A 115,343-nucleotide genomic window follows, 5' to 3' on the forward strand; every position below is an offset into this window, starting at 1 on the left:
GCACAGCGCAGTGAAGCAGGAACCCACCCGACACCGCAGCCTTCAACGGCGCGGTAGGCGGGAATCGCCGTCCTTCAGGGCGGCGAGGATGTCAAACCTTGAAAGTGGCCGCCACCTCCATGGAGCACCTGGAGACGGTGATGGACGAGCTGGCCGGCCTCGGCAGCACGACGACGAACGTCGTCTACAGCCACACGCTGCCCTATCGCGGACCTGACCGCCCTGACGGCACGTGACCCCCTCCGGCAGCCCTTGACCGGCCCGCCCGCGCACCGCACCGCGGACGGCACCGGCCATCGCGCACCGGCTCAGGAAGCCGGACCCAGGCCGAGCTCCACCAGGCGCACGGCGAGCGCGGTGCGGGAGGAGACACCGAGCTTGCGCATCGCGGAGTCGAGGTGCCGGGCGACCGTCCGGGGGGAGAGGAACAGCGCCTCGCCGATGTCCCGGTTCGTCCGGCCGCCGATCACCAGCCCGGCCACCTCCAGCTCGCGCGGCGAGAGCTGGTTGCCGTAGCCGCGCCGGGCCGCCTGCGGCCCGGCGGCCCGCACGCCGTGCGTGCGCAAGCCCGCCGTGACCCGCAACGCGTCGCCGCCGGCGCCGAGTTCCCGGTATCCGGTGCGTACCCGCTCCAGCAGCTCCAGCGCTTCCCCGTGCCGGTCGCACGCCAGCAGGTGGGTCGCCTGGCGTTCGCGGGCCGCCAGCGCCGCGTAGGGGCGCGGCAGGGCGTCCCACAGCAGGGCGGCCCGCGCGCTGAGTGCCGCCGCCCGCTCCAGCTCGCCGCGCGCCTGGGCGAGCAGCGCCCGGCACGAGGCCAGGGCGGCCCGCGGCGCGGGCACGTCCCGCCCGCGGATCCACTCCGCGAGTCCGCGCACCAGCTGCTCCGCCCTGGCGGTCCGCGCGCCGCCCGACGTGAGCAGCGCCTCCACCCGGACCGGCACGAACTGCACGGCGGACAGCCACATCCCGTTGCCGGTCGCGTTGCCCGGCCGGCCTTCGGTCAGCGCCAGTGCCCCGTCGACGTCGCCGTCCGCGAGCGCCATCCCCGCCAGGGCGGCCGTCGCGTCCAGCGCGCAGTCGGGCGCGTTCCCGCTCCCGGCCAGCACCTCGCGCAGGCCCTGCTCCGCCGCGGGCCGCTCTCCGCGCGCGGCGGCCAGCAGATGGCCGGTCAGCCGGGCCTCCAGCTGCGTCACCGCCGCCCCTTCGGTGGCCGCCACGATGCCGGTCAGCCGCTCGGCCAGGCCGTCCCAGCACCCGCTCGACCAGTCCAGGTTGGCCTCGGCGGCGAGGATCAGGGTGCGGTAGCGGCTGTAGCGGTGGCGCTCCGCGAGCCCGCGGGCGACCGCCAGGCAGCGCCGCGCCTCCCCGTAGCGGCCCCACTGGTGGGCCATCGCACCGAGGTTGAGGTACAGCCGGGTGATCTCGGTGGTGTTGGGCGAGTCCTGGGGGATCTGCGCGGCCTCGGCCCAGCCCTCCTGTTCGCCCAGGGTCAGCAGGCCGGTCACGTGGTTGACCCGCAACCGCATCCGGTCCGCCTCCGGCATGGGCAGCGCCAGCACCTCGGCGGCCCGGCGCAGCCACCGCAGATGGGTCGCCTTCGGGAGGGCCTCGCCGAACGCCCAGCCCAGCAGGATCATCGCCTGCGCGGCGGCCACCGGATCGTGGTCCAGATGCGGGATCGCCCGCTCCAGCTCCTTGCGGCCCACCGCGTGGTTCTCGGCCAGCAGCTCCAGCCGGCCGAGCTGCGCGCGGACCTCGGCCTCGTCCCGCTCGCCCAGCTGCTGCCCGGCGAGCGCGGCGCGTAGCGAACGGACCACGTCCTGGAGCCTGCTCATGCCCTCGGACGTGCCGAACCTCAGCTTGCTCGCCAGCCGCGCGACCGTCCCGCCGGGCAGCCGCGCCTCGGTGATCAGCTCGCCGAGCAGCCCCGCCGCGGTGGCGGTGTCGCCCGAGGCGAGCGCCAGATCGGCGGCCTGCTCGGCGTACCGGCACCACTCCTCGGTGTCCCGGGCGTCACGGAAGTGCCGTGCCAGCTCGGCCAGCGGCGGCGGCGAGGCGTCCTGGAGTGCGTGCCCGGCCCGCCGGTGCAGCAGCCGCCGCTGCGCCGCGGGCACCGACTCGTACACCGCCCGGCTGGCCAGCACATGGCGGAACGCCAGCAGCCCGTGCCGGTCCTCCACCAGCAGCCCGGACCCGACCGCCTCGTCCAGGGCGGCGTGGGCGTCGTCCCCGGACAGCCCCGACACGGCGAGCAGCAGCCCCGCCGCCGCGGGATCGGTGAGCACCGCCGCCGCCTCCAGCAGCGTGCGCGCCGGGGGAGACGTCCGGCGGAAACGTTCCATCACCGCGTCCCTGATGGTCGGCGGCACATCGATGTCCTCGATCTCCCGGCGCACCCAGGCCCCGTCACGCCGTGCCAGGTCCGCCCGGTCGCCCATCAGCCGGATCGACTCCTCGACCGCGAGCGGGATGCCGTCGGTGCCCCGGTGCACGAACGCGGCGAACTCCTCCGACACCTGCTCCCCGGCCAGCATCGACGACACCAGGCCGGCGGTCGCGGCCACGTCCAGCGGGCCGAGCGCGATCCGCAGCCGTGTGGTGCCGGGCGCCACCGGCGAGAACAGCCGGCGCACCACCGAGTCCTCGGGCAGGTCCTCCGGCCGGTACGTCACGATCACGCTGATCCGCCGCGTGCGGCGGGCGCACAGGAACAGCAGGAACTCCAGCGTCGCCTCGTCCGCGCAGTGCGCGTCCTCGACGGCCAGCACCGTCACGCCCATCGCGTCCAGGAGTTCGCACAGCGCGCCGAACAGCCGGTGCCGCACCGCCGTCGCGTCCTCGGCCGGCTCGGGCGCCGCGGGCAGATCGGCGGTCCACTCGGGGAACAGCGGCCGCAGCGCTCCGGCGAGCGGGCTCAGCCCCAGCCCGGCGATCCGGTCGCCGCTCTGCCGGATCGCGTCGACCAGCGCGCCGAGGGTGTGCGGCCGGCGGAACGGCGGGCAGACCGCGACGAGCGTGCGTCCCGGAGCCGCCCCGGCAGGCGCCCCGGCCGGCGGGTCGGCCAGCAGTTCGGCGAGCAGCCGGCTCTTGCCGATCCCCGCGTCGCCCTCGATCAGCGCGACGGCCGGGACCCCGGCCGCGAGCGCGCTTTGCAAGGCGGCCAACTCCTCGTCCCTGCCGGTGAATCGAGGGCGGCCGATGACCGCGCGCTGAGCGCGGCCACGCTGACCATGGCTCGCAGATCCGGTCATCGCGCTCCCTGTGGCCGATCGCACCCAGGCATCGTGGCAGACCGCAACGATCGTGGGAACCCGTCCGCGAGCCGCCCCCGGCCGTCCGAACAGGGCGGATGAGCCCGCCGGAGCGACGGAGGACCGTCAACTGCGGTTGGCTGGGGAGTGGTTCGGGTCGGCCGTCGGATCGGCGGGGGAGTGGTTCGGGTCGGCCGTCGGATCGGCGGGGGTGGAGGTGGGCGTCAGGAGCGAGGCGGGCGGTTCCGGCGCCTCGTTGAGGTGATGGGTGCCGCCCCAGTCCGTGCAGCCGCGCACCCCGGAGGTCCGCACGATGCAGGCCTGGGCCACCGTGGGGCTGGGGGCGGCGACCATCGGGCTGAACGTGTCGGTGTCGTAGCTGACCTTCTTCTGGTGGGTCCGGCCGTCCCGGGCGACGACCCGGGCGGCGTCACCGGGATGCCCCCAACTGATCCTGGACCAGGCGGCTTTGCAGGCGTCGCTGTAGCGCAGCTCCACATAGACTCCGTCGATCCTCTGAAGGGCCGCCGTCCACACGTCGCCGCAGCCGGCGTCCCTGGGGTCCTTGCCCTCGCAGCTCTCCGCGAAGCAGGAGACGTCGACCTGCCGGGTCGAGGTGTCCGTGCCCGCCGTGCCGTTCCCGTCGTCGTGCTCGCCCGAGCCTCCCCCGAACGCGCCGGACAGCGCGGCGACCGAGACGGCGAGGGCGGCGGCCAGGGCGACCGCCGCGGCCGACCACACCAGCCGCCGGTCGGCGAAGGGCCGGCCGGCGGGTGGCTCCGGCTCGCCAGGCGGTGCCGCCGAGACGGCGTCCTCCTCCTCGTCCGCGCTGCGGGCGTCGCCGGGTGCCTCGCTGGGTGCCTCGGCCTCGTGCCACGCGGTGTTCGCCAGGTCCCACAGCGCCATGAGCCGGGCGGGGTCGGCGTCCGCGAGCTTGCCGAGCGAGGTCACCGCGTGCTGCGGCGGCAGGGCCTTGCCGTTGAGATAGCGTTCCCAGGAGGACTTGCTGTACGGGGTGCGCTGCGCGAGCGCGGCCAGGCTGAGCCCGGCGCGGTCCTTCAACACCCGTAGTTCCAGGACCAGATGCCGAACATCCGAGGCGAGGCCGTCGGGCAACGGCTTCCGTTCAGTCACGCACTCCTCCGGAGCCCCCGTGCACACTGTTCACCATTTCGAGTCCCAAAGTATCCGTCGCCGCACAACCGGTAGCGGCGTTTTCTCACAACCGGCCACCAGATGAAGCAGAGTTGACGCCATGACCGTGCGAGGGGCGCTGGGGCTGCGGTGCGCCGCGCTGTCCGTACTGCTGCTGGGCGCGGTGTGCGCGGGGGCCGGCGGCCCGCGGGACCACCGGCCCGGCGCCGGCCTCGACGGCGTGCTCGTGGCCGCCGACCTGCCCGCCGCCCGGCAGCTCGCCCTCGGCAGCACCCCGCCCAGCGACCTGGTCGCCCTCTGGCAGAGCGTGCTCTGGGCCGACGGCTACACGGCCGCCTCCGCCGTGACCTGCGCCTACGACCGGGCGACCGCGGGCGCCACCCGCATCTGGCAGAACAACCACCACCTGAGCCCGGACGGGATCGTCGGGCCGGCCACCTGGGGCGTGGCGGCCGAACGCATCGTCCCCGCCCGCGGATGGATGGTCTACATGGGCGAACGCCACGGCCTCCCGCTGCGGTTGGATGCCGACGGAGCGTACGAGGTGTACGACGGCGGGCGCTTCCACACGCTGCGGACCGACGGGGTCACGCTCGCGCAGTGCCGCTGAGATTCACCCGCACGGGGTGCCGGTGACGTTCATCCGGCATCGAGTCCGAGCCGGCGGACCACGAGGGCGAGTTGGTCGGCGAAGCGTTCGACGAACTCCGGGGACTGCGGGTCGTCCCCGCACACACCCGCGATGACGTGCGGAAGGGTGACGGGGGCCATCGCCGCCGCCATCAGCATGACGGTCAGGCAGGCCGGGTCGATCTCCGGCGGCAGCGCCCCGGCCGCCTGCCGTTCACGGATGCCGGCCACGGACTCGGAGAGACGCTCGGTACGGGGCGCGTGGTCCGGGTCCGTCTCCGGGCCGCTGTACTCCAGGCCGCCCCAGGCGAGCAGCCGCATGCCGTCCCGGTTCTCCAACGCTTCCAGTGCGTAGCGCCGCAGTTGCTCGGACAGCGGGGCGCCGGGTTCGACCAGCGTGCTCGACCGCTCCCCCCAACTGTCCGACATGGCCTTGAACAGGCCCTCCTTGCCGTCGAAGTAGTAGGAGATCAACTGCTGGTTGACGCCCGCGCGCTGGGCGATCGCCGCGATGCGGGCACCCGCGTAGCCGTGCGCGGCGAACTCCGCCACCGCCGCTTCGAGGATCAGCCTGCGCGTGCGTTCCGGATCGCGCTGCCGCTCCGGCGGCTTCGGGGATCGGCGGGGCTTCGACGCGGTCATGTCCGAATCATACACACAAGTGGTCGAATCATTCGTGGGTCAAGCTGAATCAATCAAATGGTTGACACAGTCCATCGGGTCATTGATGGTGGATCGCGGGTTCCTCTGCTCGAGAGAAGGAGTACGTGATGGAGAAGCACCCGCTGCGGTGGTGGGCGCTGGCGGTATGCGTCCTGGCCGTCCTGGTCGACATGATCGACAACCAGATCGTGGCGGTGGCGCTGCCGACCATCCACCGCCACCTCGGCGCCGGAGAGGCCGCGATGCAGTGGATCTCGGCGGGCTACGCCCTCGGATTCGCCCTCACCCTGATCATCGGCGGCCGGCTGGGCGACCGGTACGGCGTCAAGAGGCTCTTCCTGGCCGGCATGGCCGTCTTCACCCTGGCCTCGCTGTCCGCTGGCCTGGCTCCGGAGCCAGGCCTGCTGGTCGCCTCGCGGGTGGTGCAGGGCATCGGCTCGGGGCTGATGGTGCCTCAGGTCCTGTCGTTCATCCACACCGAGTTCGACGAGGCCGAGCGCCCCAAGGCCATGGGCCTGTACGCCGGGGCCTTCCCGCTCGGCGGCCTCGCCGGGCCCCTGCTGGGCGGCGTGCTGACCGAGGCCGACCTGTTCGGGTCGGGCTGGCGCGCCATCTTCCTCGTCAACATCCCGATCGGGGTGGCGGGACTGCTCGGCGCCCTCGTGGCCATGCCGTCCCGCCCGGGCCTCCCGCGCCACCGGCTGGACCTCGGCGGTCTGGCGCTGCTGACCGCCACCGGGTTCGCGGTGTTCTACCCGCTGGTGCAGGGCCGTGCGTCCGGATGGCCGCTGTGGTCGGTCCTGCTGATGGCCGCGGCGGCACCGTTGGCCGGCCTCTTCGCGGTGCACCAGCGCCGTCAGGAGAGGCGCGGCGGCGAGCCGTTGGTCCCTCCGGCCCTGATGCGGACGCGCAGCCTGTGGTCCAGCCAGGCCGTGCTGGTGTGCACCCAGACGGCGATCGGCGTCTTCTTCATGCTCACCCTGTACCTGCAGCTCGGGCTCGGCTTCTCGCCGGTCCGGGCCGCGCTGTCCTTCGCCCCGGGGACGATCGGCATCGTCGCCGGCAACGCCGTGGCCATGTGGTCGGCCGCCAGGACCGGACGCTCCTTCGTCACGGTCATGGCCGCCGTGCTGGCGGCGAGCCTGGCCTCCCTCGCCCTGGTGATCCACGCCGCAGGGGACAACCTGAGCGTGTGGGAACTGCTCGGCCCGATCATCGTGTTCAGCTTCGGCATCGGCGGCGTGCTCAACGCGTCGTTCGGCACAGCGATGGGGCAGATCCGGCCGCAGCAGGCCGGCGCCGCCTCCGGCCTGGTCAACACCACGGCCCAGCTCGGCCAGGCCGCGGGGACTGCGTTGTTCGGCACGGTGTTCTTCTCCCTGCTGCCGGGCCACGGGTACCGGTCCGCCGTCGTCGGGACGATCATGCTGAGCATGGGCGTGACGCTGCTCGCCCTGCTGCTGACCGCGGCGCTGCCCAGGCGGCAGCGGGCCGGGGACGGCGCGCCCGCGGCTGATCCGGGGACGTCGTCCGCCCCGGCGTGAGCACAAGCCGTGGGACGCCGCGGAGTCGGCCGCGCCGGTCCGGGGCGGAGACCTTTCACCGCCCCGCCAGGCGGCGCCGGACCCTGCCGGGCGCGTCCCCTCCTGCCGGCGGTCCGGGAGCGCGAGGGGCGGGAGCGGTGACCACCGGCGGTGGCGCGGCGTTCCCGCGTTGTCGCCTCAGCCGGACCGGGGCTCATGAGCCGCCGGTCATGTCGTCGACCCAGCTGTCGTAGAGGGCCACGCCGAGCTGGTGGCCCTGCACGACGAGGGTGGCCCGCGCCGCGTCCGGCCCGCTGCCGACCATCGTCGTGTACGCGCCGCCCGCCGCGGCCGGTTGCTCGTCGCCGCCGACCGTCGCGATGCGCAACCCGGACGTCGCCGCCGGGGTGTCGACCTCTGCCCAACTCGCGTGGCAGGAAGGGCTGTACAGCAGCGTCAGCACATGTCCGTAGGCGCGCAGGCGGTGCGCGGCGACGCTGTCGCGGTCGCACTTCTCGCGGTACGGGTCCAGGCCCCGGCAGCCGCCGGCCCGGCAGGCGGCCGCCGCACGGTCCTGGGCGTCGTGCAGCGGCCAGGGCCAGACCGGCGCCCCGGAGGGGGCGCCGTCCGGCGGGCGGCCCGCGGCGGGACCGCTGTCCCACGGCTGGGCGAGCAGCACCGCGGCCAGCAGCGCGCAGGCCGCGCCGGCGGCGGTCAGGGCTCCTGTCCCGCCCGGTGTGCGACGGGTCCGCGACCGCGCGGTGGCAGGTGACGTGCCGGTGCCGGTGCCGGTGCTGCCGGTGGCCGCGGCGGGGCCCGTCGCGCGGGAAGAGGCGGACGCGTACGGAGGGCTGGAGGTGTCCGGATGGCCGGAGGCGTTGGGAAGGCCGGAGGTGTCGGGAGGTCCGGACGGGCGGGAAGGGCCGCTCTGCGGGCCGGTGTTGGCGGGCGGGCCCTGCTTCGTCCAGGCGTGGGCCGCCGACTCCCAGAGCACGCGCAAGTGTTCGGCGTCGGCCTGGGCCAGCCGGCCCAGCCCCGCGACCGCCTGCCAGGGCGGCAGCCGCCGGCCGTTGAGGTAGCGCAGCCAGGAGCTGCGGCTGTACCCGGTCCTGGCGGCGAGGGTCGCGGCGTTCAGCTCGCACCGGTCCACGTACTGGCGCAGTTCCCGCACCAGCCGGACCGCCTCGGCCGGCAGGTCGGACCGCAGCGGCTGCCAGCGTCCCACGACGGCGTCCCCCTTCTTCCGCGTCCCGACTGTCCCGCAGGCGTCCCGTCCCGGCACCCGGACGCCGGGCGTCCCCGCTGGTCAGCGGGTGTGCCGTCCCGGAGTTGACGCATCCGGCGGCGGGCACTGGCCCACCACCGCCGGCCGGTTCCAGACTCGGAACCAGCACCTGCGGAGACGCCCCCGGACCGGGACCGCCGCAGCGACCGCCCCACCGGGAGGGGCGTCGTGGCGGCGGTACGGACGGCCGAGCGCGAGCGAACGCGTCCGGCCCACGGCCCGGGCTTCGCGTCCGGCCACGGGCGCGTGTCACCGCGGGTGCGCACGGTACTTCATGCACGGTACGGGGAAAATGCGGGGAACTCAGCAGATGACGGCCCACGGCGACTCGTCCGGCCCGGACGAGCGCGAGATCGCGAACCCATCGGCGAACCCACCGGCGAACACGGCGACCAATTCGACGGCGACGACGACCGGCAGGCGGCGCAGGCCGCCCACTGCGAGCCGGCCGGGCATGCGGGTGAGGCGCCGCCCGCGCGCCGCCGTCGAGCGCCCGGCGGCACCGCAGTCCCTGAACGGCGAACTCCCGCTCCCAGGGCGGCCGGCAGCCCTTCCGGCGGTGCGCCGGCACATCGACCTCGGGCCGGTGCGGCTGTCGCTGCTCGACCTGCCCGCACCACCGGCCTCCGTGGAGGTGGCGGGTGCGTCCGCGGGCGGCCGCCCGCGGATCTGGCACCTGGTCTTCGCCGGCCGGCGACCGCTGGTCGTCGAACCCCAACGGGGGCCTGTCCGGCTGGAGTCGGGCAGCGTGATGCCGTGGGAGCCCGAGGAGCCGCTCCGGATCTCCGCCGGCACGGACACCGGCGCCCCGGCCCGGGCGCTGGTCCTGCACCTGCCGGAAGAGGCCGTACCGCTGGCCGCCGAGGCGCTGCGGGACCTGAACGGCCGTCCCGTACCGACCGGTTCGGGCCCCGCCGCCCTTCTGGCGTCCTTCGTCCACGGCCTCGCCGCGCATCCGCCCTCCGAAGGCGCCCCGTACAGCACGTGGTTGGGCGGCGCGGCCGCCAACCTCGCGGCGGCCTTCCTCGGCAGCCGGGCCGCGCCGCCGCGGGCTGCCGCCGGCCCGCGACCGGCGGCCCCCGCTGCCCGACCGGCCCCCTCCGCGCGGCCGTCCCGGCCCCCCGCCCCCTCCGCGCGGCCGTCCCGGCCCCCCGCCCCCTCCGGCACCGAGGCGCTGCTGGACGGCATCAAGGCGTACATCGAGCGGCATCTGAGCGACCCCGAGCTGACGCCGACCGCCATCGCCGCCGCCGGCCACGTCTCGCTGCGCTATCTGCACCACCTCTTCCAGCGCGACGGCCGCACGGTCGGCGCGTTCCTGCGCGAACGCCGCCTGGAGCACTGCCGGGCCGACCTGTCCGACCCGGCCCTCGCCGCGCGCGGCGTGTGCGAGATCGCGCGCCGCTGGGGCTTCCGCGACCCCGCGGTCTTCAACCGCACCTTCAAGTCCGCCTACGGCATGACCCCGGGCCGCTACCGCGAGCATCGGCAGCGGACGACGCGCTGACCCGGACCGGCCGGGTGCGCCCACGTCGTCTTTGTCACGACCGCAGTGCGGCCCAGGTGTTGACGCCGACTTGGCCGTCGGCCTGGAGATGGTGCTTGGTCTGGAACTTCTTGACCTCGGTCACCGTGTCGGGGCCGAAGATGCCGTCCACGCCGGCGGGGCCGATGTTGTAGCCCCGGGCCTTGAGGATGCACTGGACCTGCTTCACGCGGGAGTTCTTCTGGCCTGAGACGGTGAGGGCGGTGCCGGAGTAGTACGTGCAGTGCTTCCAGGCCGGGGTGGTGGGCGGTGGGGCGGGCTTCGTGGACGCCGGCGCGGAGGTGGCGGGCGGTGCGGCCGGCCCCGACGTGGCGGGTTGACGTGGCTGCGACGGCACGCCGCCGCCCCCTCCTCCGGTAGGGCCGCCACCGGGCGGTGCCGGCACCGTGACGGTGACGACGGTCGTCGCCCCCTTCGTGGGCCGCCGCGTGGGCGTCCTGGACGGGGCCGGGGTGTGCGGGGACGCCGAGGCCGTGGCTGAGGTGCGTGCTCCGGTGGGGCTGGACGCCGCCTCGTGACCGCTCGTCCCGCCGCTCGAGGCCGCCAGGGCCACGGCGGCTCCTGCGAGCGCGACCGCCACCGCCGCCGCGACGGCCAGCGGCCACCGGCGCCGGCGGCCCGCCTCCCGCTTCGGGTCCTCCGGCTTGGTGCGGCGCAGGATCGTCAACTGGTCCATGGGCTGCACCGCCTGGGCCGTCCCCGACCAGGCCGCACGGCCCCCGATGGTGTCGGCGACCGCCGCGGGCCAGCCGCCGTCGGCGGCGTGCGCGCGGGTGGCCTCGACGACGTCCTGCGGGCTCGGGCGCTGCCCGGGGTCCTTGTCCAGGCACCGGCCGATCAGCGCGGCGAGGTCCTGGTCGCGCCGGGAGACCTCGGCGAGCACGAGGGGGCTCGGCGGCGCGTAGATGATCCGGTGGATGACGTCCCCGGTCGTCCCCTCGCCGAAGGGCGCCGTGCCGGTCACGGCCACGGCGAGGACCGAGCCGAGCGAGAACACGTCGGAGGCCGTGCCCACTTCGCGGCCGTCGGCCTGCTCGGGGGACATGAAGGCGGGCGTGCCCAACTGCTGGCCGGTTATGGTGAGCGAGCTGGCGTCGGCGGTGTGCGCGACGCCGAAGTCGATGAGGCGCGCACCGTCCGGCCCCAGCAGGATGTTCGACGGCTTCAGGTCGCGGTGGACGATGCCCACGGCTTCGATCGCGGCGAGCGCCTGCCCGATCTGGTGCGCCAGCCGCCAGACGACCGGCGCGGGCAGCGACCCACATCGCACGACGGCGTCGGCCAGGCTGAGTCCGGGCACGTACGCGGTCGCCATCCACAGGACCTCGTCGTGGTCGTACCCGGAGTCGAGCAACTCGGCGGTGTACGTGGGGTGGACCCGGCGCACCGCCTCGACCTCGCGCTCGAAGCGGCGGCGGAACCGCTCGTCCTCGGCGTACTCCGAGCGGATCACCTTCACCGCGACGAGCGACCGCGCCCCGTACGTCCCCTCAGTCTCCGCCTGCCGGCCGAGGTACAGCCGGCCCATCCCCCCGCCGCCCAGCCGGGCGAGCACCCGGTACGGGCCGATGCCGGCCGGGTCGGTGCGGCGCAGCGGTTCGGCGCCCAGCAGCGCCAGGTCGTCCGCGGACAGCTCGCCCTCGGGCGGCCGGCCGGCACCGGGGGCGGCGGGGTTCGTCTCGGGCATGCGGCGTCCTCGGTCCTCTTCGCTCCCCTGCGCGGCTGTTACGCGCCGCCCGCGTGCGAGATGTTGGTGAGGATCTTCTGGACCTGCTGCTGCAGGTGCTCCAGCGACGCCTTCATCTTGTCCAGGTCGCCCTTGGCCTGCGGCCACACCTCGCCCCTGAACCGCTGGGCGAGCGGCCCGTCCCACTGGTTGGGGTCGCTCAGCGTCTGCCCGTGCCCGTTCAACTGGCTGATGAGGCCGGGGAGCTGGTTGGTGATGAGGCTCATCATCTTCGCGGCTTCCTGATGGGCCATGTCGGTTGACTTGACGGTCGCCATTTCTTCTCCTTCTGCCAGGGCGTCGACTCTTCGGAAATTGTCGGTGCCGGACCCGCGACCGTCATTGATCCACCGCGCACACCTCTTGGCGGCCGGCGCAAGGCGGGACCGGCGATCGGATGGGGCACCTTCGAGGTGATCATCCGTATGACGGCTTGTACTGGTCGTTGGCAAGGGCGTTCAGCGGTTCGTCCTTTTCCGAGGTGCCGAAAGCGTCCAGCAGTTCGTGAACGGTGACCTTGCCCTTGCCGACCGTGTAGTCGTCCGGGTTGTTGAGCATGCGGGTGATGTACTTCTGGTCGTGCGCCGGGTTGCCGGTGAAACGGACCATGTGGTGCCAATGGTCGTGGATCTGCCCCTGATTGCCCAGCAGCCCGAGGGACTGGGCGAACGCGCCCGCGGCGAGCTTGCGGTTGACCTCGTACGCATTCGGATGGTCGCCATCCGGAAAGACCTTGTCGAGCACCTCCATGCCCGGATCGACCGCGGAGTAGGCGCTCTGCAGTGCGCCCAGCGCGGCGGTGGCCACCACGCCCTCCGGCTCGACCACCATGAACGCCACGTTCACGTAGCCGCCCTGGACCATGCTTTTGATCAGCTCGTTGTCCGGTTTCGCCGCGTTGAGAGCCTTCAGGAACAATGCGACGTCCTGGCCGGTGTTCGCTCCCGTGATCCGCTGCCACTCCTCCAGCCCCCGCTTGGAGAAGTCGGTCGGTGGCGCGACGCCGTGCAGCACGCCGTACGCATAGAAGTTGTTCACCGCTCCCGCGATGCGCTTCCACTCACTGTTCGTCAGCGTCGGCGCGCCCTCACCGAACAGGCCCAGTGACACCTTGTGCATCAAGTCACGGGCGGCCTGCGGCGCGTGCTCACCCTTCATCCCGACGGCCAGGATCGTCATCACCTTGGCGCTGTACTGCCGGTCGCCGTAGAAGATCTCGCGGATCTCCTGCGACGTCAGGGACTTGGCCAGGAAGTACGAGGCCGAGGGGTTGGCGGCCAGGGCGTTCAGGAGCTGCCCCTTCTGCTCGCTGCTGATGTGGCTCCAGGGGAACCCCGAAGCCCCTGGCCCGCCGAGGCCCGCCGGAGCCGCCAGGCGCATCGCCACCAGCCGGGTCGTCCGCGCGCTGACGGCTCCGCTGGAGTAGGCGCTGACCAGAGCGGGGATGCCGCCGACGGCGAGTGCGGTGTCCAGGTGCGGGGCGTCGAGGGCGTTGTAGAACCCGGCGCAGAAGTACGGATCGCCGGTGTGCTTCGCGAGTTCCTGCAGGATCGGCTTGGCGTCCTCGGGGCTCGATCCCCGCCGGTTGTCGTCGCTGGGAGGCTTGAGCGCCATGAGCTGTGCAGCGAGCTTCGCACCTGCCTGCATACTGGCCTGGCCCTGCTGTTGCACACGGCCGTAGGCCGCCATGACGTTCGACTCCTCGGCGCTGATGACCCCGCGGTCGCCCAGTTTGGCGTGCTGGGTCTGCTGGAACGCCAGGGCGACGGTGTGGACGTCCCGGTCGGTGTAGTACGCCTTGGCGAGCATCGCCGCCACGTCGGCGTCCAGTTCGACGCAAGGATGGCCGGCGTTCTGGTAGGCGACCAGGGCGGGCCGCAGCACGCTGCTGACCCAGTTCTGCAAGTCCTGGGCCGCCCAGGTACAGGCCGCCGAATACTTGGTGAGGTTCTCGGGAATGGCTGACACCATGGAGAGAGGGAATCCTCGCGCTAGTTGTTGTCCTTGAGGGCCTTTTCCCGGGCGTCGTGCACGGTTCCCCGCAAGGTGAGTGCTGTGTGCTTCAGGGCCTTGAGTGCGTTTTGCTGAGCGCGGAAATCGGTCTCGAAGCCGTCCCGTTTGGAACCCGACCAGTTGTCGCTGCCGGGATCGCCGAGCAACCCGTGGCGTTTCCTGGTGCGCAAGTCGATCAGGTCGCCCAACTTCCCGACGAGCTGGGTCAGCTGATGTTCAAGCCAATCGGCCGCTTCGGCCTCGGTGGATGCCATCCGTTCTTTCCCCTTGACTCGTTCGGCCGTGACGTTCCACCCGGACCGGCCGCACCGCTCCCTTCGGCTCCCCGACCCCGGTCTGCCACGACGGCGCTCCCGTACTCCACTGCGCGACACGCGCCTCGAACAGCACTTTCCAGGTACCGCCCCCCGCTGTCATTGATCCCGGACGCACATCCGTAGACACCCCGCGCACGGCTGTCACCGCGCCACCTGGACGCCCCCCGCGATGCCGTCGGTGACGAGGTAGCCGCGGCCGGGGAGGGGGGCGAGGCGGTCGTGGCGGGGGAGGGTGGTGCCGAGGAGGTCGCCGTCGAGGTCGTGGTCGGGGGCGAGCAGGATGCCGCAGCGGCTGTCGCGGGCTGCTTGCGTCCAGTGGCCGTAGGTGCGGCGCAGGGCGTCGGCGCGGCCCGCGGCCACGAGATGGTGCCCGGGGCCCGGCGCGGACAGCCAGCGGTCCAGGACCCCCAGATCGTCCTCCACCGACTCCGCGTCGTCGACGAGCAGCAGCGTGGGCCCGGAATGCGGGGCCAGGGCCGCTTCCAGGCCGCCGTACTCGGTGACGAGCGCCGCGAGCCCGGGCACCTCGCGCAGCGGCGAGCGCCGCGGGGCGAACGCGACGACGGCCGGCGGGTCCGCCGCGGCGGCCGCCTGCCGGGCGATCGTGCACAGGGCGGTCGAACGGCCCGACCGCTGCGGCCCGGTGACCAGGGCGTGGTCGTGCTCGTACAGCCGCAGGGCGGTCGCGCCGAGGGTGTCGGCGTCCAGGCCGACTGGCAGGTGCCACGGCTCGCCGGACAGCGACGCGGGCGCCGCGAGCGCGCCGAGGGCGATCTCGGTGGGCAGCAGTCCGACACGGGGCGCGCTCGCGGCGGCGCCGGGCCGGCGGGCGGCGCAGGCGGCGACCGCCGCGGCGAGGCCGCCGTCGGGCAGCGCGATCTGGATCACCTGGCGGGTCGCGGCGACCAGCGCCCGCCCCGGCACGTAGCCGGGAACCGCGCCGCGCGGCACGTCGAAGTAGCCGTACTCGCCGGGATCGGCCAGGCGCATCAGCAGCTTCTGCTGGGTCAGCGCCGCCCACGCGGACGGCACCGCGCCGGACCGGTCCGCGGTGACGGCGAAGCGGATGCCGACGGCCGGCCCGTCCGCGTAGACCCGGGCGAGCTCGTCGATGACGTTCATCCCGGCGATGTCCTTGTCGAAGTCCGACAGCAGCGCGCCCAGGTTGTCCAGGAGCACCAGCCAGTCCGGGGGCGGCGCACTCTGGCCGGGTCCCGCGGCACCGCGGGCCTTGCGCGCGTCCAGTTCCCGGCGCAGCAGCCGGACGAGCCGGATCTGCCGCTCGCGTTCGGCCGGGCCGATGTGGGCCCCGGTGTGCGGTAGCCCGGTCAGCGGTGCCAGGTCGCCCGCGCCCATGTCGAGGGCGAACAGGTGGCAGCGGTCCGGGGGCCGGGCGCCGGCGACGGCCAGGGCGAGGGCGGCCAGGGCGGTGGAGGTGCCCGAGCCGCCGCTGCCGTAGACCAGGACGTTGCCCGCGGCGGGATCCCAGCCGACCGCGTACTGCCGCTGCCGGTCGGGGTCGTCGGCCAGGGCGTACGCGGGCAGGCCCGGGACGTCCGTCTGGAACCCGCGCTCGGCGACCTGAGGCAGGCCGGCCGCGGGCACGACGGCGGGCAGCGGGTCGGGCCACGGCCGTCGCGGCTCGGCGAAGCCGGCCAGCTCCGCCGCCTCCCCGGCGGCCGCGACCAGGCGCTGCAGGTCGGTCTCTCCGCCGGACCCGTCGGCTCCCGGTTCGGGCGCGGGCAGGCCCAGCACGAACGGGAGCGCGGTCGCCGGCGCCGTGACGGCCGCCTCGGGGGTGACGCCGGTGGACAGCGCGGTCTGCACCGGGACGACCTCGCGGGCGCTGAGCCGGTAGAAGGCCCGCCCCCACTGCCGGCTCCCGATCGCCGCGGCCGCCGGGTTGTCGATGACGTCCTGGGAGTCGCTGCTGGACTCCAGCCGCAGCGCGATGCGCAGCTTGACGTTGTTCTTGATCGCGTCGTTGACCGAACCCGCCGGCCGCTGCGTCGCCATGATCAGGTGCACGCCCAGGCTCCGGCCGCGCTGCGCGATGCCGACGAGCGCGTCCACGAAGTCCGGTAGCGCCTTGACCAGGGTGGCGAACTCGTCGATGACGACGGCCAGTCGGGGCATCGGCTCCAGGTCGGTGCGCCCGGTGTCCCGCATCCGCTGGTAGTCCCGGACGTGGCTCAGCCCCGTCTCCCGCAACAGCCTCTCGCGGTGGTGGAGTTCGGCCTCCAGGCAGCGCAGGGCCCGTTCGCTGAGCTGCTCGTCGAGGTCGGTGACCAGGCCGACGGTGTGCGGCAGGGCGGCGCACTCGTCCAGCGCGCCGCCGCCTTTGTAGTCGACCAGTGCGAAGGTGAGGTGCTCGGGGTCCGCGTCGACCGCCATGCTCGCGATGAGCGTGCGCAGCAGCTCGCTCTTGCCGGAGCCGGTGGTCCCGGCGATCAGCGCGTGCGGGCCGTCGTCGTCCAGGTCGACGGTGAACAGGTCGCGTTCGGTGACGCCCAGCACCGCCCGCACCCGCAGCTCCGGCGCCCGCCGCTTCCAGTGGCCGGCCACCGCGGCGCCGTCCACCCGTTCCAGGTCCAGCAGTGGAAGCAGTGAGATGCGGTCCGGCAGGCCGGCGCCCTCGACGCGCAGTTCGGGGTCCTCGAAGCGGGCCAGCGCGCGGGCGGCCTCCCGCGCCTCGGCCGCAGGCAGCCCGTCGAGCAGCACCCGCTCGACGGTGACGCCGGTCGCCACGTCCCGCACCCGGCCGATGCCTTCGGGCGAGGCGGTGACGACGGAGGTGCACAGCGCGGGCAGCCGGGTGGTCAGCACGAGCGCCCCGCAGCGCAGCGAGGAACTCGCGATCAGGTCCCGAAGCCGGTTGGGCCGGCCCTCCAGCAGGGTGGCGCCGTCCACGACGACCAGCAGCACCGGCCCGGCGGCACCCGCCTCCCGGGGCGGCGCCGCACCCAGCAGATGCTGGGCCAGCGCGTCGGCCTGCTCGGGGCCGACCGCGACCAGCCGCGTCGCCCCGGACCGTACGTCGGCCCCGTGCGGCAGCCACTTCGTCCAGTCCCAGTCCGCGAGCCGGTCGGCGTCGGTGAACAGCGCGACCGTGACGTCCGCGGGCCCGCTGCCCACCGCGGCCTGGCACAGCAGCGACCGGGCGACGGCCAGGCACGCCTTCCTGCCGCCCTCGAACCCGACGGCCTCACCGGCCGACACGCCCACCACGACCGGCACTTGGGGCAGCACCGGCCGGCGCGCCAGGACCGCGGCCGCGTCCGGGGCGGGCTCACCGGAGTCCCGCGCCAGCGGCGGATCCCAGGGCAGGTCCGCGGTGCCGGCCATCAGTTGGAGGAAGTCCTCGGCGTACGGCCGCCGTTCCCACAGCGCCGTCCCCGGGGCCGTCGCCCGGTGGAGGACCTCGGCCGGATCGGGGTGCGCGGCGCGGCGCCCGCGGACCTCCTCGGCGTGCCGGCGCTCCACGGCCGCCTCGAACTCGGCCATCGCGGCGGCGTGTTCGCGGCTGCCGCGGCGCGACGCGGACCTGCCGCGCACCCGGTCCTCGACGAAGTTGGCCAGGAACATCAGCGGGGTGAGCGCCGCGATGGCCGCGTAGCGCGGGTCACCGGTCAGCGCGACCGTCGCGGCGGCCATGGCCAGCGGGCCGAGCAGGGCCGCGACGCTGAAGGGGGCCTTGTGCGGGCGGGCCGCGGCCGCGGGAACGGCGATCGGCGCGCCGCCGGCCGAACGCCCGCCCCGCGGCGGCCGGTTGAACGGCAGCATCCCACCGGGCCCGGCCTCGCGCACGGCGTTGACCCGCTGCGCGGGGCCGAGCCGGTCCGCGGGCACCACGCGCAGCAGCACCTCCCCGCCGAGCGACACCAGATCGTCGGCCTGCACCGGCACGGTCCCGCGGGTCCTCACACCGCCCACGTCCGTGCCGTTCGCCGAGTCGAGGTCGGTGACGGTGACCCGGCCGTCGGGCAGGACGTCGAAGGCGGCGTGCAGCCGTGACACGCCCGACGCGATGACGCGGACGTCGGCTTCCACTCCGCGCCCGACGACCGTACGGCCGGTCGTCAGCGGGACGGCGCGTCCCGCCTCCAGCCCGCCCGCCATGCGCAGGACGACCGCCGGTTTGCGCAGGCCCGCGGCGACGGGCCGGCCCCCGGCATGCCCGCGCGCCGCAGGCCCGCCGCCCACCCGGCCGTCGGAGCCGGACACCCGCGAACCGTGCACGAGGCCGGACTCGTTGACCACCGTCTCCGGAGGCATCACCCGCCCGTCGACGGCGAGCACGCGGCCCGGCATCCCCACAGCCGCGGCCAGGTCCGCGAGAGTGGCGTCCGGCCGGCCGAACCGCACCTCCACGTCCCACTCGCGCCCACCGTCGACACACACGATCCGCACCGCGCGCCGCCTCCCAACCGGTCCAGATGACGGGGCGGCCAGTCTTGCGCCGCTTCCCCGGACCGGTCATCGGCACCGCGTGCACACCGATTGACCCAGAACGCAACTCCCGCTCCCCGCAGTCGGCTTGACGGCGGCCATGGGAGCGACGCGATCCCTCGCCGTGGACTGGCTCGGCCTACCGCGGCACGCCGGCTACCGCCGGTGCACGGCGTAGGTCAGGTGCGTCACCCGCTGCGTCGGGTCCGCGCGGACCGGCTCCAGCACGATCCTGGACGCGTCCACGCCCTCGAACAGGCGGGTGCCGGCGCCGAAGAGCACTGGTGCCACCGCGACCGAGAACTCGTCGACCAGGCCCGCGTTCAGGTACTGCAGGATCGTCTCGCCGCCGCCGGCGATGCGGACGTCGCGGTCGCCGGCGGCCTCGCGGGCCTGGTCCAGGGCGTGCTCGATGCCGTCGGTGACGAAGTGGAACGTGGTGCCGCCCGGCCGCTCCCACGGGTCGCGCTTGGAGTGCGTCACGACGAGGACCGGGGTGTGGAAGGGCGCCTCCGGCGGCCATGACTGCTCGCCGAGGTCGAACATGCGCCGGCCCATGACGCTCGCGCCGGTGCGCTCGAACGTCTCCCGCGCGATGTCGTTGTCGCGGCCCTCCTCACCGCCCTCGCCCAGCTTCAGGTTCTCCCGGAAGAACCGCAGCGGGAAGATCCACTGCTGCAGTTCCATCCACTGCGCCAGCCAGCGCCGGACCTGCGGGTCGTCCTGCTTCCCCGGGGCGAAGACGTCGCCACCGGGCACCGGTTCGGGCGCGACGAACCCGTCCAGTGACATCGACACGCTGAAGAACACCTTTCCGGCCATCAGCCCTCCGCTCCCTTCCGAACGGTCTCGGCGACATAGGCAGCCAGGTTGTCCAGGGTCTGCCGGCCGGCCTCGATCGCGTGGTACTTCTCGACTGCCTCGTCCCGCAGTTCCCTGGTGGGGAACACCGTGCGCATCACGAGCCGGGTCGCCGCGCCGTCCGGCGCGAAGGTCAGGACCGACTCGAAGGCGTTCGGGTCGTCGCGGGACTCGCCGTGCAGCAGCTCGATCCGCTCCGGCGGGGTGATCCGCAGCCAGCGGATCCACTCCGGGTAGTCCGTCCCGTCCGGTCCGTGGAGCACGAAGTCCCACTCCCCGCCCTCGCGGAACGCGAAGGACCGCGTGGTGGTGGTGAATCCCTCCGGACCCCACCACCGCGAAAGGTGCCGGACCTCGGTGAACGCCTCGAACACCAGCTCCCGCGGGGCGTCGACGACCCGGGAGATCACGATCTCCCGGTCGGCCGTCCCCGGCTCCGCCCGCGTTTCCTGCCTTGCCCCTGCCATCGGTCAGTCCTCCTGACGTGTCTGCTTGAGGTCCTGCACGTAGGTGTCCAGCCGGTCGAAACTCTCGTTCCAGAACCGCTCGAAGCCGCCGACCCACTCGTGTATCGGCCGCAGCCCGCGGGCGTCCAGGCCGTAGAGGCGCTGCTTGCCCGCCTCGCGGACCCGCACCAGCCCCACCTCGCGGAGCACCCGCAGATGCTTGGACGCCCGCGGCTGGCTCATCCCCAGCTCCTGGGCCAGGTCGTTCACCGGCCACTCACCCGCCCGCAGCAGCGCCAGGATGTCCCGGCGCTGCGGCTCGGCGATCGCGTTGAACGCGTCCGACGTCGTCGCTGCTCGTGCCATGACTCCATCGTATGCCCATATCGGCATACGTCAATCGGCGCCGGCGTGGCCGCAGCCACAGCCGTGCGGCGGCGATCGCCGTCCGCCGTCATCGCGGCCGGGCGATCCGAGGGGTGCCGGCGAGGCGGGCCGGGGCTCGCTCCGACTGAAATGTGGTCCTTCGTGTGGCGGAGTGCGGCGCGCGTCGGCTTGTGTGAGCAGGCCGCGCCCGGTTGTCTGCGTCGCGTCAGCCAGCACGTCCGCCGTCGGCCAGCACGTTCGCTGGCGGACGCGGCTACCTCGGGAGATACCGTGCGCGCACGAAGCCTGTCTGTCGCGGCCGCAGCCGCCGCACTCGTCCTGGTCCAGCCGGGCCTCGCCGTCGCGGCGGACGACCCCTCCACCACGGTCACGTACACCGTCACGTCCGGTGCGCTGACGCTGTCGGTACCGGCCAGCGACGACCTCGGCTCGGGAGCGCCCGGCACCGCGATCAGCGGGGCGATCGGTCCCGTGACCGTCACCGACGATCGCGCTCTGGCCTCGGCCAGTTGGTCGGTGACCGCGGCGGAGACGGACTTCACGAACGGTGCGTCGACGATCCCCGCCACCAGCGCCGGCTACGATCCCGGGACGATCACGACGACCGGTACCATCACCGCCACCACGACATCCGTGACGCTGAGCAGCTCCGCGCAGGTCGTCGTCACCGGAAGCGACGGAGTCGCAGCCAACACCGCGACCTGGAACCCGACCGTCACCGTTCACGTGCCGGCCAGCGCCGTCGGCGGGACCTACACCGGAACGCTCACCCAGTCCGTTGCCTGACGGAATGAAGGGCGCGCGCCGGTACTGGGTTCTCCTGGTGGTGCTGGCCTTCGTGCAGGCGGCCGGGGCGATGCCGGCGGCGGGGGCGCCCAGGGTGTCCTCCGCCCAGCGCCCGGCCGGGGGCCGGACCATCGGTATCAAGCTGCTCGACGCTCCGGAGAGCCGCCGCGCGGATCCCAGGGCACACGCCTACATCATCGACCACCTCGCGCCCGGCGCGACCATCGAGCGGCGGGTGGAGGTCACCAACGAGTCGTCCACACCGCTCCACGTCGACGTCTACGCCGCGGCGGCCACCATCGCCCAGGGGAAGTTCACCTTCGCGGCGCAGCGCACCCCCGACGAGCTGACCGGCTGGACGTCACTCGACACCGCCGACCTCGAACTGGCGGCCTCCGCAACAGCGCGGGTACACGCCACGATCCGGGTACCCAGGGACGCGGCCGCCGGGGAGCGGTACGGCGTCATCTGGGCGCAGACGGCCACCGGCACGGACCGTTCGCACACTCTGACGATGCTGGGCCGGGTGGGCGTCCGCATGTACATCGATGTCGGTCCCGGTGGTGAGCCGCCCTCGGACTTCACGATCGAGCGGCTCTATTCCACCCGAGCCCGCGACGGGAGGGAGGAGGTCCGCGCCCGGATCCACAACACGGGGGGCCGCGCCCTGGACATCAGTGGGGCACTCTCCCTCTCCGACGGGCCGGCCGGACTGCGCGCCGGACCGTTCTCGACCGCCGAGTCGGGCACCACGCTGGCTCCGGGTGACCGTGCGGAGGCGGTCGTCCCGCTGGATGCACGGCTGCCGGACGGCCCCTGGACCGCGGCGCTCACCCTCAGGAGCGGCCTGGTCGAGCGCACCACGCGCGCCACCGTCACCTTCCCGACGACGTCCGGTAGCGCCGGAACGGTCGCGGCGTCGGCCGCCCAGCAGGGGCGCTTCTCCACCCCTGTGATCACCGGGCTCTCAGCCCTCGTCCTCGTCGCCCTGTGCCTTCCGCTCTCCAGGTTCCTCCGGCGCCGCCGGTGACCACTCCCGCCGAGCCTCGCCCCCGCAGCACCTCACGATGAGTGTCCACGGCTTGCTATCGACGATTGGGAAGTGGAGATGTCGCTGTTCAGGCATGGGAAAGGGCGGGCTGGAGCAGGCCCCGGCACGGGAGGCACGCGCGGCATGGTTCGATCGCGGCTGAGGGCGTGCGCCCGCACGTCGGGAACGGTCGTGACGGCCAGGCTGGCCGTCCTGGCGATCGTCGTGGCCGCGGCCTCGGCCGCCACGGTCCAGCGCGCCTACGTCAACGACGGGACGGCGCCCGTGACGGACGCCTTCACCACCACCCGCCTCGCCGAACCCCGTGGCACCGCCGCCACCGACCCCGGCGGCACCGCGGGCACCGGCAGTACCGACAGCACCGACCTCACGTTCACCGTCATTCCGGTCCGCCACCCCTCCCTGACCATCCGCAAGCATCACGCGGGCACCTTCGTCCAGGGCGAGGACGGCGTTTACACCATCGCCGTGGGCGACGTCACCGCGGGCGGCCCCACCAACGGCACCACGGTCACCGTCCACGACATCCTCCCCACGGGTCTTCGGGCCGAACGGATCACCGGCGGAGGATGGCACTGCACTCCGGCCGCCCTCACCTGTACCCGCAGCGACGTCCTGCCTGCCGGGCACCGCTACCCGCCCGTCACCCTGAAAGTCGACATCTCCTGCAACGCCCGTGCGCGGGTCACCAACACCGCCACCGTCACCGGAGGCGGTGACACCACCACCCGCACCACCACCGACACCACCACGATCAAGCACCACGGCCACGACCGCGGCGGGCCTCATGACCGCTGCGATCGCCACGACCACTGACAGCACTCAGCCCGCGTCGTCGTGCGGGCGGCCGAACCCCCGTAGGGCAGGCGCAGTCCGGCGCGCCGATGCGCGGCGAACCGGGCGGAGTCTCCGCCCGGATGGTCGCCGGCACGTTCTCAGCGGGGTGGGAGGCCGACGAGTTTGACGAGGAAGCGGTCGATCTGGGCATCCAAGGGAGGCCAGGGCAGGTCGGGTTGGTTGACGCGGAGGGACACGGCGCCGTGGACGGCGGTGCTCAGGTCGAGGGACACGGTCTTCGCGTCGCCGGCGGGCGCCAGGCCGGCGTCCATGCAGCGGCGGATCGCCGCGGTCGTGCGCCGGGACATCTCGTCCTTGAACGACATGTCCGTGCGCCGGTTGAGGGCACTCTCGTGCAGCACCTTGTAGAGCCCCGGATGTGCATGCGACCACGTGCCGAGCACCGCCGTCCGCGCGCGCAGCGCGGCCACCGGGTCGGCGGCGCCGGACTCCGCGTCGTCCACCGCGCCCAGCAGATCGGCGAAGCACTGCTCCAGCGCCGCCAGCACCAGCGCGTCGCGGTCGGCGAAGTGGATGTAGACGGAGGTCGCGGCTATGCCCACCTCGCGGGCGACCGCCCGCATCGACAGCGCCTGGTCGTCGGCGAGTTCGTCCAGCAGCCGCAGTGCCGCCGAGACGATCTCGACGCGCAGCCGCTCGCCCTGACCGCGCGGATTGCGGCCGCGCGGCGCCGTGTTGCGTGCGGTTCGGGCCGGAGTGGTCGCGTCCATGGTCGGCCATTGTAGGGGGAGCCGGCGTAGGGCTACAGTCGTAGCCTTACAGCTGCTCACTCAAGGAGAGCCGTCATGACACTGCCCACCCAGGCCACGGTCAGGGAACTCGACCCGGTGTTAGCGGAGATGGCCGCCGCGACCTTCCGACTCACCAGGTCCTCGGGGAAGTTGACGCCGCGCGAGCTGAGCGTGGTGAACCTCGTGGCCGACGTCTGCGAACAGGTCCTCGGTATGACGTTCGCCCTGCACGTGCGGGCCGCCCTGGACAGCGGCCTCGACGCCGACGACCTGCGCGAGTTGCTCCGCTTCATCTCCTACGACAGCGGCTACCCGGCCGCGCTGGCCGCCCTGGAGCGGCTGGCCGAGGTCGAGCGCGACCACGGCCTGCCCGGGCCGACCGGACAGGGCCACGAGGTGAACGCGGACGGCACGGGCAGCCCCCTGCCCGAGGCGATGCGCGCCGAAGTACGGGCCCTCGACCCGGACTTCGCCGAGTACATGGACCTGCAGTCACGGATGCGGGGCGGCATGTCCAGGATCAGCGTCCGCGAACGGGCCTTCGCCACCCTGACGGTGGACGTCCTCTACCAGACCCTCCAGGAGAGCTTCCGCGCCCACGTCGGCCGCGCGCTGGGCGCCGGGGCGGCGCCCAGCGAGGTCCGCGCCGCTGTCCGCGCCACGGCGCCGTTCGGCATGACCAGGACCTGGCGGGCCCTGATCGTCCTCGACGCCCTGCTGCCCGACCTGGAGGGACGGCCGGGCACGCCGTCGGCCGCGGGCAGCTGACCGCGCCGCCGTCACCGCGCGGACCGGCAGCGGCCCTGGACCGCTTCCGGTCCGCTGCCGGTCCGCGCACCGTGACCGCACGACCGCCACGACCCGCCACGACAGCGCCCCGTACCAACGGCACTGAGGCGCTTCGGCCGGGGCCGGACCGCGTTCCTCATCCCTCTCCCCGGGCGCCCACTTCCTCGACCACCGCCACCTCGCCCGCCGGAACGGTGAACGTGCCCGGCGAGCGGGTGCCGGTCAGCAGCTCGGTTCCTGCCGCGCGCACCTGCGCGGGCCGGTCGGTGTGGTTGACGGCGAAGAGCCAGGAGCGGCCACCCGGCCCGGCCCGGCGGGTGATCTCCACGCCGTCGCCGGCCCCTTGAGGCGGCGGCGTGCAGCCGGCCTGTGCGGCCCAGCGGGGAAGCAGCCGCAGCAGGGAGGCGCTGTCGGGACGGGTGGCGAGGTAGCGGGCAGTCCCGCGGCGGAGCACGGCCGGGCCGCCGGCCGCAGGACCGTCGCGGAAGCGGGCCTCCACCTCGGTGCCGTCGTCCGGGACGACGCGTTCCGCCCAGATGGTGCCGGTCGAGCCGTCGTCCAGGCCGACGGATGCTCCGGCCGCGAGCGGAAGGTACTCGTCGACCCGCAGGCCCAGCATGTCCCCAAGGGCGCCGGGGTAGGGCCCGGGGTGCAGCCGGTCGTCGGGGTCCACGACGCCGCTGAACGGGCCGACGACCACGTGCCCGCCGCCTGCGGCGTACTCCTCCAGGGCGCGGGCCGTCGAGGTGGACAGCGCGTACAACGAGGGGACCAGCAGGAGCCGTTGGCCGCCCGGGGCCGGGACCATGTCGCAGGCAAGGCCGGCGGTCCACAGCGCGCGGTGCCAGGCGCGGAGCGCGTCGCCGCAGGTCAGGTCGGAACTCGGCCGGTCGGGCAGTTCCAGTGCCCACATGGCCTCGTAGTCCAGGAGCAGGGCGATCTCCGCCGGAGGGCAGGTGCTGCCGGCGATGTCGGCGAGCCGGGACACGGAGGCGCCGAGGGCCCGGGCCTCGCGCCAGATCCGGGTGTCCTCGCCGCCGTGCGGAAGCATCGCCGAGTGCCACTTCTCCGGGCCGTACGCGGACTGCCGCCACTGGAAGAACAGCGCCCCGTCGGCGCCGCGGGCGAGATGGGTGAGGCTGTTGCGGGCCATCTCGCCGGGGAGTTTGGCGATGTTGCGGGGCTGCCACTGCACCCCGGACGTGGAGTGCTCCATGAGCAGCCAGGGCCGCCCGCCGGCCAGCCCGCGGGTGAGGTCGGCGGCGAAGGCCAGGTCCGCGGTGCGGTGGGGGTCCTCGGAACCGAGGTAGTGGTCGTTGGAGACGATGTCGACCTCGCGCGCCCAGCGCCAGTAGTCCGACCACCGCAGCGCGCTGGCCATGAAGTTGGTGGTGACCGGGCGGCCGGGGGAGTGGGCGCGCACGATGTCGCGCTCGGCGCGGAAGCAGGCCAGGTGCTCGGCGTCGCTGAAGCGGAAGAAGTCCAGCCACAGGCCGGGGGAGAGGCGGCTGGTACTGGTGCGCGGGGGAGTCACCTGGTCCCAGTCGCTGTAGCCCATGCCCCAGACGCCGGTGCCCCAGCGGTCGTTGAGGGCGTCCAGGTCGTCGCCGTACGCGGTGCGCAGCCAGGTGCGGAAGGCGAGCGCGGAAGTATCGCAGAAGCAGTGGGCGTTGGCGTTGGCGTACTCGTTGTTGACGTGCCACATCACCACCGCGGGATGCTCGCCGTAGCGCTCGGCGAGGCGGCGGGTGACGAGCGCGGCGCGTTCCCGGTAGACCGGCGAGGAGGGGCAGTACGCCTGGCGCGAGCCGGGTGCCAGGGTCCGCCCGTCGGCGGTCACCGGCAGCGACTCCGGGTGGGCGTGGGAGAACCACAGCGGCGGCGCGGCGGTCGGGGTGGCCAGGTCGACGGCGATCCCCGCCTCGTGCAGCAGGGCGACGGCCTCGTCGAGGCCGGAGAAGTCGAAGGCGTCCCGCCGGGGCTCGATCCGCGACCAGGCGAAGACGCCGAGCGAGACCAGGTTGACGCCCGCCTCGCGCATCAGGCGGACGTCGTCCTTCCATGTCGCCCTGTCCCACTGCTCGGGGTTGTAGTCGGCGCCGTAGGCGGGGCGCGGGATCCGGCCCCATACGGAATGCGGCTCGTCAGGTCGCGGCATGCGCAGGCTCCTGAATCCTGGAATGCGAAGGGTGCGGGGGAGCGGGAACACAGGGAAAGGGCTCACGGAAGGGGACGCGCCCTTGCACGGGGGGAGTTGAGCGGGGCCGGTGGAGGCACCGGGCCGGCCCCGCCCAGGTCGTGGGCCGGATGGGCTTTCCCCGGGTGCTGCTGCACGGTAGGCCGCAGCCGGCGGCCACCGCACCCGGGGGAAGTTCCAAGGCGGGAAAGGGAGTTGAGGGCGAAACCGTTGAACGAACCCGGGAACGGATCCGGGAGGGGGTCCGGACAAGTGGTCCGGGATCCGGCAGGAATGCCGTGGGAATTGCTGCGCACGCCCTTCGCGATACGGCGCCGAGCGAGGCTGATCGGGGCCTGGCCATGACGACAGGCGCTGAGGGATGCATCAGCCGGTGCGCCAACCTAGGGCGGATTCCGCCGGGGTGTCAACGTGGCTGAACCCTCCGCCCGTTCCGCGTTCCGCGGCCGTCCGGCACGGCCGGCGCGGGGCTCGCAGGTGGAGCACGGTGGCGGTCCCTCACGAACTTCCTCGCGTCTTCCGGGTGGCCGGAAAATCTCCCCGACACAGTCTTGACGCGTACTTGCAACGTGCGTACGTTCCCTGGTCATACGTAGAAGCAGAGGCCATGACAACGCACCGCACTCTGCTCATACGTATGCGCACCCCTTGCCCGCGCCGTGTCGCCACCCACGAGGAGCCAGGAGTCAGCCATGTCCACCAGAAGAGCCTTCATCGCGCGTGCCGCCGCCGTGGCCGTCGCCATACCGCTGGGAGCGAGTGCCTGCAAGGGGGGCACGGCCGCCTCGGGTAGCGGCGGCAAGGCCACCGGTACGCTGGTCTTCGGGAAGACCGACGGCGGGACGACGTTCATCCGCAACTACAACGTCTTCGGCCCCGCCATCCAGAAGTCGCCCAACGCCGAGATGATCTACGAGACGCTGGCGCGGATCGACTACAGCGACGGCGCCAAGGTCAAGCCCTGGCTGGCCAAGAGCCTGGAGTTCGACACCACGGGCACCACGCTCACCGTGAAGCTCCGCGACGACGTGACGTTCTCCGACGGCAGGCCGATGACCGCCGACGACGTGGTCTTCTCGCTCAACATCCCGCTGAAGGACGCCAGTTTCAACATCGGCGGCACCACGTACGACCGCGTCGCCAGGCAGGACGCGTCCACCGTCACCGTGCACTGGCCGCACCCCGCGTTCAGCGAGCTGAGCCAACTCGCCTCCGCCCAGGTCCCGGTGGTGCCGGCGCGCCTGTGGAGCGGCAAGGACCTCAAGAGCTGGACCAACCCCGACCCGGTCGGCACCGGTCCGTTCACCCTGGACCGGTTCGCCCCGCAGCAGATCACCCTGCGCGCCCGGAGCGACTACTGGGGCGGCCGGTTCGCCATGAAGCAGCTCAAGATCATCCCGACCAACGGCGACGCCCTGCGGGCGCAGCTGGTGCGCGGCGACGTGGACTGGGCGCTCGCGGCCTGGGGCAATGGCGAGCAGGAGTACGCCGCGAAGGACCCGCAGCACCACCTGTACCAGAAGTACGCCACCGGCGGCGCCTACTCCCTGTTCTACAACACAGCCCAGGCCCCGTTCGACGACGTCCATGTGCGGCGGGCGCTGGCGATGACGATTCCGCGCAAGGACATCGTCGCCACGCTCCAGCGGCCGGGCACGGAGGCCGGGCCGACGGGGCTGGTCGACCAGATCTACCGCGACGTGATCCTTCCCGAGTACCGGGGCAAGGTGCAGCAGGTCGACGCCGAGGGCGCCAAGAGGGAACTGGCGCTCAGCGGTTACGAGGTCAAGGGCGGCAAGCTGGTCAAGGACGGCAGGTCCTTCGCCCCGAAGCTGTCGTTCAACCAGGACTTCGGGTGGGACCCCTACGCGAACATGATGATCCGCAGCTGGCAGCAGCACCTGGGGATCAACGTCAAGCCGGTCGGCGCACCCGGCGCCAACCTCTACGAGCAGCAGCAGACCGGCGCGTTCGACCTCACCATCAGCACCTCCGGCGGGGCCGGGGTCGCCGGCGTCTACAGCGCGCTGAGCAGCCGGGCCTACCGCCCGCTCGGCCAGATGGCCGCGACCAACTTCGGCCGGTGGAAGGACGCGGCGACCGACGCCGCGATCGGCAAGCTGCTGTCCTCAGACGACCCGGCCGTCGAGAAGGGCGCCGGCGAGCAGATGCAGCGGATCGTGGCCGAGCAGGTGCCGTTCAGCCCGATCTACAACAGCTACTGGTTCGTGCTGATCAACGCGATGCACTGGACCGGCTGGCCGAACCCCGACCACTTCTCCTACGTGCCCTTCCCGGGCCTCGGCCCCGACACCACCCTCACCCTGCTGAACCTGAAGCAGGCGGGCAAGTGACCGCGATAGCCGCCTCCGCCGCACCCGCGGCACGCCGGGCCAGGGTCCCCCGCCGCTGGGGATTCCTGCTGCGCCGGCTGGGGTTCTACCTCGCCGCCACCTGGTCGGCGATCACCCTGAACTTCTTCCTGCCCCGGATGATGCCCGGCGATCCGTCCGCCGCGATCGTCGAGAAGCTCCAGACCGTCAGCGGCCAGCAGATGTCGCCGAGCGCCATGGAGTCCATCCAGAAGGTCTTCGGCAACCCCAACGCGGGCATCGGCCGCCAGTACCTCGACTACCTGGGCCAGTTGGCGCACTTCGACCTGGGCATCTCGATCAGCAACTACCCCACTCCGGTCACCAGCCTGCTCCGGCAGAGCCTGCCGTGGACCATGCTGCTGGTCGGCGTCACCACGGTCATCGCGTTCGTGCTGGGCACCGGCATCGGCGCGATGGCCGGCTGGAAGGCGGGCAGCCGGTTCGACGCGGTCGTCAGCCCGCTCACCACGTTCGTCTCGGCCGTCCCCTACTTCTGGATGGCGCTGCTGGGCCTGTGGTTCTTCGCCTTCCAACTGGACTGGTTCCCGCTGTCCGGCGGCTACAACGCCGACCTGTCGATCGGCTTCTCGCCGTCGTTCCTGCTCAGCGTGCTCCACTACGGCGCGCTGCCCGCCGCCACCATCGTCTTCTCGGCCTTCGGCGGCTGGCTGCTGGGCATGCGCAACATGACCGTCACCACCGTCCGCGAGGACTACGTGCTGCTCGCCCAGGCCAAGGGCCTGTCCGGCCGCCGGGTGATGCTCCGCTACGCGGCCCGCAACGCGGTCCTGCCGAACTTCACCGGCTTCGCCCTGGCGCTGGGCCACGTCGTCGGCGGCGCCCTGCTCACCGAGGTCGTCTTCAACTACCCGGGCATCGGCTACCTGCTCTACACCTCCCTCCAGCAGCGCGACTACCCCGTGATGCAGGGCGTCTTCTTCCTCATCACGCTGACCGTGCTGCTGGCCAACCTGCTGGCCGACTCGGTGTACGTCCTGCTCGACCCGCGCATCAGGGAAGGGGGGTGACGGGAGTTGCGCACCGCGTTCCTCCGCAGCTGGAAAGTCCGCATCGGCCTGGGCATCCTCGCCTTCTTCGTCCTGCTCGCCGTGTTCGGCCCGTGGCTGACGCACAGCGTGCTCGGCCTGGACCCGCGCGCCAACGACACCACCGCCATCTCCCGGTCGCCCGGCGGCGGACATCCGCTGGGCACCAACCAGTTCGGGCAGGACATGCTCGCCCAGGTCGTCGCCGGCGCCCGCGGCTCGATGTACGTCGGCCTGCTCGGCGCGGTGGTCGGCACGGCGATCGCGATCGTGGTCGGGGTACCGGCCGGGTTCTACGGCGGCAAGGCCGACGCCGCCCTGAACTTCCTCACGAACCTGTTCCTCGTCATGCCCACCCTGCCGCTCATCATGATCGTGGCCGGCTACCTGCAGGGCACCGGACTCACCACCATCGCCCTGATCATCGGCTTCTTCGGCTGGTCGGGCGGGGCGCGCACGCTGCGCGCCCAGGCGATGAGCATCGCGAACCGCGACTTCGTGCGGGCCATGCGGATGCTCGGCGAGCGCGGCCGCCGGCTGGTCTTCGCCGAGGTGCTGCCGCACCTGACCGGCCTCATCGCGTCGATGTTCCTGCACGCGATGATCGGCGCGGTGATGGCCGAGGCGGGCCTGGCGTTCCTCGGCATCTCCGACTCCTCGGCGATCAGCTGGGGGACGATGATCCAGGGGGCGCAGCAGCAGAGCGCCGTCCTGCGCGGCCTGTGGTGGTGGTTCGTGCCGCCCGGCCTGTGCATCGCCCTGATCGGCACCGCGGCCGCCCTGGTCAACTTCGGCATCGACGAACTGGCCAACCCCAAGCTGCGCACCGTCCGCCCGGTGCCGGTGCGGCGGGCCAAGCAGCCGGCGCGGGCAGGGGGTGCCGCGTGACGGCCGCGTATCCGGCGCCCCCGCGAGCCGCGGCGGCCTGGCCGAAGCCCCCGCGACGAACGACCCGTTCCACCACGACCGCCCGGCCCGGAAGGGGAGCCCGATGACCGTCCAGGCAGAGCTGCACCGCCCGTCACCGATCCCCGCGGGCCAGGCCGTCCTGGAAGTCCGCGGCCTGACGGTCGAGTACGCCACCGGCGGCGACCCGGTGCGCGCCTGCACCGACGTCTCCTTCACGCTGCGCCGGGGAGAGATCCTCGGCGTCGCGGGGGAGTCGGGCTCCGGGAAGTCGACGCTGATCACCGCCCTGACGCGGCTGCAGCGCCCGCCGGCCGTCACCACCGCGGGGGAGATCCTCTTCCACGGCAGGGACGGCGCACCGCCGGTCGACCTCGCCGGACTCGACGGCCGGCAGCTGCGCCGCTACCGGTGGACGGCGCTGTCCATCGTGCTGCAGTCCGCGATGGACGCGCTGAACCCGGTGATGCGCGTCGGCGCCCAGTTCGCCGACGTGCTGCGCGCCCACGACCGCACCCTGAACAAGCGGGGCGCGTGGGCGCGGGCGGCCGAACTGCTCGCCCTGGTCGGCATCTCCGCCGACCGGGTCCGCGACTACCCGCACCAGCTGTCCGGCGGGATGCGCCAGCGCGCCGCGATCGCCCTGGCCCTGGCCTGCCGGCCGGAGCTGGTGGTGATGGACGAGCCCACGACGGCCGTCGACGTGGTCATGCAGCGGCAGATCCTCGCCCAGGTGCTGCGGCTGCGCCGGGAACTGGGCTTCGCCGTCGTCTTCGTCACCCACGACCTGTCGCTGCTGCTGGAACTGGCCGACCGCATCGCCGTGATGTACGCCGGCCGCGTCGTCGAGGTGGGCGAGGCGGCGGCCATCTACGGCGCGCCCAGGCACCCCTACACCCAGGGCCTGCGCGACTCCTTCCCGCCGCTGCGCGCCCCGTTGCGCAAGCTGAACGGCATCCCCGGCACCCCGCCCGACCTGCGCCGCCTTCCGGCGGGCTGCCCGTTCCATCCGCGCTGCCCGCGGCGTACGGACGGCTGCGACGAGCGCCTGCCCGCGCTGCTGCCGGTGGGCCGCGGACCCGGGCACGAGGCGGCGTGCCTGCTCAACGAGAACGACGGCCAGAACGCCGGCGAGAACGGAGGCGACACCCGATGAGCAAGCCCATGGCCGAGGCCGCGTCCGCTCCGGACCGCGCGGCCCCGGAGGCCGAGGCGGCCGAGGCACCGGAGTACGTCCTGGAGGCGCGGGACGTCTCCAAGCACTTCACCGTCCGCGGCGCGCTCGGCCGCACCTCCGTGGTCCGCGCGGTCGAGGACGCCACCGTCCGCCTGAGGCCCGGCCAGATCCTGGCGCTGGTCGGGGAGAGCGGCAGCGGGAAGACCACCCTCGCCCGGATGCTGGCCCGCTTCCACGAACCGACGCGGGGCGAGATCGTGCTGCGCGGCGAGCCGTTGAGCGGCAGCAGGCGGGCGCGGCGGACCTACCACTCCGAGGTCCAGCTGATCTTCCAGGACCCGTTCGGTTCCCTGAACCCGCTGCACCGCGTCCGCTACAACCTCGACCGGGCCCTGCGGCTGCACCATCCGCAGCTGTCCGCGGCCGAACGGGAGGAGCGGATGACACAGCTGCTGGAGCGGGTCAGCCTCACCCCGGCCGCGGAGTTCGCGGCGAAGTTCCCGCACGAGCTGTCCGGCGGGCAGCGCCAGCGCGTCGTCATCGCCCGCGCGCTCGCGGTGGAGCCCAAGGTCCTGCTGGGGGACGAGCCGATCTCCATGCTGGACGTCTCGATCCGGCTGGAGATGCTCAACCTGCTGCAGCGGCTGCGCACCGAGGACGGCCTGGCCCTGCTGTACATCACGCACGACATCGCCAGCGCCCGCTACCTGTGCGACGAGATCGCCGTGATGTACGCAGGCCAGATGGTGGAATCCGGGCCAAAAGAGGACGTGATCGCGTCCCCGCAGCACCCGTACACCAAGCTGCTCATAGAGTCCTCCCCGGACCCCGAGCGTGGCGTCGGAGACCGCGAGGTCTTCTTCGCGGGAGCCGACGAGCTGGGCGAGCCGCCCAGCCTGATCGATCCGCCGGCAGGCTGCCGGTTCCACCCCCGCTGCCCCTTCGCGATGCAGGAGTGCCTCGACCAGGCCCCACCGCGTACCGAACTGGGCGGCGGGCACTGGGCGACGTGCTGGCTGCACGCCAAGGGCCGGGCCGGGGAACTGGCCGACACGACACATGCCGCGGCGACCGCTGCCCGGCGGGACGCGCTTCAGGGGGCGTGATGACAGTACGACGGCGCGGCAAGGCGCCCAGCCAGGCAGATGTGGCGCGGCTCGCCGGGGTCTCCCAGTCGGCGGTGTCCCGGGTGATCAGCGGCAACGCGGCGACCGCCCGGATCCCGGAGGAGACCCGGCGGCGGGTCTTCGACGCCGTCAAGGAGCTGGGCTACGTCGCCAACCCCGCCGCCCGGGCCATGCGCAAGCAGCGCAACAACCTGCTGGGCGTCCACACCTTCGAGCGCGTCTTCCCGCACGCCCGCGAGGACTTCTACTTCGAGTTCCTCCTCGGGATCGAGGAGCGGGCCGAGGAGAGCGGCTTCGACCTGGTGCTGTTCACCTCCACCGGAGCCGGCGGCGACGGCGAGCGCAAGATCTACCGGGGCGGCACCAACCGGCTGAACCTGGCCGACGGCAGCATCCTGCTCGGTGTGTCGACCGATCGCGGCGAACTGGCCCGGCTCTGGTACGAGGGGTACTCCTTCGTCCACATCGGCCGCCGCGAGGTGCCCGGGGCGGAGATCCCGCAGATCATCCCCGACTACCGGTCGGCGAGCGGGCAGATCGTCGAGCGCCTCGCGGACTACGGCCACCGGCGGTTCGGCTACGTGCGCGACTGGCTGGAACTGGAGCCGTACGCCGACCGCCGCACCGGCTACGCCGAGGCCGTCCGGCGGCTGGGGCTGACGGACACCTCGCCCGGCCACCGCGGCAGGCCCGACATCGACGAGGCATGGCTTGACGAGGTCGCGGGCGGCGCCGCGACCGCGATCGTGGTGGAGAGCGTCCGGCTCGCCGAGGCCCTGCGCGACCGGCTCGCCGCCCGCGGCCGCAAGATCCCCGACGATGTGTCCGTCGCCGTCCTGGAGGCGGCGCCGGCGGACCTCGCCGGGCAGTGGGCCTCGCTGGAGATCCCGCGCAAGGAGATCGGGCGCATCGCCGTGGACCGGCTGCACGCCATGCTCGACGACCCCGATCAGCGGGCCGAGAGCCTGCTGGTGCCGTGCCCGCTGATCGCGGGCACCAGCATCGCGGCGGTGAGCTGACAAGGGCGGCCGACCGGCACGCACGCAACGCAACGGGCGGCGTCCGTCGGTCACGGCTGCCCTGAACACCCCCCGGCACGGCCACCGAGCCGGAACCGACCGTTCCGACCGGCAGAACCTGTCACAAGGAGTCCCTGGGCAATGGCAGAGATACGTTCCGAGATCCTCGTCGTCGGCGGCGGCCTGGGCGGCGTGGCGGCCGCGCTCACCGCCGCACGGCTCGGCCGCACCGTGGTGCTCACCGAGCCCACCAACTGGCTCGGCGGCCAGCTCACGGCCCAGGCCGTGCCACCCGACGAGCACCCCTGGATCGAAGGCCCGGCCTGCCCGCCCGGCTACGCCGACCTGCGCCGCCGGGTGCGCGACTACTACCGGCGCAACTACCCGCTCACCACCGCGGCGGCGCAGGACCCCCGGCTCGACCCGGGGCTCGGCGTCGTCAGCCGGATGTGCCACGAGCCGCGGGTGGCCGCGGCCGTCATCGAGGAGATGCTGGCGCCGTGGCGGGCCTCCGGGGCGCTCACGGTGCTCACCGGGCACGAGCCCGTCGCCGCGCACACCGAGGGCGACCGCATCGAGGCGGTCACGCTCGCCGACCGGCGCGACGGGCGCAGGGTCACCGTCCACGCCTCCTACGTCGCCGACGCCACCGAACTCGGGGACCTGCTGGAACTGGCCGGCGTGGAACACGTCATCGGCGCCGAGGGCCGCGACGAGACCGGGGAGCCGCACGCGCCCGCCACCGCCGACCCCCTCGACCAGCAGGCCGTGTCCTGGTGCTTCGCCCTGGAGCACCGGCCCGGCGAGGACCACGTCGTCGACCGGCCGGACTCCTACGACCACTGGCGCACCACCACCGCCCCGTTCTGGCCCGGCCCGCAGCTCTCCCTCACCGACGTCGTCCCGATCACCCTGGAGGAGCGCACCTGGACGCTGATGGGCGCCGACCGCGAGGCGGGCCAGCACTTCGACCTGTGGCAGTTCCGGCGCATCCTGGCCCGCGAGCAGTTCGCACCCGGGGCGTTCGCCTCCGACCTCACCGTCGTCAACTGGCCGCAGATCGACTACTGGGAGGCGCCGCTGCTCGGTGTCGGGGCCGAGGCGCGGCAGCAGGCGCTCCAGGCCAGCCGCGACCTGTCGCTGTCGTTCCTGCACTGGCTGCAGACCGAGGCGCCGCGCCCCGACGGCGGCACCGGCTATCCGGGCCTGCGGCTGCGCCCCGACGCCACCGGCACCGCCGACGGCCTGGCCAAGACCCCCTACATCCGCGAATCCCGCCGGATCAAGGCCGAGTTCACCGTCCTCGAACAGCACGTCGGCGTCGAGGCGCGGCCCCAGGGCGCCGGCAGCGAGATCTTCCCCGACACCGTCGGCCTCGGCAGCTACCGCATCGACCTGCACCCCTCCACCGCCGGCCGCACCTACATCGACATCGACTCCTACCCGTTCCAGATCCCGCTGGGCGCCCTGATCCCGGTCCGGATGGACAACCTGCTGCCGGCCAACAAGAACATCGGCACCACCCACATCACCAACGGCTGCTACCGCCTGCACCCCGTGGAGTGGGCCATCGGCGAGGCCGTCGGCGCCCTCGTGGGATTCTGCCTCGACCGGGCGCTGCCGCCCCGCAAGGTCCGCTCCGACCAGGCCCAACTCGCCGATTACCAGCGGCTGCTCAGCCAGACCCTTGGTATCCGGCTGGCCTGGCCGGAGGCGGTCCGCACCCGCGCCGACGAACGATGAATCCGGGCCGCCGCCCCGCAACGCCCCCGCACACCCCACCCGTTCGCCAACGAGCCGGTACCCCACAGCGGTTCGCCACCCCCAGCAGCAGGAGAACCGCCCATGCCGCACGAACCCCGCAGCGACGACCACGAGTCCCGGATCAAGGACCTTCTCGGCCGGATGACCGTCGAGGAGAAGCTCGGGCAGCTCCAACAGCTCGCCTGGGCCTGGAACACCGGCCCCGGCGGGGGCGGCACCGCCGACGTCGAGGCCGCGGCACGCAAGGGCCTGCTCAGTTCGGTGCTCAACGTCGTCGGCGCCGCGAACAGCAACGCCCTGCAGCGGATCGCCGTCGAGGAGTCCCGTCTGGGCATCCCGCTGGTCTTCGGCCTCGACGTGATCCACGGGTTCCACACCACGTTCCCCGTCCCCCTCGCCCAGGCCGCCGCCTTCGACCCGGCCGTGACCCGGACCGACGGCGAGGTCTCCGCGGCCGAGGCGCGCTCCAACGGCATCCACTGGACGTTCTCGCCGATGATGGACGTCACCCACGAGCCGCGCTGGGGCAGGATCGCCGAGAGCACCGGCGAGGACCCCTACCTGGCCGCGCGCTACGCGGTCGCGAAGGTGCGCGGCTACCAGGGCGGCGACCCCTTCGACCTGTCCGCCCCGGACCGGGTGGCCGCCTGCGCCAAGCACTTCGCGGCGTACGGCGGCGCCGAGGGCGGCCGCGACTACAACACCGTGGACGTCTCCGAGCAGCGGCTGCGCAACCTCTACCTGCCCCCGTTCGAGGCCGCCGTCGAGGCGGGTGCGGCCACCGTCATGGCCGCCTTCAACACCATCAGCGGCGTGCCGGCGCACGCCAACGCGCACACCCTGACCGGCATCCTCAAGGAGGACTGGGGGTTCGACGGGGTCGTCGTCAGCGACTGGACCGGCGTCCAGGAGCTCATCGCGCACGGGAACGCCGCCGACGAGGCCGACGCCGGGCGGCTGGCCCTGTCGGCCGGGGTGGACATGGAGATGGTGTCCACCACCTTCGCCGACCACGGCCGCAGCCTGCTGGACTCCGGGGCGTTGGCCCAGGAGCGGCTGGACGACGCCGTGGCCCGCGTGCTGCGGCTGAAGCTGCGCCTCGGCCTGTTCGAGCGGCCGTACGTCGACGAGTCGGCCGCCATCACCGGCCCGAGCACCCGCGCACGGGCCGCGGCCCGCGAGGCGGCCGGACGCTGCATGGTGCTGCTGAAGAACGACGGCGGCGTGCTGCCGCTGGACCCGGCCGCCGTCCGTTCGCTGGCCGTCGTCGGCCCCTTCGCCGACAGCGGCGACCTGCTGGGCACGTGGTCGCTGCCCGGCGCCCCGGAGGCGGTGCCGGTCCTGCAGGGACTGCGCGACGCGCTGCCGGACGCCGCCGTCACCCACGCCCGCGGGGTGCCCGCGGAGGGCCCGGACACCTCCGGCATCGCGGAAGCCGTCGCCGTGGCCGCGGCGGCCGACGCGGTCGTCGTGGTGGTGGGGGAGCCGCCCGCGGTCAGCGGCGAGGCGGCGGTCCGCAGCGACCTGGGACTGCCCGGCCGGCAGGAGGAGCTGGTCGCGGCGGTCGCCGCGACGGGCACGCCCTGCGCGGTGGTGCTCGTGGGCGGGCGGCCGCTGACGATCGGCGCATGGGCGGACCGGGTGCCGGCGATCGTCATGGCCTGGCACCCGGGCATCGAGGCGGGCCCGGCCGTCGCGGACGTGCTGACCGGGACCGTCGTCCCCGGCGGCAAGCTGCCCGTGACCTTCCCGCGGACGGTCGGCCAGGTCCCGCTGTACTACAACCACGAGCGCACCGGCCGCCCGTACGACCCGGCCGCGCCGCAGGAGAAGTACGTCTCGAAGTACCTCGACGTCGCGGACGGCCCGCAGTTCCCCTTCGGCCACGGCCTGAGCTACACCACCTTCGCCCTCGGCGTCCCGGCGCTGAGCCGCGAGCGGATCCCGGCCGGCGAACTGCAGGCCGGCGCCACCGTCGAGGTCGCCGTCCCTGTGCGGAACACCGGCGCCCGCGACGGCGAGGAGGTCGTCCAGCTCTACGTCCAGGACCCCGCGGCGAGCATCGCCCAGCCGGTCCGCCGGCTGCGCGGCTTCCGCCGGATCCGGCTGGCCGCGGGGGAGGAGCGGACGGTCCGCTTCACGCTCGGGGCCGGCGACCTCGGCTTCTGGACGAACGACCCGGCCGGGGTCCACACCGTGGAACCGGGCGAGATCCACCTGCACACCGGCACCAGCTCGCACACCCACGCGCGCCAGACCCTCCTGATCACCTGATCAGAAGGAACACCCATGTAGTGAGGGAGAACCATGAGAGCAAAGGCGCTCGCCATAGCGGTCGTACCTGTGGTCCTCGGCTGCCTGCCCGCCGGCACCGTCGCGGCGCACGCCGCGACGGCGACCTACTACGTCTCGCCCACCGGCAGCGACAGCAACAGCGGTCTGTCCCCCAGCCAGGCATGGAAGACGATCGCGAAGGTCAACGGCTCCACCTTCCCGCAGGGAAGCACCCTCTCCTTCCAGGGCGGGCAGACCTTCACCGGCTGCCTGGTCCTCAACTCCGCCAACGTGCCCTCCTCGTCCGCCTCGACGCCGTTCCTGGTCACCTCCTACGGCACCGGGCAGGCCACCGTCAGCTCCGACTGCTCCGGCGACTACTCGGCCGCGGTCACGGCCGACAACGTCAGCGGCTTCCAGCTGGACGGCCTGAAGCTGGTCAACGGCTCCAGCACCGCGGCCGGCGTCCTGCTGGAGAACCAGGACGGCGCCGCCGCCACGCAGGGCCTGACGGTGAGCAACTCCGACATCTCCGGGTTCGCCACCCCGACGGGCAGCAGCAGCTCGTTCGGCGGCGAGATCATGATCCTCGGCTACGCGGTCAACGGGCACAGCGGACCGCTGGACAACGTGGTGGTCCGCGACAACCAGCTGCACGGCGCGAGCGTCACCGCGCCGGACGGTCCCGGCGTCTACGGCTGGGGTTCGGGGGAGAACATCACCGACGTCACGGTGGAGGGCAACACCGTGTACAACCTGGGCATGGGCGCCAAGGACGCCGGTGCCGGGATCACGGGCGACGGCTGGGACGGCGCGGTGATCCAGCACAACGTCATCCACGACGTGGGCGCCAACGTGACCTCGTGCGGCGGCGCGAGCGGCATCGAGACGTACACCTCGAACAACGTCACCGTCCGCTACAACGAGGTCTACAACGTCCAGCCCTCCCCGGCGTTCACGGCCGGCTGCGACTGGGACGGCATCGACCTGGACGGCGGCACGACCAACTCGGTGGTGGAGTACAACTACACCCACCACAACGCCGGCAGCGGCCTGCTCGCCTACACCTCGACCGTCGACTCGAAGGTGTGGGGCCCCAACACCTACCGGTACAACGTCTCCGAGAACGACGACTGGGGCAAGATCCAGGGCGGCCTGATGGACGTCGTGCCCGGCGCGCCGAAGAACGCGCTGTCGATCTACGGCAACACCTTCTTCACCAACGTCGCGCAGAGCACGAAGTCCACTGCCAGCGCCTGCTTCAACTTCGGCTACAGCGCCGGGACCTGGGGCAGCGGGTCGCTGGTCGCGGACAACATCTGCCACCTGGCCGACCGCGACCAGTACGGCCACCCCGGCCAGTTCTACTACAACGCCTACGGGCAGACCGGCATGACGCTGTCGCACAACCTGTACTACACGGCGGGCTCCCCGACCTGGCGCTGGGGCGGCACCACCTACAGCACCTTCGCCGCCTGGCAGGCCGCCGGCCTGGAGACCGGCCCGGTCTGGGGCGACCCGCTGCTCACCTCGCCCGGCTCCGGCGGCACCTGCGCCTGGACGCCGTCGTCCGGCACCGGGCCGCAGCCGTGCCCGTCGGCGTACACGCTGAAGTCCGGTTCCCCGGCGGCCGGTTCGGGAGTCGCCGTGTCCGGCAACGGAGGCGTGGACTACTACCAGGACGCCATTCCCGGCACCCCGAACATCGGCGCCGACGCCGGCTGATCCCCGCCCCCACGGCAGCCGGGCAGTGCCGCACGCGACGTGCCGCACGCCGGCCCGGCGCGGCGCCACGGCCGCATCCATCCGACCCCGCAAGGCCGTGGCGCCGCACACCGTGCGGCCCCCCTCATCCCGTCCGTTCCCGAGGAGCGACGAAGCGACATGACCACCCAGCACCCTCTTCTGGCCACCGAACCCGCCCGCGACAGCCGCGACTTCCGCACCGAGCAGATCGGCGCCGACCTGGTGATCGTCGGCGGCGGCATGGCCGGCACCTGCGCGGCCGTGACCGCCGCCCGGGCCGGCGCGCGCGTCGTCCTGGTCCAGGACCGGCCCGTGCTCGGCGGCAACGCCTCCAGCGAGATCCGGCTGTGGGTCCTGGGCGCGACCGCCCACATGTTCAACAACAACCGCTGGTCGCGCGAGGGCGGCGTGCTCGACGAGATCCTCGTGGAGAACATGTACCGCAACCCCGACGGCAACGCCGTGCTGTTCGACACCGTCCTGCTGGAGAAGGCCGCCGCGGAACCCGGCATCACGCTGCTGCTGGACACCGCGGCGATCGCGGTGTCCAAGGACGGCGACCGGATCGGCTCGGTGACCGCCTTCTGCAGCCAGAACTCCACCCGCTACGAGCTGACGGCGCCGCTGTTCTGCGACGCTTCGGGCGACGGCGTGCTCGGCTATCTCGCCGGCGCCGCCTACCGGATGGGCGCGGAGTCAACCGAGGAGTTCGGCGAGCTGTTCGCGCCCGAGGAGTCGTACGGCGGGCTCCTCGGCCAGTCGATCTACTTCTACAGCAAGGACGTGGGCAGGCCGGTGACGTTCGTGCCGCCGGCCTACGCGCTGGACGACATCACCCGCATCCCGCGGTGGCGCAGCTTCGACACCACGGTCCAGGGCTGCCGGCTGTGGTGGATCGAGTACGGCGGGCGCCTCGACACCGTGCACGACACCGAGGCGATCAAATGGGAACTGTGGAAGGTCGTCCACGGCGTCTGGAACCACCTGAAGAACTCCGGCGACTTCCCCGAGGCGGAGACCCTGACGCTGGAGTGGGTCGGCCTGATCCCCGGCAAGCGGGAGAGCCGCCGCTTCGAGGGCCTGTACATGCTCCGCCAGCAGGACATCGTCGAGCAGCGCCCCCACGAGGACGCCATCGCGTCCGGCGGCTGGTCCCTCGACCTGCACCCGGCCGACGGCGTGTTCAGCGAGCACCCCGGCAGCAACCACTTGCACGCGCGCGGGGTCTACCAGGTCCCCTACCGCTGCCTGGTCAGCCGCGACGTGGGCAACCTGCTGCTGGCGGGCCGGATCATCAGCGTGAGCCACGTCGCGTTCGCCTCGACCCGGGTGATGGCCACCTGCGCCCAGATCGGGCAGGCCGCCGGCATGGCCGCCGCGCTGTGCGCCCGCGACGGCCTGCTCCCCGCGGACCTGACGGAACCCGGGCGGATGCGCGCCCTCCAGCGCGAACTCCTGCGCGCCGGCCAGCACATCCCCGACCTGCGGCTCGACGACCCGGACGACCTCGTGCGGCAGGCCGAACTCAGCGCGTCGAGCGAGCTGGCCGTCGCCGAACTGCCCGGCGACGGGCCCGCGGTGCAACTCGACCACGCACGCGCCCAGTTGCTGCCGCTCCCCGCGGGCCGCCTGCCGCAGCTGACGCTCACCGTCGACGTCGCCGCGCCCACCACCCTGCGGGTCGAGATCCGCACAGGCAACCGGCCGCAGGACTACACGCCCGACGTGCTGCTCGCCGCCCAGGACTTCGACCTCGACGCCGGTGACGGGCAGCGGATCACGGTCGACGTCGACGCGGTGGTCGACGAGCCGCGGTACGTCTTCGTGGCGCTCCTGCGCAACGACGACGTCGCGGTGCGGACCACCACCCGCCGCGCCACCGGCCTGCTCGCCGTCCGGCACGCGTCCACCCAGGACGCGGACGACGCGGTCGGCCGGCCCCGGGTGGAGTTCTGGACGCCGGAACGCCGCCCCGGCGGGCACAACCTCGCGCTGACGATCGACCCTCCGGTCCGGGCGTGGACGGCCGCCAGCGTCCGCAACGGCCACGCCCGGCCCACCGCCCACCCCAACGCGTGGGCGGCCGCGTACGACGACCCCCGCCCCACCCTCCGTCTGCGCTGGCCCGAGCCGCGCCGCATCGGCCGCATCGACCTGGCCTTCGACACCGACTTCGACCACGCCATGGAGTCGGTGCTGTGGGACCACACGGAACGCGCCGTGCCGTTCTGCGTACGCCACTACGTCGTGCGCGCCGGGGACCGCGTCGTCGCCGAACGCACGGACAACCACCAGACCCGCGGCACCCTCACGTTCGACGAGCCCCTGGAGACGGACGAGCTGTCCGTCGAGGTCGTGTCGACGCAGGGCGACGCCCCGGCCGCGATCCTCGACGTCCGCTGCTATCCGCCGGCGCCCTGACCGCGGCCGCGGCCGGAGGAGGGGGCCGGATCCGGGTGGGCACGTGCCCTTCGCCGCGGGCGGGCGCCGTTCGGGCGCCTCCCGCGGCGTTCAGTCCTCGCTGCGGACGATCGACGCCTCGTCGCTCTCGGGATAACGCCACACTTCGGGGCCGGTGCGCGGGGGACGGGCGGGGAGACAGGTGCGCGGGCGACCTGTCACCGGCTGGGCGTTGGTGATACGGCTGGGACTGCGGTGACCGGCCGGCTGGCCGGCGATCTTCTTGCGGTGCACGATGCCTCTTCCGTTGCTGCGGAGCCTCCGGGGAACGCGCGCACGGACAACCGCCCGGGCGCTCCCCGTCTCCGTGGTCCCGGTGGACCGTCTCTTTGCGCCTCACCGATTCGGGCACACCGAAACACATCGGACACCCTGGCCGGGATCGCGCGCCCCGGGCCGACCCGTGTACCCGCCATCGACCCCGCGCCGACGGGACGGCCGACGACAGGCGGGGGTGGCGGGGCTGTGCCATGGTCGGTCCGGAAAGGGGTGAGCGCCCGGTGCACATGCCATCGACGACCGCGTCCTCCGGGACCGGGGAATCCACCACCACGTCGTCCGGGACCTCGGCGTCCGCCGTGGCGTCCGCGGTCGCCTCCACGGCCGGCACCGTGCTGCGCCGCGCCCTGCCGGACCCTGACGGGCCCGGCACGGTCCTCACCCTGTTGGGCCGGGTCGAGCAGGCCAGGCAGCTGGACGGCCTGGCGGCGGCGCTGCGCCGGGCGGTCCGCGCCCTCCCGCTGGGCAGGAGCAGGGACATCCTGCACGGCCGCTGGCTCGGTCACCCCGTCCACCCCCTGATGGTCCAGCTGCCGATCGGCGCCTGGACGTCCTCGGCGGTCCTGGACTGGACACCCGGCGGCCGCCGGCCCGCCACCTTCCTCCTCGCCGTCGGCCTGGCCGGAGCCGGCCCCGCCGTGCTGGCCGGGCTCGTCGACTGGGCCGAACTGGAGAAGGAGCAGGCGCGCGTCGGGCTGGTGCACGCGGCGCTGAACTCCGCGGGCGTCGCCGCCTACGCCGCGTCGCTCTACGCGCGGCTCACCGGGCACCGGATGCGCGGGCGGTCGTTCGCCCTGGCCGGCATGTGCGCGGTGGGGGCGGCCGGCGCGATCGGCGGCCATCTGGCCTACCGGCAGGCGGCCGGCGCCAACCACGCCGAGGCCGTACCGCATCTGGTGCCGCCCGGCTGGCAGCCGATCGGCCGGGTCGAGGAGTTCGCCGAGGGCGCCGTCGACCGCCGCAGGGTCGGGGACGTGGCCGTCGCCGTGGTCCGCGGAGCCGACGGCTCCTTCCAGGTCCTGGCCGACCGCTGCAGCCACGAGGGCGGCCCGCTCTCGCAGGGCACGGTCGAGGACGGCTGCCTGGTCTGCCCCTGGCACGGCAGCGCCTTCCGCCTCGACACCGGATGGAACCGCACGGGTCCGGCCACCGCCCCCCAGCCGGTCTTCGACACCCGGGTGGACGACGGCAGGCTGCACGTACGGCTGCGCATGCCCCCGCCCGCACCCCACTGAGCCCGGCGGCCCCACGTCCTCGGGCCCCGATCGGCTCGGCGCTGCCGTCCCACCGCCCCCGGGGCGGCCCGGGATCGTCAACGGCCGATCGCGTCGCGGGCCTTGTCCACCATCGCGGCGAACGGCCCGGTGAGGGCGACCGCCGCGGGCGACCCCGCGACCGAGGGGTGCGGATGCGGCGGGGCCAGGTGCTCCGCCCGGCGCAGCCGCGCCCCCATCGCCTGCCGCCGGTCCGGCATGAGATGCGTGACGATCGCGGGGAACTCCTCGCGCTCCTCGTGCTCGGCGTGCTCGCCCACCGCACGCTCGAACTCGGCCAGCACCTCCTCGAAGTCCGGGCCGCGGACGTCCATGCCCTCCAGCTTCCTCAGGACCTCGCTCGCCTCCCTCTCCTCGGCGTTGCGCGCGTCGGCCTCCTCCGGCCCCGCGGTCCGCTTCGCGACCGGCCGCACGATCAGCTCCTCCGCGGCCTCGTGCACCGCCAGCAGCGCCCGCAACTCGTCGAAGGCGCGCTGCCTGCTCGCGCCGCGGGCCCGCCGGGTGATCGCGAACAGCTCCCGGATCCGGGCGTGCTGATCCAGCAGCAGCGCCACGACGTCGTCGTCCGGCAGCCGTGCCGCGGCCGTTCGCTCGTCCTGGAACGGGTTCGTCATCAACAGCTCCTTTCGTCCCCTTCGCGCGTGCCCGCTGCGTCCGGATCGACACACCGCGCCCGGCGCGCCGCTGTTCCGCGACCGATGGACGCTGCGGACCCTGCGGCCCCGGTGGACCCCGCCGCCGTGTACGCCATGAAGGCCCTCCGCGGTCCCGCGCGGTACGGCGCCAGGCCCGGCGGGTACGGAGACTGCCTCCCCGGCGACGAAGGAGCTGCCTGCTGTGGAAGCCGACATCACCCTGCGGGTCAACCGCGAGACGCGGCAGCTGACCGTGGACACCAGGACCACCCTGCTGGACGCGCTGCGCGACCGGCTCGGCGTGACCGGCCCGAAGAAGGGCTGCGACCACGGGCAGTGCGGGGCGTGCACGATCCTGCTCGGCGGCCGGCGGGTGAACAGCTGCCTGGCCCTCGCCGTCCAACACGACGGCAGCGAGATCACCACAGTCGAGGGGCTGGCCGACGGGGAGGACCTGCACCCGCTGCAGCGGTCGTTCGTCCGCCACGATGGCTTCCAGTGCGGCTACTGCACGCCCGGCCAGCTCTGCTCGGCCGTCGGGATGCTCGCCGAGGCGGAGGCCGGCTGGCCCAGCGCGGTGACCACCGAACCGGCAGGGCCCGTCGGCCCGGGGCCGGTCGAGCTGTCGGACGCGGAGATCAAGGAGCGGATGAGCGGGAACCTGTGCCGCTGCGGTGCCTACGCCGCGATCGTCCCGGCCATCGCCGAGGTCGCCCGGTGAAGCCCTTCGACTACCGGCGCGCCCAGGACGTCCCCGGCGCCGTCGCCCTGCTGTCCGCGGACCCGCAGGCGGCGTTCCTCGGCGGCGGCACCAACCTGGTCGACCACCTGCGGCTGGGGGTCGCGGCACCCGGCCTGCTGGTGGACGTCACCCGGCTCCCGCTCGACGCGATCGAGCCCCTGCCGGACGGCGGCGTGCGCGTCGGCGCCACCGTCCGCAACAGCGACCTGGCCGCCGACCCGGTGATCCGCGCGAGGTATCCGGTGCTCTCCCAGGCCCTGCTGGCCGGGGCGTCCGGCCAGCTGCGCAACCTCGCCACCACCGGCGGCAACCTCCTGCAGCGCACCCGCTGCGTATACTTCCAGGACGTCAGCACGCCGTGCAACAAGCGCGCCCCCGGCTCCGGTTGCGCCGCGCTGCGCGGCTACCAGCGCTACCACGCGATCCTCGGCGGCTCGCCCGCGTGCGTCGCCACCCATCCCTCGGACATGGCGGTCGCGATGGCCGCGCTCGACGCCCGCGTCCTGGTCCAGGGGCCCGGCGGCGAACGCGGCCTCCCGCTCACCGACCTGCACCGGCTGCCCGGCGACGAGCCCCAGCGCGACACGGAGCTCGCCCACGCCGAGCTGATCACCGCGGTGGACCTGCCGCCGCTGCCGGCCGGCGCGCGCACGCGCTACCGCAAGGTGCGCGACCGGGCCTCCTACGCCTTCGCCCTGGTCTCCGTCGCCGCGGTGCTCGTCGTGCGCGACGGCCGGGTGGACGACGTGCGCATCGCGCTCGGCGGAGTGGCGCCCAAGCCCTGGCGGGCGGCCGTCGCGGAGCGGGAACTGCGCGGCGCGCCGGCCACCGAGGCGCACTTCCGGCGGGCCGCCGAAGCCGAACTCGCCGCCGCGCGGCCGCTCGACGGCAACGCGTTCAAGGTGCCGCTGGCCCGCAACACCCTGGTGGCGACCCTGCGCGAGCTGGCCGGGGGCACACCGCGATGACCCAGACCCGAGCGCGCCTCGCAGCCCGGGCCATGGGCGCGCCCCTCGACCGGCTCGACGGGCCCGCCAAGGTCACCGGGACCGCCCGCTACGCCTACGAGCAGCCGCTCGCCGAGCCCGCCCACCTCCACCCGGTCCAGGCCACCGTGGCCGCCGGCCGGGTCACCGGCATCGACACCGCCGCGGCCGAGGCCGTGCCCGGCGTCCTGGCCGTCCTCACCCACCGCAACGCCCCCCGGCTGGCCGGCACCGGCGACGCGGAGCTGGCGATCCTGCAGGACGACCGCGTCGCCTTCCGCGGGCAGCTGGTCGGCGGCGTGGTCGCCACGACCACGGAGACCGCCCGGTACGCGGCCGGCCTGGTGCGCCTGACCTACGACGAGCAGCCGCACGACGTCGAGCTGCGGGCCGACCGCGACGACCTGTACGCCCCCGAGAGCGTCAACGGCGGGTACCCGACCGACACCGCGCAGGGCGACGTCGAAGCGGCCCTGGCCGCGGCGCCCGTGACGGTGGACCGGACCTACACGACCGCCATGTGCCACAACAACCCGATGGAGCCGCACACCACCGTCGCGCTCTGGGCCGACGGCGCCCTCACCCTGTACGACTCGACGCAGGGCGTGTACGCGGTCCGCGCCGCGGTGGCGCCGCTGTTCGGGCTGGACCCGGAGCGGGTGCACGTGGTCTCGCCGCACGTCGGAGGGGGCTTCGGGTCGAAGGGCACCGCGCACGCGCACGTCGTGCTCGCCTCGATGGCCGCCCTTGCGCTGCCCGGCCGGGCGGTCAAACTCGCCCTGACCCGGCAGCAGTTGTTCTTCCTCGCCGGCTACCGCACGCCCACCGTCCAGCGCATCAGGCTCGGTGCCGACCAGGACGGGCGGCTCGGCGCGATCAGCGTGGACGCGGTCTCCCAGACCTCGCGGATCAAGGAGTTCGCCGAGCAGACCGCCGTCGCCGCCCGCATGATGTACGCCGCCCCGAACCGCCGCACCACCCACCGCCTGGCGCGGCTCGACGTCCCGGTCCCGTCCTGGATGCGGGCGCCGGGGGAGTGCCCGGGCATGTTCGCCGCCGAGGTCGCGATGGACGAACTGGCCGACGCCTGCGGGCTCGACCCCGTCGAGCTGCGCATCCGCAACGAACCGGCGGCCGACCCCGAGACCGGCCGCCCCTTCTCCAGCCGCAACCTCGTGGCATGCCTGCGCGAGGGAGCACGTCGCATCGGCTGGGAGCGGCGCCACCCCGCGCCCAGGTCGCGGCGCGAGGACGGCGCCCTGGTCGGGCTGGGCGTGGCCGCGTCGGTCTACCCGGTCTTCTGGATGCCCGGGTCGAGCGCCCGGATCCGGGCCGGCGCCGGCGGCCGCTACACGGTGTCGATCGGCGCCGCCGACCTGGGCACCGGCACATGGACGGCGCTCACCCAGATCGCCGCCGACGCGCTGGACGTACCGGTCGAGCGGGTGGACCTGCGGATCGGCGACACCGCGTTCCCGCGCGCCACCGTCGCCGGCGGCTCGTCGGGCATGACCTGCTGGGGCTCGGCCGTGGTGCACGCCGCGGAGGAACTGCGCGACCGGTACGGGCACGAGCCGCCGGAGGGCGCCGAGGCCACCGGCGAGACGGGCGAGAACCCGGACACCGAGCGGTACGCCATGTACGCCTTCGGCGCCCAGTTCGCGGAGGTCCGGGTGGACGCGGACACCGGAGAGGTCCGGGTGCCCCGGCTCGCCGGCGTGTTCGCTGCCGGCCGCATCATCAACCCCAAGACGGCCCGCTCGCAGCTGCGCGGCGGCATGACGATGGGCCTGTCCATGGCGCTGCACGAACACAGCTACATGGACCCGCAGTTGGGCCAGGTGGCCAACCACGACCTCGCCGAGTACCACATCGCGGCGCACGCCGACATCGGCCACCTCGACGTCTCCTGGATCGACGAGGACGACCCCCACGTCAACCCCATGGGATCCAAGGGCATCGGGGAGATCGGCATCGTCGGCACCGCGGCCGCGATCGCCAACGCCGCCCACAACGCCACCGGGGTCCGCGTCCGCGACCTGCCGATCACCCTCGACGCCTTCCTGGCCTGACCGGCGGGTCCCGCCGTAGCGTCGGCGGACCGGGCCGGATCGGGGGCCGGCCGGATCACCGGGCCGCGGCGGGGAGCGGGGCGGCCGGGCGGCCGGGGCGCGGGGCGGGTGCCCGCCCGACCTCCGGACGGTCCGCGGGGTCATGACCCAGGTACGGGATCGGGGGAGTCCAACTCGGCCACCGGCGCTTCGGGTTCGTCTCCGGCTCCATCGGCGGCGTCAACGGCTCGGAGCGGTACCGCGGACTACTGCGGTCGCTGGAGAGCGCGGAACTGCCGCCGGAGGCGGTCATCGTGTGCTCCGGCGCGTCGACGGACAACGTCGACGACCTCGACGCCGCCGAGCCGGGGCGCGCCGCGGCGCGCGAACTGCCGGAGGGCCCGGAACCGCCCACCGCCACCATGGCGATCAACGACGGGTGCGCCCTGGGCGTCTGCGCCGGGGTACGGGACGCCGGCCAGGAGGTCGGGTGGGACGTCTCCGTGGTCGTCCGCGGCTCCACCGGCCCGGCCCCCGCCCGGCGCGAGGTGCGACGCGTCAAATAACAGGTGCGGGCGCCACACGTCGCAAGCCGCCCCCGAGCGGCCGTCGCAGGCGCCGCGCCGGGCGGATCGTCAGCGGAATGCAACCTTACGGAGGTTTGAACGGTCGTAGGGGGCGGTCGAGTTGGCCGCCCCGTCTGCCGGGGCCGACGGTTCAGGAGAACATCGACGATGAGCGAGCCCACCCGCAGGCACCGGGGCCGGACCACCGGGCGGCGGCGCGCCGGCGCACACAGCACGCGTGCCGACGCGACCTCCGCCGCCGCGGACACGGCCGGCCCGGCGGGCGGTGCGCCCGGGAGCGCGGCGGGCGGCCCGTCCGGCGGGCGGGCCGCCGCGCGCAGGGCGGCCCGCGGCGGCGGGAAGCGGCGCGGCCGGCGGGCGCTGAAGATCGTGGGCCTGGCCATGGGCTTCGTGCTGCTGGCGACGGGCGGCGCGGCCGCCTACGCGTACTGGAAGCTCAACAGCAACATCCAGTCCGACGACCTGTCCGCGAACGGCAAGGACGGCGCCGGCCACGAGAAGCCCGACGCCTTCGGGCGCACGCCCATCAACATCCTGGTCATCGGGTCCGACGGCCGTACCAGTGCCGCGGACTGCAAACTGGGCGGCGCCTGCAAGGAGGCGGGCGGGGAGCGCGCGGACGTGGAGATGGTGGTGCACATATCCGCCGACCGCTCCAACGCGACGGTGATGAGCGTGCCGCGCGACCTGCGCGCGGATTGGAGCGGCTGCCACGACGACGGCCATCCGAGCATGGGGCCGCAGCACAACACGATGATCAACGCGGCGCTCGCCGGCGGCCCGGGGTGCAGCGTCGTCGCCGTCCACGAGCTGACCGGTATACCGATCGACCACTTCATGATGGTGTACTTCTCCGGCGTGGTGGACATGTCCAACGCGGTGGGCGGCGTCAAGGTGTGCGTCGACGCCGATGTGTACGACCCGTACAGCCATCTGAAGCTCAAAAAGGGCTCGCACGTCCTGAAGGGGACCGCGGCGCTGCAGTTCCTGCGCACCCGGCACGGCTTCGGCGACTCCAGTGACAGCCGCGGGCGCACCGAGGGCCAGCACGTGTTCCTCACCGAGCTGCTGAACAAGCTCAAGGACGACGGGACGCTCAGCAGTCCTACCAAGCTGTGGAAGGTCGCCAACGCGGCGACCAAGGCGCTGACCGTGGACAAGTCGCTGGGTTCGATCAACAAGCTGATCGGCCTGGGCACCGACCTGAACAAGGTCCCCACCAGCCGGGTCACTTTCGCCACGCTGCAGACCGCGGACACGAAGGTGAACGGCGTCTACGAGACGCACCTGGTGCAGCCGGCGGCGTCGCAACTGTTCCGGACCATCGCCGCGGACCAGTCGCTGACAACGGCGAGCGGCGGGAAGGCCGGCGCGTCCCCTTCAGCCCCCGCCGTGCCGCTCTCCTCGATCGCCGTCCAGGTGCGCAACGGCGCCGCGGTCGACGGCCGGCTGGTGGAGAAGCGGGCGACGGTGGTGGCGGGTGAACTGGTCGACCGGGGCTTCGGCAAGGGGACGACGGCGGTCACGGGCACGCCGGTGGCCGCGACGTCCGTGACGTATCCCGCGGGGCAGTCGGCGCAGGCGCAGGCCGTCGCGAAGGCGCTGGGGATACCCGCCAAGGACGTCCGGCAGAGCGCGTCGGCGACCGGCATCGTGCTGGTCGTCGGCTCCGACTGGACGACGGGTACGACGTTCCCCGGCGGGAGGACCGACGCGTCCGACGCCCAGCGGAAGTCCGCCCTGGACGGCGCGAACTCGCAACTGGGCAGCGACAAGGGCACGTGCGCGAAGGTCAGCAGGTTCGACGACGTGATAGGCGTTGACGCGTCCGGCCACGTCACCACGGCCGCGAACCCGCCGCACTCCACGTCACCGACCCGTGCCTACGCGATCTCCCCGAAGGTGAAGGACTCCGCGCCGTAGGTCCGGCGTCAGCCTCCGTGGGCAGGCTGCGGGGAGCTTTGCAGCCGGGTCTCCAACGCGTCGAGCAGGCCGGCCAGTTCGGGGGAGACGGCGAGGTCGTCGAGGGTGGACGGGGGGAGGAAGCCGGAGCGGGCGATGCCGTGCAGGGCGTCGAGCAGCGGCGTCCAGAAGCCGCCGGTGTCGAGAAGGCCGACGGGCTTGGCGTGGAAGCCGAGTTGGCGCCAGGACCACACCTCGAAGAGCTCCTCCAGGGTGCCGAGGCCGCCGGGCAGGGCGACGAACGCGTCGGCGTGTTCGGCCATCAGCGCTTTGCGCTCGTGCATCGAGTCGCATATGAGGAGTTCCGTCACCTGCTCGTGGGCCCACTCGCGTGCGACCATGCTGCGCGGCATGACGCCGATGACCTCGCCGCCGGCGTCGAGCGCGCTGTCCGCCAGGGCGCCCATCAGCCCTCGGCGGCCGCCGCCGTAGACGAGGCCGATGCCGCGCCGGGCCAGTTCCGCGCCCACGGCGGCGGCCAGTTCGGTGTGCGCCGGGTCGTGCCCGTCGGACGAGGCTAGGAAGACGGCGAGGCGGCGCATGGAGGACCTCCGGGTGAGCCGTGGTGGGGTGTCCGGTGTACCACAGGCTCGCTTGCGGGCCCTCTGCGTGGGGCGGGCTCGTGGGGTCGCGCCCGCGCGCCGGCGGTGGCGATGCGGGCCGTCCGCCGGGGTGCGGGGGACTCGCGTCGTGACCGACGTCCGACGAGGTCTCACCTGGTGAGAAGCCAGGACCCGGGCGGGGCAACGGGGTTGACAGCCCGCGTCCGCCGACGACGAGGGATACGCCGGGCCGCACCTGTGGACCGGCAACGGCCGGGCCCGCTCCGGCGCCGCCCTCGTCGGCGACCCCGACCAGGTGCCGGCCAAGCTCCGTGCCTGCGCGGACCTCGGCATGGACGCGTTCACCCTCTCCGGCTACCCGCATGCCGCCGAGGGTGACCTGTCCGCCCGGCACGTCGTGCCGCAGCTGCCCCACGGCCGTCTGCTTCCTCGCACCCCGCCCGGGCATGAAATCCCGCGTGGAGCGGGGGAATTGCGCACGCGGTCTGGGGCGGAGCGCGGGCGGCAGCGGTGCGGGGCGCACGCCGTGCGGCCGGGAGACCGGCCAAGCCAGCGCCCCGTCCCGGCGGTTCAGCCCGCGCGGTGCGGCCCCGGCGATGGCCGTGCCCGAACGCCGCGGTTCAGCCCGCGCGGTGCGGCCCCGGCGATGGCCGTGCCCGAACGCCGCTGGTACTGCTGCCACTTCGTGCGCTCGCGCAGCGCGCCCACCCCGCCCTTGGCGGGAAGTGCCGGCGGTGACCGGCCGGGCGCAGTCGCGCCTCCTCGGCGTCGTCCCGGCTCAGCCGCGGTGGCGGACCCGGAAGCGGGCGGGATCGGCGGGGTCGCGGTCGGCGACCTGCACGGGCGGCCAGGCCCACTGCCACACGCCGATGCCGGGCGTGCGGCGGAACCGGATCGGCCCCCGGGTGCCCTCGACGGCCACGCGCGGCCAGGAATCGGCGATGCGCCCCCGGTCCGCGCCCTGCGAGCGCAGCAGTTCGGCGAGGACGGCCACGGTGTCGTAGCCCTCGAAGGCGACGAAGGACGGCTCCCCGGCCAACTGCTCGCGGAGCGCCGCGTCGACCCGGGCGCCGAGCGGGCCGAAGCGCTCGGGCAGGTAGCGCAGGAACGGGACGGCGGCGCCGTCCTCGCCCAGCAGCTGCGCCCACCCGGCGAGCTCCGGCTGCCCGGCCGGAGCCCCGATCATGACCCCGGCCAGGCGCGCGTCGCGGCGGACGGCCGTCACGATCGGCACCGCCGGCTCCGGGTGGCCGACCAGCAGCAGGAGGGCTGTCGCGCCGCTGCCGGCGAGCGCGTCGCACAGCGCGGCGGGTGTGAGCGCGCGCGTGTCGAGTTCGACGACGGTGCCGCCGTGCGGAGCGAGGTGATCCCGCAGGATGCCGGTCCCGGACGTCCAGTAGACGCTGGGCTGGGTCGCCACCGCGATGCGGCGGTGGCCCTCGCCGAGGAGGAAGTCCGCGTAGACGCGCCAGCCGTGGGACTGCGCGGGGGCGAGCCGCGCCACCCATCCGGTCGGCTGCTCGGTGAGCGCGTCGAGTACCGCGGACGAGCAGAGGAACGGCAGGCCGAGCGCGTCGGCCCTGGCGGCGGCGGCGCGGGCGACGACGCTGTGGTATTCGCCGGCCAGCGCGGCCACGCCCAGGCGCGCCAGTTCGTCGACGGCCTCCGCGGCCCGCCGCGGATCGGCCGCGGTGTCCCTGACCACCAGCGCGAGCGGCCTCCCGACGATCCCGCCCGCGTCGTTCACGTCGCGGACCGCCAGTTCCAGCCCGGCGAGCAGGTGCCGGCCCGCCTCGACCCAGCCGGGCGGGGTCAGCGGAGCGAGCGCGCCGATCAGGACGGGCGATGCACCGGCCCGCTCGGCTCCCGGCGGTGGTGGCACGTTCATGCGGTGGCGTCTCCCCAGTGGCGATCCTGTCGCGGCGTGCCCGCATTCTCGCCCAGAGCAGGGGAACGGGAGGACAGCGCCCCTGCCGTTGGGGGGTTTACCCCATCGTGGGGTGGTACCGCTCGTGCGTACCGTCGCAGGTGTCCGATCGATCCGACTCGCTCCACAACGGGGGAACGTCATGCGACGCCTGCACGCCCGCGTCCTTGCCGCAGCAGCTCTGGCCGCACTCACCGCCGGCGGGCTCTCCGCCTGCTCGCCCTTCGGCCGACAGAAGACCTTCCAGGACGACGCCACGGTGTCCCAGAAGATCACCTCGATCCGGCTCGACAGCGGCAACGGCGGGCTGACGGTGGACGCCTCGGCGAAGACCTCCGCGGTCTCGGTGCACCGCAAGGTGAACTACCGCGGCAGCAAGCCGGGCGGCACGTCGTTCAGCGTCTCCGGCGGCGTGCTGACCCTGTCGGGCTGCGGACACCACTGCGGCGTCGACTACGTCGTCAAGGTGCCCGCGGGCCTGCCGGTCTCGGGAAGCACGTCCAACGGCGGCGTCACCCTCAACGACGTCGGTGCGGTCGACGTGCACACCAGCAACGGCGGGATCCGGGTGAACGGCGCGACGGGGCCGGTGAAGCTGCGCACGTCCAACGGCAGCGTCACCGTCAAGGACGCCCGGGGTGGCGGCATCGACACGAAGACGTCCAACGGCGGGGTGACGATCCAGGCCTCCGCCCCGCAGGACATCACCGCCCACACCTCCAGCGGCAGCCTCAAGGTCACCGCCCCGGCCGCCGGCTACCGGGTGTCGGCGACGACCACCAACGGATCCAGGAACGTGGCGTTCACCGACGACCCGTCGGGCAGGTACCGCCTGGACCTGTCGACGTCGAACGGTGATCTGACGGTGGCGTCGGCGGGCTGACGGCCCGTCCCGGCAGGGGTGTCGGTTGCGGCCGGAGACGGCCGCCGGGACGCGCGTACGCTGACGGGAGGGCAGGTCACCTACCATGGTTCCCGACTTGCGCAATGACTTGAGCGTCCCGGCAGGGGCCGCCGTGTGCACGCGCCACTGCCGCACGGGCCGTGAAGCGCGCTGCGGGAAAGGAGAACTGACAGGTGTTCGAGAACCTCAAGAACCTCAAGAACCTCAAGGACAAGGCCGCGGAGATCGCCGAGACCCATGCCGACGCCATCGAGGGCGGGCTGGAGAAGGTCGGTGACTTCATCGACGACAGGACCAGCCACAAGTACGGCGACAAGATCGAGGCCGGCGTCGAGAAGGCCCAGGGGCTCATCGAGCGTCTCGGCGAGAGCAAGGACGAGGCCAAGGACGAGGCCAAGGCCGAGGGTGACGGCAAAGACACGCCCTCGCACTGACATCCCGGCGCGGCCCGCTCACGGCGGCCGCGCCACGGCCCGGCGGGCGCGGTCGGTGCGGGGCACCGGCCGCGCCCGCGGCCGTGCGGGTCACCGGCAGGTGACGCTCACCCGGCCGGTGGTGTCGTCCACGCCGAGCATGAACGGGGGCGCGCCGTCCAGCGTCACCGACCAGCCGTGGACCACGGTGCCCGAGGTGGGCGTGTCCGCGAGCCAGGTGGCCGGCGCGGGACGGCCGCAGTCCGCGACGCCCTTGCCGGCGGCCCCATGGTGCCCGTAGCGGCCGGCCACGGCGGGATCGCCGGGATCGCCGCGGCGCGGACCGCAGGTGATCCCGCTGATCCGGCCGGTGACCGGATCCAGGGTGAGGGACGCGTGCCGGTCCAGCAGGGTCGTGCCCCGGTAGAACAGCACGCTCGACGGGTCGGCCGCGAGCACGCCGTCGGCCCGCGCGCCGCACGTGGCCCCGAGCCCGCCGTCGCCCCACACCTCGGTGAACGCCGCAGCGCTGGTGAACAGCGCGCGCACCTGCGCCAGATGCACCTTCCCCCGCGTCCCGGGGTTCTGGTACTTCGTCGCCGCGGGGAACAGCCCGCGCACCACCGCGTCCGCGTCGAGCGGTGCCGACGGCGCCGCGGTGCGGGTCGGGGTGCCGGTCGCCGGCGGCAGCGGCCGGTCTCCGTGGCCGCCCCCCGCGGCGAGCACCGCCACCGCGGCCGTCGCGGCCGCGGCGGCGACCACGGCCGCGGCGAGCGTGAACCGCGAGCGCCGGGTGGCGCCGGACGCCCGCGCGATCGCCCGCGGATCGAAGTGCGGCGGCTGCTCGCGCGCGGCGAACTCGCCCAGCGCGGCAGTGAGTTCCGCTTCCAGGAGGGGGTCGGCGGCCGAGTCGTGCTCCACGGTCGGCTCGTCCGCCGCGTCCTTGCGCTCCGGTGTCATCGGGTACCTCTCCCGGTAGGGCCGGCAGCCTTGTCGTCGGCCGCCGCGCGCAGTTTGGCCAGCCCCCGCGCGGCCTGCGACCGCACCGTGCTCTCGCGGATCCCGAGCGCGGCGGCGATCTCCGCATCCGCCATGTCGTCGAAGTAGCGCAGGACCAGGACGGTCCGCATGTTCACCGGCAGGGCCCGCAGGCCCCGCATCAACGCGTCGCGGGACACGATCTGCTGGTAGGCGTCGTGCCGCGAGGCGGGTCGCCGCGGGGGAGTGGCACCTCGGTGCCCGCGGCGCGCCGGAGCCGGTGCCGGTCGTACACCAGGTTCACCAGGACCCGCCGCGCGTACGCCTCCGGTGCCTGGGCGCGGCTCACCGTCCTCCAGTGGCGGCACAGCCGTTCCAGGGTGGACTGCACCAGGTCCTCGGCCTGCCCGCGCTCCCCGGTCAGCAGGACCGCGGTCCGGAACAGCGCCCCCGATCTCGCCCGTACGAAAGCGCTGAACTCCGCCAAGTCGTCGGGACGCATTCCCACCCCCTGTTCGCGCCATCCGTTCAGTGTCCTCACGCACGCACCAGACGGAGGAGGCCCCCGTCCTGCTGCACGCACGCCCGCCCGTTATGCAGCCGTGACCCCCGCGGAGGCCCGGTGCCGTGGGTGCAGGAGGCCGCGAAGGCCGGACGCGCCGGCCGGCCTGCCCGTGAGGATCGGGCGAGAGGGCCGGACGGTATCCCTCCGGACGGAATCCCTATATACGGACAAAGCGGTCATAGACTGGCGGGAACGATGCAGGGCCCCGCGCGTGCGCGAGGGAGGCGGCGCATGACCGACATCCACGGGTTCATGAAGTACCCCCGCCGGCCGGCCCCGGCCAGGCCGGTCGAGGAACGGCTGGGGGACTGGAACGAGGTCTACGCCGGGCAGGAGTTGCTGCCGTTCGCCTCCGAGCAGGCCGCGCGCTGCATGGACTGCGGCATACCGTTCTGCCACAACGCCTGCCCGCTGGGGAACCTCATCCCCGAGTGGAACGTGTACGTGGAGCGCGGCGACTGGCGGGCGGCCGCCGAGCGGCTGCACGCCACGAACAACTTCCCGGAGTTCACCGGGCGGCTGTGCCCGGCGCCGTGCGAGGAGGGGTGCGTGCTGGCCATCAACGCCGAGCCGGTCACGATCAAGAACATCGAGCAGGCGATCGCCGACCAGATCTGGGAGCGCGGCTACGCCGAACCGCAGCCCCCGGAGCGGCTCAGCGAGAAAAGCGTCGCCGTCGTCGGCTCCGGGCCCGCGGGGCTCGCCGCCGCGCAGCAGCTCACCCGCAGCGGTCACACGGTCGTCGTCTACGAGCGCGCGGACCGGGTGGGCGGGCTGCTCCGCTACGGCATCCCCGCGTTCAAGATGGACAAGGGCCAGCTGGACCGCCGCATCGGGCAGATGAGGGCCGAGGGCACCACCTTCCGCACCGGCATGGACATCGGAGGCGACCTCGACGCCGCCGAGCTCACGACGCGGCACGACGCGCTCGTCCTCGCCGTCGGCGCCCGCGAGCAGCGGGACCTCCCCGTCCCCGGCCGGCGGCTGTCCGGCATCCACCAGGCGATGGACTACCTGACCCTCGCCAACCGGACCGCCGAGGGCGACTACGCCACGTCACCCGTCGACGCGGCGGGCAAGCAGGTGGTGATCGTCGGCGGCGGCGACACCGCCTCGGACTGCCTGGGCACGGTCCTGCGCCAGGGCGCCGCCTCCGCGCTGCAGCTCGACATCAACCCGGAACCGGACACGGCCCGGCGGGACGCCGAACCCTGGCCGACCTACCCGAAGGTCTACCGGATCTCGCACGCCCACGAGGAGGCCAGGGGCCGGGCCGGCACCGACCCGAGGGTCTTCTCCGCCGCCACGCTCCGCTTCGAGGGGAGCGCGGCCGGCCGGGTGTGCGCCCTGCACCTGACCGAGGTGGAACCCGCGGCACGGCGCCCCCGGCCCGGCACCGAGCGGGTGATTCCGGTCGACATGGTGCTCCTCGCCCTGGGGTTCTCCGGCCCGGAACGGAGCACCGGACTGATCGAGCAGCTCGGGCTGACGCTGGACGGCCGCGGCAACTTCGCCCGCGACGGGGACTTCGCGGCACAGACCTCCCACCGGGCGGAACCGGAAGGGCCGGGCGGGGTCTTCGTCGCGGGCGACGCCGGCCGCGGCCAGTCACTCGTGGTGTGGGCCATCGCGGAGGGCCGCTCCGCCGCCGCGGCCGTCGACCGCCATCTGACCGGCAGCACCGCGCTGCCCGCGCCCATCGCTCCCGGCGACGGCCCCCTCACCGTGTGACGCCCCGCGCGGCCAGACAGGCGGCACCGGTCAGTCCGGGTGGCGCAGGGCCAGTTCGCCGAGCGTCGTCAGGTCGACGGTGCCGGCCATCGCCCGGTAGGCGGCGGCGTCGGGGTGCAGGTGGTCGCCGCTGTCGTAGGCGGGCAGCAGGCGGTCGGGGTTCGACGGGTCGCGGACGGTCGCGTCGAAGTCGACCACCGCGTCGAAGGCCCCGCAGGTGCGGATCCAGTCGTTGACCAGGGCGCGCTGGGCCAGCGCGTCCGGGCCGCAGCTGGAGTAGCCGCCGCACGGTGTGACGGTGAAGCCGACGGCCTTCAGCCCGGCATCGTGGATCCGCGCGGCGATGGCCGAGAGCCCGCCGATCACCTGGTCCGCAGGGACCTTGCTCGCCGTGAGGTCGTTGACGCCCTCGAAGACCAGCACCAGGGACACGCCCGGCTGGTCCAGCACGTCCGCGTCGAGCCGGTGCTGCGCGCTGACCCCGTACAGCGGCGGCTGCCGGTCGAGCGTCACCTCGTTGCCGCCGATGCCGGCGTCGGCCACCGCCTCCAGGTGCCCGGGAGGACCGGCGGCGATGCGGGCGAACAGGTCGTCGGTCCACCGGGTGTTCGAGTTGTCCGCGGTGCCGGTGCCGTCGGTGATGGAGTCGCCGAGCGCCACGATCGTGCCGACGTGCGGCGGGGCCAGGACGTCGAGGCCGTCCACGAAGAACCAGGACGAGGTGGTGCCGGTGAACGCGGTGCCGTCGCTGTCCGCGGTGTGGTCGCCGGCCGCCAGGTACGAGGTGGTGTGTGCGGCGTTGTGGTAGGTGGCGGGACCGGTGGCCGCGGCGCTGAACAGGCTGACCGCCAGCGCCTGTCCCCGCCCGACCTTCAGCGGCAGCGGGTCGCTGGCCACGTCCTCGCCGGCCGGGACGGTCACCGACGTCGCGCCGTCGAAGGTGAGCGGGGCGACGTCGGTGGCGGCCGGACCGCCGGCGAGCCCGACGGTCGCCGCGTCGAAGGTGACCGGCCGGGTGCCGTACCGGTTGGTGAGGCGCACCCGCACAGCCGGACCGCCGATGCTGGTGTACACGACGTTGCGGATCGTCTGGTCGGTCAGGCCGGTGTGCGAGAGGCCGGAGGAGTTCGCCGCGGTGGGACCGGCCGTCCAGGTCGCGGTCCAGTGCTCGCCGTGGCCGGTGGCGCGCGCGGCACCGGTGCCGGGCAGGGAGAGGGCGACACCGAGGCCGGCGACCATCGCCGCGCGGGTGAGGGCGCGCATCATGACGCGACCACCTCCGGGACGGTCCGCGGGCCGGTCAGGGGGACGCGTGGCTGAGTGATCATCGACGTTCCTGACTGTGGTGGGTGGTGGACGAGGAAGACTCCGTTCACACTTGTAGACCAATATCAGGTATGTGAAAGATGGTGCAGGAAACGGACCTTAGGCCCGACCTCACACCCCGTCAAGGCATCGCGCACGCCGCGCTGCGCGGCCACCCGGAACCGGCCCCCGGCCGGAGCGATCACCCCGCGCCCTATGCTGCGGTGATGATCAAGCCCATCGAACTCGTCATCTTCGACTGCGACGGCGTCCTGGTCGACACCGAGCGCATCGCCGTACGCGTCCAGGTCGCCCTCGGTGCGGAGCTGGGGTGGCCGCTGACCGAGGCCGAGGCCGTGGACCTGTTCATCGGGCGCTCGCACGCCGCCAACCGCGCGCAGGTCGCCGACCGGCTCGGCGAGGACACGGCCGCCGTCTGGTCGCAGCGGTTCGAGCAACTCCACCGCGAGGCGGTGGACGCCGGGCTGACCCCGGTCGAGGGCCTGCCCGAGGCGCTCGACGCACTCGCCCTGCCCACCTGCGTCGCCTCCAGCGGATCGCACGACAAGATGCGGCACACCCTGGGCCGCACCGGGCTGTACGCACGCTTCGCGGGCCGCATCTACAGCGCCACCGAAGTCCCGCGCGGCAAGCCCGAGCCCGACCTGTTCCTGCACGCCGCCCGGCGGATGGGCGTCGACCCCGCGGCCTGCGCGGTCGTCGAGGACAGCCGGCCCGGCGTCCAGGCGGCCCGCGCCGCCGGCATGCGCGCCTTCGGCTACGCCGGCGGACCGACCCCGGCCGAACGCCTCGAAGGCCACGGCACCGTCGTCTTCCACGACATGCGCGAGCTGCCGGCCCTCGTCGCCGGGCGGTGACCCCGCGGCGCGGCAGGGGCTGACGGCCGCTCATGTCCGGCCGCTTCCCGAGCCGGAGGCACGGTACGGCCGCGGGCAGGTCACCCGACTGACGTGACGTCAACGCCCGGACCTGCGCCGGACGGGTGCGACACTGCGCGGATGACTGTCTCGCCCGCAGCCGCCCTGCGCCGGCTGCGCGCCCTGGGCCGGGGGGCCCGGACGCGGGCGGGCCGCACGGTCGGGGGCGAGCAGTCGCTGCGCGCGGTCCTGCTGCTGGCCTTGGTGGTCAGCCTGGACGGGGCGGACAAGGGCACTCTGGCGGTCAACGCGGTCAGCCTGGAGCAGGCCTTCGGCGTCGGGCACACCGCGATCGGCCTGCTGGCCTCCATCGCCTCCCTGACCAGCGCGGCGTTCACCCTGCCGATCGGCGTGCTGACCGACCGCGTGGTCCGCGTCCGGCTGCTCGGCGCCAGCATCCTGCTGTGGGCCGTGGTGACCCTGCTCTCCGGCGCGGCCACCTCCTACGGCTGGCTGGTGGCGGCGCGCGCCCTGCTGGGCGCGGTCACCGCGACCTCGGGTCCGACCGTTGCCTCCCTGGTCGGCGACTACTTCCCGATGGCCGACCGGGCCCGGCTGTACGGCTACATCCTGGTCGGCGAGTTCGTGGGCACGGGCGTCGGGATCGCCGTCACCAGCGCGGTCTCCGCGGTGCTGTCCTGGCGGTACGCCGTCGCCTGGCCCGCGATCCCCGCGGCGGTGCTCGCCTGGTTCGCCTGGCGGGCGAGGGAACCGGCGCGCGGCGGCCAGAACCTTCCCCAGCGGGACCTCGCCGCACCGGGACGCGACCAGGGCGAGGCGGCCGGGGGCGCGGAACCGGGCGCGCCGCATCGGCCGCCGGGCGGCGGCCGGACGCCGGCGGGCAGCACCGCGCTGCGCCGGGACACCGACCCGGCGGACCTGCCCTGGCTGCGCGTGGTCGGCTACGTCCTGCGGATCAGGACCATACTGATCATGATCGTCGCGTCCACGCTCGGCTACTTCTTCCTCGCCGGCGTGCGCACCTTCGCCGTGCTGTTCGCCACCCAGCAGTACGGGGTGACGCGCGGCGTGGCCGGCATCCTGACCCTGCTGGTCGGCGCCGGCGGGGTCGTCGGACTCGTGGTCGGCGGCCGGACCGCCGACCGGCTGCTCGCCGGCGGCCGGACGAACGCGCGGGTGATCGTCCCCGTGATCAGCCTGTTCTGCGCCTCCCTCGTCCTGGCCCCCGGACTCGTGATCCCCGCCCCGGGCATCGCCGTGCCGCTGCTCATACTGGGCACCGGCCTGCTGGCCGCGACCAACCCGCCGCTGGACGCCGCCCGCCTCGACGTCGTGCCGCCGCCGCTGTGGGGGAGGGCCGAGTCGGTGCGGACCGCGGCCCGCACGCTGGGGGAGTTCGGCGCGCCGCTGCTCTTCGGCTACGCCTCGTCGCACGTGTTCACCACGCACGGGCTGCGCTGGACCTTCCTCGTCTCCGTGCTCGCGCTCCTCGCCGCGAGCCTGCTCGGCACCCTGGCGCTGCGCACCTATCCCGGCGACGTCGCGGCGGCGGCCGCGGCGACGGCTCCCGCACGGTGACCCCTGACCGCTGCTCTCGTGGCAGGGTGGGGGCCCGCGCTGCCGGGGTCAGCGGGAGGTGCGGCCGGCCACGTCCTCGGCGACCCGCTTGTCGAGCGCGGAACGCACCAGCGCCGCCGCCAGAGCCGGGTAGTGGTCCCGGTCCGCCAGCCCGGCCAGCTCCCGCGCGGTCGTCGGCAGGCCCAGCCGCCCGGCGCCCTGCACCGTCTTGCCGTCGAAGTACGGCGCCACCTCCGGCCACACCCCCTGCACCTCCCGGAGGAAGATGTCCGCGCCGACCGGCCCGAGGCCGGGCGTCACCGCACGCAGCAGGCGCTTGTACTCCGCCAGCGCCTCGCCCTTGGGCCTGCGCCCGACCTCGTCGCGCAGCGCCCGCAGATCGCCGCCGTAGCGCTCCAGCAGCAGCGCGGCGCCCTCGCCGAGCTGGGTGGCCGTCCGCACGTCGTAGCGGCGGTAGTGCCCGGCGCCCAGGGCGTCCATGCGCTGCTGCCACGTGGCGTCCGCCATCCGCCGGGGATCGCGCATCCCCGCGCCGAACAGGGCGCGGGCGGCGTCGATCGCGACCTCCGCCCTGATCCGGGCGCTGAGCAGGCTGGACAGCACGAGCAGCTGGTAGAGCGGCTGAGGGGTGTTCCGCAGACGGATGCCCGCGTCCTCGGCGTAGGTGCGGCCGTGCGCCGCCAGCAACTCGTGCGCGGTCTTCCGTTCGGTCCTCGTGGCCATGGTCGAGCGACCCCCTTCGCGGGCGTCCTCCCCCCCCGGCATCCGTTCCCCCCGCGGACCGATCCGTCTCGGACCGGTCCCTCGAGCCGCGCGTGCCCCTGCGGCGGAACGTCAAACGCCCGGTACGTCCCGATCCGCGGGACGCGCGGGCCGGACCCGCGGACCGCACCGGATCCCGCCGGGCACCGCGGAGCCGCGGCGGCCCGACCGTCCGCCCCGGCCCCGGCCGCCCGCTGTCCCCGCCGGCCCGGGCGCGCACGGTGCTCTCCGCCGCGCACGGCGGTCCTGACCTCCGGCGACCGTGGTCCGGGCCGGGCGCGTGCATCGCGGCCCACTCCCGGGGCAGGCGATGGTTGAAGGAAGGAGGAACGATGATCGGTCTGATAGCCGTTCTGCTTCTGGCCGTGCTGCTCTTCGGCATCGGCTTCGCCGTCAAGGTCGTGTGGTGGGTCGCCCTCGCGGTCCTCGTGGTCTGGCTGCTCGGGTTCGTCTTCAGGGCCGCCGAGGGCGGTGGACGCCGGCGCTGGTACCGCTGGTGAGGTGACGGGGGACCACCCGTGCCGACCGCGCAGGCGGCGCGCCCCCGCAGCCGCGAGGATGCCGGTGACGGGTCCCCCGGCTACCCGGCCCCGCCGGCCCCCTCCATCGCCTCGGCGGCGAAGTCGTAGGCGGCCAGCGGCCCGAGCAGCCGGAGGAGGGCGCGCCCGTGCCATTCGCGGGCCAGGCCCTCCACGGCACGCTCGAAGGCGGCCCGCCGGTCGTCGCTGATCAGGAAGGCGACGTCCGCGACCGCGTCGTCCGTCGGGTCGGGCGACACCGCCAGGGCGTCCGCCAGCGGCCCCAGCCGCTGCGTCATGAACGCGGTGTCCCCCGCCCGCCTGGCGTCGACGGCCTCGGCCATCAGCTCGCCGAGCCGCATCCGCTGGTAACGGGCGGCCTGTTCCCGCAACCCCCCGAGGGACGCGCGCACTTCGGCGATGTCGGGGCGCTCGGCGAGGATCCGGCGCAGCAGCGCGTCCACGTCGTAGACCGCCCGCACCGTGAACTGCGCACGGCCGCTGAGCCGTTGAAGGGCCGTCACGAAAGCGTCGTGGTCCCTCGCGAGCAGGTCCTCGGCGACCTGCTTCCGGTCGTGGAAGACGGTGCCGAACCGGAACGGCAGCACCGGGGCGCCGGTCGCGGCCAGCGTGTTGAGCACCTGCGTGTGCGCCCGAAGATCCTCGGGCGCGCCCAGGGCCCCGCCGTCCGGCAGCGGGCTGACGGCCGCGGCGAGCCCGCCGTGCCGGACGTAGCCCACCCGGGCCCCGGAATCGCCACCCACGGCGGGGAGTTCCCCGACCTTCGGGTCGGCCTTCGCCTCGGCCACCACGCCGTAGACATAGCAGCGCGCGCCCTTCGCGCCGGCGCTCGCAGACTGCTGCTCTGCGCCCGGCTCCTGCGGCGGCTGGTCTGCGTCCGGCTTCCGCGGCGGCTGCGCCTGATCCGGCTCCTGCGGCGGCGTCTCGTCTGCCGTGGCCATCACCGGCTCCGAAGCGGCCGTCATCGTGCCCGGCGGAAGCGTCCGCGCAGGCGACCGCCCGTCGCTGCCACGGCCGCCGTTCCGGTGGTCATGAACCGCCTCCTCGTCCGCCGGGGCGATCATCACGCCTACTTGTGCCCGCTGCGCCCCCGAGGAAACGGTATATGCCCGATTTGTCGCCGAGCGGGTGGCCTGCGCGGAAGCCTTCACGGCGTGACGCCGGGGTCGCGGAGCGTGTGCGTTCCCGCAAGCCCCGGCGCGGGTCCGCCCCGGCATCGCGGCGCGGGTGCAAGCGCTGCGGTGCCGGGGCGGACCCGCTGGTCAGTTCCGGAGGGCGACGGTCACGTCAGTGGTGCAACTCCTCGTTGAAATAGAGGAATGCGCCCAGCCCGTGGAAGTCGTTCGTGGCCTGGGGGCGGTTGATGTAGTACGCGTAATCTCCGACGTTGGTGCCGACGGAGATCGTCGTCAGATACGTCAGGCCGTCGCTGTGCAGGGAGATCCGGTCCAGTTCGCCGCGCTTCCCGGCTTTCACCGTGGCCAGGTAGTCGTCGGGGGAGACGTAGCCGCGCTTGACCGCGGTGTCGACGGTCTGCGTGAACATCGCCGAGCACGACGTCTCGGTCCAGTTGCCGGCGCTGCCGCCCTTGTCCACGACCTGGAACCACCGTCCGGTGGCCGGGTCCTGGGAGGCGGCCATGCCGTGGACCAGCTTGCGGACGATCGCGATCAGCTGCCCCCGGTGGGGCTGGTCGGGCGGGATCAGGTCGAGGATCTCGGTGGCGGCGACGCCGTACCAGCCGACGGCGCGGCACCACGTCTCGGGCGCGAGCCCGGTCTTCGGGTCCGCCCACGACGCGGCCCTGGACGCGTCATAGGCGTGCTTCATCAGGCCGTTCGGCTGCTGCAGATGGCTCGCGTAGACCAGGAGCTGGTTGACGGCGATGTCGAACGACTGGGTGCTGTCGCCGATGTACGCGCCGTACTGCGCCATGAAGGGGTCGGCCATGAACGTGCCGTCGGACCACAGCTGGTCGGCCCGGTCGGCGCTGTTCGCGTGCCAGAACCCGCCGTCGCTCGTGGTCGGATAGCCGGCGCCCGGCAGGAGCCGGTCGTGGATCTGCTGGGCGGCCAGCCGGTACCTGGCCTCGCCGGTCTCGCGGTACATCGCGATCATCACCTGGCCCGGCATCATGCTGTCCAGGCTGTTGAAGCTGTTGTTGATGTGCCCCGAGGCGTCCACGAAGCGGTCCGCCCACGCCTTGACGTACGCGATCAGGGCCGCCCGGCGCGTGGGATCCGCGGTGCGCTGCGCGAGCTGGTACTGGCCCATCATGTAGAGGGCGACCGGGTAGCTCCATCCGCCGACGGTCGCCGGGGTGTACCGGCGCATGGTGGAGTCCACCAGCGCGTCCGACCAGTCCGTGGTCTGCTGGTCGGACACCGTCAGCGAGTCGAGGTTGGGCAGACCGCCGGCCGTCGTGCTGGCGACGCGGATCAGGTTGGTGCCCTTCTCCAGGGTCACCGGGACCCTCGCGACGGCCCAGGTGTCCCAGTTCGCGGTCGGGCCGAAGGCCGGCGCGGCCGCCTGGGCGCTGTTGACGCTGACGGTCCCCTGGCGTCCCGTCGCCGTCCCGTTCGCGTACCGCAGGGACAGGACGGCGTCACCCGCGGCCGCTGCCGGCACGCTGAACTCGACGTAGGCGCCGACCTCGTTGGTGGTGTTGACGAAGCCCGTCCCGGTGAAGCCGGTGTGGTCGGAGTCCACCGTGCCGTGGAAGACGGTGGCGTCCTCCGCCTCGTACAGCGCCGGTGCGGCGGGGAGTGCGACGGACGGCGGCGGCGCCGTCGCGTGCGCGGGACCGGAGGCCACCGCACAGCTCGCGGCGAGTAATCCGATCACGACCGCTGCTGCTGAAACCCTTGTGCGCACGGAGTCTCCTGTCCGGCCTGAGCGCTGCGGCTCTACCTGGTGAGGGCGGGAAAAGGCGGGTCAGGACGCCGGTGGAGGGCGACGTCCGCTGTGCTCGCATCGATCGAGTGGTGCGCGTGTGACGAGAGGTCCCGCTGGGGTGCGTGTCGTTCACCAGGAAGGGATCGTGGCTGCGAGCCCTCGGGAAGTCAAGGGGTAATACGAATTAGCGCGTACGCCGGGCGAAACAGCCGCGGTGGAACGTGACGTGCGGCGCGCGTCGGTGCCGTCGGTGCCGTCAGTCGCGGGTGTCCTGGGGGTCGCGGTCGCGGCCGTCGATGCCGGTGTCGCGCTGGTGGCCGCGGCGGGCGTCGCGGTCGAACATGCCCAGGATCTCGCACGGTCCGCCCTCCGCGCCGAGCGCGTGCGGCATCATCGTGGGGAACTCGGCCGCCTGGTTGGTCTCCACGCGGAAGCGGCGGTGGCCCAGCATGAGGACGGCGGTACCGGACAGCACGACGAGCCACTCCCGGCCCGGATGGGCGCGCATGCGGGCCGGATTGGCCGGCGGCGGCCCGGTGATGCGCTGACGCACGACGCTCACGCCGGGATCGCCCTTGACCGACCAGCGCATCATGCCGTGCGCGCTGTCGATCATCGGGCTGCTGACCACGTCGTCGGCCGCGGTCTCCACGAGCTGGTCGAGGGTGGTGTCCAGCGACCGGGCGAGGGTGACGAGCTGGTCCAGGGCAAGGCGCCGCCGGCCGTTCTCGATGCGGCTCAGCGAGGACTGGCTGATGTTGGCGCGGGAGGCCAGTTCTTCCAGTGACCAGCCCTGCGCGACCCGCAGGGCGCGGATCCGCTTGCGCACCAGGCTGTCCAGGTCTCCACTTTCTTGCTCCATGGGCAACAGCCTATGCCTGTGGAGCAGGGTGCGCTTAGCGTCGTGTGCGGAGGGCCCGGGCGGCGCCACGACCGGCGACGGTCCCGCCGCCCCCGCCCGCCGCGCGCCCGCGCCGTGGCCGGGCCCCGCTCCACCCACTCCGTGACCGGTCCCGCTCCGGCACCGGTTCCGCACGCCCGTTTCGAGAGGAACCCATGAGCACGCACCAGCCTCCCCGTCCGGCAGCCGCCGAGGGGAGCGGCGAGGGCGCACCGGACGCGCGCCGGCTGCGCTCCATCCTGATCGCCGTGTCCGTCGCGCTGATGGCGGTCATCGCGTCGGTGTCCGGGCTGAACGTCGCCCAGACGCATATGGCCGTCGACTTCGGGGCGTCGCAGAGCACCGTCCTGTGGATCATCAACGTCTACACCCTGACGCTGGCCGCGCTGCTGCTGCCGCTGGGCGCGGCCGGCGACCGGCTGGGCCGCAAGCCCATGCTGCTCGCCGGGCTGGGCGTCTTCGGTGTGGCGAGCGTCGCCGGGGGCCTGGCGCCGACCGCCGCCGTGATGCTGGCCGCGCGCGTGGCCGCCGGGATCGGCGCCGCGATGATCATGCCGGTCACGCTGGCCGTCATCACCTCCACCTTCCCCGAGGAGGAACGCGGCAAGGCGATCGGCGTGTGGACCGGCGTCGCGGGAGGCGGCGGCATCCTGGGCATGTTCCTGTCCGCGCTGCTCGTCGACGTGGCGGACTGGCGGTGGCTGTTCGTGCTGCCGGTGGTCCTGGTCGCCGCGGCCCTGGCGATGACGCTGAAGGCGGTTCCCAACTCCCGCGAGCATTCCGATCGTTCCTTCGACACCGGCGGCGCGCTGGTGTCCGCCGTCGCCGTGGTCGGGCTCATCTTCGTGCTGCAGGAGGGGCCCGAGCGCGGCTGGACCGCACCGGTGACGCTCCTCGCGCTCGGCATCGGACTCGTGGCCGCCGCCGCCTTCGTGGCCTGGGAGTTGCGCCGCGGGGGCGCCTCGCTGCTGGACGTGCGCCTGTTCCGGGAGCGCGGCCTGGCCGGCGGCTCGCTCACCCTGCTGGTCGTCTTCGGCGTCCAGTCGGGCATCGCGGTGGTGCTCTTCCCCTTCTTCCAGGCCGTGCTCGGCTGGTCGGGACTGCTGTCCACCCTCGCGCTGATGCCGATGGCCGTCATGATGATGGCGACCTCCGGCCTCGCTCCCAAGCTGGCCGCACGCGTCGGCGCCCGCGCGACCATGGCCGCCGGAGTCGCGCTCGCCGGCGCCGGACTGGCCCTGATGGCCCTCCTCGTCTCGGTCCGCGGCGGCTACCCGGCCGTGCTGCCCGGCATGCTCGCCATGGGCGTCGGCATGGGGCTGTCGATGACGCCCTCCACCGAGGCCATCACCGGCTCGCTGCCGCGCGAGAAGCAGGGCGTCGCCTCCGCCCTCAACGACGTCACCCGCGAGTTCGGCACCGCGCTCGGCGTCGCCCTGCTCGGCGCGCTGCTGTCCGCCGGCTACCGGAGCGCCATCGGCGACCGCCTCGGCGGCATCCCGAGCGGGGCCGCGGACACCGCGCGTGAAGGCGTCGCCAACGCCGTCCAGGTGGCGGGCAGTACGGGCCCGCATGCGCAGGACCTGGTCCACGCCGCCCAGCAGTCCTTCGTCGACGGATGGCGGCAGGCCATGTGGGCGGGAGTCGCCGTCATGGCCGCGCTGTTCGTCGTCCTCCTCCTGCGCGGCCCGAAGGACGCGGGCGCGGCGACGGCGGGCGACAGCGAGCCCGAGACCGCCGAAGCCATCGACGCCTGACGGCAGCTCATATAGCCGTTGCAGCAGGGATGTTGAGGAGGACCGCTCTGCACTCCCCGGCGGTGGACCCGTCGCCGCCCGGGGTCAGCGGCGCCGGTAGACGGTGGCCAGGACGGAGACGGTGACCTCGGCGGGCAGGGGCCCGCCGACCGCCAGGTCCGCGCGGCCGACGTGGTGCGCGCTCGGCGTCATGGCCACCAGGTCCAGGGCCTGCGGCCCGGTCACCGGCGCGGTGTACTCCACCCGTTCGGTGAGGCCGGGGTCGAACCAGGGGTCCAGCGCCCGGTGCAGGCGACGCTCCTTGGCCGGGTCGACGGCGACCATCGCGGGTACCCGCGCGCGCAGTTCGGCCAGGTGCCGGCCGGTGGGGCGGACCACGACCAGCCGGCCGGACGGGCGCAGCACCCGGTGGAACTCGGCCGGGTTGCGCGGGGCGAACACGTCCAGCACCACGTCGGCCGCCGCGCCGGCCAGCGGAAAGGGGCGGAAGACGTCCCACGCCGCAGCGGCGGCCCGCTCGTGCGCGCGGGCCGCCGCGCGAAGCGCGCGCACCGAGGTGTCCAGCCCCAGACCGCGGGCGCCGGGCAACCGGTCGAGCACGCCGGCCAGGTAGTAGCCGGTGCCGCAGCCCACGTCCACCACCGTCGCCCGCTCGGGTGCACCGGCGGCCGCCAGCCGGGCCACGGCGTCGCGGAGCGGCGCGTACGAGCCGGTGGACAGGAACCGGCACCGGGCGCGGGCCATGGCCGCGTCGTCACCGCTGGTGGCGCGCGGACCCGTCAGCAACGCCGCGTAGCCGTGGCGGGCGATGTCGAAGGCGTGCCCCGCGGGGCAGCGCAGCGCGCCGCGGTCCGGATGCAGGCGGCGGCTGCGGCACGCCGGGCAGCGCAGCAGGTCGAGGGACGACTCCAGGGCAGGGGAAGGCGACACGGGCACGGGGCACTCCTGGCAGGCGGAAGGGGAAGGGGCCGTGCCTGCCCGGGCCCCGGCACCCGCCGCCTCGGGGCGGAACGGACGGCGCCGGAACGCGGCTCACGCAGCAGGCACACCGAGGAGGGCGACGCCGTCCGGCGCCGCCCTCAGCGTCTTCCCGCTAGACGAAGCAGTAGTGCGGAGTGCTCAGGAATGCCACGCCCGCAGTCTACGGGCGCCGGTGGGGAAGGCGACGGCGGCGTGCCGCCCCGGCCGGGCGGTGCCGCGGCGTCGATGCCGGGCTGGGAGAAGGCGCCGGGAACGCCCGGCCGGTCCCACCGGTTCGACCGGCCGGGCCAGCACGACGGCACGCCCGAAGACCCGGGGGACAAAACGGCAGACCTCCGGCTCCCCGGTCCCCGACCGTGCGCCGTCCCCCGGTCCCCGCCCGCGCGCCTCGGCCGTCGTCCTCGCCCGCACCGCGGCGGGCCGTGGCCACCGCTCCTCCGGCGAGCGGCAGTTCCTCGCCCCGGAGGATCGCGGGTGCCGGGGTGATCCGTCGACGGCCGTGCGGCCGCGGGCGGTTGATCCCCCGGGGGAGGACGGGCGCGGTGACGCTCGTCAGTCGACGGCGTCCGCGAGGATCTCCAGGATGTGGCGGTACGGCTTGCCCGTGGCCCGGCTCATGCCGATCTCGCAGGTGAGGTTGCACGACGCGTAGGCGTCGTGGGAACGGCGGTTGACCTCCGCGGCCTGCGCGGACGTCGCCGACTGCGTGACCTCCGGGTGCAGCAGCCCGCGGTCGCCCGCGAACGCGCAGCAGCCCCACGCGTCGGGCACCGTCACCTCGGCGGCCACCGCGCCGGCGAGGGCGCGCAGGTCGTCGGTGATCCCGAGATGCACGGTGGAGCACGTCGGGTGCAGCGCCAGGGACTTCACCCGGCGCGGTTCCGGCAGCGCGGGCAGCACGTGCTCGCGGGTGAAGGTCACGCTGTCGGTGAACCGCAGCGCCTCGTAGCGTGCCCGCTCCTCCTCGGGCAGCGCCCCGGCCAGCTGCTCCAGGCCGTGCGTGCAGGAGGAGGCGTCGCAGACCACGGGGAGCCGCCCGTGGTCGCTGGCCTCCCACAGCACCTGGAGCGTGCGGGACGCCATCGCGCCGTGCCCCTCGGTGTAGCCCTTGGACTGCCACGGGGTGCCGCAGCACAGCCCGGACAGGCCCTCCGGCACGGTCACCGGCACGCCCGCGCGGTCGCACAGGTGGAGGAACGCGGCGGCGGCACCGGCGGGACGGGAGCCGGCCGGCGCGTCGTCCTGCTCGCCGGTGAAGACGCTGCCGATGCACGCGGCGAAGAACACCGCCCGCGCGCCGGGCGCCTGCCGCGCCGCGGGCCGCGGCGTGCCGGCGCGGGGGACGCCCGCCGCCCAGTCGGGGACGAGCTCGCCGGCGCCGAGCCGGCGCGCCGCGGAGGTCGCGGCGCGCACCACCGGCGCGGGCGCCGCGTGGGCCGCGCCCAGGCCGAGCCGCACGCCCTTGACGGCGCCGCCCCAGTGGCGGGCCGTGGTGCGGCCCGCGGCCTGCGCGAACGCGCTGTGCCGGTCGCCGCGCAGCCGCTTCATCACCGCGCCGGTGTCGATGGTGACCGGGCAGGCGGTCACGCACAGGCTGTCGGCCGCGCAGCTGTCGACACCCGCGTACGCGTAGTCCTCCTCCAGAACCCTGCGGCGCTCGTCGTCGCCCGCGGCGATCGCCAGCGCGATCTCCCGCTGCAGGGCGATGCGCTGCCGCGGGGTGGTGGTGACGTCGGCCGTCGGGCAGACCGGTTCGCAGTAGCCGCACTCCACGCAGCGGTCCACGTCGGCGTCCACCGCGGGCACGTCCTTGAGCCGCCGCAGGTGGACCGTCGGGTCGTCGTCCAGCAGCACGCCGGGGTTCAGCACGCCCGACGGGTCGCAGAGCCGCTTGAGTTCGCGCATCACCTCGTACAGGTCGTCGCCGTACTGGCGGCGGACGAACGGCGCCATGGCCCGGCCGGTGCCGTGCTCGGCCTTGAGGGTGCCGCCTTCGCGCAGCACCAGGTCGACCATGTCGTCGGTGAAGCGCGCGTAGCGGTCGACCTCCGCGGAGGTGTCGAACCGCTGGGTGAGCATGAAGTGCAGGTTGCCGTCGCGGGCGTGCCCGAAGATCACCGCGTCCTGGTAGCCGTGCCGGTCGAACAGGCCGGTCAGCCCCTCGCAGGTGCCGGTGAGCCGTTCCATGGGGACGGCGATGTCCTCCAGCAGCGCGGTCGTCCCCACCGGGCGCGCTCCGGCGACGGCGGTGTACAGGCCCTTGCGCGCGTGCCACATCGCGGCCCGCTCCCGGGCGTCGCGGGTCAGCGCCGTGCCCGTCACCGCGGGCAGCGCGTCGAGCACCGGGCGGGCCGCGGCCAGGACCTGTTCCAGCTCCTCGGCCCGGTCCTCGGCGAATTCGACCAGCAGGGCGGCGTGCCCCTCGACCCGCAGGCCGCGTAGCGCCGGGCTCGCGTCGGGCGCGACCTGCGCCACCCGCAGCGAGGCCGCGTCGAGCAGTTCCGCGGTGCGGGCGCCGGCGGCGAGCAGGGCGGGCAGGGCGTCGGTCGCCTCGGCCAGCCCGGGAAGGATCAGCAGCCCGGTCGCGGAGTGCGGGAGCACCGGGACGGTACGGAACACCGCCTCGCCCACGAAGCCGAGGGTGCCCTCGCTGCCGACCATCAGATGGGCGAGCATGTCCACCGGCGAGGAGTGGTCGAGGAAGGAGTTCAGGCCGTACCCCATGGTGTTCTTCATGGCGAACAGCCGCTCCACGGTCGCCCTGGCCTGCGGCGAGGACCGGACCCGGTCGCGCAGCCGCAGCAGGCCCGCGTGCAGCTCCGGCTCGCGGTCGCGCAGCCGGTCGTCGGCGTCGCGGGCGGCCGAGTCGACCACGGTGCCGGACGGCAGCACGAACTGGAGCGATTCCAGGGTCCGGTAGGCGTTGTCCTTCGTCCCGCAGTTCATGCCGCTGGAGTTGTTCGCCACCATCCCGCCGACGGTGCACGCCGACTCGCTGGCCGGGTCCGGTCCGAGCCTGCGCCCGTAGCGGGCCAGCCGCGCGTTGGCCTGACGGACCGTCAGGCCCGGCTGCAGGCGGATGCGGTGGCCGTCGTCGAGCACCTCGGCCTCGCGCCAGTGGGTGCGGACGTCGACCATCACGCCGTCGCCGCCGGCCTGGCCGGACAGGCTGGTGCCGCCGGAGCGCAGGGTGAGCGGTATCCCCGCCTCGCGGGCGCCGGCCATCAGCGCCGCGACCTCCGCGGCGGACGCCGCCCGGACCACGGCCTGCGGCGTCAGCAGGTACGGCGAGGCGTCATGGGCCAGCGCGGCGCGGCGGGGCAACTCGGCCGACACGCGCGCCGGGTCGGCGACGCACGCGCGCAGCATCGCCACCAGGTCGGCCGCGCCCTCGCCGTCCGGTGCGGCACCTTCCGGGGCGTGGGTGGCGGACGTTCGTGCGGTGCGGCTCATGCGGCTTCTCCAGGACGGCGTCGGGGGCGAGGGGTTCAGCAGGTCGAGGGGGCGGCTGCCGGGCCGTCGCCCGGGGCGCCGGGGGTGGCCACCCGCAGCGTACGCGGCGCCACCGCGGCGGGCGCGGGGAGCCTGAGCGGCCCGCGACCGGGGGTGATGCTGCCCAGCAGCGAAGCATGCCGGGCGCCGGTCGCCGACGGCAGGGTGCCCGGCAGCCCGTGCACGGTCAGGAACCCCAGCACCGCGAACGCCAGCGCCTCTTTCGCGTCGGACGGCACCCCGAGGTCGTCGCTGGACAGCAGCCGCACGCCCGGCAGTTCGCCGGCGATCATGCGCATCATGACGGGATTGTGCGCGCCGCCGCCCGAGACGGCCAGTTGCGTCACGCCCCGGTCCCGGCACGCGCCGGCCACCGTGACCGCGGTCAGCCGGGTGAGCGTGGCGAGTACGTCGTTCGGGTCGGGGGTGGGCACGTCGGCGAGCGCGGCCAGCAGGTACGGCAGGTGGAACAGCTCCTTGCCGGTGCTCTTGGGCGCGGGCAGCGCGTAGTACGGCTCGTCCAGCAGCCTGCCCAGCAGGGCGGGGGAGACGGTGCCGGCGGCGGCGCCGCGGCCGGACTCGTCGTACGCTGCGGCGCCCGATGTGAAGTGCCGCACCGCCGCGTCGAGAAGGGCGTTGGCGGGTCCGGTGTCGAAGGCGACCGGGTCGGTGCCGGGGGCGACCACCGTGATGTTGGCGATGCCGCCGAGGTTGAGGGCCGCCGGGACCCCGGGCAGCCCGCGCAGCAGCAGCGTGTCGGTCAGGCCGACCAGCGGGGCGCCCTGCCCGCCGGCGGCCACGTCGCGGCTGCGCAGGTCGGACACCACCGGCAGCCCGGTGGCCTCGGCGATCCAGGCGGGCTGGCCGAGTTGGAGGGTGCCGCGCACCACGCCGTCGAGCACCCAGTGGTGCATCGTCTGGCCGTGCGAGACCACGAGGTCGGCCCGCCCGTCGCACAGTTCGGCCTGGGCGCGCACCGCGGCGTCGGCGAACGCCTGCCCGATGCCGGTGTCCAGGGTGCAGACGGCCTCCGTGGACGTCGCCGACGGCGGCAGGGCCGCGGCGATCGCGCCGCGCAGCGCCTCGGGATACTGCGTGCTGATCCGGCCCAGCGGCCGCATCACGAGGACGTCGCCTTCCAGCGTGATGTCGGCCGCGGCGGCCTCGATCGCGTCGTAGGAGGTGCCGGACATCAGGCCGATGACGCGCATGCGGCTCCCGTCGTTCAAAGGGGCGGACTTCGGAGTGGGTGGACTCCGCGGAGGAGGGGACCTCGCGGAGCGCCGGACTCCGCGGAGGGTCTGGCTCAGCGGAGGTTCGGGCTCAGCAGAGACGACCGTAGACCGGGCGGGGCGTGCCGGATCGCGGCACGCCCCGCCCGGAGCCGGTCAGGACCGGCCGGCCGCCGCGTCGATCGGGCCGGCGGCCTGGTCCTCGTGGGTACCGGTGCCCGGGGCCACGGCGGGGGCCGGGGCCGGGGCGCCGTGGAACAGGCTCATCACTCCGCCGACGACGAGCGTCACGACGACGCCGATCGGCACAAGCCACTGCGCGGCGATGGCGGTGGGCACGGTCGCTCCCGCCACGGACACGTCGATCTTCACCTGGCGCACGATGTACGTCATGACGGCCACGGTCACCACGAACGCGACGACCGCGTCGACCTCGTTCGCCCGCTTGACCAGACGGCCCAGCAGGAACGCGCCGAGCAGCGCGCCGTAGGTGTAGCCGGCGATGGTCAGGCCGGTCAGGTACACGTTGCCGGAGCTGGCGCTGAAGGCGCAGGCGAACACCGCCATCAGCACCGCCCACACCAGGGTCATGACCCTGGCCAGCTTCAGCAGCGTCTCGTCGGAGGGTGAGCGCTTGAAGAGGTTGTGCGCGATGTCGGAGACCGTGGAGTTCGACATCGAGTTCAGCGCGGAGGACAGCGAGCCCATCGCGGCGCCCAGGATGCCCGCCACCAGCAGGCCCGAGATGCCGACCGGCAGGCTGTGCAGGATGAACTGCGGGTAGAGGTTGTCGGAGCTGCTCAGGCCGAGGTCCTTGAAGCTGCGGCCCTTGTTGTACGACCACAGCAGCGCGCCGACCAGCGAGAAGGCGGCGAACTGGATGGTGACGAAGATGCCGGACGCGATCATCGCCTTCTGGCCGTCGCGCAGGGTGCGGGTGGCCAGGATGCGCTGCACGATCAGCTGGTCGGAACCGTGGCTGGCCATCGCGAAGATGGCGCCGCCGATGATCGCGGTGGGCAGCGCGAACGAACTGGTGAGCACGTGCTGCAGGCCGAAGTTCGTGTCGAACAGCTTGAACTGCCCGTTGTGCAGGGCCTGGGAGAAGCCGTGGCCGCCGACGTGGCCGGTGAGCACCGCAATGGCGAGGATGGCGCCGCCGAGGTAGAGGCCCATCTGGATGGCGTCGGTCCAGATGACCGCCTTGATGCCGCCGAGGTAGGTGTAGACGACGGTGATCAGCGTCAGCACCAGGATGATGACCTTGAAGCCGGCGTGCACGCCGAGTTCGTCGAGCAGCAGCTTGATGGGGATGGCGGAAGCGAACAGCCGCACGCCCTCGGCGAGGAGCCGGGTGAACACGAACGTCACCGACGCCAGGCCCTGGAGCTTGAGCCCGAAGCGGTGCCCGAGGTACTGGTAGGCGCTGACGAAGCCGCCCCGCTTGTACAGCGGGATCAGCACGGTGGCCACCACGATCCGGCCTATGACGTAGCCGAGCGCGAGTTCGACGTTGCCGAAGCCCTGCCCGCTGTACGCGCCGCCGGGGACGCTGATGACGGTCAGGACGCTGGTCTCGGTGGCCACCACTGAGAACGAGACGGTCCACCAGGGCATGTGGCCCTCGCCGACGAAGTAGTCCTTGGCGGACTTCTGCCGTCCGGACAGGCGCAGGCCGATCCAGGCGATGGCGACGAGATAGACGGCGATCACCACGAGGTCGAGTTGACGCACGCTCACTCCTTACAACTGGCCGGTGGTGACACCGGGGACGATGGGACGGTGGGGCCGCCGGCCGGAGGGGTGGTCCGGCCCTGAGCGGTACGGCCCCGGCCTCAGGGCGATGCCGCGGGAACGGCCGTGCGGCCGGCGCGGACGAGGAAGGGTTCGTGGGCGGCGCAGCCCCCGAGCGCGAGCCGCCGCGCGCCGTCGAGCGGGTCACCGAGCGCCGGCCGGATCTCCAGCGGCGGCGCGGACCGGGCGAGCAGCGCGTGCAGGGGACCGGTCAGGGGCGCGCCCAGGTGGATCAGGCCGCCGGTGACGGCGACCGGCACCGGCCCGTCGCCGCCCACCGTGCGTGCGGCCGCGGCGACGGCCTCGGCCAGGGCGCCGGCCGCCTCGCGCAGGACCGCGGTGGCGACCGCGTCGCCGGCGGTCGCCGCCCCGGCGACGGCGGGGGCGAAAGAGGCCGCGGCCCGGGCCGGGTTGCCCGTGCCGCCGACCGCGTGCGGCAGTTGCTCCAGCGGCCCGAACTGGCGCGCGGCCGCCTCGGTGAGCGCGGTCGCGGGACCGCGGCCGTCGTGGGCGCGCAGCGCGGCCCTCAGGCCCGCGCGGCCGATCCACGCGCCACTGCCCTCGTCGCCGAGCCAGGGGCCCCAGCCGTCGACGCGGGTGAACGTCCCGGCGCCGAGGCCGATGGTGACGGCGCCGGTGCCCGCGGCCAGCACGACGCCGGTGGAGCCGCCGAGGGCGCCGGCGTGCGCGGTCACTGCGTCGCTGGTGACCGCGGTCCGCTCGGTGGGCAGCGCCTCCTGGAGCAGCCCGGCGAACTCGCGGGCGGCGGCGGGCGCCGAGGCGGCACCGGCCGCACCCACGCACACGCAGGCCAGCAGGTCTCCGCCGAGGTGGGCGAGCAGCGGACGGGCCGCGCCGAGCACCGACGACACGGCCGCCGCGACCCCGCCGGACTCGGCCAGGCCCGGCGCGCCGGGCGCCTCGCCCGCGGCCACGGCCGCGCCGGCCGCGGCGTCCCAGATCTGGGCGCGACAGCCGGTCTTGCCGAGATCCACGGCCAGTACCGCCGACATCTGCCTGCCTTTCCGTTGCCGTTTCCCTGCCGATGGGGACCGCTGGCGTACGCCGTGACCTGTGGCGACAGCCGTACAGTGCGGTGGAGCGAGTATCGGAACAACATCCTCCGGATGTCAATAAGTAACTTTGAACCCCTCGCTTCGTAACTTTTTGCCATCCGGTGCGCTGGGAGACTACGCTGACGCCCACCCACCCAGGAGGATCCATGGCCCGCCAGGTCTCACGTCGCGCACCCGCGGGGGCGTCGCACGACCCCGCCGCGGTCGACGTCCTCAAGCGCATCCGCACCGCGCTGCCCGACCTGGCACCGTCCGAGCGGCGGGTGGCCGACGCCGTGCTGGCCGACCCGGCGCAGGCGGCGGGCCTGGCCATCAGCGCGCTCGCCGAGCGGGCCACCACCTCCGCGGCCACCGTCATGCGCTTCTGCCGGGCCGTCGGGCTCACCCACTACCCCCAGCTGCGGCTCGCGCTGGCCGCGGCGGCGGCGCACGAGAACGCCCTGGGCGGCGACCGCCCCGCGCTCGGCACCGACATCAGCGCCGAGGACCGGCTGGACGACGTCGTCCGCAAGATCATCTACAACGAGGTCCGGGCGCTGGAGGAGTCCTGCGCCAGCCTCGACGTGGCCGAACTGGGACGCGCGGTGGACGCCGTCGCCGGTGCCCGCAGGATCGACGTCTTCGGCGTCGGCGCGAGTGCCTTCGTCGGCCAGGACCTGCAGCAGAAGCTGCACCGCATCGGACTGATCGCCTTCATATGGACCGACGTGCACGCGGCACTGACGGCCGCCGCGCTGCTCGGCCCCGGCGACGTGGCCGTGGCCATCTCCCACTCCGGCGAGACCGCCGACGCCGTGGAGCCCCTGGAGGCGGCCGGCGAACTCGGCGCCACCACCGTGGCCCTCACCAACTTCCCCCGATCGAGCCTGGCCGCCGCCGCCGACATCGTGCTGACCACGTGCGCCCGCGAGACGCCGTTCCGGTCCGGCGCGACCGTCAGCCGTATCGCCCAACTCGCGGTCGTGGACTGCCTGTTCGTCGGAGTGGCGCAACGCTCCTTCGACGTCACGGCCACCGCCCTGCAGCGGACCTACGGCGCCGTGCAACGGCGCAAGCGCCCGGCCGGCCGCCGCACCCCGTCCGGCGGCTGACCGCCGCCCGCACCACCCGGAAAGGAACGACCCCACGTGGACATCAGCACGCTGGGCAGCCTCGGCACCGAGACCCGCAACGAGCGCACCGCCGGCCTCGACGCCATGCCGGTGGCGGAGCTGCTCGCCGCCATGAACGACGAGGACCGGACCGTCGCCCCCGCGGTGCGCCGGGCCCTGCCGGAGATCGCCGAGGCGGTGGCGGCCGCCGAGGCGGCGCTGCGGCAGGGCGGCCGGCTGATCTACCTCGGTGCGGGCACCAGCGGCCGGATCGGCCTGCTGGACGCCGTCGAGTGCCCGCCGACCTTCGGCACCGCGCCGGAGCAGGTCATGGGCCTGCTCGCGGGCGGCCCCGGCGCGTTCATCACCGCCGTCGAGGGGGCGGAGGACGAGCCGCAGCGCGCGGTGGACGATCTGCGGGCGGCCGGGCTGAGCGCCGCCGACGTGCTGGTCGGCCTGGCCGCGAGCGGCCGCACCCCGTACGTGGTCGGCGGCCTGCGGTACGCGCGCGAGGTCGGCGCCGCCACCGTCTCCGTCGCCTGCAACGCCGGCGCCGAGGTGAGCCGGCACGCCGGCATCGCCATCGAGGTCGTCACCGGCCCCGAGGTGCTCACCGGCTCCACCCGCCTGAAGGCCGGCACCGCGGAGAAGCTCGTCTGCAACATGCTGTCCACGGCCACCATGGTCCGGCTCGGCAAGGTCTACGGGAACCTGATGGTCGACGTGCGCGCCACCAACGCCAAGCTGGTCGACCGCGCCCGGCGGATCGTCGTCCAGGCCACCGGTGCCGCCCCCGAGGACGCCGAGCGGGCCCTGACCGCCGCCGACGGCCACGCCAAGACCGCGATCGTCATGCTGCTGTGCGGCCTGACCCGCGACGAGGCGGCCGAGGCGCTGCGCCGGGGCGACGGCAGCATCCGGTCCGCGGTCGGCGCCGGCACGGCGGGCTGACCCGCCGCCCGTCACGCGACCCGCCCGGGCGACCCGGGCCAGGGCCCCCGGCCGCGACGGCCGGGGGCCCCGCGCTTCACCGGGGGAGTGCGGCAACGACGTCGATCTCCACGAGGATGTCCATCAGGTCCGAGCCGACGGTGGTGCGCACCGGGTACGGCTCGGTGAAGAACTGCCGGTAGACCGCGTCGTAGGCCGCGAAGTCGCGGCGCAGGTGCTGGAGGTGGACGGTCACCTTCAGCACGTCGTCGGTGGTCAGCCCCTCGGCCGCCAGCACCGCCGCCACGTTGCGCAGCACCTGCGCCGTCTGCTCCTCGACCGTGTCGGCCACCGCGCCCGTCACCGGGTCCTGCGGGCCGAACCCGGCCGTGAAGAGCAGCCCGGCGCCCACCACGCCCTGGCTGTACGCCCCCGCGGGGCGCGGTGCGTTCTCGGTGCGCACCGCCTGCTTGCCGTGCCCGCTCATCGCGTCAGGTCCCCCTCGCGCTCGTTGACCGCGGCGAAGTGCCGCAGCTTGTCCTCGTCGACGGTGACGCCGAGACCGGGGCCCTCCGGCACCCGCAGCCGCCCGTTCTCCAGGTGCAGCGGCTCGATGATGTCGTCGGCGTGCAGGTAGTACATGCTGTCGATGGCCCGGGAGAGCACCGGCGTGCTGGCGACGACCGCCAGGTGCGCCGCGGTCGCGATGCCCAGCTCGCCGCCGCTGTGCAGGTTCATGCCGAGCCCGAAGGTCTCGCAGTGCGCGGCGAGCGCCTTGGTGGCCGCGATGCCGCCCCATTTGTAGACGTCGCCGTGGATGACGTCGACGGCGTTCAGCCGCATCGCGGGAGCGAACTCCTCGAACCGCACCACGCACATGTTGGTGCACAGCGGGATGCGGACCTTCGCCTTCACCTGGCTCATGCCCTCGATGCCCGAGCAGGGGTCCTCCAGGTACTCCAGGTCCAGCTCCTCCAGGGCGATGCCGGCGCGCACCGAGTCCGGCACCGACCAGGCCGCGTTGGGGTCGACCCGCAGGTTCACCTCGGGAAGCGCCGCCCGCAGCGCCCGCAGGATGGCCACGTCCCCGTTGACGTCCCGGGTGCCCTTGAGCTTGACGGCGTCGAAGCCGCCCTCCCGGACCACCCGCACCGCGTGCTCGGCGAGCGCGTCGGCCAGCGCCGCGCCGCTCGCCCCGGGGGCGTCCGCGCGGGTGATGAGGGCCGTGATCGGGACCTCGTCGCGCACCCGGCCGCCCAGCAGGTCGGTCACCGGCTGGCCGGTCGCCTTGCCCATCGCGTCCCAGCACGCCACGTCGATGGCGGCGAGTGCCGCGTAGCCGAGGTAGCCGTGGAAGAACGGCACCATGTGGTGCCTGCGGTGGAAGCTCTCCAGCGCGAACGGGCTGGTGCCGATCAGGTCCTTGCCCAGCGTCTCGACGATCGCGGCGACCGGCCGGCCCCACATGGTCTCGCCCCAGCCCTCGACGCCGCTGTCGGTGCGGATGCGGACCACCGTGCGGGTCTCTCCCGTCTTCGTCTCGAAAGAACTGGTGAACGGGTTGACCAGCGGCAGGTTGACGACCCACACGTCGACATCGACGATCTTCATGCTTCTTCTCTCCAACTCGGTGGTGCTCTGCGGTGCCGGGCCCGGTGACGGCGGGCTCAGCGGTGGCGCGCCCGGCGGTACCGGGCGCCGCGGTGGCAGGGGCCGGGGTTCAGCGGGTGGCCGCATCGAACGCCCGGATCGCGCGGGCCAGTCCCTCGGCCCGCGCCTCCAGCAGCCGGCGGCCGCGGTCCGCGTCGGCCGCCGACGCGTCGTCGGTCGCCCCGCCGACCCGGGCCCACTCGCCGTGGCGCTCCACGGTCAGGCCCGGATACGGCGGGTGGTCGAACAGCGGCGGCGGCTCCACCAGCGCGCGCGCCGCCACGGGGGTGCGGACCAGGTGCGGGTGCGCGGCCAGCATCAGCGACGTCTCGAACCAGCCGGCGTGCCCGGGCGTGACCTCGGGACGCTCCCCGCCGTCCGCGCCGCCGTCGTCCTCGGAGGTCACCGTCCAGTACGAGCACGCCGCGGCGGTGACGTCGCGGCGCAGCGCGAACCGCTTGACGGCCAGCCGCATGATCTCGTCGTTCCCGCCGTGCCCGTTGACCACCATGACCCGGCCGTAACCGGACGTCGCCAGCGAGTCCAGGACGTCGTCGAGGACCGCTCCCAGCGTCGCCGCACCGAGCGACACCGCGGCCGCGAACAGGTGGTGCGGGCTGTGGCCGAAGGGGAGTGCGGGCAGGCGCACCAGCTCCAGGTCGCCGTCCTGCGCAAGCAGGGCCGTGGCCCGGTCCAGCACCTCCTCGGCGAGGAGGGTGTCGGTGCCCATCGGCAGGTGGCCGGCGTGCTGCTCCTGGGACCCGATGGGGAGCAGCGCGATTCCCCGCGCTCCGGCCGCCCGCACCTCCTGCCAGGTCGACTCGGCCAGTTTTCTGTGGATCACAGCGCTACCTTCCTGAATGCCGGTCGTGGCAGAGTCGGGCCATGACCGATGAACGTTTCCCCCTGCGACTGGTGCCCGAGCTCGAACCGGAACCGGTCCGCCCGCGTGCTCCGCGCAGGCTGGGGGCGGTCGAGCTGGTGCCCGGCCTGATCAGGGCCGCGGTCCTGGACATGTCCGGCACGGTGCTGGAACGGACCGAGACCGGGTACGACGCGGCCGCCGCGCTCCCCGCCGACCTCGACGCGGCACTCGCCCGCGCCGCCCGGGTGTTCGCCGACAGCCCGCCGCAGGGCATCGGCGTGGCCGCGGCCGGGCTGGTCGACCCCGACGCGGGGCTGATCACCGAGGTCAACGACGTGCCGGCGCTGCGCGGCTATCCGGTGGTGGAGCGGCTGCGGACGCTGACCGGGGTGCCGGTCAGGGTGGAGCACCACGCCAGGCTCCAGGTGCTCGGCGACCGGTGGTTCGGCCCCGGCCGCGGCCGCCGCACGTTCGCGTCGGTCTCCACCGGGGAGGTGCTGGGCGTCGGCATCCTCTATGCCGGCCAGGTGCTCGCCCCGCCCGGCGGCCGCAGCGGCGCCCACATGACCGTGTCGGCCAGCGGCGAGCGCTGCACCTGCGGCAGCCGCGGCTGCTGGAAGACCGTCGCCACCACCCGCTGGCTGCGGGCCAGGGCGCGGGCCGCCGGCCTGGGGGAGCGGATGTCGCTCGCCGCCCTGGTGGGCCGCGAGGACGAGGCCGCGCGGCAGGTGCTGGCCGAGTACGCGGAGAACGTCGCGCTGGGCCTGGTGAACGTCCAGCAGCTGTTCGCGCCCGGCCTGTTTGTGCTGCACGGCGAGGCGCGCGAGGGCGGCGAGCGGTTCCGCGGGCTGATCGAGGAGCGGCTGCGGTCGGACGTGGTCTGGGAGGGCGCCGAGAAGCCGCGGGTCGTGGTGAGCACCGCCGCCGTCGACGACGTGGCGCTGCTCGGCGGCGCCGGGATGGTGCTCTCGCAGGTGTAGCGGGGCCGCCGCGCGGCGGCCCCGCCCGTCCACGGTCATCGACCGCCCCCGGCGGTGGCGGGGCCCCCGTGGCCCGCCCCGCCGGAGCCGCCGCCGGTACCGCCGGCCGTGGCGGCGGCGTCGGCCCCCGCCGCGGCGCGGGCCCGGCGGCCCCGGCGCGGATCGGGCACCGGCACCGCGTCCAGCAGCTGCCGGGTGTAGGGGTGCCGGGGGTCGCGCAGCACCTGCGCCGCCTCCCCGACCTCGACCAGCCGGCCCTGCCGCATCACGGCGATCCGGTCGGCCACCTGCTGCACGACGGCGAGGTTGTGGGAGACGAAGAAGTAGGTCAGCCCGCGCCGCTGCTGGAGTTCGGCGAGCAGATCGAGGATCCGGGCCTGCACCGACACGTCCAGGGCGCTCGTCGGCTCGTCCAGCACGATCAGCCGCGGCTCGACGGCCAGGGCGCGCGCGATGGACACCCGCTGGCGCTGCCCGCCGGAGAACTCGTGCGGGTAGCGGTCCTGGATCGAGCCGTCCAGGCCGACCGACTCCAGCAGCGCGCCCACCCGTTCCCTGACGTGGCGCCGGGCGCTGCGGCCGCGGGCCTCGGGCTCGTGGGTGACCATCGGCTCCGCCACGATCGCGGAGATGGTCAGCCGCGGGTTCATGCTGGAGTACGGGTCCTGCAGGACGACCTGGATCTGGCGGCGCAGACGGCGCAGTTCGGCCGGGGCGAGGGCGCCGAGGTCCTGCCCGTCGAAGCGCACGCTGCCGGCGGTGGGCTGCTCCAGCCGCAGCAGCAGCCGGGTCAGCGTGGTCTTGCCGCAGCCCGACTCGCCGACCAGCGCGAGGGTCTCGCCCTCGCCGACGGTCAGCGACACGTCGTCGACCGCGACGGTCGCGTGCCGCCCGCCGAACTCCTTGCGCAGTCCCGCCAGTTCCAGGAGGGGCCGGCGGGTCCGGGATGCCGCTTTGGCGTCGGTGGTCATGCCAGCTCCAATCGGGGGGTGGCGGCCAGCAGCCGGCGGGTGTAGTCGTCGGCCGGGCGGTGGAAGACGTCCAGCACGTCGCCGGTCTCCACGACGCGGCCCTGGTGCATGACGGCCACCCGGTCCGCGGTCTCGGCGACCACGCCGAGGTCGTGGGTGATCAGCAGGACGGCCATCCCGTGCCGCTCCTGGAGGGAGACCAGGAGGTCGAGGATCTGCCGCTGCACGGTGACGTCCAGCGCGGTGGTCGGCTCGTCGGCGATGAGCACGCGCGGCCGGCCCACCAGGGCGCCGGCGATCATCACGCGCTGGCGCAGACCGCCGGACAGCTCGTGCGGGTACTGCCGGAACCGGCGTTCGGGGTCGGGGACGCCGACCTCGTCCAGCGCCTCGACGGCGGCCGCGTCGGCCTCCGCCCGGGACAGGCCCCGGTGGTGCCGGAGCACCTCGGCGACCTGGGACCCGACCCGGCGCAACGGGTCGAGGCTGGTCATCGGGTCCTGGAAGACCATGGCGATGTCCTGGCCCCGGACGGCGCCCAGTTCCTTCTCGGACAGGGTCAGCAGGTCGCGCCCGTCGAAGAGGATCCTGCCGCCCGCGTAGACGCACGGGGGCTGCGGGTTGAGCCGCAGCACGGACAGCGCGGTGGCCGTCTTGCCGCTGCCGGACTCGCCGACGACGGCGAGCGTCTCGCCCTGCGCGAGGCGCAGGCTCACGCCGCGGACGGCGTGCACGGTGGTGGAGTCCAGCCGGAAGTCGACGCTCAGGTCGGCGATCTCCAGGACCGGCTCCGCGGTCGCCTTGCTGCCGGTGGTGATCGGCTTGTCAGTGGTCATCGGCGGTACGCCTTCGGGTCCGCGACATCCCGCAGGGCGTCGCCGGTGATGTTGACGGCGAGCGAGGTGAGCATCAGGGCGATGCCGGGGAAGACCGCGACCCACCACGAGGTGCCCAGGTACAGCTGGCCGTCGGCCAGCATCGATCCCCAGGTGACGGTCTCCTTGGGCACGCCGAGGCCCAGGTAGCTCAGGGACGCCTCCGCGACGATCGCGGCGGCGATGTGCAGCGTCCCGATGGTGGCCAGCGGCGCCATCACGTTCGGCAGCAGATGGCGGCGCATGATGGCCACGTCGGTGACGCCGATCGCCCGTGCCTCGGTGACGAAGTCGCGGGTGCGCAGCGACATCACCTCGGAGCGGACCACCCGGGCGTACGACACCCAGCCGGTGATGCCGAGCACGAGGATGACGTACCAGAGGCCGGAGCCGAAGAACCCGACGATGGCCAGCGCCAGCAGGATCGAGGGGAAGGCGAGCTGGACGTCCGCCAGCCGCATCAGCACCCGGTCCGGCCAGCCGCCGAAGTAGCCGGCGGCCAGGCCCACCACGGTGCCGATCACGCCGGCGAGCAGCGCGGCTCCGGCGCCGACCATGAGCGAGACGCGGGTGCCGTAGATGACCCGGGAGAGCATGTCGCGGCCGAGCTGGTCGGTGCCCAGCAGATGGGCGGTGCTGCCGCCGTGCTGCCAGGCGGGCGGCTTCAACCGCATCAGCAGGTCCTGCGCGTTGGGGTCGGCGGGCGCGAGCAGCGGGGCGAACACCGCGGCGACCAGCAGCACCGCCAGCAGGGCGAGCGCCACCACGGCCAGTCTGTTGCGCAGCAGGGTGCCCAGCGCGGCGGGGCGCCGGCCGCGCTTCGCCTTCGCCGCGGGGCGCGCGGCGGGAGCGGCGTGGGAGGTCATGGTCATCGGGAGGTCCTCACCCTCGGGTCGAGGAGGCTGTAGGAGAGGTCGACCAGCAGGTTGACCACGACGAAGGTGGCCGCGAAGAACAGCACGGTCGCCTGGACCAGCGGGAAGTCGCGGTTGGAGATGGCCTCGATGGTCAACTGGCCGACACCGGGCCAGGAGAACACCCGCTCGGTGAGGATGGCGCCGCCGAGCAGGCTGCCCACCTCCAGCCCGATCACGGTGACCACCGGCAGCGACGCGTTGCGCAGGCCGTGGGTGAGCACCGTCTTCACCGGGCCGAAGCCCTTGGCGCGGGCGGTGCGGATGTGGTCGGACGAGAGCACGTCGATCAACGAGGAGCGCAGCAGCCGGGCGACGACCGCGACGGAGTAGACGGACAGGGTGACGGCCGGCAGCACGAGGTTGGCGAAGGTGCCGTACCCGGAGGCGGGCAGCGCGTGCAGCCCCACGGCGAACACCAGGATCAGCAGGATGCCCACCCAGAACGGCGGGGTGGACTGCCCGAGCAGGACGCCGGTCATGATGCCGCGGTCCGAGGCGCGGCCGCGGCGCATGGCCGCGATGATGCCGGCCGGCAGGGCGATGACGAGGGTCACCACCAGGGCCGCGCCTGCCAGTTGCAGGGTGGCCGGCAGCCGCTCGGCGAGCACGTGGCCGACCGGCTCGTTGTAGGAGATGGAGGTGCCGAAGTCGAAGTGCAGCAGGCCCCAGAGGAAGTCGAGGTACTGCGTGATCAGCGGCCGGTCCAGACCCAGGCTGGCGCGCAGCACGTGCTCCTGCTGGGCCGTGGCGTCCGGCGGGAGCAGCTGCTTGACCGGGTCGCCGGACAGCCGGACGAGGAAGAAGGAGACGGTCGCGGTGCACAGCAGCACGAGCAGCGCCGTGCCGATCCGTATCAGGACGGCGCGCAGCAGCCCGGAGCGGGCGTCCAGCCGCGGCCGGCTCGCCGCGCGCGGCGGCCGGAGGGTGAGGTCGCTCATCGGGAGATCTCCGCAGTCTGCATGGCCAGCACGCCGGCGGACCCCGGCTTCCAGCGGGGACGGTTGTTGCGCGCGTAGATGTTGTCGATCTGGTACAGGGGGACGAACGGGGCCTCCTGCTGGATCAGCCGCTGGAGGTCGGCGAAGGCGCGCTTGCGCTCCGCGGGGTCCCCGGACAGCTCCTCGACGTCGATGAGCCGGTCCGCGTCCGTGCTGTGCCAGCGGCTCTGGCGGCGGTCGCTGCGCACGTTGGACTGGAGCATGCTCTCCCCGTCCAGCGTCCAGACGGTGCTGGCGGCCAGGTACATCGGCCCGAGCGCGCCGTGGTCGTCGGAGGTGAGGCGGTCGGCGTAGGTGCCGGGGTCCAGGAGCTGGACCTTGGCGCGCACGCCGGCCCGGGACAGCAGGCCGGAGATCGCCTCCGCGACGTTGGAGTCCACGTTGGAGGCGGTCAGCGTGGTCGAGAAGCCGCGCGGGTAGCCGGCCTCGGCGAGCAGTGCGCGGGCGGTGTCCACGGAGCGGGTGAACGGCTTGACCGAGGGGTCGAAGCCGAACGCGCCGCGCGGGATCATCGCGGGCACCTCGGTCGCCTTGCCGCCCAGTACCGCCTTGATCAGCAGCGGCACGTCCACGGCGTGGTTGAGCGCCTGCCGCACCCGGCGGTCCTTCAACGGGCCGTTCTCCAGGGTGTTCAGCGACAGGTAGGAGGTCCTGATGCCGGTGTAGCCGTCCAGCCGGACGCCGCCGTAGCCGTCGAGCTGCTGGGCCGCGTCGGGGGTGAGGCCGGCCACCAGGTCGACCTGGCCGCTCTGCAGCGCGGCCAGCGCGGACGAGGGGTTGGGCTGCGGGCTGAACACCAGCGCGTCCACGTGCGGGCGCCCCTGCCAGTGGCCGGCGAAGGCGCGCATCCGCAGCTCGTGGTCGCGCTGCCAGCGCACGAACGTGAACGGCCCGGTGCCGACCGGGTGTTCGGCGAACCCGGCGTCCCCGACCTTGGCCAGGTAGCGCGGCGGCACGACGATGCCGCCGAAGAGCGAGAGCTTGTCCGGCAGGATCGGGTCGTGCACGGTCGTGTGCACGTCCACGGTGAGCGGGTCGACGACGGTGACGTCCTTGACGTAGCGGAGTTCGACGATCGGCGACTTGGTCGCGGGGTCGAGGACCCGCTCGATGCTGAACTTGACCGCGGCCGCGTCGAACGGCTCGCCGTTGTGGAACGTGACGCCGGGACGCAGCGTGAAGCGCCAGGTGGTCGCCCCGCGGGCGGCCCAGGACAGCGCCAGCCGCGGCTTCAGCAGGTTGTCCGTGCCGCGGGTGGTGAGCGTGTCGAACATGTTGATCAGGGCGTTCATCGACGTCATGTCGCCCTGCTTGTGCGGATCCATGGTCTTGGGATCACCGGACTGGGAGACCCGCAGGACGTTCCCCGCGCTGCTCGCCGGGTTGGTACCGCACCCGGTGAGCAGCGCAGGGGCCGCGACAGCGGGGATCAGCAGGCCGCCGAGCCGCAGGACGTCGCGTCGGGCCGGGCCCCCGCGGTCCACGCTTCTCGCGCGCCGAAGTCGTTCCATTGAACAGCACATCCGTTCCGGCAGATGGAATGGTGATGCGCTAAGCTAAGCGACATGGCGAAGACCGTCAACACGCGAAGCACCGAAGAGGGCCGCGTCAAGGGCCCGATCGACAAGGCGATGGAGGTGCTCGAAGCCCTCGTGGAGCCCGGCGGGCCGCACCGGCTGGCCGATCTGGCCCGGCGTACCGGCCTGTCGAAGCCGACCGTCCACCGCCACCTGCAGACCATGGTGGAGTTCGGGTTCGCGCAGCCCGTCGAGGGCGGCTCCTACCAGGTGGGGCCGCGGCTGCTCGGGCTGGCCGCCGCGGCGCTGCACGACGACCAGGACCTGCGGCTCGCCCGCCCTGTGCTGGCCGAACTGCACCGGCGCACCGGCCAGTTCGCCCACTACGCGGTGCGGCACGGGGGCGACGCGGTGCACCTGGAACACTCCGAGTCGCCCCCCGAGTTCCGGCTGGGCATGCCGCCCGGCGGCCGCACGCCCCTGTACCGCAGCGGCGTCGGCCTCGCGATGCTCTCCGCACTGCCGCCCGGCGAGTGCGCCGAGGTGCTCGACGGCGTGCCGCCGCGGGAGTGGGCCGGGCACCCGCTCGGCGGCGCCGCCGGGGTCCGCGATGTGCTGCGGGACGCGGCCGAACTCGGCTACGCGGTCGACGACGGCTACGGCGAACCCGACGTGCGCTCGGTCGCCGCGCCCGTGGTCGACCGGACGGGACGGGTGGTCGGCGCGATCGCCCTGTCGGGACTGACGTTCACCCTCGACCAGGAGAGCGTGCGGTTGTTCGGCCCGATGGTGCGGGCGGCCGCCCGCACCGTCTCCGCGGGCCTCGGAGGCCGGGCCCCGGCCCTGGGCGTGGTCGGTTCCGCCGCGGCGGTACAGGACGCCGGACGTGACGGAGGACGCGCATGAGCCGCTCGGCCGAACTCCTCGCTGACGGGCGGGACCGCCTGATCTACTCCGGGGCGGCCTGGTCCGTCGGCGACGCCGACGGGGCCTTCGACCGCGGCTGGACCGGGACCAGGAGCTGGGGCGGCAAGCCCCTGGACGGCAGCGAGTTGTGGGACCTCGCCTCGGTCACCAAGCCGGTGGTCGGGCTCGCGGTGATGGCGCTGGCCGACGAGGGCGCCCTGCGGCTGACCGACACCGTGGGCGACCACCTGCCGGAGTACCGGGGCGGCGACAAGGCGCGGCTGACGGTCCATCAGCTGCTCGCCCACACCTCCGGCATCCCCGGCCAGGTCCCGCTCTACCGCGAACACCCCACGCGCGACTCCCTGCTGGAGGCGATCCGGGTGCTGCCGCTGACCGCGGAACCGGGCACGCGGGTCCAGTACTCCTCGCAGGGGTTCATCGTCCTCGGCCTCATCGCGGAGGCCGCCTCGGGGGAGACGCTGGACGTGCTCGTACGGCGGCTGGTGTGCGACCCGCTCGGCATGACCGGCACCGGATTCCGCCCGGACGCCGAGGCCCGGCGGCGGGCGGTGGCCACCGAGGACTGCCGGTGGCGCGGCCGGGTCGTGGTCGGCGAGGTGCACGACGAGAACGCGGTGGTGCTCGGCGGAGTCGGCGGGCACGCCGGCCTTTTCGCTCCGCTGGCCGACATGGAACGCCTCGGCAGGTCCCTGGCCGGCGGCGCGCGCGAACTGCTCCGCCCCGGCACCTTCGCGCAGATGACCGCTGTCCACACCGAGGGCCTGGGACTGCGCCGCGCCCTCGCCTGGCAGGGCCAGGACCCGGAGGACTCCCCGGTCGGCCAGTCCTTCGGGCCCGACGCGTACGGGCACACCGGCTTCACCGGCACCAGTATCTGGGTCGACCCCGCGACCGGCCGCTACGCCGTCCTGCTGACCAACCGCGTCCACCCGTCGAGAGCGGGCGACGGCATCACCGCCCTCCGCCGCGCCTTCCACGACCGGGCCCTGGCACCGGCCACGGCGACGGGTGCGCCGGCATGCGGGGTTGATTAGGCGCGCGGCGCGGGCTGCCCGGCCGGGGTGACCCGGGGCCGCCACCGGCCGGCGCGGTGAAGACACGCCGCAGGCCGGAGAAAGGCGCCCGCCCCGGCCGCAACTCCGTCACCTTGGGTCTGTACCGCGCGAGCCGCCGACAATCGGGCACGCCGTGCCCTTTGCAATGGCACGCAGTGCCGCTAGCGTTCTCTGCGGTGTCAGGCGCGGTGAAGAGCCGACCGACGGTCCGGCCGAAGAAGCGGGAGACGCAATGCTCCGGAAGATCCTCGTTGCCAACCGTGGTGAGATCGCGATTCGGGCGTTCCGCGCCGGCTATGAGCTGGGCGCGAAGACCGTCGCGGTGTTCCCGTACGAGGACCGCAACTCGTTGCACCGGCTGAAGGCCGACGAGGCGTACGAGATCGGCGAACCGGGCCATCCGGTGCGCGCGTACCTCTCCGTGGAGGAGGTCGTGCGCGCGGCGCGCCGGGCGGGCGCGGACGCGGTCTACCCGGGGTACGGCTTCCTGTCGGAGAACCCCGCCCTCGCGCGGGCGTGCGAGGAGGCCGGCATCACGTTCGTCGGCCCCGGCGCGGACATCCTGGAACTGACGGGCAACAAGGCGCGCGCGGTGGCCGCCGCCCGGGCGGCCGGCGTCCCGGTGCTCGGCTCCTCGCAGCCCTCCACCGACGTGGACGAACTGGTCCGGGCGGCGCGGGAGCTGGGCTTCCCGCTGTTCGTCAAGGCCGTGGCCGGCGGCGGCGGGCGCGGGATGCGGCGCGTCGAGGACCCGGGCACGCTGCGCGAGTCCATCGAGGCGGCGTCCCGCGAGGCCGCCTCCGCGTTCGGCGACCCGACCGTGTTCCTGGAGAAGGCCGTGGTCGAACCGCGGCACATCGAGGTGCAGATCCTCGCGGACGGCGAGGGCAACGTCATCCATCTCTTCGAACGCGACTGCTCGGTGCAGCGCCGGCACCAGAAGGTGATCGAGCTGGCGCCCGCGCCGAACCTGGATCCGGAGCTGCGCGCGCGGATCTGCGCGGACGCGGTGCGGTTCGCCCGGCAGATCGGCTACCGCAACGCGGGCACCGTGGAGTTCCTGCTCGACCGGGCCGGGAAGCACGTGTTCATCGAGATGAACCCGCGGATCCAGGTCGAGCACACGGTGACCGAGGAGGTCACCGACGTCGACCTGGTGCAGGCGCAGCTCAGGATCGCCGCCGGCGAGACGCTGGACGATCTCGGACTTTCGCAGGAATCGGTGCGGCTGCGCGGGGCCGCGCTCCAGTGCCGCATCACCACCGAGGACCCGGCGAACGGCTTCCGCCCCGACGTCGGCCGGATCAGCGCCTACCGCTCGCCCGGCGGCTCGGGCATCCGCCTCGACGGCGGAACGACCCACGCCGGCACGGAGATCAGCGCGCACTTCGACTCCATGCTGGTCAAGCTGACCTGCCGGGGCCGCGACTTCGGCGCGGCGGTCGGCCGCGCCCGGCGGGCCGTGGCGGAGTTCCGCATCCGCGGCGTCGCCACGAACATCCCGTTCCTCCAGGCCGTGCTGGACGACCCGGACTTCCGGGCCGGGAACGTCACCACGTCGTTCATCGAGCAGCGGCCGCACCTGCTGACCGCGCGCCACTCCGCCGACCGCGGCACGAAGCTGCTCACCTACCTCGCCGACGTCACCGTCAACAAGCCGCACGGCGAACGCCCCGCGCTCGTCGAGCCGACGACCAAGCTGCCGCCGCTGCCCGGCATCGAGCCGCCCGCCGGCTCGCGGCAGCGGCTCCTCGAACTGGGCCCGGAGGGCTTCGCGCGGTGGCTGCGCGACGCGCCGACGATCGGGGTCACCGACACCACCTTCCGCGACGCCCACCAGTCGCTGCTGGCCACCCGCGTGCGGACGAAGGACCTGCTGGCGGTGGCCCCCGTGGTGGCACGGACGCTGCCCCAGCTGCTGTCCCTGGAGTGCTGGGGCGGCGCGACCTACGACGTCGCCCTGAGGTTCCTCGCCGAGGACCCCTGGGAGCGGCTCGCCCGGCTGCGCGAGGCCGTCCCGAACATCTGCCTGCAGATGCTGCTGCGCGGCCGCAACACCGTCGGCTACACGCCCTACCCGGCCGAGGTCACCGACGCCTTCGTCGAGGAGGCCACGCACACCGGCATCGACATCTTCCGGATCTTCGACGCCCTCAACGACGTCGACCAGATGCGGCCCGCCATCGACGCCGTGCGCCGCACCGGCACCGCGGTCGCCGAGGTCGCCCTGTGCTACACCTCCGACCTGTCCGACCCGTCCGAGACGCTCTACACCCTCGACTACTACCTGGAGCTCGCCGAGAAGATCGTGGCCGCGGGCGCCCACGTACTGGCGATCAAGGACATGGCGGGACTGCTGCGCGCCCCGGCCGCGGCGAAGCTGGTGACCGCGCTGCGCAGGGAGTTCGACCTCCCGGTGCACCTCCACACCCACGACACCGCCGGCGGCCAGCTCGCCACCTACCTGGCGGCGATCGGCGCGGGCGCGGACGCGGTGGACGGCGCGGTGGCCTCCATGGCGGGCACCACCAGCCAGCCGTCGCTGTCGGCGATCGTGGCCGCCACCGACCACTCCGACCGGCCCACGGGCCTGGACCTCGCGGCGGTCGGCGACCTTGAGCCCTACTGGGAGGTGGTGCGCAAGGTCTACGCCCCCTTCGAGGCCGGGCTGGCCGCGCCCACCGGGCGCGTCTACCACCACGAGATCCCCGGCGGCCAGCTCTCCAACCTCCGCACCCAGGCCATCGCGCTCGGTCTCGGCGACCGCTTCGAGGACATCGAGGCGATGTACGCCGCCGCCGACCGCATCCTCGGCCACCTGGTGAAGGTCACCCCCTCCTCGAAGGTGGTCGGCGACCTCGCGCTCCACCTGGTCGGCGCGGGCGTGTCACCGGCGGACTTCGAAGCCGAGCCGCAGCGCTTCGACATCCCGGACTCGGTGATCGGCTTCCTGCGCGGCGAACTGGGCACCCCGCCCGGCGGCTGGCCGGAGCCGTTCCGCACCAAGGCCCTGCAGGGCCGACCCGCCGCCAGGCCCGTCACCGAACTGACCGACCAGGACCGCGAGGAACTCGACAAGGACCGCAGGGCGGCCCTGAACCGGCTGCTGTTCCCCGGCCCGACGAAGGAGTTCACCGCCCACCGCCACAGCTTCGGCGACACCAGCGTGCTGGACAGCAAGGACTTCTTCTACGGGCTGCGCCCCGGGAAGGAGTACGCGGTGGACCTCGAACCCGGCGTCCGGCTCCTGATCGCCCTCGAAGCCGTCGGCGAGGCCGACGAGCGCGGCATGCGCACCGTCATGTCCACCCTGAACGGCCAACTGCGCCCCATCCAGGTGCGGGACACCACCGCGGCCTCCGACATCCCCGTCACCGAGAAGGCCGACAAGTCCGATCCGCGGCACGTGGCCGCCCCGTTCGCCGGCGTCGTCACGCTGACCGTCGCCGAAGGCGACGAGGTCGAGGCCGGCGCCACCGTGGCCACCATCGAGGCGATGAAGATGGAGGCCACCATCACCGCCCCGCGGGCCGGGACGGTCTCCCGCCTGGCCATCAGCCGCATCCAGCAGGTCGAGGGCGGAGACCTCCTGGCGGTGATCGGCGAGGGGTGAACGTCCGGCCCCGGCACCGGCGCTCGGTGAGAGCGCCGGCCCCGGGGCCGTGGTGACGGGGCGTCAGGCCGTCAGCCGGTGAGTTCGGCGGGGTTGAAGAGCGAGGAGTTCTTGGCGCCGCCGATACCGCCGCCCCACTCGATCCAGCCCCTCCGTCCGGTCCCGTCGTTGTCGTTCACGAGCAGGGACAGGCTGATCAGGCGGTCCGCCGGCTGGATCGGCTGCAGGTGGGACCACGGGACGGCCAGTTCGTACGTCGTCCGGTGGGTCGCCTCGTCCCTGGTGATCGCGACCTGCGCACCCGGGATGGCGCCGGAGCTCTCGCCGTCGGCCACCCAGCGGTACAGCTGGGGTCCCGACGTGGTGAGCGCGGCCCCGATCTCGCTCCAGGCGGTCTGCTCGCCGGGCGCACCGCTGCCGACGGCGAACTGCAGGGAGTCGCCCTGCCAGATGTCGCTGCCCGTCCCCGGTTGCGAGTGCACGTCGTCGGTGATGTCGGCGGACACGTAGAGGTTCTGCTGGTCGTAGGTGAACCACAGTGAGCCGCTGAGATCCGACGCGCCCCCGTAGCCGCTCATCTGGACCGTGCCGTCCTCCGGCAACCGGATCGCCGGGAGGCCGCTGAGGTCGTCGAGCTGCCCGTCGACGGTGATCGTACGCGAGGGGACCGCGGTGGAGGAGCCGGCCGCCACCGGCTTCACGGTGCCGCTGAGGTCCAGCGTCGGCTGCCCCTGCACGGTGAGCTTCGCGGTGTACGGGGTCTGCGTCGTGCCGGCGCTCAACGGGATGTCGACCTGCTGCCGCCCGCCGCTGGGCACGGCCACTCCCTGGAGCGCGGTGCCACTGGCCGATCCGAGCGTCCAGTCCAGCGCGCCGAGCGTGTGGTCCGTGGCCGACAGGTTCGTCACCGACACCCGCAACTGCTGCGCGCCGCTGCCGTCCATCACGTGCTTCGCCTGCAACTGCAGGGCGTCGCGCACCGTGAGGTCGGCCCGGAGCCGGCCGATGCGCCGGTCGGCGCTGTAGACGTCGCCGACGAGCGAGCGATCACCGGCGCCGCCGGGCGCCGGCAGGCTGATGGCCAGGGTGCGGGACTGCCCCGCGGGCACCTGGACCGGATAGGTCCCGCCCGCCAGCTTGAGCCGCAGGGCGAGCGGCTTCCGGCCGCCGGTGTTGTCCGCCGTCCAGTTCACCGTGAGCGGGTCGCCCACGAACGCGGGCCGCGCCGCAAGCGAGGAACTGCCGTCCGCGGTCACGGCGGTGACCGGCCCGGTGACGTACAGCGGGTCGCCGGTCAGTGCCAGGGTGACGTCGCCCCGATCGTCGGGGGCGTACGTCTCGGCGTTGCCGTAGAGGTCGGTGACGGTGAGCTTCGTGCCGGTGTGCAGGCTGACCGAGGTGGGGGTCTCCGACCACAGCGCCCGCAACGGCGCGTCCCCGCGGGTGAACACCAGGTCGTGGACACCGGCGCCGACCGCCTCCTCGCGGTCGAACGCCGCGCCGCTCAACTGCCGGGTCAACGCGGCGTAGGCGGCGTAGGCGGGCTTGGGGGTGTAGGCGCCGAGGGGGTCGGCGGGGTTGTGCAGCAGCCCGAAGTTGTGCTCCAGGTTGCCCGGGTCGGTGCCGTCGTTGACGAAGTCGTACGAGAAGTAGCGGGCGGCTCCGCCCGCGACGGCCAGGAGACCGGAGCGGACCAGGTCGGCGGCCTGCTGCGTCTCGCTGCCGGCCGTCACGTTGGTACCCGTCGGCCACCCCTGCTCGGTGATCCAGACGGGCTTGGACGCGCCGCCGTTGTACCGCTTGACGAGGTCCTGCAGTTGGGCCAGGACGGGGGCGAGCCCCTCGGGGGCCTGCGGGTACATGTAGGGATGCAGCGAGACGGCGTCCGTGTAGCGCAGGCCGCCGAGCCTCATCCACTGCTCCAGCCACTGCATATCCGTGCCGGCCAGGGTCGGCGCCACCAACGTGACGTCGGGGTGATCGGCCTTGACGGTCTCGTACACGGCCTTCTGCAGGGCGAAGTAGCTCTCCGGCGTCCGCTGGGTGCCGCCGAAGCCGATGTTCCACTCGTTCCAGATCTCGTAGGCGGCGACCTTGCCGGCGTTGTGCCCGACCAGCGCGTCGGCGTACTTCGCGAACGCGGCGATGCCCTCGGCGGACGTGGGGGCCTGGCCGCCGTCGTAGTTCGGGTTGCCGTAGTCGAGGATGACCAGCGGGGCGACGCCGTTCCCGGCGAGCTGGTCACGGTAGGCGTCATAGGGGAAGTCGTACTGGCCCTTGGTGCGTTCGACGGATCCCCACATCATCTCGTCGCGCTCGTTGGTGAGACCGGCCTTGGCCATCAGGGGGACCGAGTCCGTGGTCACGCCGGGGAAGCTGTAGTGCGCGGAGACGCCGAACGGCGAACCGCCGGCCGCGACGGGGCCGGGCGGGTCCAGCCGGGCGAGCGTGGTGGTGGCCGTGCCGAGGACGGTACCGCTGCGCGACGCGGTCACCGCGACGCTGAACCAGCCGAGGCGGTCGAGCGGCAGGCGCAGCGCGGTCCGGCCGGCCTGTACGGGTTGCTGCCCCTTGGCGACGACCGTGCCGGCCGTGTCGGTGGCCGTCCACGCGAGCGCGTCACCGGTCGTGGTGACGTCGACCTCCGGCGTCCGACCGGCAGTGAAGACATTGCCCACGGTCGCCTCCGAGAGGGCGATCGAGGGGGTGTCGGCGGCGTGCCCGGCACCTGGGGTGAGGGCGACGGTCATGGGCGCGAGCAGTGCCAGAGCCAACCATCGAGCGGCTCTCGTGAGATTCACCGAGACCTCCAGTCCCGTCATGCGAAACGTTTGGCATGAGGTGGCGTCAGACTGGTGAAGGTCGTGACCGATGTCAATACCCGGAGCCGAAGTCTCCGCGACGACGCGGTCGTTCGGCTCGGGCAGGCGTGCGGAAAGGGGTGGTTCGGGTGTGAAGGACGGGGTTAGGCGCTGTCCCGCGCCACCACGGCAGGGGCGTACAGCACGCGCTGGCGGATCGCCTCCGGATCCTCGAGGCGCTGCAAGAGCAGCCGGCCCACGCCCTGCCCCTGCTCGTGCGGCCGGACCGACACGGTGGTCAGGGCGGGGGAGATCAGGGCCGCGGCCTCGATGTCGTCGAAGCCCATCACCGCGACGTCGTCCGGGATGTGCAGGCCGCGGGACCTGGCGGTGTCGATGGCGCCTATGGCCACCATGTCGTTGGTGCAGATCACGGCCTTCGGCGGCTGCGGAAGGTCCAGCAGCCGGCCCATGGCCTCGGCCCCGCCCGCACGGCTGAAACTCGTGCGCGCCACATAGGCCTTGCGGTAGCGCGCGTCCGCTTCGGCCAGCGCCTTGCGGTACCCCGCCACCCGGTCCGCCGGCGGGCCCTCGCGCTCCGGGCCGGTGATGAAGGCGATCCTGCGGTGACCGCGGTGGAGCAGGTGCTGGGTCGCGAGTTCGCCGGCCGCGACGTCGTCGGTGGACAGCACGTCCACCCCGGGGCCCGGCGTCCCCGCGCCCACCAGCACCACCGGCGTGCCGTTGGCCACCAGGGGCGCGACGTCGCGACGGTGGTTGAAGTAGCCGGCGAAGGCGACCGCGTCGACGCTGCGGGCCACCATCTGCTTGAGCGCCGCCTGCTCGCTGGCGTGGTCGCCGTCGGTGTTGCAGACGAACACCTGGTAGCCGTCGGCGCCCACCACGTCCTGCAGGCCGCGGGCGAGCGAGGTGTAGAACGGGTTGGTGATGTCCGGGATGATCAGCGCGATCGTGTGCGAGCGCCTGGTACGCAGGCCGCGGGCCAGCTGGTTGGGCTCGTAGCCCATCTCGCGCACGATCTCGAGCACGTGCTCGCGCGTCTTCTGCGCCACATGGCGGTGCCCGGAGAAGACATAGGACACGGTCGTGGTGCTGACGCCGGCCCTCTTGGCCACGTCGGTGATGCTGACGCGCCCGCGATCGTCGGACCCCGCCACCGAACCTCCGTTTCCTGTGCGGGCCGCAGCGTACCCCACCGGTTCCCGCACGCCTATTGACTGGCTCGGAGCGCCGTGGCAGCTTCGTCTCCAGTCCAGATGCCAATCGTTTCGCATCCATGTTACGGCAGGAGCGCGTCCATGCATCGCACTTTCGTCTCCGGGGTAGCCGCCCTCGCGGTGGCCGCGGCCCTCACCGGCTCGCTGGCTGCCTGCTCGTCCAGCGACGGTGGCAGCACCGACGGGAAGGTGAGTATCACCGTTCAGGGGCTGCCGCCCACCAGCGACCCCACCGGCCGCAAGGCCTTCCAGGCCAGGGTCACCGCGTTCGAGAAGGCCAACCCCAAGATCAGCGTCAAGGCGACGGACAACGCGTGGGATCCGCAGACCTTCGCCGCCAAGCTGGCCGGCGGCAGCGCGGAGACGATGGTCGCGGTACCGCTCACCGAACCGCAGGGCCTCATCGCCCGCCGGCAGGTCAAGGACCTCACCTCGGCGCTCAAGACCTGGCCGCAGTACAGCCAGTACAACCCGAAGCTGCTGCTGCCCAGCAAGGACGCCGCCGGCAAGGTCTACGGCCTCACCGCGCCCGGCGGGGCCTACAGCATGGGCCTGATCTACAACCGGGCGCTGTTCGCCAAGGCCGGTCTCGACCCCGACAAGCCGCCGACCACCTGGGACGAGGTGCGGCAGGCCGCGAAGGCCATCCACGACAAGACCGGCCAGGTCGGCTACGCCGAGACCACCACCAAGAACACCGGCGGCTGGCACCTGACCTCCTACACCTACTCCCGCGGCGGGCAGATGGAGAAGAAGGACGGCGACAAGTACGTCCCCGACTTCACCGGCCAGCCGACCCAGGACGCCCTGCAGCTCCTGCACGACATGCGCTTCACCGACAACTCCATGGGCAGCAACCAGCTCCAGAACCAGACCGACGTCTGGCGCCGGTTCGGCGGCGGGCAGGTCGGCATGTTCATCGACGGCGCGGGCTCGGTCGGCCCGATCGTGCAGCAGTACGGCGGTACGCTCAAGGACTTCGGGATCGGCGCGATGCCGCAGGACGGGGGCAACGCCACCCAGCTCGGCGGCACGGTGCTCATGGTCACGGCCAAGGCCACCCAGGCCCAGACGGATGCCGCCGTCAAGTGGATCCTGTTCGAGTACGTGGAGCCCTACTACGACCCCCAGGCCGCGGTGGCGCAGGCCAAGATCCTCGCCGCGGACCCCAAGAACCTCATCGGGATACCGGCGGTGGCCGCCTTCTCCGACACCGTGCAGCAGAAGGTCGACGCGGCCCGCAAGCCGTACGTGAACGTGCCGCTGAGCAACTTCCAGCCGTACGTCACGGGTGACGCCAAGCTCGACCTGCTGCCCGAGCCCCCGGTGGCGGCGCAGAACCTCTACGCCGCGCTCGACCCGGTCGTCCAGGCCGTGCTCACCAAGAAGGACGCCGACCCCGCCGCCCTGCTGCAGCAGGCCGCCCGACAGGTCTCGGCAGACCTGGAGCGCGGTCAGTGAGCTCGACCGACCTGCGCTCCGCCCCGAGCGGCCCGGCGGCCCGCCTGGCGAAAGCCGTACCCGGGCAGGCCCCGCGCCGCCGGGTGCGGCAGCGCACGAGGAACGACCTGGTGGCGCTGCTCTTCCTGCTCCCCGCGATCTTCTGCTTCGGGTTCTTCGCCTGGTGGCCGCTGGTCAAGGGACTGGAACTGTCGTTCCAGCAGACCAACCTCGTCGATCCGGCGCAGTGGGTCGGGCTGACCAACTTCCGCCACGTCGCGGACGACCCGCTGCTGGCGACGGCGGTCAAGAACACCCTGCTGTTCGCGGGTCTCGCGCTGGTCATCGGCTTCCCCGTGCCGCTGCTGCTCGCCGTGCAGATGTCGACGCTCCGCCGGCTGGGAGGGCTCTACCGCTACCTGGTGTACCTGCCGGTCATGCTGCCGCCCGTGGTGGGCGTCCTGCTCTGGCAGATGTTCTACGAGCCGGACCACGGCCTGTTCAACAAGGCCCTGGGCGCCGTCGGGCTCGGCCCCTACCCGTGGCTGCAGTCGACGCACTCGGCCATGCTCAGCCTGGTACTGGAGTCGACCTGGGCCAACATGGGCTCGGCGGCCCTGATCTACCTGGCCGCGATCACCCGGGTGCCGGCGGAGCTGTACGAGGCCGCCGAGACCGACGGCGCCCGGATCTGGCGCCGCGTCTGGCACATCACGCTGCCGCAGCTGCGCGGCACCGTCCTGCTGCTCCTGCTGCTCCAACTCATCGGCACCCTGCAGGTGTTCGCGGAACCGTACCTGATGACCGACGGCGGACCGGAGAACGCCACCGTCACCGTGCTGCTGCTGATCTACCGCTACGCCTTCGTCGACGGCGACTACGGCGCCGCGAGCGCCATGTCGCTCATGCTCGCGGCGGCCCTGTCGCTGCTGTCCGCCGTGTATCTGTGGTCCACCCGCCGCTGGAGCACCTCATGACCCTGATCTCCGACCACGCCTCCCCGCAGGCGCAGGATCGCCCGGCGGCCCGAACGGACCAGGAGCCGGTGAGCCGGCTCATCTCGCCGCACGACCGGCAACGCCCGGCGGTGCGTGTGGGGTTGCGGCTCACCGAGGTCGTCGTCCTGGCGCTGCTGCTGGTCTTCTGCGCGGGACCCGTGCTGTGGATGTTCAAGGCGGCGGTCTCCCCGGCGAGCGACGTGGTCGCGCACCCGCTGTCGGTGTGGCCCTCGCACACCCGCTTCGGCAACCTGTCCGAGGCGTTGACCTCGCTGGACATCGGCCGCTACCTCCTCAACAGCGTCGTCCTCGCCGCGGGCTGCCTGGCGGTCCAGCTGATCGTGTCGACCTGCGCCGGCTTCGCACTGTCGGTGCTCAGACCCCGCTACGGCAAGGCCGTCTACGCGCTGGTGCTGGCCACCCTGCTGGTGCCGGCGACGGTCAGCCTGGTCCCGCTCTACCTCACCGTGCAGCACATGCCCGGGCTGGGCACGAACCTCATCAACTCCTTCTGGGCCGTCTGGCTGCCAGCCGGCGCCAACGCCTTCAACGTGCTGCTCGTCAAGCGCTTCTTCGACGGCATCCCCGCCGAACTGTACGAGGCGGCCAAGGTCGACGGCGCCGGCCCGCTCACCCTGCTCCGGCGGATCGTGCTGCCCATGTCCCGGCCGGTCCTGGCCGTTGTGTCGCTGTTCGCGCTCATCGCCTCCTGGAAGGACTTCATCTGGCCGCTGATCGCCATCACCGACCCGCACAAGCAGCCCATCTCCGTGGCCCTGCCCCTGATCGCGAAGACCTCCGACCAGGGACTGCTCATCGCCGGACTCTTCCTGGCGAGCGTGCCGCCGCTGCTGCTGTTCGTGATCTTCCAGCGGCAGGTCGTCAACGGAGTGGGCGGCCACACGGGCTCCAAGGGCTGAGCCGGCCACCCCGGCTCCAAGGGCTGACCGCCACCGCTACTCACAGAACCAGGACACACATGACCGAGCACCGTCCCGACCGCCTCCTGGACGCCACCGGCGCCCTGCCCCAGGCGGCGCCGCCCTGGACGCATCGCGACAACCTGCGCGTCACCCGCGTACGGGCGATCGTCACGGCGCCGGAGGGGATCCCGCTGGTGGTGGTCCGCGTGGACACCTCCGACGACGGCCTCTACGGACTCGGCTGCGCCACCTTCACCCAGCGCTACGAGGCAGTCGTGGCAGCGGTGGAGGGGCACATGGCGCCGCTGGTGACCGGGCGCCACCCCGCCGACATCGAGGACATCACCCGGCTCGTGCACTACTCGGCGTACTGGCGCAACGGCCCCGTGCTGAACAACGCGCTGTCCGGCGTCGACCAGGCGCTGTGGGACATCGCCGGCAAGCGCGCCGGCCTGCCGGTGTACGAGCTGCTCGGCGGCCGTTCCCGGGCCGCCGTCGAGGTCTACACGCACGCCGCGGCCCCGACGATCGAGGAAACCCTCGATCAGGCCGAGGAGTTCATCGCCCGCGGCTTCCGCAACGTGCGGCTGCAGACCGGCCAGCCGGGCCTCGGCGCCTACGGAGCCCCGGGCAGTCCCGGTGGCTACCCGCGCTCGCCGCACCCCGACGGCTGGGACGCCGAACGCTACGTGCGCAGTACGCCCGCGCTGTTCGCCGCCGCCCGCGAGCGGCTGGGCCAGGAGATCAACCTGATGCACGACGTGCACAGCCGGCTCACCCCCAAGCAGGCGGTGATCCTCGCCCGGGCCCTGGAGCCGTACGGGCTGTCGTTCCTGGAGGACGTCATCGCGCCCGAGCACTACGACCGGCTGCCCGAGGTGCGGGCCGCGTCCCCGGTGCCGATCGCGGTCGGCGAGCAGATCGGCTCGGTGACCGACGCGGCCCGGCTGGTCAGGGACGGCGGCGTGGACCTGCTGCGGCTCCACACCTCCTCGGTGGGCGGCCTCACGCCGACCCGCAAACTGGTGGCGCTCGCCGAACTGTGCGGCGTGCGGACCGCGTTCCACTCGCCGGGCGACATCTCCCCGGTCGGCGTGGCGGCGAACCTCGCCGTCGACGTCTCCACTCCCGCCTTCGGCTTCCAGGAGTCGCACGACTACAACGACGCCACCCAGGAGGTCTTCCCCGGCACACCCGTCGTCCACGACGGCCACCTCACCCCCTCCGCCGAACCCGGCTGGGGCGTGGACCTGGACGAGAAGGCGGCGGCGGAGCATCCCCCGACGAAGTTCCTGCACGAGAGCTGGTCGGCCCGGGTGCGCCGGCCCGACGGCGGGCTGGAGGCCCCGTGACCGCCGCCCGCACCGGCCAGGCCCGGCAGCCCCGGCGGGTCCTCGTCACCGGCGGCGCCGGACTGGTCGGCAGAGCCGTCAACCGGCTGCTGTACGCCCGTGACGTCAAGGCCACCGCTCTGGTGCTGGAGGACCCGGGGGATCTGCCCGTCGACAGGGTGGTCACCGGGGACGCCGGAGACCCCGCGGCCGTACGCGAGGCACTGGACGGCGTGGACTCCGTCATCCATCTCGCCGCGCGGCCCTCGCCCCATCACGGCACCCCGCTGGAGGTCTTCGCCGACAACACACGAGCCACCTTCACGGTGCTCGAGGAGGCCGGGCAGGCCGGCATCACCAGGGCGATGATCGCCAGCAGCTACTCCATCCTCGGGCTGGCCTGGGCCGCCACCCGGCTGCACCCCGCCTACTACCCGATCGACGAGCAACTCCCGCTGCAGGTCACCGATCCCTACGCGCTGTCCAAACAGGCCGACGAGGCCACCGCCCGGATGATGACCCACCGCCACGGCATGGACATCGTCGCGATCCGCTACCCCTTCATCTCCGACGAGGCCCGGATGGCGGAGCGGCTGGCCATCACGCTGGCGGACCCGGGCGCGGCGGCCGCCGACTCGTGGGCCTACCTGGACATCGACGACGCGGCCGAGGCCGCCTGGCGGGCGGTCACGGAGCCGCTCAGCGGTTTCCACGCCGTGTTCACCTCGGCCCCGGACATCCTCGCCCCCTACCCCACGCAGGACCTGATCGCCGCCTACCACCCGCAGACCCCGCTGCGCCGTCCCCTCCCCGGCCGCCGGACGCCGATCGACACGGCCGCAGCCGTCCGGCTGCTGGGCTTCACCCCGCGATCCGTGACCGGACTCGACGAGCAGCCGCTCGGGGTGGCGGCGGGCTGACGGCAGCTCGGTGCCCAAGGCCGGCCGGTCCGGCAACTGCTCCAACCCCACGAGACCGCGGGGCGGCGGGAACGCCGCCCCGCACCGAAAGGAGCACGAGATGTCCTCGGCCGCCACGCCCCGCACCCGGGTGCGCCGCGCACTCGCCTCGGGGGGCGCCTGCGTCCTCCTCGCCTGCGCCGGACTGCTCACGCCGGCCGCCCCGCCCGCGGCCGCCGCGACCGCCGCCGCCACCGGCGGCAGCGGCGCGAACCTGCCCTACGCCGAGGTGCAGGCGGAGAACTCCGCCACCAACGGCACCGTGATCGGCCCGAGTTACACCCAGGGGCAGCTCGCCGACGAGGCGTCGTACCGCAAGGCGGTCACGCTGTCGGGCAGCGGCAAGTACGTCACCTTCACCACGCCGGTGGCGACGAACTCCCTCGACCTTCGCTACAGCATCTCCGACACCTCGGACGGCTCGGTCCGCACGGTCCCGCTGTCGCTCTCCGTGGGCGGCGTCCAGCAGCCGGACCTGACGCTGACCAACGCCTACAGCTGGTACTACGGCGCCCTGCTGCCCTTCACGAACACCCCCGGCGCCCACCCGCACCACTTCTACGACGAGGCGCACCGGCTGCTGCCGCAGACGTATCCGGCGGGCACCACCTTCACGCTCCAGGTCCCGTCCGGCGGCGCCGCCACGACCATCGACTTCGCCGACTTCGAGAACGTCGGCCCGGCACTGGGCCAGCCCTCGGGCTCGGTGTCGGTGACCAGCAAGGGCGCCGACGCCACCGGCGCCGCCGACTCCACCGCGGCCTTCAACGCGGCCATCGCGGCGGCCGGTTCGGGCGGCACCGTGTGGATCCCGCCGGGTACCTTCAAGGTCCCCGGCCACATCATCGTCAACAACGTCACCGTCGCCGGCGCCGGCATGTGGTACTCCACGGTCACCGGCGCCGCGCCCGGCTTCTACGGCAACGCCGCACCGGCCCCCAGCACCCATGTGCACCTCCAGGACTTCGCGATCTTCGGCGACGTCCAGGAGCGCGACGACAGCGCCCAGGTCAACGGCATCGGAGGCGCGCTGTCCGACTCGACGGTGTCGCGCCTGTGGATCGAGCACATGAAGGTCGGCGCCTGGGTGGACGGCCCGTTCGACAACCTCACGTTCAGCGGCATGCGCATCCGCGACACCACCGCGGACGGCGTCAACTTCCACGGCGGGATCACCAACTCCAAGGTGACCGGCAGCGACATCCGCAACACCGGCGACGACGGCATCGCCGCCTGGGCGCACAGCCCCCTCGGCGCGGACGTGAACGACACCTTCTCGAACAACACCGTGCAACTGCAGATGCTCGCCAACGGCATCGCGATCTACGGCGGCCACGACAACACCGTCAGCGGCAACCTGGTGCAGGACTCCGGCATCACCCAGGGCGGCGGCATCCACGTCAGCCAGCGGTACTCCTCCACCCCGGTGGGCACCACCACCATCACCGGCAACACCCTGATCCGCGACGGCGACCTCGACCCCAACTGGGGGTTCGGCGTGGGGGCGTTGTGGTTCGACGGCAGCGAGGGTGCCATCATCGGGCCGATCAACGTCACCGACGCGCTGATCGAGCAGAGCCCGTACGAGGCGATCCAGTGGGTCGAAGGCACCATCAGCAACGTGAACCTGAGCAATGTGACCATCGCCGGCACCGGCACCTTCGCCCTGCAGGAACAGACCCCCGGCTCGGCGACGTTCACCGGCGTCACCGCCACCGGGGTCAACGGCCCCGCGCCGGTGTACTCCTGCGAGGGCAGCAGCTTCACCGTCGTCGAGGGCATCGGCAACTCCGGTATCAGCGGCACGTACTGCGGCGCCTACCCGGCCCCGGTCTACCCGCCCTACCCCGCCTGACGATCCCCGACCCGCCCCCACGCCTCCACGACCGTCCCAGCGAAAGAGTCCCCCGTGTTCGTCGACATGCCCTTGGCGGAACTGCGTTCCTACCGTCCCGAGCCCACCGAGCCCACCGACTTCGACGCCTTCTGGCAGCGCACCGTGACGCAGGCCCGCGCGGCCGCCGGGCCCGCGCGTTTCGAGCCCTGCGAGAGCGGGCTGCGCACGGTGGAGGTGTTCGACGTGACGTTCAGCGGATACGCCGGGCAGCCGGTGCGCGCCTGGCTGGTGCTGCCGCGCCACATCGAGGGACGGCTGCCCTGCGTGGTCCAGTTCATCGGCTACAACGGCGGCCGGGGCCTGCCGCACGAGTACCTGACGTGGTCGGCGGCCGGTTACGCGCATCTGGTCATGGACAGCCGCGGCCAGGGCAGCGGGGGACACGCGCACGCCGTGACGGCGGACCCCGACCCGGTGGGCACCCCGGCCACTCCGGGGTACGTGACCCGGGGGATCGGCTCACCGGAGACCTACTACTACCGGCGGCTGTTCACCGATGCCGTCCGCGCCGTGGACACCGCCGGGGAGCATCCGCGGATCGACCGGGACCGGGTGGCGGTGCACGGGGGAAGCCAGGGCGGTGGCATCGCCATCGCGGCTGCCGGACTGGCGCGGGGAGTGGCCGCGGCCATGGTCGACGTGCCGTTCCTGTGCCACTTCCGGCGGGCGGTGGAGATCACCGACGCGCATCCGTACCGCGAGATCACCACCTACTGCGCCACCCATCGCCTGTCGGAGGAGCAGGTGTTCGCCACGCTCGACTACTTCGACGGCGTCAACCTGGCGGCGCGGGCAGCCGCACCGGCCCTGTTCTCCGTGGCGCTGATGGACTCCGTCTGCCCGCCCTCCACGGTGTTCGCGGCGTACCACCGTTGGGCAGGGACGGACAAGGACATCACCGTGTGGAAGTTCAACGGCCACGAGGGCGGCAGCGCCCACCAGACAGCCGAGCAGATCCGCTTCCTCGCCAAGGCCCTCGCCTGATGCCGCGGCATCGACCGGATGCCGGCCCTCTTCGGAAAGGACGACCATGACGGTGCAGGAGACGGAGGTCCTGGTGGTCGGCGGGGGTCTCGGCGGTGTCGCCGCCGCGCTGGCCGCTGCCCGGCTGGGGCGTCGTGTCGTGCTGACCGAGGAATCGCCGTGGCTGGGTGGCCAGATGACCTCGCAGGCCGTGCCGCCGGACGAGCATCCGTGGATCGAGTCGCAGGGCGCCACGCGCAGTTACCGTCGGCTGCGGCAGAACATCCGTGACTACTACCGGCGCACCTACGACCTGAGTGACGACGCCCGTGTCGCGCCGCTGCTCAATCCCGGGGGCGGGCTGGTCAGCGCGGTCTGCCACGAGCCGCGCGTGGGGGTCGCCGCGATCGAGGAACTGCTGGCTCCCCACCGGGCCGATGCCCGGGTGCTGGTGCTCACCGGGCACGAGCCGGTCGCTGCCGAGACCGACGGGGACCGGGTCACCGCGGTCACCGTGCGGTCCAGGGAGTCGGGGGAGCGGCTGACGATCACGGCCCCGTACGTCCTGGACGCCACCGAACTGGGCGACCTGCTGGAACTGGCGGGCGTCGAGCACGTCACCGGTGCCGAAAGCCGCGCGCAGACCGACGAGTTGCACGCGCTGGAAGGCCCGGCGAAACCGCTGGACCAGCAGTCGTTCACCTGGTGCTTCGCGATGGACCACCACCCCGACGGAGACTTCACGATCGACCGCCCCGCCGACTACGCCTTCTGGCGCGGCTACCAGCCGGACATCTGGCCCGTGCCGCTGCTGTCCTGGGAAGACGTGCACCCGCGGACCCTCGCACGAAGGCACCGGCCGATCTTCGCGCACCCCGACTCGCCGCGCGGACACGTGGCCGACGACTGGTGGAACTACCGCCGGATCCTCAGCGCCGCCCACCACGTACCCGGGCGGTACGCCAGTGACATCACCCTGGTGAACTGGCCGCAGATCGACTACATGGCGGGTCCGCTGACCGGTGTGGACGAGCGGACCCGGGCCGGTCATCTGGAGGCGTCCCGGCGGCAGAGCCTGTCGTTCCTGTACTGGATGCAGACCGAGGCGCCGCGACTCGACGGCGGTACCGGATATCGCGGACTGCGGCCCCGCGGTGATGCGCTGGGTGGCGGTGACGGGCTGGCGATGCGGCCCTACATCCGCGAGTCGCGCCGCATCAGGGCCGAACTCACGGTGCTGGAGCAGCACGTGGGCGTCGAGGCCCGGGAGAAGGCGGGTCTGCCGGCCGGCTCCGAGGTGTTCGCGGACTCGGTGGGCGTCGGTGCGTACCGCATCGACCTGCACCCCGGTTCCGGCGGTCCTGACGGGCCGAGCACCTACATCGACATCGCCGACCACCCGTTCCAGATACCGCTGGGCGCGCTGATCCCGCAGCGGGTGGAGAACCTGCTGCCGGCCGGCAAGAACATCGGCACCACGCACGTCACCAACGGCTGCTACCGGCTGCACCCCGTGGAGTGGAACATCGGCGAGGCCGCGGGCGCGCTGGCCGCGCACTGCCTCGACACCGGCAGCACACCCCGGGCGGTCCGCAACGACCCGGCCCGCCTGGAGACCTTCCAGCAACTCCTCACCACCGCACTGGGCTTCCAGCTCCACTGGCCCGAACACCTCAGAACCGCCGCCCTGTAGGGCATCGCCCCCGCCGGCGACCCACCCGACCACCACCGGAGAACGCACAGGACATGAGCGACTCGCGCACACCGACCGGGGCATCCGCCGCGACCGCCGCCAGGCCGCCCCGCTTCGGGGTCAACTACGTCCCCTCGCGGGGGTGGTGGTACAGCTGGCTGGACTGGGAGCCGTCCGCCGTCGCCGCCGACCTGCGGGCGATAGCCGGCCTGGGCATGGACCACATCAGGATCCACTGCCTGTGGCCGGTCTTCCAGCCCAATCCCGGGCACATCAGCCCCACCGCGCTCGACCGCCTGCACGAGCTCATGGACATCGCCGACCGCTGCGGGCTGGACGTCAGCGTCACGGTCCTGAACGGCTGGCTCAGCGGCTTCTACTTCCGTCCCGCCTGGCAGCACGAGAAGGTCGGCATGTTCGCCGACCCCGGGGCCGTCGCCGCGCAACTCGACCTCCTGAGCGCCATGGCCGAGCGCATCGGCACCCACCCCCGCTTCCTCGGATTCGACATCGCCAACGAACCCAACGTGCTGTGCCACTTCACCGGCAACGCCACCACCAGGGAGCAAGGGGACGCCTGGACCAGGCGCCTGCTCGGCCACTGCGAGACCCTCGTGCCAGGCCGGCTGCACGTCGCCGGGTTCGACCACGAGCCCTGGCTCACCGACTCCGCACCGTTCAGCCGCGACGTCCTGGCCGGCACCGGCGCCGCCACCCCCGTCCACGCGTGGATCGAGTTCACCGGGGCCCTCGCACGCTACGGGCACCCGTCCACCGGCACCCGTCACCTCGCCGAGTACCTCCTGGAACTCGCCAGAGCCCACCAGGCCGGACCCGAACGGCCGGTCTGGCTGCAGGAGTTCGGCGCCGCTCCCCAGTGGATACCCGCCGCGGACATCCCCGGCTTCGCCGAGGCGTCCGTCGACGCGGCCCTGACCTGCGACCGCCTCTGGGGCATCACCTGGTGGGCCTCCCACGACATCGACCGGGGCCTCACCGGCTTCGCCGACCTGGAGTACGAGCTCGGCCTGCTCACCACCGGCAACCGCCCCAAGCCCGCAGGACAGCGGCTCGCCCGTCTCATCGCCGGCCTGCGCGACCGCCCGCCGCAGCCTGTCGCCAGGACCACGGCCCTGCTCCTTGACGAGACCCGCGCCCCGGACTGGGCGTTCGCCGATCGCTTCTTCGCCCTCGTCGACGCGGGCACGCACCCTGCCATCGTCCTCGCCGGCCGGGTCGACGAGCCCGGGCATCTGGAGGGGCGGGGGATCGAGCACGTCATCGACCCGCGCTGACGCCGCCGCCCAGGGGACTCCCGACGACTCCCCGGCGCCCCCGGCTCCCCGGCGCCGCCGGGCCGTTCACCCCGCCGCAGCGGGGCGCGGCCCGGTGCCTCCCGCGCGGGACGGCTCGCCGTGGAGGGGGTGGATGCGGTGGGTGTGCGCGAGGATCGCCGTGGTCAGCGCCTCCACGGGCTGGGCGGGGGCGTGCGGGTTGGTGAGCAGCACCAGGTCGATGTCGCCCAGTTCGGGCAGACCCGCGCCGACGGGGAGTTCCACCAGGTCACCGGGGAGCAGGCTCCGGGTGAAGATCCCGAGGCCGAGCCCCGCGCGGGTGGCGGCCAGCGCGGCGTTGACCCCGCGCACCGTGCAGACCACCCGGTGCCTGATGCCGGCCTGCTCCAGCTTCTGGACGGCCAGCGCCCGGCTGGGGCTGGGCGCCGGGTAGACGATGAGCGGCACCGGTCGTTCCCCGGCCCATTGAAGTCCGGTGCCCTCGGCGGCCGCCCACACCAGCCGGTCCCGGCGGACCAGCCGCCCCCACCCGTCGCCCGCGGTCGACTTGAGGAACGCGATGTCGAGGTGGCCGGACTCGACCCGGCGTTGCAGGTGCACGCCCTGGGAGACGCTGAGGTCCAGATTGATGCCGGGGTTGAGGTGCCGGAACTGCCGCAGGATGCGGGGCACCTGGGTGAGCGCGAGGTCGTCGGTCACCCCGAACCGCAGCCGCCCCCGCACCCCGGCGGCGCTGAAGTAGTCCGCCGCCTGGGCGTGGGCGGCGAGGATCGAACGGGCGAAGCCGACCATCGCCTCCCCGTCGACCGTCAGCGTCACGCTGCGGGTGTCGCGCACCAGCAGCGGCCGCCCCACGGCCTGTTCGAGCTTGCTGATGTGCTGGCTCACCGTGGGCTGCCCGAGCCCCAGCGTCGCCGCGGCCTGCGTGAAGCTCAGCGACTGGGCCACGGCCAGGAAGGTGCGTACCTGCTCCGGAGGAAGGACCACGGCGCCATGCTAGCCGCACCCATTGCGACATCCAATAAGACTTATTGAATCCATTCCCCTTTCCAATCAGTGCCGGGTCGCCAACGATGGATCACGACCCGATCTTGGAGGAGGAACGGTGACCAGGGCGCCCGGCGGACGCACCGAGCTCGCGGTACGAGGAGGCGGCACGGCGCGGCAGGCCGCGCCCCGCAGACGGGGCGTCGTCGTCGCCGCGCTCATGCTCACCACGGCGCTGGCCGCGCTCGACTCCACGATCGTGTCGACCGCCGCGCCGCAGATCGTCGGGGACCTCGGCGGCTTCTCCCTGTTCTCCTGGCTGTTCTCCGGCTACCTGCTCGCCGTGACGGTCTCCCTGCCGATCTACGGCAGGCTGTCGGACACCATGGGCCGCAAGCCGGTGCTCATCGCCGGCTCGGTGGTGTTCCTCGCCGGCTCCCTGCTGTGCGCCGGCGCCTGGAACATGGCGGCGCTGATCGCCTTCCGGATCGTGCAGGGCTTCGGCGGCGGCGCGCTCCAGGGCACGGTCCAGACGCTCGCCGCGGACCTGTACCCCATGGCCGAGCGGGCCAGGATCCAGGCGAGCCTGTCCACGGTGTGGGCGGTGTCGGCGATCACCGGTCCGCTGCTCGGCGGAGTCTTCGCCGAGTACGCCGGCTGGCGCTGGATCTTCCTGATCAACCTGCCGATCGGCTCGGCCGCGCTGTGGCTGGTCGTCCGCCACCTCCATGAGCCCGGCCGCCGGACGGCCGAGCGCCGGCGCATCGACTGGGCGGGCGCGGCGGCGGTGTTCGCCTGCGGTGGCGTGCTGACCACCGCCCTGGTGCAGGGCGGCGTGGCATGGCCGTGGCTGTCGGCCCCGTCGCTCACGCTGTTCGCCGCCGGACTCGCCCTGATCGGCGTGGTCGTCGGCGTCGAACGGCGGGCGGCCGAGCCGATCATGCCCGGCTGGGTGTGGCGCCGCAGGCCGATCGCCGCGGTCAACCTCGGCCTGGCCGCGCTCGGCCTGCTGACCGTGGCCCCCAGCCTGGTGCTCCCGACCTACGCCCAGTCGGTCCTGGGCCTCGGCCCGGTGGCCGCCGGATTCGTGCTGTCCGTCTGGACGCTCAGCTGGCCGGCCGCGTCGGCCCTGAGCCAGCACGTCTACCGGCGTATCGGCATCCGCACGACCGCGCTGCTCGGCATCGGCACGGCGACGCTGGTCCTGTTCGCGTTCCCGCTGCTGCCGTACCCGGGGCAGGCATGGCAGCCGGCCGCCCTGATGCTGGTGCTGGGCGGCGCCCTCGGCCTCTTCTCGCTCCCGCTCATCGTCGGCGTGCAGTCGGCGGTGGGGTGGTCGGAGCGGGGCACGGCCACCGGCTCGATCCTGTTCTGCCGGCAGACCGGCCAGACGCTCGGGGCCTCCGTCTTCGGCGCCATCGTCAACGCGGTGCTGTCGTCACGGCTGGGCGGCGCCGAGGACCTCAACTCCGTCTTGGGCGCGTCCCGTTCGGGGGCCGCCCAGGAGGCGACTCGGCGCGCGGTCGCCGCCGCCGTGCACGCCGTCTACCTGGGTGCGGGATGCGCCGCGGCGGCGGCGTTCCTCGTCGTCCTGTTCCTCGCGCCGCGCCGCTTCCCGGTGCACCAGGAATGAGCCGGGCGCTGCCCCGCGTCACGGCGAACCCGCTTGTGCGGAGCGGGAGTCAGTCGTGGTCGGCGCAGCAGGGCGTGGGGTTGGGCACCTCGAAGGGTGCGAGCGTCCCGCCGGCCGCCGGGACCAGGACGAGGGTCAGCAGGCCCTTTCGCCACTCGGGTCGCACATGGTCGCGGGTGAGCACCGGGGTGCCGGGGTCCGGCGCCTCCGCGTCGGGCGCGCCCAGCACGACGACCCGGTCGACAGCTGTGACGGCCAGCAGCTCCGCAAGTACGACGGTGCCGGTGAGGCGGTCCGCGCCGGGGTAGAGCACCGCCCGCCCACTGCTGCGCCGGGCGTGTTCGGCTGCCCCCTGCGCCGCCGAACGGGCCGGCGCGGCCGGGCCGTACGCCAGGTCGCCGAGCACGGCCCCGAAGTCCGGCTCCGGATGGGCGAGTCCGCCCAGGCGCTGCCATGCGGCCAAGGCGGTGTCCGGGTCGGGGAGGGCGAACGAGACGGTCGTCCCGCGCCGTTCCGCGGTGCGGATCAGATGCGTGCAGGCCGTGGTGCCGCCGGGGAGGCCGAGGCCGCCGGCGAGCCGGTGGACCAGGTGGTCGGCCTCGCGCAGGCTCGCCGTGCCGGCGTCCACCCCGATGACGGAGTGGACGCCGGTCACGTGATGGGGTGCCGTCATGCGGGCAGGACCCACATCGGGTTGGAGTAGAACCACAGGTCCTTCCACGGGTCGGCGTCGCCGACGACGTCGATGGCCGGGCCCGCCGGGTCCACCGCAGCACCGTTCAGGCCGACCGCGGAGCGGTTGCCGTCGGTGCCGCGCAGCCGCACGTAGAGCGGCTGGTCCACCCGGCCGAGGGAGTAGGTCAGCCGGACGGAACCGGTCGACTTGTTCACCTCGAAGGACTTCACGACCTTGGTGTCCGGGGTGGCGAAGGCGTCCTTGTCCGAGACCCGGCCGGTGACGGCGCCCTGGATGACGTCCACCCGGGCCAGCTTCGGCACGAACTGAGCCCAGTTGGGGCCGTTGGCCAGGCTGATCTCGATGACCAGGTCGACCTGGCTGCCGCGGCGCACCAGCAGCGAGCCGCCGAGCGTGACCGCCTTGGACCCGGAGCGGACCTGGGCGTCGAGCCCGCTGATCAGCCCGCCGTGGTCGACCCAGACGCGGCCGGCCCGGATGCCGTCCATGACCGCCTGGTAGGCGAAGGACGAGGCGCCGACGTGGGTGCGGGAGTACTGGCCCGGCCAGAAGTCGCCGTCCTTGAGGTTCAGCCCACCTCCGTAGACGGGGTCCGCGTAGCGGCCGTCGGCGTTGAAGTCGCCGTTGGGGCCGCGCACGGAGGAGTCGGCGTAGACGTTGTGGGAGTCGGAGTTGGCGGTGATCCACCAGGGCTTGCCCTCGGCGAGCAGGCTGTCCCACAGCCCGCCGACGGTGGCGGTCATCCAGTCGAACCCGCCCCAGGTGCGGTAGCTCTCCAGCGGGTAGCCGGGGAACGAGTCGGCGCTGGGACTGCCGTCGTAGTAACCGCGGCCCTCGCCCGGACCGTTCGGGGCGGGCATTCCGGCGGCCTGGTGGCCGGGGGCGCCCTCCATGCCGACCGCGATCGTGGGCTGGGCGTCGCGCCAGCCGCGGATCTCGTGCGGGGAGTCGATGCCCTTGCGGGCCGGGTGGTTGGCCAGGAAGAGGGCGTCCTTGACGTTGCGGCGGCGCACCTGGTCGGCGAGGAAGTTGAGGCCGGCGATGGCCAGTGCCTCGTTGGCCGGGGTGTTGCCGCTTGCCTGCTTCACCGAGCCGTCGAAGGAGTTCTCGAACTCCTTGAGCACGGCGACCTCGTTCTTGCCCGGGTGGACGAAGACGGTGCCGTGCTCGGCGGCGGGGATGTTCCACTCCAGGCCCTGGAAGACCAGGGTGTCGCCGATCCTGTCGCGGGCGTCGACGATGTCCGGGTTGACCTTCTCCACACCGATCTTGGCGTGCGTCTCGCTGCCGTGGTCGGTGATCACCATCCAGTCCAGACCGTGCGCGTTGGCCTGGCGGACGTGGTCGATGACGCGGTACTTGGCGTCGGAGCTGTGCTGGGTGTGGATGTGGTGGTCGCCCGCGAGCCAGAGGTAGCCGTGCGGGCGGGAACTCTGCGAGGAGGCCGACGAGGCCGCCGCGGCCGGGGACGCGGCCGCCTGGCCGGCGCCGGTGAGCACGCTGCCGGCCGCCAGGCCGGCGCCCAGCAGGCCGGTGCGGCGGAGCATGGACCGCCGTGAAAGCTGGCTGGGCGTCAACTCGGTGTCGGGAACCGACATGTCGAGGGCGGGCGGCAGGGACGTGGCGTCGTCGCTGCCGTGGTGGTGATGGTGGTGGTGACCCGGGGCGTGGGTGTGGCCGTGGCTCAATTCAGCTCCCGCTTGCAGCACGTGAACACTCAAGGGACGCTATGGAGTCTGCAAAGCTTTGTTAAACGGTGCGAGTCACGGTGATGGCGCGTCCGGGAATCCCGGATGTGCAGCGGTGGTCGAAACCGTGAACGGGGTGCGCGGCCGGGCGCGGTCAGCCGTCCTCGTGTTCCAGCGCGTACAGCTCCGGGAGGTTCACCACGATCGCCTCCTGCGTGCTGCGGGCGATGACGACCACGGCCTCGTTGGCCGGATCCGGGTTCTCCTCGCGGTGCGGCACGAACGGCGGGACGAAGATGTAGTCGCCGGGCGCGGTGCGCAGCCGCACCTCCTCCGGCTTCGGTCCCGAGCCGTCGAGGAAGACGAACTCCGGGTGGCCGCTGACCACGTAGATGGCGGTCTCGGACGCGCCGTGGTGGTGGTCGGAGGAGGACGTGGAGGGAGCGACATGGGTCTGGCCCATCCAGAGCTTCTCCGACCCGGTCGTCCTCCCGCTGACCGCGGCGAACCGGCGCATGCCCTCGGTCTGGGCCGTGCCGTCGTCGAGCGCGTCGCCGCGGATGTGGTGAAGCCGGGTGCGCAGGGAGGCTGCCGGCGCTCCGGCGGCATCGCCGAGGTGGGGGTGGAAGCCTTCGCCGGGAGTGGTCAGCGGGTCGCTCATGGGTCGGACGCTAGGGCCGCCCGGAAAAAGATGTCAAGGGGTGTCCATTGCCCTTCACCTGCGGCAATGTTCCCGCAACGAACGCGGGGAGCAGGCAGCGGCCCTGGCAGCGGCCGGCCGGTCGGGCATCATGAGCGCATGCATATCTCCGCGAAGGCGGACTACGCCGCGCGGGCCCTGCTGGAGCTGGCCCGCGAACCCGCCCGCCCCCTGACCTGCGAGGCCATCGCCTCCTCGCAGGCGATCCCGTTCCGCTTCCTGAAGTCCGTGGTGGGCGAGTTGCGCCGGGCCGGTCTGGTGCGCAGCCAGCGCGGCTGCGAGGGCGGGTACTGGCTCGGCCGGCCTGCCGACGAGATCACGCTCCTGGACGTCGTGCGCGCG

At 73.5% G+C, this 115,343-nt stretch carries 92 protein-coding genes and 1 pseudogene (1 of these 93 running past the window's edge); 48 read left to right on the forward strand and 45 right to left on the reverse strand.

The features are described 5' to 3' along the window. Positions 1–89 precede the first annotated feature (89 nt). A pseudogene (locus ACH4TG_RS26330) lies at positions 90–236 on the forward strand (Lrp/AsnC family transcriptional regulator); the annotation flags it as partial. A 72-nt stretch (positions 237–308) separates the two neighbouring features. On the opposite strand, the gene ACH4TG_RS26335 reads toward ACH4TG_RS26330, so the two are convergent. Beyond that, positions 309–3,251, reverse strand: coding sequence for an ATP-binding protein (locus tag ACH4TG_RS26335; protein WP_398244986.1), 2,943 nt, complete (start codon positions 3,249–3,251; stop codon positions 309–311). A gap of 126 nt (positions 3,252–3,377) precedes the next feature. After that, a complete protein-coding gene (locus ACH4TG_RS26340; RefSeq protein WP_398244987.1) occupies positions 3,378–4,385 on the reverse strand; it encodes a DUF2690 domain-containing protein in 1,008 nt (335 codons plus the stop codon). Between the two features lie 121 nt (positions 4,386–4,506). Here ACH4TG_RS26340 and ACH4TG_RS26345 point away from each other — a divergent pair, with 121 nt between their 5' ends. Then, positions 4,507–5,016 (forward strand): peptidoglycan-binding protein, encoded by a 510-nt coding sequence (locus ACH4TG_RS26345; RefSeq protein ID WP_398244988.1) that lies wholly within the window; start codon positions 4,507–4,509, stop codon positions 5,014–5,016. Between the two features lie 29 nt (positions 5,017–5,045). Here ACH4TG_RS26345 and ACH4TG_RS26350 read toward each other — a convergent pair whose 3' ends face one another. Then, positions 5,046–5,678 (reverse strand): TetR/AcrR family transcriptional regulator, encoded by a 633-nt coding sequence (locus tag ACH4TG_RS26350; RefSeq protein ID WP_398244989.1) that lies wholly within the window; start codon positions 5,676–5,678, stop codon positions 5,046–5,048. A 128-nt stretch (positions 5,679–5,806) separates the two neighbouring features. On the opposite strand from ACH4TG_RS26350, the gene ACH4TG_RS26355 reads away from it, so the two are divergent. Further along, positions 5,807–7,243: an MFS transporter gene (locus ACH4TG_RS26355; protein ID WP_398244990.1), complete on the forward strand. Its 1,437-nt coding sequence runs from the start codon at positions 5,807–5,809 to the stop codon at positions 7,241–7,243. A 193-nt stretch (positions 7,244–7,436) separates the two neighbouring features. Here the strand turns inward: ACH4TG_RS26355 and ACH4TG_RS26360 are convergent, their stop codons facing one another. Then, the gene (locus ACH4TG_RS26360) at positions 7,437–8,447 is read right to left on the reverse strand and encodes a helix-turn-helix domain-containing protein (protein ID WP_398244991.1); all 1,011 of its coding nucleotides are present in this window, start codon (positions 8,445–8,447) and stop codon (positions 7,437–7,439) included. Between the two features lie 370 nt (positions 8,448–8,817). Between ACH4TG_RS26360 and ACH4TG_RS26365 the strand changes: the two genes are divergently transcribed. Then, positions 8,818–10,014: a helix-turn-helix transcriptional regulator gene (locus ACH4TG_RS26365; RefSeq protein WP_398244992.1), complete on the forward strand. Its 1,197-nt coding sequence runs from the start codon at positions 8,818–8,820 to the stop codon at positions 10,012–10,014. Positions 10,015–10,048: 34 nt separating this feature from the next. Here the strand turns inward: ACH4TG_RS26365 and ACH4TG_RS26370 are convergent, their stop codons facing one another. From ACH4TG_RS26370 to ACH4TG_RS26405, 8 genes are all read right to left on the reverse strand, one after another. After that, positions 10,049–11,740 (reverse strand): protein kinase, encoded by a 1,692-nt coding sequence (locus tag ACH4TG_RS26370; RefSeq protein WP_398244993.1) that lies wholly within the window; start codon positions 11,738–11,740, stop codon positions 10,049–10,051. A 38-nt stretch (positions 11,741–11,778) separates the two neighbouring features. Beyond that, entirely contained in the window at positions 11,779–12,057 is a 279-nt protein-coding gene (locus ACH4TG_RS26375) for a hypothetical protein (RefSeq protein ID WP_398244994.1), read from the reverse strand. A 139-nt stretch (positions 12,058–12,196) separates the two neighbouring features. Next, positions 12,197–13,750: a hypothetical protein gene (locus ACH4TG_RS26380; protein WP_398244995.1), complete on the reverse strand. Its 1,554-nt coding sequence runs from the start codon at positions 13,748–13,750 to the stop codon at positions 12,197–12,199. 20 nt (positions 13,751–13,770) lie between these two features. Next, on the reverse strand, positions 13,771–14,046 hold the full coding sequence (locus tag ACH4TG_RS26385) for a hypothetical protein (RefSeq protein ID WP_398244996.1): 276 nt from the start codon (positions 14,044–14,046) through the stop codon (positions 13,771–13,773). Between the two features lie 204 nt (positions 14,047–14,250). Further along, complete coding sequence (locus ACH4TG_RS26390) at positions 14,251–18,510, reverse strand: FtsK/SpoIIIE domain-containing protein (RefSeq protein WP_398244997.1); 4,260 nt, start codon at positions 18,508–18,510, stop codon at positions 14,251–14,253. Between the two features lie 204 nt (positions 18,511–18,714). Then, complete coding sequence (locus ACH4TG_RS26395) at positions 18,715–19,380, reverse strand: dihydrofolate reductase family protein (protein WP_398244998.1); 666 nt, start codon at positions 19,378–19,380, stop codon at positions 18,715–18,717. Beyond that, complete coding sequence (locus ACH4TG_RS26400) at positions 19,380–19,886, reverse strand: SRPBCC family protein (protein ID WP_398244999.1); 507 nt, start codon at positions 19,884–19,886, stop codon at positions 19,380–19,382. Before ACH4TG_RS26400 ends, ACH4TG_RS26395 begins: the two co-directional genes overlap by 1 nt. 3 nt (positions 19,887–19,889) lie before the next feature. Beyond that, positions 19,890–20,231: an ArsR/SmtB family transcription factor gene (locus tag ACH4TG_RS26405; RefSeq protein ID WP_398245000.1), complete on the reverse strand. Its 342-nt coding sequence runs from the start codon at positions 20,229–20,231 to the stop codon at positions 19,890–19,892. A 291-nt stretch (positions 20,232–20,522) separates the two neighbouring features. Between ACH4TG_RS26405 and ACH4TG_RS26410 the strand changes: the two genes are divergently transcribed. The 3 genes from ACH4TG_RS26410 to ACH4TG_RS26420 all read left to right on the forward strand — a co-directional run bounded on the left by ACH4TG_RS26410 (position 20,523) and on the right by ACH4TG_RS26420 (position 22,905). After that, positions 20,523–21,038, forward strand: a complete 516-nt coding sequence (locus tag ACH4TG_RS26410) for a hypothetical protein (protein WP_398245001.1) — start codon at positions 20,523–20,525, stop codon at positions 21,036–21,038. A gap of 4 nt (positions 21,039–21,042) precedes the next feature. After that, a complete protein-coding gene (locus ACH4TG_RS26415) occupies positions 21,043–22,068 on the forward strand; it encodes a peptidase (protein WP_398245002.1) in 1,026 nt (341 codons plus the stop codon). Between the two features lie 192 nt (positions 22,069–22,260). After that, positions 22,261–22,905, forward strand: a complete 645-nt coding sequence (locus ACH4TG_RS26420) for a hypothetical protein (RefSeq protein WP_398245003.1) — start codon at positions 22,261–22,263, stop codon at positions 22,903–22,905. A 119-nt stretch (positions 22,906–23,024) separates the two neighbouring features. On the opposite strand, the gene ACH4TG_RS26425 is transcribed toward ACH4TG_RS26420, so the two are convergent. Next, complete coding sequence (locus ACH4TG_RS26425) at positions 23,025–23,657, reverse strand: TetR/AcrR family transcriptional regulator (protein ID WP_398245004.1); 633 nt, start codon at positions 23,655–23,657, stop codon at positions 23,025–23,027. A 75-nt stretch (positions 23,658–23,732) separates the two neighbouring features. On the opposite strand from ACH4TG_RS26425, the gene ACH4TG_RS26430 reads away from it, so the two are divergent. Beyond that, positions 23,733–24,446 (forward strand): carboxymuconolactone decarboxylase family protein, encoded by a 714-nt coding sequence (locus ACH4TG_RS26430; RefSeq protein WP_398245005.1) that lies wholly within the window; start codon positions 23,733–23,735, stop codon positions 24,444–24,446. A gap of 157 nt (positions 24,447–24,603) precedes the next feature. Here the strand turns inward: ACH4TG_RS26430 and ACH4TG_RS26435 are convergent, their stop codons facing one another. Continuing rightward, positions 24,604–26,625 carry a beta-galactosidase gene (locus ACH4TG_RS26435; RefSeq protein ID WP_398245006.1) on the reverse strand — a complete coding sequence of 674 codons (2,022 nt, stop codon included), beginning with the start codon at positions 26,623–26,625 and terminating at the stop codon, positions 24,604–24,606. Positions 26,626–27,356: 731 nt separating this feature from the next. Here ACH4TG_RS26435 and ACH4TG_RS26440 point away from each other — a divergent pair. The 10 genes from ACH4TG_RS26440 to ACH4TG_RS26485 all read left to right on the forward strand — a co-directional run bounded on the left by ACH4TG_RS26440 (position 27,357) and on the right by ACH4TG_RS26485 (position 42,519). Continuing rightward, positions 27,357–29,018: an ABC transporter substrate-binding protein gene (locus ACH4TG_RS26440; RefSeq protein ID WP_398245007.1), complete on the forward strand. Its 1,662-nt coding sequence runs from the start codon at positions 27,357–27,359 to the stop codon at positions 29,016–29,018. 5 nt (positions 29,019–29,023) lie between these two features. Continuing rightward, complete coding sequence (locus tag ACH4TG_RS26445; RefSeq protein ID WP_398245197.1) at positions 29,024–30,067, forward strand: ABC transporter permease; 1,044 nt, start codon at positions 29,024–29,026, stop codon at positions 30,065–30,067. Positions 30,068–30,073: 6 nt separating this feature from the next. After that, positions 30,074–30,973 carry an ABC transporter permease gene (locus tag ACH4TG_RS26450; protein WP_398245008.1) on the forward strand — a complete coding sequence of 300 codons (900 nt, stop codon included), beginning with the start codon at positions 30,074–30,076 and terminating at the stop codon, positions 30,971–30,973. Between the two features lie 103 nt (positions 30,974–31,076). Next, complete coding sequence (locus ACH4TG_RS26455; protein WP_398245009.1) at positions 31,077–32,147, forward strand: ABC transporter ATP-binding protein; 1,071 nt, start codon at positions 31,077–31,079, stop codon at positions 32,145–32,147. After that, complete coding sequence (locus ACH4TG_RS26460; RefSeq protein ID WP_398245010.1) at positions 32,144–33,274, forward strand: ABC transporter ATP-binding protein; 1,131 nt, start codon at positions 32,144–32,146, stop codon at positions 33,272–33,274. The genes ACH4TG_RS26455 and ACH4TG_RS26460 overlap by 4 nt, the downstream gene beginning before the upstream one ends. Next, positions 33,274–34,314 (forward strand): LacI family DNA-binding transcriptional regulator, encoded by a 1,041-nt coding sequence (locus tag ACH4TG_RS26465; RefSeq protein WP_398245011.1) that lies wholly within the window; start codon positions 33,274–33,276, stop codon positions 34,312–34,314. The genes ACH4TG_RS26460 and ACH4TG_RS26465 overlap by 1 nt, the downstream gene beginning before the upstream one ends. Before the next feature lie 141 nt (positions 34,315–34,455). Beyond that, a complete protein-coding gene (locus ACH4TG_RS26470; protein ID WP_398245012.1) occupies positions 34,456–36,057 on the forward strand; it encodes an FAD-dependent oxidoreductase in 1,602 nt (533 codons plus the stop codon). A gap of 102 nt (positions 36,058–36,159) precedes the next feature. Beyond that, positions 36,160–38,352 carry a glycoside hydrolase family 3 N-terminal domain-containing protein gene (locus ACH4TG_RS26475; protein ID WP_398245013.1) on the forward strand — a complete coding sequence of 731 codons (2,193 nt, stop codon included), beginning with the start codon at positions 36,160–36,162 and terminating at the stop codon, positions 38,350–38,352. Between the two features lie 33 nt (positions 38,353–38,385). Continuing rightward, a complete protein-coding gene (locus ACH4TG_RS26480; RefSeq protein WP_398245014.1) occupies positions 38,386–40,077 on the forward strand; it encodes a right-handed parallel beta-helix repeat-containing protein in 1,692 nt (563 codons plus the stop codon). A 159-nt stretch (positions 40,078–40,236) separates the two neighbouring features. Continuing rightward, on the forward strand, positions 40,237–42,519 hold the full coding sequence (locus ACH4TG_RS26485; protein WP_398245015.1) for an FAD-dependent oxidoreductase: 2,283 nt from the start codon (positions 40,237–40,239) through the stop codon (positions 42,517–42,519). A 90-nt stretch (positions 42,520–42,609) separates the two neighbouring features. Here ACH4TG_RS26485 and ACH4TG_RS26490 read toward each other — a convergent pair whose 3' ends face one another. Beyond that, a complete protein-coding gene (locus tag ACH4TG_RS26490; protein WP_398245016.1) occupies positions 42,610–42,792 on the reverse strand; it encodes a hypothetical protein in 183 nt (60 codons plus the stop codon). Between the two features lie 272 nt (positions 42,793–43,064). On the opposite strand from ACH4TG_RS26490, the gene ACH4TG_RS26495 reads away from it, so the two are divergent. After that, a complete protein-coding gene (locus ACH4TG_RS26495; protein ID WP_398245017.1) occupies positions 43,065–44,072 on the forward strand; it encodes a Rieske 2Fe-2S domain-containing protein in 1,008 nt (335 codons plus the stop codon). Positions 44,073–44,149: 77 nt separating this feature from the next. Here ACH4TG_RS26495 and ACH4TG_RS26500 read toward each other — a convergent pair whose 3' ends face one another. Further along, positions 44,150–44,725, reverse strand: coding sequence for a hemerythrin domain-containing protein (locus tag ACH4TG_RS26500; protein WP_398245018.1), 576 nt, complete (start codon positions 44,723–44,725; stop codon positions 44,150–44,152). A 223-nt stretch (positions 44,726–44,948) separates the two neighbouring features. Here ACH4TG_RS26500 and ACH4TG_RS26505 point away from each other — a divergent pair, with 223 nt between their 5' ends. From ACH4TG_RS26505 to ACH4TG_RS26525, 5 genes are all read left to right on the forward strand, one after another. Then, complete coding sequence (locus ACH4TG_RS26505) at positions 44,949–45,467, forward strand: 2Fe-2S iron-sulfur cluster-binding protein (RefSeq protein WP_398245019.1); 519 nt, start codon at positions 44,949–44,951, stop codon at positions 45,465–45,467. Continuing rightward, the gene (locus ACH4TG_RS26510; protein ID WP_398245020.1) at positions 45,464–46,456 is read left to right on the forward strand and encodes an FAD binding domain-containing protein; all 993 of its coding nucleotides are present in this window, start codon (positions 45,464–45,466) and stop codon (positions 46,454–46,456) included. Before ACH4TG_RS26505 ends, ACH4TG_RS26510 begins: the two co-directional genes overlap by 4 nt. Then, entirely contained in the window at positions 46,453–48,546 is a 2,094-nt protein-coding gene (locus tag ACH4TG_RS26515) for a xanthine dehydrogenase family protein molybdopterin-binding subunit (RefSeq protein WP_398245021.1), read from the forward strand. Before ACH4TG_RS26510 ends, ACH4TG_RS26515 begins: the two co-directional genes overlap by 4 nt. A 158-nt stretch (positions 48,547–48,704) precedes the next feature. After that, positions 48,705–49,091, forward strand: a complete 387-nt coding sequence (locus tag ACH4TG_RS26520; protein ID WP_398245198.1) for a substrate-binding domain-containing protein — start codon at positions 48,705–48,707, stop codon at positions 49,089–49,091. A gap of 168 nt (positions 49,092–49,259) precedes the next feature. After that, positions 49,260–51,035, forward strand: a complete 1,776-nt coding sequence (locus ACH4TG_RS26525; protein WP_398245022.1) for an LCP family protein — start codon at positions 49,260–49,262, stop codon at positions 51,033–51,035. An 8-nt stretch (positions 51,036–51,043) separates the two neighbouring features. Here the strand turns inward: ACH4TG_RS26525 and ACH4TG_RS26530 are convergent, their stop codons facing one another. Beyond that, positions 51,044–51,616, reverse strand: coding sequence for a TIGR00730 family Rossman fold protein (locus tag ACH4TG_RS26530; RefSeq protein WP_398245023.1), 573 nt, complete (start codon positions 51,614–51,616; stop codon positions 51,044–51,046). A 799-nt stretch (positions 51,617–52,415) separates the two neighbouring features. After that, a complete protein-coding gene (locus ACH4TG_RS26535; RefSeq protein ID WP_398245024.1) occupies positions 52,416–53,525 on the reverse strand; it encodes an ABC transporter substrate-binding protein in 1,110 nt (369 codons plus the stop codon). Positions 53,526–53,706: 181 nt separating this feature from the next. On the opposite strand from ACH4TG_RS26535, the gene ACH4TG_RS26540 reads away from it, so the two are divergent. Both ACH4TG_RS26540 and ACH4TG_RS26545 read left to right on the forward strand, forming a co-directional pair. Beyond that, on the forward strand, positions 53,707–54,447 hold the full coding sequence (locus tag ACH4TG_RS26540; protein WP_398245025.1) for a DUF4097 family beta strand repeat-containing protein: 741 nt from the start codon (positions 53,707–53,709) through the stop codon (positions 54,445–54,447). A gap of 194 nt (positions 54,448–54,641) precedes the next feature. Further along, positions 54,642–54,902, forward strand: a complete 261-nt coding sequence (locus ACH4TG_RS26545; protein WP_398245026.1) for an antitoxin — start codon at positions 54,642–54,644, stop codon at positions 54,900–54,902. 90 nt (positions 54,903–54,992) lie between these two features. Here the strand turns inward: ACH4TG_RS26545 and ACH4TG_RS26550 are convergent, their stop codons facing one another. The 3 genes from ACH4TG_RS26550 to ACH4TG_RS26560 are packed head-to-tail and all read right to left on the reverse strand — an operon-like array spanning position 54,993 to position 56,361. Then, positions 54,993–55,841, reverse strand: coding sequence for a hypothetical protein (locus tag ACH4TG_RS26550; RefSeq protein WP_398245027.1), 849 nt, complete (start codon positions 55,839–55,841; stop codon positions 54,993–54,995). Continuing rightward, complete coding sequence (locus ACH4TG_RS26555) at positions 55,838–56,059, reverse strand: sigma factor-like helix-turn-helix DNA-binding protein (RefSeq protein WP_398245028.1); 222 nt, start codon at positions 56,057–56,059, stop codon at positions 55,838–55,840. The genes ACH4TG_RS26550 and ACH4TG_RS26555 overlap by 4 nt, the downstream gene beginning before the upstream one ends. Continuing rightward, on the reverse strand, positions 56,041–56,361 hold the full coding sequence (locus tag ACH4TG_RS26560) for a sigma factor (protein WP_398245029.1): 321 nt from the start codon (positions 56,359–56,361) through the stop codon (positions 56,041–56,043). Before ACH4TG_RS26560 ends, ACH4TG_RS26555 begins: the two co-directional genes overlap by 19 nt. Before the next feature lie 294 nt (positions 56,362–56,655). On the opposite strand from ACH4TG_RS26560, the gene ACH4TG_RS26565 reads away from it, so the two are divergent. After that, positions 56,656–58,155 (forward strand): glutamate synthase subunit beta, encoded by a 1,500-nt coding sequence (locus tag ACH4TG_RS26565; RefSeq protein WP_398245030.1) that lies wholly within the window; start codon positions 56,656–56,658, stop codon positions 58,153–58,155. 30 nt (positions 58,156–58,185) lie between these two features. Here ACH4TG_RS26565 and ACH4TG_RS26570 read toward each other — a convergent pair whose 3' ends face one another. Further along, positions 58,186–59,421, reverse strand: coding sequence for an SGNH/GDSL hydrolase family protein (locus ACH4TG_RS26570; protein ID WP_398245031.1), 1,236 nt, complete (start codon positions 59,419–59,421; stop codon positions 58,186–58,188). 266 nt (positions 59,422–59,687) lie between these two features. On the opposite strand from ACH4TG_RS26570, the gene ACH4TG_RS26575 reads away from it, so the two are divergent. Both ACH4TG_RS26575 and ACH4TG_RS26580 read left to right on the forward strand, forming a co-directional pair. Beyond that, positions 59,688–60,338, forward strand: coding sequence for an HAD family hydrolase (locus ACH4TG_RS26575; RefSeq protein ID WP_398245032.1), 651 nt, complete (start codon positions 59,688–59,690; stop codon positions 60,336–60,338). Between the two features lie 141 nt (positions 60,339–60,479). Then, complete coding sequence (locus ACH4TG_RS26580; protein ID WP_398245033.1) at positions 60,480–61,937, forward strand: MFS transporter; 1,458 nt, start codon at positions 60,480–60,482, stop codon at positions 61,935–61,937. 48 nt (positions 61,938–61,985) lie between these two features. Here ACH4TG_RS26580 and ACH4TG_RS26585 read toward each other — a convergent pair whose 3' ends face one another. After that, positions 61,986–62,660, reverse strand: coding sequence for an endonuclease (locus tag ACH4TG_RS26585; protein WP_398245034.1), 675 nt, complete (start codon positions 62,658–62,660; stop codon positions 61,986–61,988). A gap of 371 nt (positions 62,661–63,031) precedes the next feature. Here ACH4TG_RS26585 and ACH4TG_RS26590 point away from each other — a divergent pair, with 371 nt between their 5' ends. After that, positions 63,032–63,199: a hydrophobic protein gene (locus ACH4TG_RS26590; RefSeq protein ID WP_398245035.1), complete on the forward strand. Its 168-nt coding sequence runs from the start codon at positions 63,032–63,034 to the stop codon at positions 63,197–63,199. Positions 63,200–63,279: 80 nt separating this feature from the next. Here ACH4TG_RS26590 and ACH4TG_RS26595 read toward each other — a convergent pair whose 3' ends face one another. The 3 genes from ACH4TG_RS26595 to ACH4TG_RS26605 form a co-directional block, all read right to left on the reverse strand. Next, positions 63,280–64,179, reverse strand: coding sequence for a GvpL/GvpF family gas vesicle protein (locus ACH4TG_RS26595; RefSeq protein ID WP_398245036.1), 900 nt, complete (start codon positions 64,177–64,179; stop codon positions 63,280–63,282). A 346-nt stretch (positions 64,180–64,525) separates the two neighbouring features. Then, entirely contained in the window at positions 64,526–66,112 is a 1,587-nt protein-coding gene (locus ACH4TG_RS26600; RefSeq protein WP_398245037.1) for a glycoside hydrolase family 88 protein, read from the reverse strand. Positions 66,113–66,389: 277 nt separating this feature from the next. Next, positions 66,390–66,995: a helix-turn-helix domain-containing protein gene (locus ACH4TG_RS26605; RefSeq protein WP_398245038.1), complete on the reverse strand. Its 606-nt coding sequence runs from the start codon at positions 66,993–66,995 to the stop codon at positions 66,390–66,392. A gap of 194 nt (positions 66,996–67,189) precedes the next feature. Between ACH4TG_RS26605 and ACH4TG_RS26610 the strand changes: the two genes are divergently transcribed. Further along, positions 67,190–68,791 (forward strand): MFS transporter, encoded by a 1,602-nt coding sequence (locus ACH4TG_RS26610; RefSeq protein WP_398245040.1) that lies wholly within the window; start codon positions 67,190–67,192, stop codon positions 68,789–68,791. An 84-nt stretch (positions 68,792–68,875) separates the two neighbouring features. Here ACH4TG_RS26610 and ACH4TG_RS26615 read toward each other — a convergent pair whose 3' ends face one another. The 5 genes from ACH4TG_RS26615 to ACH4TG_RS26635 all read right to left on the reverse strand — a co-directional run bounded on the left by ACH4TG_RS26615 (position 68,876) and on the right by ACH4TG_RS26635 (position 77,303). Continuing rightward, the gene (locus tag ACH4TG_RS26615; RefSeq protein ID WP_398245042.1) at positions 68,876–69,727 is read right to left on the reverse strand and encodes a methyltransferase; all 852 of its coding nucleotides are present in this window, start codon (positions 69,725–69,727) and stop codon (positions 68,876–68,878) included. 597 nt (positions 69,728–70,324) lie between these two features. Next, entirely contained in the window at positions 70,325–73,225 is a 2,901-nt protein-coding gene (locus ACH4TG_RS26620) for an FAD-binding and (Fe-S)-binding domain-containing protein (protein WP_398245043.1), read from the reverse strand. A 35-nt stretch (positions 73,226–73,260) separates the two neighbouring features. After that, entirely contained in the window at positions 73,261–74,475 is a 1,215-nt protein-coding gene (locus ACH4TG_RS26625) for an anhydro-N-acetylmuramic acid kinase (protein ID WP_398245044.1), read from the reverse strand. Between the two features lie 177 nt (positions 74,476–74,652). Continuing rightward, the gene (locus ACH4TG_RS26630) at positions 74,653–76,230 is read right to left on the reverse strand and encodes a sodium:solute symporter (RefSeq protein ID WP_398245045.1); all 1,578 of its coding nucleotides are present in this window, start codon (positions 76,228–76,230) and stop codon (positions 74,653–74,655) included. A gap of 101 nt (positions 76,231–76,331) precedes the next feature. Further along, positions 76,332–77,303, reverse strand: coding sequence for an N-acetylglucosamine kinase (locus tag ACH4TG_RS26635; protein WP_398245046.1), 972 nt, complete (start codon positions 77,301–77,303; stop codon positions 76,332–76,334). Positions 77,304–77,512: 209 nt separating this feature from the next. Here ACH4TG_RS26635 and ACH4TG_RS26640 point away from each other — a divergent pair, with 209 nt between their 5' ends. Together ACH4TG_RS26640 and murQ are read left to right on the forward strand one after the other, a co-directional pair. Beyond that, entirely contained in the window at positions 77,513–78,457 is a 945-nt protein-coding gene (locus ACH4TG_RS26640; RefSeq protein WP_398245047.1) for a MurR/RpiR family transcriptional regulator, read from the forward strand. A gap of 36 nt (positions 78,458–78,493) precedes the next feature. Further along, positions 78,494–79,408, forward strand: a complete 915-nt coding sequence (murQ, locus tag ACH4TG_RS26645) for an N-acetylmuramic acid 6-phosphate etherase (RefSeq protein WP_398245048.1) — start codon at positions 78,494–78,496, stop codon at positions 79,406–79,408. A gap of 76 nt (positions 79,409–79,484) precedes the next feature. Here the strand turns inward: murQ and ACH4TG_RS26650 are convergent, their stop codons facing one another. The 3 genes from ACH4TG_RS26650 to ACH4TG_RS26660 form a co-directional block, all read right to left on the reverse strand. Beyond that, the gene (locus tag ACH4TG_RS26650; RefSeq protein WP_398245049.1) at positions 79,485–79,874 is read right to left on the reverse strand and encodes a RidA family protein; all 390 of its coding nucleotides are present in this window, start codon (positions 79,872–79,874) and stop codon (positions 79,485–79,487) included. Then, complete coding sequence (locus ACH4TG_RS26655) at positions 79,871–80,998, reverse strand: mandelate racemase/muconate lactonizing enzyme family protein (protein ID WP_398245050.1); 1,128 nt, start codon at positions 80,996–80,998, stop codon at positions 79,871–79,873. Before ACH4TG_RS26655 ends, ACH4TG_RS26650 begins: the two co-directional genes overlap by 4 nt. Before the next feature lie 109 nt (positions 80,999–81,107). Then, entirely contained in the window at positions 81,108–81,881 is a 774-nt protein-coding gene (locus ACH4TG_RS26660) for a creatininase family protein (RefSeq protein WP_398245051.1), read from the reverse strand. 41 nt (positions 81,882–81,922) lie between these two features. Between ACH4TG_RS26660 and ACH4TG_RS26665 the strand changes: the two genes are divergently transcribed. Beyond that, positions 81,923–82,882, forward strand: a complete 960-nt coding sequence (locus ACH4TG_RS26665) for an ROK family protein (protein WP_398245052.1) — start codon at positions 81,923–81,925, stop codon at positions 82,880–82,882. A gap of 35 nt (positions 82,883–82,917) precedes the next feature. Here ACH4TG_RS26665 and ACH4TG_RS26670 read toward each other — a convergent pair whose 3' ends face one another. Genes ACH4TG_RS26670 through ACH4TG_RS26690 form a run of 5 tightly spaced genes read right to left on the reverse strand, consistent with a single transcriptional unit; the run spans position 82,918 to position 88,127 of the window. Then, positions 82,918–83,853, reverse strand: a complete 936-nt coding sequence (locus tag ACH4TG_RS26670; protein WP_398245053.1) for an ATP-binding cassette domain-containing protein — start codon at positions 83,851–83,853, stop codon at positions 82,918–82,920. Next, positions 83,850–84,689, reverse strand: a complete 840-nt coding sequence (locus tag ACH4TG_RS26675) for an ATP-binding cassette domain-containing protein (protein ID WP_398245054.1) — start codon at positions 84,687–84,689, stop codon at positions 83,850–83,852. Before ACH4TG_RS26675 ends, ACH4TG_RS26670 begins: the two co-directional genes overlap by 4 nt. Next, positions 84,686–85,600, reverse strand: coding sequence for an ABC transporter permease (locus ACH4TG_RS26680; RefSeq protein ID WP_398245056.1), 915 nt, complete (start codon positions 85,598–85,600; stop codon positions 84,686–84,688). Before ACH4TG_RS26680 ends, ACH4TG_RS26675 begins: the two co-directional genes overlap by 4 nt. Beyond that, on the reverse strand, positions 85,597–86,583 hold the full coding sequence (locus ACH4TG_RS26685) for an ABC transporter permease (protein ID WP_398245057.1): 987 nt from the start codon (positions 86,581–86,583) through the stop codon (positions 85,597–85,599). The genes ACH4TG_RS26680 and ACH4TG_RS26685 overlap by 4 nt, the downstream gene beginning before the upstream one ends. Continuing rightward, entirely contained in the window at positions 86,580–88,127 is a 1,548-nt protein-coding gene (locus ACH4TG_RS26690) for an ABC transporter substrate-binding protein (RefSeq protein WP_398245058.1), read from the reverse strand. The genes ACH4TG_RS26685 and ACH4TG_RS26690 overlap by 4 nt, the downstream gene beginning before the upstream one ends. Before the next feature lie 81 nt (positions 88,128–88,208). On the opposite strand from ACH4TG_RS26690, the gene ACH4TG_RS26695 reads away from it, so the two are divergent. The 3 genes from ACH4TG_RS26695 to ACH4TG_RS26705 all read left to right on the forward strand — a co-directional run bounded on the left by ACH4TG_RS26695 (position 88,209) and on the right by ACH4TG_RS26705 (position 93,758). After that, positions 88,209–89,066, forward strand: a complete 858-nt coding sequence (locus ACH4TG_RS26695; RefSeq protein ID WP_398245059.1) for an IclR family transcriptional regulator — start codon at positions 88,209–88,211, stop codon at positions 89,064–89,066. Further along, positions 89,063–90,124 (forward strand): serine hydrolase domain-containing protein, encoded by a 1,062-nt coding sequence (locus ACH4TG_RS26700; RefSeq protein ID WP_398245060.1) that lies wholly within the window; start codon positions 89,063–89,065, stop codon positions 90,122–90,124. Before ACH4TG_RS26695 ends, ACH4TG_RS26700 begins: the two co-directional genes overlap by 4 nt. A gap of 253 nt (positions 90,125–90,377) precedes the next feature. Beyond that, positions 90,378–93,758, forward strand: a complete 3,381-nt coding sequence (locus ACH4TG_RS26705; protein ID WP_398245061.1) for a pyruvate carboxylase — start codon at positions 90,378–90,380, stop codon at positions 93,756–93,758. A gap of 71 nt (positions 93,759–93,829) precedes the next feature. Here ACH4TG_RS26705 and ACH4TG_RS26710 read toward each other — a convergent pair whose 3' ends face one another. Both ACH4TG_RS26710 and ACH4TG_RS26715 read right to left on the reverse strand, forming a co-directional pair. After that, positions 93,830–96,559: a sugar-binding protein gene (locus ACH4TG_RS26710; protein ID WP_398245062.1), complete on the reverse strand. Its 2,730-nt coding sequence runs from the start codon at positions 96,557–96,559 to the stop codon at positions 93,830–93,832. Positions 96,560–96,723: 164 nt separating this feature from the next. Next, positions 96,724–97,695, reverse strand: a complete 972-nt coding sequence (locus ACH4TG_RS26715; protein ID WP_398245063.1) for a LacI family DNA-binding transcriptional regulator — start codon at positions 97,693–97,695, stop codon at positions 96,724–96,726. A 183-nt stretch (positions 97,696–97,878) separates the two neighbouring features. Between ACH4TG_RS26715 and ACH4TG_RS26720 the strand changes: the two genes are divergently transcribed. The 9 genes from ACH4TG_RS26720 to ACH4TG_RS26760 all read left to right on the forward strand — a co-directional run bounded on the left by ACH4TG_RS26720 (position 97,879) and on the right by ACH4TG_RS26760 (position 109,296). Further along, positions 97,879–99,258 (forward strand): ABC transporter substrate-binding protein, encoded by a 1,380-nt coding sequence (locus ACH4TG_RS26720; RefSeq protein ID WP_398245064.1) that lies wholly within the window; start codon positions 97,879–97,881, stop codon positions 99,256–99,258. Beyond that, positions 99,255–100,214, forward strand: a complete 960-nt coding sequence (locus ACH4TG_RS26725; protein ID WP_398245065.1) for a carbohydrate ABC transporter permease — start codon at positions 99,255–99,257, stop codon at positions 100,212–100,214. Before ACH4TG_RS26720 ends, ACH4TG_RS26725 begins: the two co-directional genes overlap by 4 nt. Further along, the gene (locus tag ACH4TG_RS26730; protein ID WP_398245067.1) at positions 100,211–101,155 is read left to right on the forward strand and encodes a carbohydrate ABC transporter permease; all 945 of its coding nucleotides are present in this window, start codon (positions 100,211–100,213) and stop codon (positions 101,153–101,155) included. The genes ACH4TG_RS26725 and ACH4TG_RS26730 overlap by 4 nt, the downstream gene beginning before the upstream one ends. Positions 101,156–101,214: 59 nt before the next feature. Continuing rightward, positions 101,215–102,510 (forward strand): enolase C-terminal domain-like protein, encoded by a 1,296-nt coding sequence (locus tag ACH4TG_RS26735; RefSeq protein ID WP_398245068.1) that lies wholly within the window; start codon positions 101,215–101,217, stop codon positions 102,508–102,510. Further along, positions 102,507–103,409, forward strand: a complete 903-nt coding sequence (locus tag ACH4TG_RS26740; protein ID WP_398245069.1) for an NAD-dependent epimerase/dehydratase family protein — start codon at positions 102,507–102,509, stop codon at positions 103,407–103,409. The genes ACH4TG_RS26735 and ACH4TG_RS26740 overlap by 4 nt, the downstream gene beginning before the upstream one ends. A gap of 100 nt (positions 103,410–103,509) precedes the next feature. Beyond that, positions 103,510–105,303 carry a glycosyl hydrolase family 28-related protein gene (locus tag ACH4TG_RS26745; RefSeq protein WP_398245070.1) on the forward strand — a complete coding sequence of 598 codons (1,794 nt, stop codon included), beginning with the start codon at positions 103,510–103,512 and terminating at the stop codon, positions 105,301–105,303. A gap of 54 nt (positions 105,304–105,357) precedes the next feature. Next, positions 105,358–106,329 carry an acetylxylan esterase gene (locus tag ACH4TG_RS26750; RefSeq protein WP_398245071.1) on the forward strand — a complete coding sequence of 324 codons (972 nt, stop codon included), beginning with the start codon at positions 105,358–105,360 and terminating at the stop codon, positions 106,327–106,329. A 46-nt stretch (positions 106,330–106,375) separates the two neighbouring features. Further along, positions 106,376–108,001 carry an FAD-dependent oxidoreductase gene (locus ACH4TG_RS26755; protein ID WP_398245072.1) on the forward strand — a complete coding sequence of 542 codons (1,626 nt, stop codon included), beginning with the start codon at positions 106,376–106,378 and terminating at the stop codon, positions 107,999–108,001. A gap of 53 nt (positions 108,002–108,054) precedes the next feature. Continuing rightward, complete coding sequence (locus ACH4TG_RS26760; protein ID WP_398245073.1) at positions 108,055–109,296, forward strand: cellulase family glycosylhydrolase; 1,242 nt, start codon at positions 108,055–108,057, stop codon at positions 109,294–109,296. A gap of 66 nt (positions 109,297–109,362) precedes the next feature. On the opposite strand, the gene ACH4TG_RS26765 is transcribed toward ACH4TG_RS26760, so the two are convergent. Then, a complete protein-coding gene (locus tag ACH4TG_RS26765) occupies positions 109,363–110,283 on the reverse strand; it encodes a LysR family transcriptional regulator (RefSeq protein ID WP_398245074.1) in 921 nt (306 codons plus the stop codon). A 118-nt stretch (positions 110,284–110,401) separates the two neighbouring features. On the opposite strand from ACH4TG_RS26765, the gene ACH4TG_RS26770 reads away from it, so the two are divergent. Then, on the forward strand, positions 110,402–111,916 hold the full coding sequence (locus ACH4TG_RS26770; protein WP_398245075.1) for an MFS transporter: 1,515 nt from the start codon (positions 110,402–110,404) through the stop codon (positions 111,914–111,916). A 49-nt stretch (positions 111,917–111,965) separates the two neighbouring features. Here the strand turns inward: ACH4TG_RS26770 and ACH4TG_RS26775 are convergent, their stop codons facing one another. The 3 genes from ACH4TG_RS26775 to ACH4TG_RS26785 all read right to left on the reverse strand — a co-directional run bounded on the left by ACH4TG_RS26775 (position 111,966) and on the right by ACH4TG_RS26785 (position 114,962). Continuing rightward, positions 111,966–112,589: a hypothetical protein gene (locus ACH4TG_RS26775; protein WP_398245076.1), complete on the reverse strand. Its 624-nt coding sequence runs from the start codon at positions 112,587–112,589 to the stop codon at positions 111,966–111,968. Then, positions 112,586–114,301 carry a PHP domain-containing protein gene (locus ACH4TG_RS26780; protein ID WP_398245077.1) on the reverse strand — a complete coding sequence of 572 codons (1,716 nt, stop codon included), beginning with the start codon at positions 114,299–114,301 and terminating at the stop codon, positions 112,586–112,588. The genes ACH4TG_RS26775 and ACH4TG_RS26780 overlap by 4 nt, the downstream gene beginning before the upstream one ends. Positions 114,302–114,455: 154 nt before the next feature. Beyond that, on the reverse strand, positions 114,456–114,962 hold the full coding sequence (locus ACH4TG_RS26785; protein ID WP_398245078.1) for a cupin domain-containing protein: 507 nt from the start codon (positions 114,960–114,962) through the stop codon (positions 114,456–114,458). A 138-nt stretch (positions 114,963–115,100) separates the two neighbouring features. Here ACH4TG_RS26785 and ACH4TG_RS26790 point away from each other — a divergent pair, with 138 nt between their 5' ends. After that, positions 115,101–115,343, forward strand: partial view of an RrF2 family transcriptional regulator gene (locus ACH4TG_RS26790; RefSeq protein ID WP_398245079.1) — the 5' portion only. The gene runs 192 nt beyond the window's last position; the window shows 243 of its 435 coding nt (coding positions 1–243); it begins with the start codon at positions 115,101–115,103; its stop codon lies beyond the right edge, outside the window.

It is taken from the genome of Streptomyces sp. NPDC020917, from assembly GCF_044333795.1.
Classification (GTDB): Bacteria; Actinomycetota; Actinomycetes; order Streptomycetales; family Streptomycetaceae; genus Actinacidiphila.

Coding starts and splice junctions, on each gene's coding strand:
- ACH4TG_RS26335 (WP_398244986.1), bottom strand. CDS start 3,251: ATGACCGGATCTGCGAGCCATGGTCAGCGTGGCCGCGCTCAGCGCGCG.
- ACH4TG_RS26345 (WP_398244988.1), top strand. CDS start 4,507: ATGACCGTGCGAGGGGCGCTGGGGCTGCGGTGCGCCGCGCTGTCCGTA.
- ACH4TG_RS26350 (WP_398244989.1), bottom strand. CDS start 5,678: ATGACCGCGTCGAAGCCCCGCCGATCCCCGAAGCCGCCGGAGCGGCAG.
- ACH4TG_RS26355 (WP_398244990.1), top strand. CDS start 5,807: ATGGAGAAGCACCCGCTGCGGTGGTGGGCGCTGGCGGTATGCGTCCTG.
- ACH4TG_RS26365 (WP_398244992.1), top strand. CDS start 8,818: ATGACGGCCCACGGCGACTCGTCCGGCCCGGACGAGCGCGAGATCGCG.
- ACH4TG_RS26370 (WP_398244993.1), bottom strand. CDS start 11,740: ATGCCCGAGACGAACCCCGCCGCCCCCGGTGCCGGCCGGCCGCCCGAG.
- ACH4TG_RS26375 (WP_398244994.1), bottom strand. CDS start 12,057: ATGGCGACCGTCAAGTCAACCGACATGGCCCATCAGGAAGCCGCGAAG.
- ACH4TG_RS26380 (WP_398244995.1), bottom strand. CDS start 13,750: ATGGTGTCAGCCATTCCCGAGAACCTCACCAAGTATTCGGCGGCCTGT.
- ACH4TG_RS26385 (WP_398244996.1), bottom strand. CDS start 14,046: ATGGCATCCACCGAGGCCGAAGCGGCCGATTGGCTTGAACATCAGCTG.
- ACH4TG_RS26395 (WP_398244998.1), bottom strand. CDS start 19,380: ATGGCCGGAAAGGTGTTCTTCAGCGTGTCGATGTCACTGGACGGGTTC.
- ACH4TG_RS26400 (WP_398244999.1), bottom strand. CDS start 19,886: ATGGCAGGGGCAAGGCAGGAAACGCGGGCGGAGCCGGGGACGGCCGAC.
- ACH4TG_RS26405 (WP_398245000.1), bottom strand. CDS start 20,231: ATGGCACGAGCAGCGACGACGTCGGACGCGTTCAACGCGATCGCCGAG.
- ACH4TG_RS26415 (WP_398245002.1), top strand. CDS start 21,043: ATGAAGGGCGCGCGCCGGTACTGGGTTCTCCTGGTGGTGCTGGCCTTC.
- ACH4TG_RS26425 (WP_398245004.1), bottom strand. CDS start 23,657: ATGGACGCGACCACTCCGGCCCGAACCGCACGCAACACGGCGCCGCGC.
- ACH4TG_RS26430 (WP_398245005.1), top strand. CDS start 23,733: ATGACACTGCCCACCCAGGCCACGGTCAGGGAACTCGACCCGGTGTTA.
- ACH4TG_RS26435 (WP_398245006.1), bottom strand. CDS start 26,625: ATGCCGCGACCTGACGAGCCGCATTCCGTATGGGGCCGGATCCCGCGC.
- ACH4TG_RS26440 (WP_398245007.1), top strand. CDS start 27,357: ATGTCCACCAGAAGAGCCTTCATCGCGCGTGCCGCCGCCGTGGCCGTC.
- ACH4TG_RS26455 (WP_398245009.1), top strand. CDS start 31,077: ATGACCGTCCAGGCAGAGCTGCACCGCCCGTCACCGATCCCCGCGGGC.
- ACH4TG_RS26460 (WP_398245010.1), top strand. CDS start 32,144: ATGAGCAAGCCCATGGCCGAGGCCGCGTCCGCTCCGGACCGCGCGGCC.
- ACH4TG_RS26465 (WP_398245011.1), top strand. CDS start 33,274: ATGACAGTACGACGGCGCGGCAAGGCGCCCAGCCAGGCAGATGTGGCG.
- ACH4TG_RS26470 (WP_398245012.1), top strand. CDS start 34,456: ATGGCAGAGATACGTTCCGAGATCCTCGTCGTCGGCGGCGGCCTGGGC.
- ACH4TG_RS26475 (WP_398245013.1), top strand. CDS start 36,160: ATGCCGCACGAACCCCGCAGCGACGACCACGAGTCCCGGATCAAGGAC.
- ACH4TG_RS26480 (WP_398245014.1), top strand. CDS start 38,386: ATGAGAGCAAAGGCGCTCGCCATAGCGGTCGTACCTGTGGTCCTCGGC.
- ACH4TG_RS26485 (WP_398245015.1), top strand. CDS start 40,237: ATGACCACCCAGCACCCTCTTCTGGCCACCGAACCCGCCCGCGACAGC.
- ACH4TG_RS26495 (WP_398245017.1), top strand. CDS start 43,065: ATGCCATCGACGACCGCGTCCTCCGGGACCGGGGAATCCACCACCACG.
- ACH4TG_RS26500 (WP_398245018.1), bottom strand. CDS start 44,725: ATGACGAACCCGTTCCAGGACGAGCGAACGGCCGCGGCACGGCTGCCG.
- ACH4TG_RS26515 (WP_398245021.1), top strand. CDS start 46,453: ATGACCCAGACCCGAGCGCGCCTCGCAGCCCGGGCCATGGGCGCGCCC.
- ACH4TG_RS26525 (WP_398245022.1), top strand. CDS start 49,260: ATGAGCGAGCCCACCCGCAGGCACCGGGGCCGGACCACCGGGCGGCGG.
- ACH4TG_RS26530 (WP_398245023.1), bottom strand. CDS start 51,616: ATGCGCCGCCTCGCCGTCTTCCTAGCCTCGTCCGACGGGCACGACCCG.
- ACH4TG_RS26535 (WP_398245024.1), bottom strand. CDS start 53,525: ATGAACGTGCCACCACCGCCGGGAGCCGAGCGGGCCGGTGCATCGCCC.
- ACH4TG_RS26540 (WP_398245025.1), top strand. CDS start 53,707: ATGCGACGCCTGCACGCCCGCGTCCTTGCCGCAGCAGCTCTGGCCGCA.
- ACH4TG_RS26550 (WP_398245027.1), bottom strand. CDS start 55,841: ATGACACCGGAGCGCAAGGACGCGGCGGACGAGCCGACCGTGGAGCAC.
- ACH4TG_RS26560 (WP_398245029.1), bottom strand. CDS start 56,361: ATGCGTCCCGACGACTTGGCGGAGTTCAGCGCTTTCGTACGGGCGAGA.
- ACH4TG_RS26565 (WP_398245030.1), top strand. CDS start 56,656: ATGACCGACATCCACGGGTTCATGAAGTACCCCCGCCGGCCGGCCCCG.
- ACH4TG_RS26570 (WP_398245031.1), bottom strand. CDS start 59,421: ATGATGCGCGCCCTCACCCGCGCGGCGATGGTCGCCGGCCTCGGTGTC.
- ACH4TG_RS26575 (WP_398245032.1), top strand. CDS start 59,688: ATGATCAAGCCCATCGAACTCGTCATCTTCGACTGCGACGGCGTCCTG.
- ACH4TG_RS26580 (WP_398245033.1), top strand. CDS start 60,480: ATGACTGTCTCGCCCGCAGCCGCCCTGCGCCGGCTGCGCGCCCTGGGC.
- ACH4TG_RS26585 (WP_398245034.1), bottom strand. CDS start 62,660: ATGGCCACGAGGACCGAACGGAAGACCGCGCACGAGTTGCTGGCGGCG.
- ACH4TG_RS26590 (WP_398245035.1), top strand. CDS start 63,032: ATGATCGGTCTGATAGCCGTTCTGCTTCTGGCCGTGCTGCTCTTCGGC.
- ACH4TG_RS26595 (WP_398245036.1), bottom strand. CDS start 64,179: ATGGCCACGGCAGACGAGACGCCGCCGCAGGAGCCGGATCAGGCGCAG.
- ACH4TG_RS26605 (WP_398245038.1), bottom strand. CDS start 66,995: ATGGAGCAAGAAAGTGGAGACCTGGACAGCCTGGTGCGCAAGCGGATC.
- ACH4TG_RS26610 (WP_398245040.1), top strand. CDS start 67,190: ATGAGCACGCACCAGCCTCCCCGTCCGGCAGCCGCCGAGGGGAGCGGC.
- ACH4TG_RS26620 (WP_398245043.1), bottom strand. CDS start 73,225: ATGAGCCGCACCGCACGAACGTCCGCCACCCACGCCCCGGAAGGTGCC.
- ACH4TG_RS26625 (WP_398245044.1), bottom strand. CDS start 74,475: ATGCGCGTCATCGGCCTGATGTCCGGCACCTCCTACGACGCGATCGAG.
- ACH4TG_RS26635 (WP_398245046.1), bottom strand. CDS start 77,303: ATGTCGGCGGTACTGGCCGTGGATCTCGGCAAGACCGGCTGTCGCGCC.
- ACH4TG_RS26640 (WP_398245047.1), top strand. CDS start 77,513: ATGGCCCGCCAGGTCTCACGTCGCGCACCCGCGGGGGCGTCGCACGAC.
- ACH4TG_RS26650 (WP_398245049.1), bottom strand. CDS start 79,874: ATGAGCGGGCACGGCAAGCAGGCGGTGCGCACCGAGAACGCACCGCGC.
- ACH4TG_RS26655 (WP_398245050.1), bottom strand. CDS start 80,998: ATGAAGATCGTCGATGTCGACGTGTGGGTCGTCAACCTGCCGCTGGTC.
- ACH4TG_RS26665 (WP_398245052.1), top strand. CDS start 81,923: ATGACCGATGAACGTTTCCCCCTGCGACTGGTGCCCGAGCTCGAACCG.
- ACH4TG_RS26670 (WP_398245053.1), bottom strand. CDS start 83,853: ATGACCACCGACGCCAAAGCGGCATCCCGGACCCGCCGGCCCCTCCTG.
- ACH4TG_RS26675 (WP_398245054.1), bottom strand. CDS start 84,689: ATGACCACTGACAAGCCGATCACCACCGGCAGCAAGGCGACCGCGGAG.
- ACH4TG_RS26680 (WP_398245056.1), bottom strand. CDS start 85,600: ATGACCATGACCTCCCACGCCGCTCCCGCCGCGCGCCCCGCGGCGAAG.
- ACH4TG_RS26685 (WP_398245057.1), bottom strand. CDS start 86,583: ATGAGCGACCTCACCCTCCGGCCGCCGCGCGCGGCGAGCCGGCCGCGG.
- ACH4TG_RS26695 (WP_398245059.1), top strand. CDS start 88,209: ATGGCGAAGACCGTCAACACGCGAAGCACCGAAGAGGGCCGCGTCAAG.
- ACH4TG_RS26700 (WP_398245060.1), top strand. CDS start 89,063: ATGAGCCGCTCGGCCGAACTCCTCGCTGACGGGCGGGACCGCCTGATC.
- ACH4TG_RS26705 (WP_398245061.1), top strand. CDS start 90,378: ATGCTCCGGAAGATCCTCGTTGCCAACCGTGGTGAGATCGCGATTCGG.
- ACH4TG_RS26720 (WP_398245064.1), top strand. CDS start 97,879: ATGCATCGCACTTTCGTCTCCGGGGTAGCCGCCCTCGCGGTGGCCGCG.
- ACH4TG_RS26730 (WP_398245067.1), top strand. CDS start 100,211: ATGACCCTGATCTCCGACCACGCCTCCCCGCAGGCGCAGGATCGCCCG.
- ACH4TG_RS26735 (WP_398245068.1), top strand. CDS start 101,215: ATGACCGAGCACCGTCCCGACCGCCTCCTGGACGCCACCGGCGCCCTG.
- ACH4TG_RS26745 (WP_398245070.1), top strand. CDS start 103,510: ATGTCCTCGGCCGCCACGCCCCGCACCCGGGTGCGCCGCGCACTCGCC.
- ACH4TG_RS26755 (WP_398245072.1), top strand. CDS start 106,376: ATGACGGTGCAGGAGACGGAGGTCCTGGTGGTCGGCGGGGGTCTCGGC.
- ACH4TG_RS26760 (WP_398245073.1), top strand. CDS start 108,055: ATGAGCGACTCGCGCACACCGACCGGGGCATCCGCCGCGACCGCCGCC.
- ACH4TG_RS26775 (WP_398245076.1), bottom strand. CDS start 112,589: ATGACGGCACCCCATCACGTGACCGGCGTCCACTCCGTCATCGGGGTG.
- ACH4TG_RS26785 (WP_398245078.1), bottom strand. CDS start 114,962: ATGAGCGACCCGCTGACCACTCCCGGCGAAGGCTTCCACCCCCACCTC.